The 115,343-nt window shown below is 54.3% G+C and carries 112 protein-coding genes and 3 pseudogenes (1 of these 115 running past the window's edge); 38 read left to right on the plus strand and 77 right to left on the minus strand.

The annotated features are described in order from the left end of the window. The 6 genes and pseudogenes from IPM31_10860 to IPM31_10885 all read left to right on the plus strand — a co-directional run. The coding region (locus tag IPM31_10860) for a hypothetical protein (protein ID MBK9007480.1) at window positions 1-754 on the plus strand (754 nt) is incomplete at its 5' end. 46 nt (window positions 755-800) lie between these two features. Next, entirely contained in the window at window positions 801-953 is a 153-nt protein-coding gene (locus IPM31_10865) for a hypothetical protein (protein MBK9007481.1), read from the plus strand. Window positions 954-964: 11 nt separating this feature from the next. Beyond that, window positions 965-1,366: a hypothetical protein gene (locus tag IPM31_10870; GenBank protein ID MBK9007482.1), complete on the plus strand. Its 402-nt coding sequence runs from the start codon at window positions 965-967 to the stop codon at window positions 1,364-1,366. Continuing rightward, window positions 1,363-1,533, plus strand: a complete 171-nt coding sequence (locus tag IPM31_10875; protein ID MBK9007483.1) for a SpoIIE family protein phosphatase — start codon at window positions 1,363-1,365, stop codon at window positions 1,531-1,533. Before IPM31_10870 ends, IPM31_10875 begins: the two co-directional genes overlap by 4 nt. Then, complete coding sequence (locus IPM31_10880; GenBank protein MBK9007484.1) at window positions 1,533-1,757, plus strand: SpoIIE family protein phosphatase; 225 nt, start codon at window positions 1,533-1,535, stop codon at window positions 1,755-1,757. Before IPM31_10875 ends, IPM31_10880 begins: the two co-directional genes overlap by 1 nt. Before the next feature lie 1,102 nt (window positions 1,758-2,859). Then, window positions 2,860-3,681 (plus strand): annotated as a pseudogene (locus IPM31_10885) (TerC family protein). A gap of 99 nt (window positions 3,682-3,780) precedes the next feature. On the opposite strand, the pseudogene IPM31_10890 reads toward IPM31_10885, so the two are convergent. Then, window positions 3,781-5,204 (minus strand): annotated as a pseudogene (locus IPM31_10890) (CTP synthase). 167 nt (window positions 5,205-5,371) lie between these two features. Then, window positions 5,372-5,745 (minus strand): annotated as a pseudogene (locus IPM31_10895) (roadblock/LC7 domain-containing protein). A 179-nt stretch (window positions 5,746-5,924) separates the two neighbouring features. On the opposite strand from IPM31_10895, the gene IPM31_10900 reads away from it, so the two are divergent. The 4 genes from IPM31_10900 to IPM31_10915 all read left to right on the plus strand — a co-directional run bounded on the left by IPM31_10900 (window position 5,925) and on the right by IPM31_10915 (window position 10,760). Beyond that, window positions 5,925-6,533, plus strand: coding sequence for a hypothetical protein (locus tag IPM31_10900; protein MBK9007485.1), 609 nt, complete (start codon window positions 5,925-5,927; stop codon window positions 6,531-6,533). 31 nt (window positions 6,534-6,564) lie between these two features. Next, a complete protein-coding gene (locus tag IPM31_10905) occupies window positions 6,565-7,146 on the plus strand; it encodes an aminoacyl-tRNA hydrolase (protein MBK9007486.1) in 582 nt (193 codons plus the stop codon). 88 nt (window positions 7,147-7,234) lie between these two features. Beyond that, window positions 7,235-10,162, plus strand: coding sequence for a transcription-repair coupling factor (mfd, locus tag IPM31_10910; GenBank protein MBK9007487.1), 2,928 nt, complete (start codon window positions 7,235-7,237; stop codon window positions 10,160-10,162). Beyond that, window positions 10,080-10,760, plus strand: a complete 681-nt coding sequence (locus IPM31_10915; GenBank protein MBK9007488.1) for a hypothetical protein — start codon at window positions 10,080-10,082, stop codon at window positions 10,758-10,760. The genes mfd and IPM31_10915 overlap by 83 nt, the downstream gene beginning before the upstream one ends. 129 nt (window positions 10,761-10,889) lie before the next feature. Here the strand turns inward: IPM31_10915 and IPM31_10920 are convergent, their stop codons facing one another. The 5 genes from IPM31_10920 to IPM31_10940 all read right to left on the minus strand — a co-directional run bounded on the left by IPM31_10920 (window position 10,890) and on the right by IPM31_10940 (window position 13,547). Beyond that, window positions 10,890-11,513, minus strand: a complete 624-nt coding sequence (locus tag IPM31_10920; protein MBK9007489.1) for a hypothetical protein — start codon at window positions 11,511-11,513, stop codon at window positions 10,890-10,892. 355 nt (window positions 11,514-11,868) lie between these two features. Further along, on the minus strand, window positions 11,869-12,282 hold the full coding sequence (locus IPM31_10925; GenBank protein MBK9007490.1) for a type II toxin-antitoxin system HicB family antitoxin: 414 nt from the start codon (window positions 12,280-12,282) through the stop codon (window positions 11,869-11,871). 6 nt (window positions 12,283-12,288) lie between these two features. Further along, window positions 12,289-12,486: a type II toxin-antitoxin system HicA family toxin gene (locus tag IPM31_10930; GenBank protein MBK9007491.1), complete on the minus strand. Its 198-nt coding sequence runs from the start codon at window positions 12,484-12,486 to the stop codon at window positions 12,289-12,291. A 254-nt stretch (window positions 12,487-12,740) separates the two neighbouring features. Continuing rightward, window positions 12,741-13,328, minus strand: a complete 588-nt coding sequence (locus IPM31_10935; GenBank protein ID MBK9007492.1) for a hypothetical protein — start codon at window positions 13,326-13,328, stop codon at window positions 12,741-12,743. Between the two features lie 39 nt (window positions 13,329-13,367). Then, window positions 13,368-13,547, minus strand: coding sequence for a hypothetical protein (locus IPM31_10940; GenBank protein ID MBK9007493.1), 180 nt, complete (start codon window positions 13,545-13,547; stop codon window positions 13,368-13,370). Window positions 13,548-13,993: 446 nt separating this feature from the next. Here IPM31_10940 and IPM31_10945 point away from each other — a divergent pair, with 446 nt between their 5' ends. After that, window positions 13,994-16,327: a bifunctional metallophosphatase/5'-nucleotidase gene (locus IPM31_10945; GenBank protein MBK9007494.1), complete on the plus strand. Its 2,334-nt coding sequence runs from the start codon at window positions 13,994-13,996 to the stop codon at window positions 16,325-16,327. A 54-nt stretch (window positions 16,328-16,381) separates the two neighbouring features. On the opposite strand, the gene IPM31_10950 is transcribed toward IPM31_10945, so the two are convergent. Next, a complete protein-coding gene (locus IPM31_10950; protein ID MBK9007495.1) occupies window positions 16,382-17,149 on the minus strand; it encodes a class I SAM-dependent methyltransferase in 768 nt (255 codons plus the stop codon). Between the two features lie 226 nt (window positions 17,150-17,375). Between IPM31_10950 and IPM31_10955 the strand changes: the two genes are divergently transcribed. Together IPM31_10955 and IPM31_10960 are read left to right on the plus strand one after the other, a co-directional pair. After that, entirely contained in the window at window positions 17,376-18,428 is a 1,053-nt protein-coding gene (locus IPM31_10955) for a hypothetical protein (GenBank protein MBK9007496.1), read from the plus strand. A 12-nt stretch (window positions 18,429-18,440) separates the two neighbouring features. Further along, the gene (locus IPM31_10960; GenBank protein MBK9007497.1) at window positions 18,441-19,349 is read left to right on the plus strand and encodes a hypothetical protein; all 909 of its coding nucleotides are present in this window, start codon (window positions 18,441-18,443) and stop codon (window positions 19,347-19,349) included. A 116-nt stretch (window positions 19,350-19,465) separates the two neighbouring features. Here the strand turns inward: IPM31_10960 and IPM31_10965 are convergent, their stop codons facing one another. The 3 genes from IPM31_10965 to IPM31_10975 form a co-directional block, all read right to left on the minus strand. Then, window positions 19,466-20,626, minus strand: coding sequence for a LysM peptidoglycan-binding domain-containing protein (locus IPM31_10965; GenBank protein MBK9007498.1), 1,161 nt, complete (start codon window positions 20,624-20,626; stop codon window positions 19,466-19,468). Between the two features lie 537 nt (window positions 20,627-21,163). Continuing rightward, entirely contained in the window at window positions 21,164-22,492 is a 1,329-nt protein-coding gene (locus IPM31_10970; GenBank protein MBK9007499.1) for an acetyl ornithine aminotransferase family protein, read from the minus strand. 211 nt (window positions 22,493-22,703) lie between these two features. After that, window positions 22,704-23,654 carry an ROK family protein gene (locus IPM31_10975; protein MBK9007500.1) on the minus strand — a complete coding sequence of 317 codons (951 nt, stop codon included), beginning with the start codon at window positions 23,652-23,654 and terminating at the stop codon, window positions 22,704-22,706. 361 nt (window positions 23,655-24,015) lie between these two features. On the opposite strand from IPM31_10975, the gene IPM31_10980 reads away from it, so the two are divergent. The 10 genes from IPM31_10980 to pyk all read left to right on the plus strand — a co-directional run bounded on the left by IPM31_10980 (window position 24,016) and on the right by pyk (window position 37,311). Continuing rightward, window positions 24,016-25,347 carry a YvcK family protein gene (locus tag IPM31_10980; GenBank protein MBK9007501.1) on the plus strand — a complete coding sequence of 444 codons (1,332 nt, stop codon included), beginning with the start codon at window positions 24,016-24,018 and terminating at the stop codon, window positions 25,345-25,347. A gap of 210 nt (window positions 25,348-25,557) precedes the next feature. Further along, the gene (gap, locus tag IPM31_10985) at window positions 25,558-26,568 is read left to right on the plus strand and encodes a type I glyceraldehyde-3-phosphate dehydrogenase (GenBank protein ID MBK9007502.1); all 1,011 of its coding nucleotides are present in this window, start codon (window positions 25,558-25,560) and stop codon (window positions 26,566-26,568) included. Between the two features lie 85 nt (window positions 26,569-26,653). After that, window positions 26,654-27,826 carry a phosphoglycerate kinase gene (locus IPM31_10990; protein MBK9007503.1) on the plus strand — a complete coding sequence of 391 codons (1,173 nt, stop codon included), beginning with the start codon at window positions 26,654-26,656 and terminating at the stop codon, window positions 27,824-27,826. Window positions 27,827-28,051: 225 nt separating this feature from the next. Then, complete coding sequence (locus tag IPM31_10995) at window positions 28,052-29,869, plus strand: protein kinase (protein ID MBK9007504.1); 1,818 nt, start codon at window positions 28,052-28,054, stop codon at window positions 29,867-29,869. Between the two features lie 9 nt (window positions 29,870-29,878). Next, entirely contained in the window at window positions 29,879-30,640 is a 762-nt protein-coding gene (locus IPM31_11000; protein MBK9007505.1) for a triose-phosphate isomerase, read from the plus strand. Window positions 30,641-30,707: 67 nt separating this feature from the next. Continuing rightward, complete coding sequence (locus tag IPM31_11005; GenBank protein MBK9007506.1) at window positions 30,708-31,463, plus strand: hypothetical protein; 756 nt, start codon at window positions 30,708-30,710, stop codon at window positions 31,461-31,463. A 167-nt stretch (window positions 31,464-31,630) separates the two neighbouring features. Continuing rightward, window positions 31,631-33,373, plus strand: coding sequence for a M20/M25/M40 family metallo-hydrolase (locus IPM31_11010; protein MBK9007507.1), 1,743 nt, complete (start codon window positions 31,631-31,633; stop codon window positions 33,371-33,373). After that, window positions 33,370-34,449 (plus strand): alanine dehydrogenase, encoded by a 1,080-nt coding sequence (ald, locus tag IPM31_11015; protein MBK9007508.1) that lies wholly within the window; start codon window positions 33,370-33,372, stop codon window positions 34,447-34,449. Before IPM31_11010 ends, ald begins: the two co-directional genes overlap by 4 nt. 1 nt (window position 34,450) lies before the next feature. Then, on the plus strand, window positions 34,451-35,761 hold the full coding sequence (locus tag IPM31_11020; protein ID MBK9007509.1) for an acetyl-CoA hydrolase/transferase family protein: 1,311 nt from the start codon (window positions 34,451-34,453) through the stop codon (window positions 35,759-35,761). Between the two features lie 110 nt (window positions 35,762-35,871). Next, complete coding sequence (gene pyk / locus IPM31_11025) at window positions 35,872-37,311, plus strand: pyruvate kinase (GenBank protein MBK9007510.1); 1,440 nt, start codon at window positions 35,872-35,874, stop codon at window positions 37,309-37,311. 120 nt (window positions 37,312-37,431) lie between these two features. Here the strand turns inward: pyk and IPM31_11030 are convergent, their stop codons facing one another. From IPM31_11030 to IPM31_11105, 16 genes are all read right to left on the minus strand, one after another. After that, window positions 37,432-38,307, minus strand: coding sequence for a DMT family transporter (locus IPM31_11030; protein ID MBK9007511.1), 876 nt, complete (start codon window positions 38,305-38,307; stop codon window positions 37,432-37,434). Between the two features lie 68 nt (window positions 38,308-38,375). Further along, window positions 38,376-38,792, minus strand: coding sequence for an aminoacyl-tRNA hydrolase (gene arfB, locus IPM31_11035; protein ID MBK9007512.1), 417 nt, complete (start codon window positions 38,790-38,792; stop codon window positions 38,376-38,378). Between the two features lie 49 nt (window positions 38,793-38,841). Beyond that, entirely contained in the window at window positions 38,842-39,879 is a 1,038-nt protein-coding gene (locus IPM31_11040) for a 2-oxoacid:ferredoxin oxidoreductase subunit beta (protein MBK9007513.1), read from the minus strand. A 14-nt stretch (window positions 39,880-39,893) separates the two neighbouring features. Further along, window positions 39,894-41,771 carry a 2-oxoacid:acceptor oxidoreductase subunit alpha gene (locus IPM31_11045; protein MBK9007514.1) on the minus strand — a complete coding sequence of 626 codons (1,878 nt, stop codon included), beginning with the start codon at window positions 41,769-41,771 and terminating at the stop codon, window positions 39,894-39,896. Between the two features lie 12 nt (window positions 41,772-41,783). Beyond that, a complete protein-coding gene (locus tag IPM31_11050; GenBank protein MBK9007515.1) occupies window positions 41,784-42,461 on the minus strand; it encodes a FadR family transcriptional regulator in 678 nt (225 codons plus the stop codon). Window positions 42,462-42,805: 344 nt separating this feature from the next. Beyond that, window positions 42,806-43,399: a hypothetical protein gene (locus tag IPM31_11055; protein ID MBK9007516.1), complete on the minus strand. Its 594-nt coding sequence runs from the start codon at window positions 43,397-43,399 to the stop codon at window positions 42,806-42,808. A gap of 7 nt (window positions 43,400-43,406) precedes the next feature. Continuing rightward, a complete protein-coding gene (locus IPM31_11060; protein MBK9007517.1) occupies window positions 43,407-44,321 on the minus strand; it encodes a hypothetical protein in 915 nt (304 codons plus the stop codon). Window positions 44,322-44,536: 215 nt separating this feature from the next. Then, window positions 44,537-45,340: an EF2563 family selenium-dependent molybdenum hydroxylase system protein gene (locus IPM31_11065; protein ID MBK9007518.1), complete on the minus strand. Its 804-nt coding sequence runs from the start codon at window positions 45,338-45,340 to the stop codon at window positions 44,537-44,539. Further along, window positions 45,327-46,085, minus strand: coding sequence for a DUF1361 domain-containing protein (locus IPM31_11070; GenBank protein MBK9007519.1), 759 nt, complete (start codon window positions 46,083-46,085; stop codon window positions 45,327-45,329). The genes IPM31_11065 and IPM31_11070 overlap by 14 nt, the downstream gene beginning before the upstream one ends. A 7-nt stretch (window positions 46,086-46,092) precedes the next feature. After that, window positions 46,093-46,587 (minus strand): DinB family protein, encoded by a 495-nt coding sequence (locus tag IPM31_11075; GenBank protein MBK9007520.1) that lies wholly within the window; start codon window positions 46,585-46,587, stop codon window positions 46,093-46,095. Continuing rightward, window positions 46,587-47,291 carry a DUF1361 domain-containing protein gene (locus IPM31_11080; GenBank protein ID MBK9007521.1) on the minus strand — a complete coding sequence of 235 codons (705 nt, stop codon included), beginning with the start codon at window positions 47,289-47,291 and terminating at the stop codon, window positions 46,587-46,589. Before IPM31_11080 ends, IPM31_11075 begins: the two co-directional genes overlap by 1 nt. After that, window positions 47,288-48,169 carry an alpha/beta hydrolase gene (locus IPM31_11085; protein MBK9007522.1) on the minus strand — a complete coding sequence of 294 codons (882 nt, stop codon included), beginning with the start codon at window positions 48,167-48,169 and terminating at the stop codon, window positions 47,288-47,290. Before IPM31_11085 ends, IPM31_11080 begins: the two co-directional genes overlap by 4 nt. Before the next feature lie 8 nt (window positions 48,170-48,177). Further along, the gene (locus IPM31_11090; GenBank protein MBK9007523.1) at window positions 48,178-50,391 is read right to left on the minus strand and encodes a xanthine dehydrogenase family protein molybdopterin-binding subunit; all 2,214 of its coding nucleotides are present in this window, start codon (window positions 50,389-50,391) and stop codon (window positions 48,178-48,180) included. Window positions 50,392-50,399: 8 nt separating this feature from the next. After that, entirely contained in the window at window positions 50,400-50,822 is a 423-nt protein-coding gene (locus IPM31_11095) for a hypothetical protein (protein MBK9007524.1), read from the minus strand. Beyond that, complete coding sequence (locus tag IPM31_11100; GenBank protein MBK9007525.1) at window positions 50,815-52,272, minus strand: FAD binding domain-containing protein; 1,458 nt, start codon at window positions 52,270-52,272, stop codon at window positions 50,815-50,817. The genes IPM31_11095 and IPM31_11100 overlap by 8 nt, the downstream gene beginning before the upstream one ends. 107 nt (window positions 52,273-52,379) lie before the next feature. Then, the gene (locus tag IPM31_11105; protein ID MBK9007526.1) at window positions 52,380-52,901 is read right to left on the minus strand and encodes a hypothetical protein; all 522 of its coding nucleotides are present in this window, start codon (window positions 52,899-52,901) and stop codon (window positions 52,380-52,382) included. Window positions 52,902-53,099: 198 nt separating this feature from the next. On the opposite strand from IPM31_11105, the gene IPM31_11110 reads away from it, so the two are divergent. Next, complete coding sequence (locus IPM31_11110; protein ID MBK9007527.1) at window positions 53,100-54,164, plus strand: class I fructose-bisphosphate aldolase; 1,065 nt, start codon at window positions 53,100-53,102, stop codon at window positions 54,162-54,164. Between the two features lie 92 nt (window positions 54,165-54,256). Here the strand turns inward: IPM31_11110 and rnk are convergent, their stop codons facing one another. The 4 genes from rnk to IPM31_11130 all read right to left on the minus strand — a co-directional run bounded on the left by rnk (window position 54,257) and on the right by IPM31_11130 (window position 57,202). Further along, the gene (gene rnk, locus IPM31_11115; protein ID MBK9007528.1) at window positions 54,257-54,673 is read right to left on the minus strand and encodes a nucleoside diphosphate kinase regulator; all 417 of its coding nucleotides are present in this window, start codon (window positions 54,671-54,673) and stop codon (window positions 54,257-54,259) included. A gap of 203 nt (window positions 54,674-54,876) precedes the next feature. After that, window positions 54,877-55,299: a hypothetical protein gene (locus tag IPM31_11120; GenBank protein MBK9007529.1), complete on the minus strand. Its 423-nt coding sequence runs from the start codon at window positions 55,297-55,299 to the stop codon at window positions 54,877-54,879. A 155-nt stretch (window positions 55,300-55,454) separates the two neighbouring features. After that, window positions 55,455-55,943, minus strand: a complete 489-nt coding sequence (locus tag IPM31_11125) for a hypothetical protein (GenBank protein MBK9007530.1) — start codon at window positions 55,941-55,943, stop codon at window positions 55,455-55,457. A 50-nt stretch (window positions 55,944-55,993) separates the two neighbouring features. Further along, window positions 55,994-57,202: a CoA transferase gene (locus IPM31_11130; GenBank protein ID MBK9007531.1), complete on the minus strand. Its 1,209-nt coding sequence runs from the start codon at window positions 57,200-57,202 to the stop codon at window positions 55,994-55,996. 191 nt (window positions 57,203-57,393) lie between these two features. Between IPM31_11130 and IPM31_11135 the strand changes: the two genes are divergently transcribed. The 5 genes from IPM31_11135 to IPM31_11155 all read left to right on the plus strand — a co-directional run bounded on the left by IPM31_11135 (window position 57,394) and on the right by IPM31_11155 (window position 65,478). Continuing rightward, complete coding sequence (locus IPM31_11135; GenBank protein ID MBK9007532.1) at window positions 57,394-59,019, plus strand: thiamine pyrophosphate-binding protein; 1,626 nt, start codon at window positions 57,394-57,396, stop codon at window positions 59,017-59,019. Between the two features lie 104 nt (window positions 59,020-59,123). Beyond that, window positions 59,124-61,211, plus strand: coding sequence for a hydantoinase/oxoprolinase family protein (locus tag IPM31_11140; GenBank protein ID MBK9007533.1), 2,088 nt, complete (start codon window positions 59,124-59,126; stop codon window positions 61,209-61,211). A gap of 57 nt (window positions 61,212-61,268) precedes the next feature. Continuing rightward, window positions 61,269-62,960 (plus strand): hydantoinase B/oxoprolinase family protein, encoded by a 1,692-nt coding sequence (locus IPM31_11145; GenBank protein MBK9007534.1) that lies wholly within the window; start codon window positions 61,269-61,271, stop codon window positions 62,958-62,960. A gap of 94 nt (window positions 62,961-63,054) precedes the next feature. Further along, complete coding sequence (locus IPM31_11150; GenBank protein ID MBK9007535.1) at window positions 63,055-64,437, plus strand: FAD-binding oxidoreductase; 1,383 nt, start codon at window positions 63,055-63,057, stop codon at window positions 64,435-64,437. A 216-nt stretch (window positions 64,438-64,653) separates the two neighbouring features. Further along, complete coding sequence (locus tag IPM31_11155) at window positions 64,654-65,478, plus strand: SDR family oxidoreductase (protein ID MBK9007536.1); 825 nt, start codon at window positions 64,654-64,656, stop codon at window positions 65,476-65,478. Between the two features lie 68 nt (window positions 65,479-65,546). Here the strand turns inward: IPM31_11155 and IPM31_11160 are convergent, their stop codons facing one another. After that, a complete protein-coding gene (locus tag IPM31_11160) occupies window positions 65,547-66,716 on the minus strand; it encodes a glycosyltransferase (GenBank protein ID MBK9007537.1) in 1,170 nt (389 codons plus the stop codon). 68 nt (window positions 66,717-66,784) lie between these two features. Continuing rightward, entirely contained in the window at window positions 66,785-67,780 is a 996-nt protein-coding gene (locus IPM31_11165; GenBank protein ID MBK9007538.1) for a glycosyltransferase family 4 protein, read from the minus strand. 74 nt (window positions 67,781-67,854) lie between these two features. On the opposite strand from IPM31_11165, the gene IPM31_11170 reads away from it, so the two are divergent. The 4 genes from IPM31_11170 to IPM31_11185 are packed head-to-tail and all read left to right on the plus strand — an operon-like array spanning window position 67,855 to window position 73,176. Further along, window positions 67,855-69,249, plus strand: a complete 1,395-nt coding sequence (locus IPM31_11170; GenBank protein MBK9007539.1) for an O-antigen ligase family protein — start codon at window positions 67,855-67,857, stop codon at window positions 69,247-69,249. After that, complete coding sequence (locus IPM31_11175) at window positions 69,246-70,751, plus strand: glycosyltransferase (protein MBK9007540.1); 1,506 nt, start codon at window positions 69,246-69,248, stop codon at window positions 70,749-70,751. The genes IPM31_11170 and IPM31_11175 overlap by 4 nt, the downstream gene beginning before the upstream one ends. Window positions 70,752-70,762: 11 nt before the next feature. Beyond that, on the plus strand, window positions 70,763-71,701 hold the full coding sequence (locus tag IPM31_11180) for a hypothetical protein (protein MBK9007541.1): 939 nt from the start codon (window positions 70,763-70,765) through the stop codon (window positions 71,699-71,701). Further along, window positions 71,698-73,176, plus strand: coding sequence for a radical SAM protein (locus IPM31_11185; protein MBK9007542.1), 1,479 nt, complete (start codon window positions 71,698-71,700; stop codon window positions 73,174-73,176). Before IPM31_11180 ends, IPM31_11185 begins: the two co-directional genes overlap by 4 nt. A 160-nt stretch (window positions 73,177-73,336) precedes the next feature. Here the strand turns inward: IPM31_11185 and IPM31_11190 are convergent, their stop codons facing one another. Next, window positions 73,337-74,113 carry a glucose 1-dehydrogenase gene (locus IPM31_11190; GenBank protein ID MBK9007543.1) on the minus strand — a complete coding sequence of 259 codons (777 nt, stop codon included), beginning with the start codon at window positions 74,111-74,113 and terminating at the stop codon, window positions 73,337-73,339. A 98-nt stretch (window positions 74,114-74,211) separates the two neighbouring features. On the opposite strand from IPM31_11190, the gene IPM31_11195 reads away from it, so the two are divergent. Next, complete coding sequence (locus tag IPM31_11195) at window positions 74,212-75,021, plus strand: hypothetical protein (GenBank protein ID MBK9007544.1); 810 nt, start codon at window positions 74,212-74,214, stop codon at window positions 75,019-75,021. Window positions 75,022-75,033: 12 nt separating this feature from the next. Here IPM31_11195 and IPM31_11200 read toward each other — a convergent pair whose 3' ends face one another. From IPM31_11200 to IPM31_11315, 24 genes are all read right to left on the minus strand, one after another. Next, on the minus strand, window positions 75,034-75,873 hold the full coding sequence (locus IPM31_11200) for a DMT family transporter (protein MBK9007545.1): 840 nt from the start codon (window positions 75,871-75,873) through the stop codon (window positions 75,034-75,036). 73 nt (window positions 75,874-75,946) lie between these two features. Next, window positions 75,947-76,483 carry a transposase gene (locus IPM31_11205; GenBank protein MBK9007546.1) on the minus strand — a complete coding sequence of 179 codons (537 nt, stop codon included), beginning with the start codon at window positions 76,481-76,483 and terminating at the stop codon, window positions 75,947-75,949. Window positions 76,484-76,504: 21 nt separating this feature from the next. After that, window positions 76,505-77,389: a CoA ester lyase gene (locus IPM31_11210; GenBank protein MBK9007547.1), complete on the minus strand. Its 885-nt coding sequence runs from the start codon at window positions 77,387-77,389 to the stop codon at window positions 76,505-76,507. A gap of 121 nt (window positions 77,390-77,510) precedes the next feature. After that, complete coding sequence (locus IPM31_11215; GenBank protein MBK9007548.1) at window positions 77,511-77,954, minus strand: MaoC family dehydratase; 444 nt, start codon at window positions 77,952-77,954, stop codon at window positions 77,511-77,513. Window positions 77,955-77,994: 40 nt separating this feature from the next. Then, complete coding sequence (locus IPM31_11220; GenBank protein MBK9007549.1) at window positions 77,995-78,495, minus strand: hypothetical protein; 501 nt, start codon at window positions 78,493-78,495, stop codon at window positions 77,995-77,997. Between the two features lie 6 nt (window positions 78,496-78,501). After that, on the minus strand, window positions 78,502-78,984 hold the full coding sequence (locus tag IPM31_11225) for a hypothetical protein (protein MBK9007550.1): 483 nt from the start codon (window positions 78,982-78,984) through the stop codon (window positions 78,502-78,504). Between the two features lie 135 nt (window positions 78,985-79,119). Then, window positions 79,120-79,968, minus strand: coding sequence for a hypothetical protein (locus IPM31_11230; protein MBK9007551.1), 849 nt, complete (start codon window positions 79,966-79,968; stop codon window positions 79,120-79,122). A 4-nt stretch (window positions 79,969-79,972) separates the two neighbouring features. Further along, on the minus strand, window positions 79,973-81,466 hold the full coding sequence (locus IPM31_11235; GenBank protein ID MBK9007552.1) for an acetyl-CoA carboxylase biotin carboxylase subunit: 1,494 nt from the start codon (window positions 81,464-81,466) through the stop codon (window positions 79,973-79,975). Beyond that, on the minus strand, window positions 81,466-81,951 hold the full coding sequence (locus IPM31_11240) for a DUF1579 domain-containing protein (protein MBK9007553.1): 486 nt from the start codon (window positions 81,949-81,951) through the stop codon (window positions 81,466-81,468). Before IPM31_11240 ends, IPM31_11235 begins: the two co-directional genes overlap by 1 nt. A 120-nt stretch (window positions 81,952-82,071) precedes the next feature. Beyond that, complete coding sequence (locus IPM31_11245; protein MBK9007554.1) at window positions 82,072-82,569, minus strand: hypothetical protein; 498 nt, start codon at window positions 82,567-82,569, stop codon at window positions 82,072-82,074. Window positions 82,570-82,597: 28 nt separating this feature from the next. Continuing rightward, the gene (locus tag IPM31_11250; GenBank protein ID MBK9007555.1) at window positions 82,598-84,223 is read right to left on the minus strand and encodes a methylcrotonoyl-CoA carboxylase; all 1,626 of its coding nucleotides are present in this window, start codon (window positions 84,221-84,223) and stop codon (window positions 82,598-82,600) included. Window positions 84,224-84,389: 166 nt separating this feature from the next. Beyond that, window positions 84,390-85,328 (minus strand): dienelactone hydrolase family protein, encoded by a 939-nt coding sequence (locus tag IPM31_11255; GenBank protein MBK9007556.1) that lies wholly within the window; start codon window positions 85,326-85,328, stop codon window positions 84,390-84,392. A 202-nt stretch (window positions 85,329-85,530) separates the two neighbouring features. Next, the gene (locus IPM31_11260) at window positions 85,531-86,577 is read right to left on the minus strand and encodes a hypothetical protein (GenBank protein MBK9007557.1); all 1,047 of its coding nucleotides are present in this window, start codon (window positions 86,575-86,577) and stop codon (window positions 85,531-85,533) included. 78 nt (window positions 86,578-86,655) lie between these two features. Continuing rightward, window positions 86,656-87,330: a response regulator transcription factor gene (locus tag IPM31_11265; protein MBK9007558.1), complete on the minus strand. Its 675-nt coding sequence runs from the start codon at window positions 87,328-87,330 to the stop codon at window positions 86,656-86,658. 132 nt (window positions 87,331-87,462) lie between these two features. Next, entirely contained in the window at window positions 87,463-89,007 is a 1,545-nt protein-coding gene (locus IPM31_11270) for an aminotransferase class V-fold PLP-dependent enzyme (protein MBK9007559.1), read from the minus strand. 78 nt (window positions 89,008-89,085) lie between these two features. Further along, complete coding sequence (locus tag IPM31_11275) at window positions 89,086-90,051, minus strand: NAD(P)-dependent alcohol dehydrogenase (GenBank protein ID MBK9007560.1); 966 nt, start codon at window positions 90,049-90,051, stop codon at window positions 89,086-89,088. Between the two features lie 210 nt (window positions 90,052-90,261). Further along, window positions 90,262-90,549 (minus strand): DUF1905 domain-containing protein, encoded by a 288-nt coding sequence (locus tag IPM31_11280; protein ID MBK9007561.1) that lies wholly within the window; start codon window positions 90,547-90,549, stop codon window positions 90,262-90,264. Window positions 90,550-90,551: 2 nt separating this feature from the next. After that, entirely contained in the window at window positions 90,552-90,752 is a 201-nt protein-coding gene (locus IPM31_11285) for an RNA-binding protein (GenBank protein ID MBK9007562.1), read from the minus strand. A gap of 38 nt (window positions 90,753-90,790) precedes the next feature. Then, window positions 90,791-91,330: a hypothetical protein gene (locus IPM31_11290; protein ID MBK9007563.1), complete on the minus strand. Its 540-nt coding sequence runs from the start codon at window positions 91,328-91,330 to the stop codon at window positions 90,791-90,793. Further along, entirely contained in the window at window positions 91,314-91,778 is a 465-nt protein-coding gene (locus IPM31_11295; GenBank protein ID MBK9007564.1) for a hypothetical protein, read from the minus strand. Before IPM31_11295 ends, IPM31_11290 begins: the two co-directional genes overlap by 17 nt. A gap of 62 nt (window positions 91,779-91,840) precedes the next feature. After that, the gene (locus tag IPM31_11300) at window positions 91,841-92,188 is read right to left on the minus strand and encodes an antibiotic biosynthesis monooxygenase (GenBank protein MBK9007565.1); all 348 of its coding nucleotides are present in this window, start codon (window positions 92,186-92,188) and stop codon (window positions 91,841-91,843) included. Further along, a complete protein-coding gene (locus IPM31_11305) occupies window positions 92,185-92,532 on the minus strand; it encodes an NIPSNAP family protein (GenBank protein MBK9007566.1) in 348 nt (115 codons plus the stop codon). Before IPM31_11305 ends, IPM31_11300 begins: the two co-directional genes overlap by 4 nt. A gap of 218 nt (window positions 92,533-92,750) precedes the next feature. Beyond that, window positions 92,751-93,119, minus strand: a complete 369-nt coding sequence (locus IPM31_11310; protein MBK9007567.1) for a DUF2200 domain-containing protein — start codon at window positions 93,117-93,119, stop codon at window positions 92,751-92,753. A 232-nt stretch (window positions 93,120-93,351) separates the two neighbouring features. Continuing rightward, a complete protein-coding gene (locus tag IPM31_11315) occupies window positions 93,352-94,815 on the minus strand; it encodes a hypothetical protein (protein MBK9007568.1) in 1,464 nt (487 codons plus the stop codon). A gap of 157 nt (window positions 94,816-94,972) precedes the next feature. On the opposite strand from IPM31_11315, the gene IPM31_11320 reads away from it, so the two are divergent. Then, the gene (locus IPM31_11320) at window positions 94,973-95,470 is read left to right on the plus strand and encodes an NUDIX domain-containing protein (protein MBK9007569.1); all 498 of its coding nucleotides are present in this window, start codon (window positions 94,973-94,975) and stop codon (window positions 95,468-95,470) included. A gap of 38 nt (window positions 95,471-95,508) precedes the next feature. Here IPM31_11320 and IPM31_11325 read toward each other — a convergent pair whose 3' ends face one another. From IPM31_11325 to IPM31_11355, 7 genes are all read right to left on the minus strand, one after another. Further along, window positions 95,509-96,675, minus strand: a complete 1,167-nt coding sequence (locus tag IPM31_11325) for a cyclic nucleotide-binding domain-containing protein (GenBank protein MBK9007570.1) — start codon at window positions 96,673-96,675, stop codon at window positions 95,509-95,511. A gap of 294 nt (window positions 96,676-96,969) precedes the next feature. Next, window positions 96,970-97,764: a DUF1295 domain-containing protein gene (locus IPM31_11330; protein MBK9007571.1), complete on the minus strand. Its 795-nt coding sequence runs from the start codon at window positions 97,762-97,764 to the stop codon at window positions 96,970-96,972. Window positions 97,765-97,990: 226 nt separating this feature from the next. Further along, window positions 97,991-98,554 carry a 16S rRNA (guanine(966)-N(2))-methyltransferase RsmD gene (gene rsmD / locus IPM31_11335; GenBank protein ID MBK9007572.1) on the minus strand — a complete coding sequence of 188 codons (564 nt, stop codon included), beginning with the start codon at window positions 98,552-98,554 and terminating at the stop codon, window positions 97,991-97,993. Then, entirely contained in the window at window positions 98,551-100,200 is a 1,650-nt protein-coding gene (locus IPM31_11340) for a phospholipid carrier-dependent glycosyltransferase (protein ID MBK9007573.1), read from the minus strand. The genes rsmD and IPM31_11340 overlap by 4 nt, the downstream gene beginning before the upstream one ends. After that, window positions 100,197-100,826, minus strand: a complete 630-nt coding sequence (locus IPM31_11345) for a GNAT family N-acetyltransferase (GenBank protein ID MBK9007574.1) — start codon at window positions 100,824-100,826, stop codon at window positions 100,197-100,199. The genes IPM31_11340 and IPM31_11345 overlap by 4 nt, the downstream gene beginning before the upstream one ends. Further along, on the minus strand, window positions 100,823-101,905 hold the full coding sequence (locus tag IPM31_11350) for an ATP-binding protein (protein ID MBK9007575.1): 1,083 nt from the start codon (window positions 101,903-101,905) through the stop codon (window positions 100,823-100,825). The genes IPM31_11345 and IPM31_11350 overlap by 4 nt, the downstream gene beginning before the upstream one ends. Before the next feature lie 131 nt (window positions 101,906-102,036). Beyond that, complete coding sequence (locus IPM31_11355; GenBank protein MBK9007576.1) at window positions 102,037-102,549, minus strand: acyl-CoA thioesterase; 513 nt, start codon at window positions 102,547-102,549, stop codon at window positions 102,037-102,039. A 131-nt stretch (window positions 102,550-102,680) separates the two neighbouring features. Between IPM31_11355 and IPM31_11360 the strand changes: the two genes are divergently transcribed. Continuing rightward, window positions 102,681-105,359: an amino acid adenylation domain-containing protein gene (locus IPM31_11360; GenBank protein MBK9007577.1), complete on the plus strand. Its 2,679-nt coding sequence runs from the start codon at window positions 102,681-102,683 to the stop codon at window positions 105,357-105,359. A gap of 125 nt (window positions 105,360-105,484) precedes the next feature. On the opposite strand, the gene IPM31_11365 is transcribed toward IPM31_11360, so the two are convergent. Genes IPM31_11365 through IPM31_11385 form a run of 5 tightly spaced genes read right to left on the minus strand, consistent with a single transcriptional unit; the run spans window position 105,485 to window position 109,515 of the window. Then, a complete protein-coding gene (locus IPM31_11365; GenBank protein ID MBK9007578.1) occupies window positions 105,485-105,868 on the minus strand; it encodes a hypothetical protein in 384 nt (127 codons plus the stop codon). A gap of 2 nt (window positions 105,869-105,870) precedes the next feature. Next, the gene (locus IPM31_11370) at window positions 105,871-106,326 is read right to left on the minus strand and encodes a GtrA family protein (protein MBK9007579.1); all 456 of its coding nucleotides are present in this window, start codon (window positions 106,324-106,326) and stop codon (window positions 105,871-105,873) included. Beyond that, entirely contained in the window at window positions 106,323-107,279 is a 957-nt protein-coding gene (locus IPM31_11375) for an SDR family oxidoreductase (GenBank protein ID MBK9007580.1), read from the minus strand. Before IPM31_11375 ends, IPM31_11370 begins: the two co-directional genes overlap by 4 nt. A gap of 3 nt (window positions 107,280-107,282) precedes the next feature. Further along, a complete protein-coding gene (locus IPM31_11380; GenBank protein MBK9007581.1) occupies window positions 107,283-108,902 on the minus strand; it encodes a G5 domain-containing protein in 1,620 nt (539 codons plus the stop codon). Window position 108,903: 1 nt separating this feature from the next. Then, complete coding sequence (locus IPM31_11385; GenBank protein ID MBK9007582.1) at window positions 108,904-109,515, minus strand: hypothetical protein; 612 nt, start codon at window positions 109,513-109,515, stop codon at window positions 108,904-108,906. Between the two features lie 122 nt (window positions 109,516-109,637). Between IPM31_11385 and scpB the strand changes: the two genes are divergently transcribed. After that, window positions 109,638-110,219: an SMC-Scp complex subunit ScpB gene (scpB, locus tag IPM31_11390; protein MBK9007583.1), complete on the plus strand. Its 582-nt coding sequence runs from the start codon at window positions 109,638-109,640 to the stop codon at window positions 110,217-110,219. Window positions 110,220-110,333: 114 nt separating this feature from the next. On the opposite strand, the gene IPM31_11395 is transcribed toward scpB, so the two are convergent. Further along, on the minus strand, window positions 110,334-111,314 hold the full coding sequence (locus IPM31_11395; GenBank protein MBK9007584.1) for a C40 family peptidase: 981 nt from the start codon (window positions 111,312-111,314) through the stop codon (window positions 110,334-110,336). Window positions 111,315-111,436: 122 nt separating this feature from the next. Between IPM31_11395 and IPM31_11400 the strand changes: the two genes are divergently transcribed. Continuing rightward, on the plus strand, window positions 111,437-112,435 hold the full coding sequence (locus tag IPM31_11400; GenBank protein MBK9007585.1) for a dipeptide epimerase: 999 nt from the start codon (window positions 111,437-111,439) through the stop codon (window positions 112,433-112,435). Between the two features lie 201 nt (window positions 112,436-112,636). Here IPM31_11400 and IPM31_11405 read toward each other — a convergent pair whose 3' ends face one another. The 6 genes from IPM31_11405 to IPM31_11430 all read right to left on the minus strand — a co-directional run. Further along, the gene (locus IPM31_11405; GenBank protein ID MBK9007586.1) at window positions 112,637-112,891 is read right to left on the minus strand and encodes a DUF4342 domain-containing protein; all 255 of its coding nucleotides are present in this window, start codon (window positions 112,889-112,891) and stop codon (window positions 112,637-112,639) included. 133 nt (window positions 112,892-113,024) lie between these two features. Further along, on the minus strand, window positions 113,025-113,687 hold the full coding sequence (locus IPM31_11410; protein MBK9007587.1) for a transposase: 663 nt from the start codon (window positions 113,685-113,687) through the stop codon (window positions 113,025-113,027). 63 nt (window positions 113,688-113,750) lie between these two features. Continuing rightward, entirely contained in the window at window positions 113,751-114,323 is a 573-nt protein-coding gene (locus tag IPM31_11415; protein MBK9007588.1) for a pyridoxamine 5'-phosphate oxidase family protein, read from the minus strand. A gap of 1 nt (window position 114,324) precedes the next feature. Beyond that, window positions 114,325-114,462 carry a hypothetical protein gene (locus IPM31_11420; protein ID MBK9007589.1) on the minus strand — a complete coding sequence of 46 codons (138 nt, stop codon included), beginning with the start codon at window positions 114,460-114,462 and terminating at the stop codon, window positions 114,325-114,327. 19 nt (window positions 114,463-114,481) lie between these two features. After that, entirely contained in the window at window positions 114,482-114,910 is a 429-nt protein-coding gene (locus IPM31_11425) for a hypothetical protein (protein ID MBK9007590.1), read from the minus strand. A 1-nt stretch (window position 114,911) separates the two neighbouring features. Continuing rightward, window positions 114,912-115,343, minus strand: the 3' end of a protein-coding gene (locus tag IPM31_11430) for an aminopeptidase (GenBank protein MBK9007591.1). The gene runs 807 nt beyond the window's last position; only the last 432 of its 1,239 coding nucleotides appear in the window; the start codon falls outside the window, past its right edge; the stop codon is at window positions 114,912-114,914.

Genomic DNA, 115,343 nt, shown 5'->3' on the forward strand with positions numbered 1-115,343 from the left:
CACAACGCCGCGCTCTATCGGTCGGAGCAATGGCGGCGGCGCGTGGCAGACAGTCTCGCGCGAGGTCGCCGGCTTGATCTCGGCAGACGAAGATGTGGATGACGTGCTGGACGGATCCTCGCCGAATTGGAACGCAACCTGCCTGTGGATGTTTCCACGATCTGGTTGCTGGAAGACGACCAGTTGTACCTTGACGCGAGTCACAATATCGATGAGTGGTGTAGGAGGCGCTGTATGGTTCGGTGGAAGCATACGACGGGTTGATGCAAGTCGTTCATTCTCAAATGCCGAGATACGAAAGCCGACAGACCCGCTGTGGGTTTCCGGGTATAGCGGCAGGTTTCGACCAGAGCTATTCCGCGCTGGTCGTGCCGTTGCGCGGGAGACCAACCCTTGCGTGATCACCCACGCGCATAACGCGGCAGGCAGATATGGGCGCGAAGCGCAAGCCGGGCTACCACGTTCGCCAGTTACGCGGCGGTCGCCATTGAAAACGCGCTTGTACGATGTGGCGCAGGAACAGGCGTACGCGTCGGCGGCGTTGTTGCAGGTGGCGCAGGCAATCGTCAGCCTGAATGATCTCGATGAAATTCTCGGCACGATCATCCGTATCATGCCGATCCTCACCGGTGTGCAACGCGCCGCTTTGTATCAATGGGATGCTTCTCATGAGCAATTTGTGCCCACGCAAAATTATGGGCTGAGCGTCGACGATGAAAGGCAATTCGGGGAGCGGTCGTTTTCACCGGGGTGAATTTACTTTCCTCGATTTCGTGCCGCAGCGCCACGGGGATGTTAGCGTGTCCGCTCGAAGGACAGGGGGACGGTTACAGGCGTGGTTATCCAGCCAGCCCGTCGGAGAAGCGAATCTTGCCAACCCCAACGCCTTGTTGTTCGCCGTCCCGACCGCCGTCAAGGATACGTTGTACGGCGTGATGCCTCATCGAAGATAGGCGGAGGTGGATTGCGTTTCCGCGCCCGCCGCCTGGAAATCATTACACGAATCGCCCAACATGCCGCGCTGGCGATTCAAAACGACCTTCTGCAAAAGGAGATGGTGGTGCGCGAGCGCCTCGAAACGGAAGCGCAGTTGGCTTGCCAAATTCAGCAGACCTTCCTCCCGACGCGCTCCCGCAAGTGGAGGCTGGGACTTCTCAGCGCGTTGGAAAACGGCGCGCCAGGTGGGCGGCGATTTCTACGATGTGTTCGACCCGCCCAACCGAAGGACCGGTTTGTTCATCGCGATGTGGCAGATAAAGGCGTGCCGCGCGGCGTTGTTCATGGCGCTCACGCGGACGCTGGTGCGAGCCGCGGTGCTCGAGACCGAGTCGCCTGCCCAGGCGTTGGCGCCGTCAACGAGTTTTGATTCCCGATACGCGCCAGGGATGCTCCGTCACGGCGATTTATGCGGTGCTGGATACCGCCAGCAACGAATTAACCGATGTCAACGCGGGGCACAACCCGCCGATCTGGGGAAAACAGGATGGCTCGATCGAAAAACTTACCCGAACTGCCATTGCCCTCGGCGTTTGATGGATCATGGCGTCGAACAGAAGACCATCCAACTGGCGGGCGGTGATAACATCCTTTTCTATACTGATGGCTTGACCGAATCGTTCAATAACGAAAGCGAATTTTGGAGAAGCGCGACTCATCGACGCCTTGTTGACAAATCTCTGCCTCGGCTTCAGATTTTCGACGCGGTGGAAAAGCGCTGCTCGATTTTATTCAAGATATGCCTCCTGCCGATGATTTAACGATGCTGGCAGTGAGACGGATGTATGCGGGTATTTGTGGTTGACCGGACGGTTTGTAAATAAAAAACCCGCTTCGTTCTTGAAGCGAGTTTTCTTTCACTGATGTTACGCAGTCGGGGTTGATCTGGCTCTCATGCGACATGTGGCAGATTATCAATAAACTACCAATCTCTCCGCCACAGTTTAACCGGGCGACACTGAGTCGCGGAGTTTTGAATTGCGTTTCTCAGCGTCCAAACAAGAAAAGGTCAGGTGGCGAGTTGATTTTTATCCTTCTGCTTTGACTTCCCCTGGCGGGTTCGCTTACTTTTAACCCGCGCAGGGCATCGTCCAAGCTAGTCGCGTCGCGGCGCGCAGTGGCGGAAGCGCCGCAGTAGGGGGCAGATGTTCCACGGGAGTTCCATCAGTTTGCTGCAGTTCTCGCAGTTCTTTTCAATTTGGTGACAGTTCGGGGCATACCTGCCAGTCATCTTTGAGCGCCGTTCGCAACCGGGGCAGAGGGTAAATCTTCGAGAGCCTGAAGGAGCGCTTCTTCTTCCAACGTCTTTTGGTAATCTTCGAGGGTCTCCGGCGGGCGTAGGATCAAATATACGAGGATGCCGGGCAGACTCAATACGGCGACAAGAAGCGTTGCCGGGTCTGCGCGAGCGGATCGCGCGCGCGTGCGGATATCGTGATACGTCCAAATGACGAGCGCGATCCATAACGCGGCGATGAAGGCGCGCCGAAACCTGTCAAGACCAGGATAATGTTGCTGAGAAACGAGGGGTCAAGATTCATAACGTGTCGATATTTTATCTCATATTGCGAAGCGAGGAACTTTAGGTATAAGGCAATCGCATTTGAAAATCTCGAGGCTCAAAACACGGTGTTTTGCCTTCGAATCTGCTACTCTTCGCCAATCTGCGCGAAATTTTCCGAGAAAGATTAGCGTGAATTCGTGAGGATTAGCGGAAAAAAACCAAATGCGATTGCCCTAAACTTTGGGAGGTGCAACTTTGTGTGTGGCGAAGACGCCTGTTTCGCCGCGCCCGGAAATTTCAACTGCAAGGGAATCCATGTTCGGGTATACTTTTCCCATTCAAATTACAGGAGTTCTTACATGGAGTGGCTTTACAACCCCAAACTTGGATCGCGTTCCTCACGCTTCGTTGTGCTGGAACTCGTCCCGGCTGGATAATATTATCTTTATTTCGATTCTGGCGGGCAGTTGCCCGTTGAAGATCAGCGCGCCCGTACCACGGGCATTTTGTTGGCGGTGGTGACGCGGTTGCTGTTGTTCTCTCTCTCGTGGATCATCAACCCTAGGATCCCATATTTACCGCGATGGGGTAGACCCTTTCCGAGCGCGACATCGTCCTTCTGGCGGGCGGCATTTTCCGATCTGGAAAGCCACGCGCGAAATTCACGAGAAACTGGAAGGCTCGGCAAGGACATGCCTCCGCCAAAGTCCATGCCTCGTTTTGGGAGCGATCGTTCAGATCATGTTGTTGGACATCGTCCTCGCTCGATCGGTCATCACCGCCGTCGGCATGGTGGATGAGTTGCCGATGACGATCGCGGCGGTCATCATCGCCGCATTAGTGATGGGATCTTCCTTGCCGCCCCTCTCAGCAATTTTGTCGAGGACATCCCACGATCAAGATGCTTGCGCTCAGTTTCTTGCTGTTGATTGGCTTTACGCTGGTCGTCGAAAGCCTTGATGCACATCCCGAAGGGATATATCTACTTCGCCATGGGCTTCTCTGTGATGGTGGAAACGCTGAACTTGCGGATGCGCCAACGCTCGAGCCTTGTGCAACTGCGCAGTCCATACCAAGCCAACGCTCCTGTCCCTGCGATGGCGGAGGTGTCTGGCCCAAAGACCCGTTCGGTGAAATCATCCCAAAAAGAAATCTACAAAGAAACGAAAAAACCCAACTGATCAAAAGGACTTCTCGAAATACGGAAGTCCTTTTGCACACTGCCTCTCACCGCTCACTGCTCACTACTCACTGCTCACTGCTTTCACTTCTCCCCATCCTCACCGCTTTACAAACCCCACAAACAACGGATGCGGCTTCATCGGGCGCGACAAAAAACTCAGGGTGGAAACTGACTCGCCACCATGAATGGATGATCCTCGATCTCGACGATTTCCACCAGTTTGCCGTCGGGAGACATGCCTGAGAAAACCATGCCTGCCTTCTCAAAATCTTTTGTAATTGTTGTTGAACTCGAAGCGATGGCGGTGACGTTCCTCCACTTTTTCTCGCCGTAGGCTTTGGCGGCTTTTGAGCCTTCCTGCAATTCGCAGGGATATAAGCCGAGCCGCATCGTGCCGCCCATGTCGGTGATCGCGCGTTGGTCGAGCATCAAGTCAATGACGGGATATTCGAGCCGCGATCAAACTCAGAGGAGTTGGCATCTTCGTGATTCAACACGCCGCGCGCGAATTCAATGCACATCACTTGCATCCCCAAACACAGACCGAGATACGGAACTTTCTTCTCGCGCGCATACCGCGCCGCTAAAAATTTTCCCTTCGATGCCGCGCGAGCCGAACCCGCCAGGGACGAGGATGCCATCCGCGTTTTGCACCACATCCCAGCCTTTGTCTTTTTTCGAGGTCAGCCGCGTGCACCCAGCCGATCTCCACTTCCACGTCGTTGGCGAGCGCGGCATGTTTCAACGCCTCGCGCACCGACATATACGCGTCTTGCAGTTCGACATATTTTCCAACCAAGGCAACTTTCACCGTTTGCTTTTTTCCACGTCGCAGAACAGCGCGATCTTGTCGCAAATATCTTTGTCAACAGGATAATCTGAACGCGCGATGATCATGTTTGGCGAAATACCGATCGAGCGCAACGCCGCCACGGAGTGTTGCGTGGGCTTGGTCTTGATCTCGCCCGTCGCTTTGATGTACGGCAACCACGTCACGTGGATGAAGAACACGTTCTCGCGCCCGACCTCGTTGCGGAGTTGTCTCAGCACTTCGAGAAACGGCTGCGACTCGATGTCGCCAACCGTCCCGCCGACCTCGACCAGTACAATATCGGCATTCGTCTCTTTGCCAATGGACGCGACTCGCCGCTTGATCTCATTCGTAATGTGCGGAATGACCTGAATCGTCCCGCCAAGAAAATCGCCGCGCCGTTCTTTGCCGATGATCTCGGCGTAGACCTGTCCGCTGGTGAAGTTGGACGAACGGCTGAGGCGGATGTCAATGAATCGTTCGTAGTGACCCAGATCGAGGTCCGTTTCCGCGCCGTCATCGAGCACGTACACCTCTCCATGTTGGTACGGACTCATCGTGCCAGGGTCCACGTTGATATACGGATCCAATTTCTGCACGGTCACATTGAAACCTCGTTCCTTCAGCAAGAGTCCTGTCGCCGCCGCAGTCACGCCTTTGCCAACCGAAGAAACAACCCCGCCCGTGAAAAATAAATATTTTGTGGTCATAAAATAATTCTCCAATTCTCTAATCCTCTAACCCTCTAATCCTCTAATTCTCCAATCCTCTGCCTCAACCCCGCCCTGCCTCCACCCCATTAAAAGAAACGGGGAGGGCGTTTCAGCCCTCCCCGTCGGGGATTGCATTTCCTGTGTGTTCTGGCAGTTCTTCGATTTCATCCGACCAGTTTCACAATATCTTCCGCGGCGCGCCGCATCTCGAGAAAGATCAAACCGAGTTTCGCTTCATGCCGCGCCATGGCAGTTAACACTGCTTCCTGCCCAATAGACGTCAACACGATCGACCCCGCATCGCCTTTGATGTACACCTGCTCCAACCTCCGCGTCCCAACTCGTTGGAGATCCGCTCGCCGAGCGAGAGCATCGCCGCCGACATTGCCGACACGCGATCTTCCTCCACGCCTTGCTGCAAAGCCGAAGCCATGATCAACCCGTCCACAGAAACAACGGCCGAAGCCTCGATATCGGGCGCGGCGGCTTGCATGTTTCGTAATCGGTCCACGATCTGGTCGGCGCGGGATTTTGCCATAACAATTCTCCTAAAATAAATCTGCCAAAGTTTACCATACTTCATTTTGCATGTCATTGCGACGGTTCCGCGCTTCGACTTCGTGGCGCGTGATGTTCGCGCCACGAAGTCGAAGCGTCACTTGCATCATACAAAATTGACCCATGTATCCCTTCGTGTTAAACTTGAACGTTCGACTAATGAAGACCCGCCTCCTTCTCCCCTTCGTTTTGTTGCTCCTCGCCGCGCAGGATTCGCCGCCCGTAGCGATCACCTCTCCCGCGGCGGGCGAAGTTTTGCATGGAGAAATTACGGTCATCGGCTCGACGGATATTCCAAATTTCTTCTCCGCTCAACTGGACTTCAAATACGCTTCAGACGACGGGGATGGCTGGTTCCCCCTAGCCGCGTTATCTCAGCCCGCGCTTGACTCGCCTCTCTACCTCTGGAACACTGCCTCCATCACCGACGGCGCCTACATCCTGCGCTTGCGCGTCACCCTCGCCGACGGGACATTCCAAGAAGCGACAGTCCCCATCACCATCCAAAACGACGCGCCGATATTCACTCCAACGCCTGTTGTGACTTCCACGCCCGAATCCTCCATTGGAGTACAAATCCCAACCCCATTCCTCCTCGCCGCCTCGCCCACTCCCACCGAAGTCCCGCGCCCAACCCCGACGCCTCTCCCAGCCAACCCCGCCTCATTGACTCGATCCACCATCCTCGCCAGCCTCGCTCGCGGAGCCTTGGTCATCATCGGCTTATTCATTTTCTCCGCCATCCTCCTCCGCCTCCGTAATACTTGAAACTTGAAACATGAAACTTGGAACTTGACACATGACAGACCCCTACCTCCTCATCGGACTCGGCAACCCAGGACGTGAATACGCCAACACACGTCACAACTTTGGCTTCATGGCAATTGACCGTCTCGCAGTGCGACTCAACGCGCGCGGCATGAAAGTCCAATCGAAAGCCATCGTGATGGATTCAAAATATGAGGATCACAAACTCATCCTCGCCAAGCCGCAGACGTACATGAATCTCTCAGGTCAATCGGTGCAGGGACTGGCTCACTTCTATAAGATTCCCAACGAAAACCTAATGATCCTCTCCGATGATCTCGATCTGCCCTTCGGCACCATCCGCATCCGCGCCTCGGGCGGACCTGGCGGACAGCGCGGCTTGTCGTCCATTTTGGAAAAACTCGGCACGAAAGATATTCCCCGCATGAGACTCGGCATCGGTCGCCCGCCTGGTCGCATGGACCCCGCCGATTACGTCCTGCAAAACTTTTCGCGCGACGACTTGAAATCCCTCTCCGAACTCCTCGACCGCGCCGCCGACGCCGCGCTTGAGTTTGTGGTGAATGGTTTGAATGCGGCGATGAATAAATTTAATGGTGACGCAAGAGATTAGATGACTAGAGACTAGATGACTAGAGACTGGTTCGTTACCAATCCTCTACTTTCTACTCTCTAATCCTCTAATCCTCTGCTCTCTACCTATGCTCTCCATCCTCAACTCCATCCGTTCGCTCCCACAATATCAGAATCTTCTTTCCCAACTCAAAGCGGGGAAACAAATCGCTGGGCTGGGACTTCCGCGCGCGGCACGATTGCCTGTGCTTGCGGCGTTGCTGGAGGATATTGGGCAACCAATCCTCTTCATCACCGATCGCGCCGACCACGCGTTGTCCATGTTCGATGAGTTGGGATTTTGGGTCAAGTCGCCGCGTTATCATTTTGCGGAGCCGAATCCGTTGTTTTACGAGCAAGCCGCGTGGGGCGTGACCACTCGCCGCGACCGCCTGCAAGCGTTGACCGCACTTTCCACTTACCATTTACCATTTACTCCAAAACCCGAAGCCCCTCCCGTGTTCGTGACCTCCATTCGCTCGTTGATGACGCGCACGATGCCGCGGCGCGACTTCCTCAAGGCGTGCAAGAAGTTATCGGTCAATCAAACCATTCAACCCGATTCGCTCTTGCGGAGTTGGGCAGAGATCGGCTACCAGCGCGTCAACACCGTGCTGGAGCCTGGACAATTCTCCAGCAGGGGAGGGATTCTCGACATCTGGGCAACTGCCGAGACGATGCCTGTCCGTTTGGATTTCTTCGGCGACGAGATCGAAACGATTCGCAGATTCGACCCCGCCTCCCAGCGCACGATTGAAAAATTGGATTCGGTCCTCGTCACGCCCGCGCGGGAATATTTGGTTCGTCACGATCCGTCAGCAGTTCAACTGCTGACGGAACAATCGAACGAAGAGCAATCCGCAGTTCAACTGCGGATTGAACGGGAAGATAATATTTCCGAATTCCACATCCCTCTTCTTCATTTACAACCCGCGACGTTGCTCGATTATCTCCCTCAAAAAGCCATCGTGTTGATTGACGACCTGTCCATCATCGAATCGATGGCGGAGGAGGTCGAGGCGCAGGCGGTCAAGTTCAGGCAGGAGAGTATCGCGGAAGAGACGTTGTCCGCTGAGTTCCCGTTGCCGTATGTTCCGTGGTCGGAGTTGTACGATGGCGTGCAGGGTGGGTTGGTGGAGTTGGGCTACTCTGCGAGGGAAGAGGTTGGAGAGCAGAGACTAGAGACTGGAGACTTTGAGGAGTCTTTGGCTTCTCGCTTTGGTCATGACGAAAGATTCGGGGGGAGGCTGAAGAATTTTGTTGACTATGTTGCGGGATTGATCTCGAAAAAGGAATCCGTCATCGTCGTGTCGCGGCAGGCTAAAAGGTTGGAGGAACTTTGGGGAGAGGCGAACCAGCCCGACCCGTCGAATGAACCGCCGCTCTTTATCGAGTCATCTTTATCAGAGGGATTCGTCCTCAATCTCCAATCCTCTAATTCTCCAATTCTCGACTCGCAATTACCAATTACTAATTACGAATCTTTACCACGACTTCACTTGATAACCGATTCGGAGATCTTCGGCTGGGAACGCCCTCAACCCCGCACGCGCCAGCGACCTGTTGCCGAGACTCCCGAATCGGTGTATGCCGATTTGAACGTGGGCGATTATGTGGTGCACATTGATCACGGCGTCGGGCGGTTTGGCGGATTGGTGCAACGCGAGTTGGATAATCACGCGCGCGAATTTCTCGCGGTGGAATATGACGGCGGCGGGCAGTTGTTCGTGCCTGTGCATCAAGCGGATCGGTTGACGCGTTATGTGGGCGCGGAGGGCGCGGCGCCCGCGTTGGATCGTTTGGGCGGGCAGGAGTGGCACGAGAAAAAAGGACGCGTGAAAGCCGCGGTGTTGGAAGTGGCGCAAGAGATGTTGGACTTGTACGCGCGCCGTCATGTGGCGCTGGGATATTCTTTCAAGCCCGATACCGCGTGGCAAAAAGAATTGGAAGATTCTTTTCCGTATGTGGAGACCGAGGATCAACTGCGCGCGTTGAACGACATCAAGCGCGATATGGAATCGTCGCGCCCGATGGATCGTTTGTTGTGCGGCGATGTTGGTTATGGAAAAACCGAAGTGGCGTTACGCGCCGCGTTCAAAGCCGTGATGGACGGCAAGCAAGTAGCGATCCTTGTGCCAACGACTGTATTGGCGCAACAACATTACGAAACATTTTTGCAGAGGCTCGCCGCGTTCCCTGTGAAAGTAGAAATGCTTTCGCGCTTCCGCACGCCGCGCGAGCAAACAACAATTCTGCACGGACTCGCCATCGGCGAAATTGATATCGTTGTCGGCACGCATCGTTTGATCTCTGGCGATGTGCAATTCAAAGAACTCGGCTTGGTCGTCATTGACGAAGAGCAACGCTTCGGCGTCACACACAAGGAGCATCTCAAAAAACTCCGCACCGAAGTGGACGTGTTGACTCTCACCGCCACGCCGATCCCGCGCACGTTGTACATGGCGCTCACGGGCGTGCGCGACATTTCGAATCTCAACACGCCGCCCGAGGAGCGACTGCCCATCGTCACGCATGTCGGTCCGTATTCGCCGAAACTTGTGCGGCAGGCGATCCTGCGCGAACTCGAACGCGGCGGACAAATTTTCTTTGTGCATAACCGCGTCCAGACCATCGACGCGATGCGCGCGCATCTCAATCAACTCGTCCCCGAAGCGAACGTGGATATCGGTCACGGGCAGATGCCAGAGAATCAACTCTCGGAAGTGATGCATCGCTTCAACAACGGCGATACCGATATTTTATTGTCAACGACGATCATCGAATCGGGATTGGACATCCCCAACGCGAACACGCTCATCGTGGACCGCGCCGACACCTTCGGCTTGGCTCAACTCTATCAACTACGCGGTCGTGTCGGACGTGGAGCTGCGCGCCTACTCCTACTTTTTTCGCCACAACAAGCTGACCCCCACCGTGGACGGTCAACAGCGGCTCGAAGTGATCGCCGAAAACACGCAACTCGGCGCGGGCTATTCGATCGCCATGCGCGACCTTGAGATCCGCGGCGCGGGCGAATTGCTCGGCACGCGTCAATCGGGTCACATTCAAGCGGTGGGATTTCATTTGTACACGCGGTTGTTGGCGGATGCGGTGAGACGGATAAGAACGGTCAAAGGTCAAATGTCAAAAGTTGAAGAACCAAGTTTGACTTTTCGACCTTCGACCTTTGACTTGCCTTTGTCCATGCCCGTGAACGTTGACCTCCCCCTCGCCGTCGGAATCCCTGCTGAGTACATCCCCGATCAGGATTTGCGCTTGCGTCTGTATCGTCGCATCGCGGATTTGCGCGACGAAACCGAAATCGACGCGCTGGCGTCCGAGTTCAAAGATCGCTTTGGCGAATTGCCCGACATGACCGCGAATCTGTTTTACCAGATGCGAGTCAAACTGCGAGCCGAGAAGGCGGGATTGTCATCCATCAATTGGGAAAGCGGACAGATCGTCCTGCGTTACCCAACTCCCACAAACGGCACGGAACCCAAACGCCTCGCTGATCTTGGCGCAGGCATCCGCGGCGGCAAGTCCGCGTATTGGTGTTCGTTCGGGGAGGAATGGGAGGGGAAATTGTTGGATGTGTTGGGGAGGTTAGTTTAACGGCTGGCGTGACTTGCGCTGGGGTGGGCGGCGGTACGCCGTCCGACTGGAAAAATTCCCAGGGGTAGAACAAAGTTTGGAATCGCGCCTGAATCCCCAGCGTTGGGTGCGCGCTTTTTGGAGCAGACTTTATTGTATGAATTCAACTGTGCTTACCATAGACTCAAAAATCTTTTGACCTCGTGTGTACCATGCACCTACATTGTACCTGTGATCTCTGTTTGAAAAACCATATGCAATTAAATATTGGTTCGTAGAAATCTGTAAGACAATTATTTCACCGCTGAAAGTGAATCCCATAAATTTCTCACTCTCAATAATCAATTCTACGGCAGTGCCTTCATTGCCATTTGCAATTATGGAAGTTTCTATTGCTTGAGTTATTACTACTTTTTCCTCCTCTTTATCCATAAAGCTGGACACCCAATAATCCGATAAATCGGATGTAGATTTGAAACGAGGGTCAGTTTTTGTTCCATAAATACAAAAAGTAAACTCATCGTTTTGTATACAGATAGAATGAATATCGTTATCTAATTCGGATAAACTTATTTCATCTTTCGCAGCTTGTTGATATGGTTCAAACGAGAATCCTGCTTGTTGATAGTACAGGCGCCCCCCTATCTCATAATTTGGATCTACGACCAGTTTTCGAGGAGCATCCTTATTGGGCGCAAAATTAATTTGAGGCATGTCGCATCTAAATAATGCAAAAGCCAAGAGAAGAAGCAAAAATTTATGAACTTTTTTCATGCTCATCCTTACAGGTATATTAATTCACATTGTTTTGGTATTTGTCTGCTCAACTAGGGTTATACCGCCGAAAGTTAAAATTTGATGAATAAATTATAGCACTCACTCCCTTGCTCTTTATCCCTTCACAACCTTCCCACCCCTCATCACCAGCGCGATAGTATCGTTGTTCTCCAGTGAACGAATATCCTGAATCGAATTTATTTCCGCCCTCATTCTACATCTTCACCGCCCGCGTGGCAATGTAGTTAGGATGATATTTCCCCAGCGGCGAATCGGTCATCACGTCTTCGTACAGGTCGGTGAGGACGAATCCCGCCGTGCATTGTCCGCCGAGCAGATTGTCCCTTATGCCTTATTCCGCAGTTCCCTCATGCGACGCAATGTATTCGAGAGTCGCTTGAGTGATTAACCCTGAGCGGGTTTCTCCATTGTCGGAGGCGAATTTATCCATCAAGTTCAACACTCGTTCGGGCAACGTAATATTTACCCGCTTCGACTTGCCCGAAAGTTTCGCCGCGTCCACTGAAACGACCGCCCAAACGCCGTCGGCATAGTCGGGGTTGTTCTGATGATATTCGATGGTTTGAGGCGTGGGTATGGCTTCCCCGTCAATTAGCATACCTTCTAAATGTGCCTCGATGGCTTCGACAACTTCCGATAATGCTTCATCGAGGGTTGCGCCCGCGCTAAAGCATCCCGCCACATCTGGAACGGTCACGCCGTAATCGCTGTTAGGGTCTTTGTGAATAACAACTGGATAGCGCATTTTCTCTCACTTTTTCTCTGACCAGGACCAACCTGCCTGACGGTAAATACTGCGAAGGGTTCCGATTGGCAAATCTCTTTTCGGGTGCGGAACAGTCACCCTGCCAGGTTTTACGGGATGTTTGAAATGATGGTGACTGCCGCGCACATGCACAAGTGACCAGCCGTCTGCTTTGAGTTTTGTGATAACATCCCGACTGTTCATGGCGCAATTATACACACCCTACACACTGCGTCAATGCTCACACGAAATGCCTCGCCGATCTGGGCGCGGCATCCGCGGCGGCAAGTCTGCGTATTGGTGTTCGTTTGGCGAGGCGTGGGAAGGGAGGTTGTTGGAGGTGTTGGGGAGGTTGTAACAAAGTCCGTCATTGCGAGCCGAAGGCGAAGCAATCTCCGTTTGGGCGAAGAAAATGCCTGAAAACGTCACAGAATCCCCATAACCAGGTATAGTCGTCGTTAGGTTGTTTTTTCTTCACTCACAACTTTTAATCGTGCTTTTGGTTCGCGAAAAACAAAGATCGCGATAGCCAATCCGATCGCGCCTCCACCGAGTATGCCAAGTAGTCCAAAGATAGGCGGGATTACAAGAATGGTATCTGGCATAGGTTTACTATCAAATTCCCAAACTATGCCTTGATCGTCAATAAGCGCGGTATAACGTCGGAAGCCAGTGCCCCATAAGAATCCTGACTTAAAACATTTATTCTGGAAGGGTGACGGTGCTGGTGAAATAGAAAACTCATAGTCATCGAGAGCACATGGCATCTGAAGCTCATCGACAGCGACGATATCTACCGTTGTCAAATCCTTGACCCACTTACTCTGCGGCTCAGCCTGATAATGATATATGTTGCCGTCGAGAGTTTCAATGTACAGTGGAGGTTCACCTGCAGCCGGAATGAGTCGGATGACCTCCGCAGGCGGTAAGGGAAGTTGCTTCCATGCCGGCTGGTCGGCAGTAAGTGAACTTACACTAATACCGAAGCCGATAAGGTAGCCCACAACAATCATAATAAGAACAATGAGGATTCGAAGAACAAGCATATCAGGAAATTGGAGTCGGAATTTGTCTTCGCGCTCATTCTACATCTTCACCGCCCGCGTGGCAATGTGGTTGGGATGATATTTTCCCAGTGGCGAATCGGTCATCACATCTTCGTACAGGTCGGTGAGGACGAATCCCGTCGCGCATTGCCCGCCGAGCAAATCCGTCAGCGAGTGACCGAATTCGAGGGGTAGACCTTTTGCGAGATATTCATCCAAGTCCTCTTTCGGGAGGCTGGTCGCGTCTGAGTCGTTCGTAGGTCAGGCTTTTAGCCTGACGTGCTTCTAGCATTTGACATATGGCGGGTTAAAAACCCGCCCTACAAATACTTATGCAATAGGTCCAGTTTTTCAACTATCTTTATACCCTCTACATCTTCACCGCCCGCGTGGCAATGTAGTTGGGAAGAAATTTCCCCAGCGGCGAATCGGACATCACAGCTTCGTACAGGTCGGTGATGACGAATCCCGCCGAGCAGGTCGGTCAGTGAGTGACCGAATTCGAGGGGCGTGTAACCTTTTAATTCTTTGAAATTCAGTTTGTGTAACTTATAATAACCCAAGAACTTGATTTCTGTTCATTCAAGGAGGTGGCTGGCAAAGATTTTCAGGGGCGCTCATGAACTAAAGCAAACGATCCAATTAGACAACCATGAGGAGATTGTATGAAACGATCAGTTCGTATGTTAGTTGTATTCCTATTAGTGGGATTGATCCTGATGCCAGCCCAAACCTTGGCGCAGGCATCGAATCTGGCAGGCGTGGGTCTGCTGGACGACTTCAACCGGGCGAACGGGGTATTAAACGGAAATTGGTCTGGCAACCGATCGAAGTATCGCATCTTGAATAACCAGTTGTACGTCAATAGCAACGCGTCGAATGCGGATATTTACTGGAAGACCGCACTTGGCGTCGACCAGGAAGCCTACGTTACATTCGTCGATGTGAAAGACACCGCCACCGAACAAAACCTCCTGCTCAAAGCGCAAAGCAACCGCACGTGGGGCGATGGCGTCATTGAAGTCCTGTATGACGCGAATCAGCACATGGTACAAGTGTGGACGTGGGAGTGGCCCAAAGGCTGGGTCAAATATGGCGGAGATATGCCCGCCACCTTCGCGGACGGCGACACCTTCAGCGCTCGCGCTTATGGCAACGGGTTTGTCGAAGTCTATCAAAACGATACCTTGTTGGGCGCGCGCGATATCACAGCCTGGCCCCATTACGCCAAAGGCGGATATGTCGGTCTGTGGTTCATCGGCGGGCGCGGAGCCATCCTCGATGATTTCGGCGGCGGGACGATCATCGATCCTCCGTACCAGCTTGTCGACCTCCAATTGCTCGCTTTCAACGACTATCACGGGTACCTCGAGACCTCTGGCAACCCGGGACCCGGCAACGTGGGTAGCGACCCGGCTGGCGGCGGCGAATTCCTTTCCGCGAAACTTACCCAACTCCGCGCGGGGAATGCAAACAGCCTCACCGTGGCGGCAGGCGACTTGATCGGCGGTTCGCCCTTCCTCTCCGGCATGTTCCACGATGAGCCATCCGTCGAAACGTTGAATGCCATGGGGCTGGATGTCTCCAGCGTCGGTAATCACGAATTCGATGAAGGCGTGGTGGAACTCCTGCGTATGCAAAACGGCGGCTGTCACCCAGTGGACGGTTGTTACTTCCCCAGTGACCCGTACCCCGGCGCAAACTTCAATTGGCTCGCCGCGAACGTCGTCAACGATGTGACCGGTGAAACGCCCCTGCCTCCGTACTGGATCGATGAGATCGACGGCGTGAAAGTCGGCTTCATCGGCATGACCCTCGAAGCAACCAACACGCTTGTGTCGCAATCCGGCATCAATGGCTGGACCTTCCTCGATGAGGCAGATACCGCCAACGCGCTCGTTCCCGAGTTACAGGCGCAAGGCGTCGAAGCGATTGTGGTGCTCATGCACGAAGGCGGCTCGCAAACGCCTCCTCCGGGCGCGGTTAATGCTTGTGTCGGCATCAGCGGGCCCGTTGTGCAGATCAACAACCTGCTCGACCCCGCCATCGACGTGGTGGTCACAGGACACACGCACCTCCCGTATAACTGTCTGCTCAACGACCCGAATGGGAATCCCCGTATTGTGACGAGCGCGTACTCGTTTGGTCGCGTGGTCTCTGAGATTAACCTCGTTCTTGACCACCGCACAGGCGACATCCGCCGCGACCTCAGCTCCGCCACCAACCATGCCGTCGTTCGCGCGCAATTGACGGCTGATGCCGCCATCACCGCCATCATCAACAAGTGGAAGGTGATCAGCGACCCGATCGGCAAAGCGCAAGTGGGCACGATCACGGCTGATATCCGTCGCGCCTTCAACGGCGCCGCCGAAGATCGCGGCTCCGAGTCGAACGCGGGCAACATGATCGCCGATGCCCAACTCTTTGCAACCCAAGTTAATGGCGCGCAGATCGCGTTCATGAACCCGGGCGGCATCCGCTCCGATTTGATCTTCGCCAAGTCCGGCGCAGAGGCGGTGGATGGTATCGTCACCTACTCGGAAGCGTTCACCTTCCAGCCTTTCAGTAACGTCCTGATGACGATGCCCATGACCGGCGCTCAAGTTCAATCGGTGCTTGAAGATCAGTGCCAGCCTGCCGGCTCGAGCCGTCCGTTCCTGCACCTCGGCGTATCGGTCGGGTTCAGTTACGATCTCTCCAAGACATTTGGCTTGGTGGATCACGACAACAACCCCACGACGGCGCCGATCAACTCGTGCACCTCGATCACGGTCTCGAACATCATGTTGAATGGCGTCCCGCTCAACCCGGCGGATACGTATATGGTAACGGTCAACCAGTTCCTTGCCGACGGCGGCGATAACTTCGTCACCTTCCGCGATATCGACCCGTCCCTGCGTATCGGCGGCGGTATCGACCTCGATGAGTTGATCGCCTACTTTGCGGCGAACAGCCCGGTCTCCCCTCCGGGAACGAATCGAGCCAACGAACTGCCGTAAAAACAAGCAAGTCGTTTCAATGAATCAGGGTCGCAGAAATGCGACCCTGATTTTTTATCCCTTCATCGCCCGCGTGGCAATGTAGTTGGGATGAAATTTCCCCAGCGGCGAATCGGACATCACGTCTTCGTACAGGTCGGTGATGACGAATCCCGCCGCGCATTGTCCGCCGAGCAAATCCGTCAGCGAGTGACCGAATTCGAGAGGCAGACCTTTGGCGAGATATTCGTCCAAGTCCTCTTTCGAGAGGCTGGTCATGTCTGAATAGGGGATCGAGTGCGCGACTTCGAGGATGCCCTCGTCCATTTTGTACAGGTCGAAAATGTAGTGGACGGGATTCATCGAGCCTGTCAACAAAATCCCGCCGTGACGGAGAACGCGATAACATTCGCGCCACACCACGCGGACATCTTGCATGAACACCGTCGAAACGGGATTGAAGATCAAGTCGAATGATTCATCGGGGAACATGGATAAATCCGCCGCGTCACCTTCGATGGTTTTGAGAGTCAAGCCTTCGCGTTCGGCGACGAGCGTGTCTTGCTTGAGTTGGGCAGGGGAGTTGTCGAAGACGGTCACGTTCGCGCCGAGCGCGGCGAAGATGGGTCCCTGCTGACCGCCTCCGCTGGCGAGGCATAACACGTCCGCGCCATTGAGGGGAGGAAACCAGCGATGCGGAGTTGGAATATTTTCCGTGAGCAAAACTTGGAACTCGCCGCGTTTTGCTTGTTCGATGACTTCGTGAGTCACGGGCTGAGTCCAGCGGTTGTTCGATTCGACTTCGCGGTTCCATGCCTCGCGATTGTAGGTGCGGATGTCCATATCACTTCCTTCGTTTTTAATCGGGACGCTGATGAACGCTGAAAACGCAGATTTTATTCTTTTAGAAATCAGCGCAGTCAGCGCGCTTCGCGGTCTGCGTCCAAAAGTTTTCAGCCCAAACAAAACCATCAATCATCCTTGCGGTTCTGTCAATTACAGGGATTTTACATGGGGATAATATTGTTGTAAATCGGATTCGTAGAATCACAGGTAAGGAGAATTGCCCATGAAAAAATTGTTGCCAATTATCGCCCTCTTGTTGTTGGTGTCCGCCTGCGCCGCGCCTGCGACACAATCCGCGCCGACGCAGGCGCCAGTGGTGGAGTCGCCTCCCGCAACGGCGACCCAGCCGCCCGTCGAGAATGAAGCGGCTGTTCCCGTCACAGAAGATTACGCCATCTTCTCGATCAACGTGCAGGATTTTTCGCATCCCGCTGAATCTGCCGCAGTGTTGAATCACATCATTGACTTGCACGAAGAATTGAACGTGCCAGTGGATGTCTATCTCACCGATGTGATGGCAAAGATTTATGCCGAACAATATCCCGACTTGTTGGCGCGTCTGAAAACATCGCCCGTTGTTGCTGTCTCGTATCATTATCGCGCGCCGCGACCGTATGCCAACAATTACGATTGGCTCGGCTTGAGCACGATGAGCGCCGACGAGTTGTATCAAACGGTGATGCGTTACGAAACGCGCGAGGTTGATCCTGTGACGGGGCAAACAACGGATGCGGCGGGCGGTTATCAATACGTGGCGGACATGATCGGGTATGCGCCGTACGCGGCGTCGTCCATTGCGGACTCGGCGGAAATTGACAGCGCGATCTTACAAGTGTTCGACGAACTCGGCGCGCAGATGACGGTGGTGCATGGGCGCGCGTTGAATCTTGGCGACGTGAAAAAAGGTTTGCCGATCCGACCCGAACATTACGATTACAAATTGTTTGAATTCATCGGGCAGGACGCGGTCGCGAGTTTTGAGTCCGCGCTCACGCAGGCGCATCAATCGGGCGGCGTCGCGCCGTATTTCGTCGGCGTGAAGATGCACGATAACGATTTCTTCGCAACAAAATCCGCGTGGCTCACCGTCTATGTCGATGGCGGCAAACGCCCGAACTGGGACACGTCGCTCGCCGCGCCGCTACTCTCACAACCCGAACAAGATGCGATGTGGGCGATGTATGAACAAACCGTTCGTTATGTCGCGTCGCAAATGGATCGCGTGACGCCAGTGAATATTCCGATGGTTTTGGAAATGTTGAAATACCTACACTAAAAAGGATTTCCCATGAAAAGACTTTTCACCCTCGTAATCGGATTTCTTCTTTTGACGGCGTGTGTGACAGCCCCATCAGCGCCTCAGACCCAGCCTCCGCCTGATTCAGTTTCCCCAACCGAATCTCAGCCCACGCTTTCCCCCGCGCCTGAGGCATCTGGCACAACCCTCTACCTCTCCGCCACCTTGCACATCGAATCGAAGTTTGACTCATGGCCCGCAGACACCGAATCCTTCCTCAACTTCCTCCAACAAACAACCGATGCGGGCATCCGCTGGTCCATCGGCGGCGACATTGGCTGGCTCGAGTCCGCGGACAATGCGCAGGAGATCGTGCAACGTTCCGCGGCAATGGGCGCGCAATGGGACAATCACGCGCACAGCCCGAACGACTTGGGGAAGATCGCGTCCATTCTCTCTTCGTGGGGCGTCACGCCAACGGGCGTCGTCAGTGGATTCTTGATTCAAGACTTCGACGGCTTGCAGTCGAGTTACGCGTACCAAGGAAATTCGTGGTCGCCATCCGTGATTTGGGGCGGGGTGGTTTGCCCGGGACATAAAGAGGGATGCGATGATCTCTCTGTAAGTTTATATCGCCCCACGAGCAGTTCGCAATTTGAAGTCCATGACCCGAGTGGGAAATTGATCAAGCTCGGCGGAGGAAGCCACCAGTTGGCAGACGCTGAAGCTCTCGCCGCGCAAATTGCGCAAGGACAGCATCCGTATCCCGTGATCGGGTACACCATCATGGTCGAGCCTGAGACGTTGCGCATCTCAACGTCTGCTACCGATGATGTCAATGTGATTTTGGCTTTTGTCGAGCGCATGAACGCGTATCCGTTCGTCCGCTGGGCGACGATTGCCGAAACCGCGCAAGCATGGACTGACGCGGGCGAGGTCGCGTTTCAGATCAACGAATAAGATAGGACTTACGCAATTGAACCTGTTGCGCCGCAGTGCAACTGCTCGCTAATTGCTAAACTCCTGAAAATAAAACGACTTCCGCGAGGAAGTCGTTTTTATGTTCGTGTTTACATTTACGGATTCGGCGTTCCCTGCACCGCCACGCCAACCCACGTAAACCCGCGTTTCTCGCTAACCGCACCAGCCGAAACCCACACGGGCTGACCTTGCTCGTCCACGCCGTTCTGGCGGACGGTTGTTACCCACCATTGGATCAAGTGTGCAAGATTATCGTTCGGGCGGAAGGATGTGGGAACGATGAATTTCGTATCCGTCACATATTCGGTGATGCGCAATTCGCCTGTGGTCACATCTTCGATGATGACCTGATATCGTTCGTTATCGCGCAATGTTCCCACAGACGCCCACTGCAAGGTGACCACATCGTTGGCAAGGGTGAACGCCGCGCCGTTGGCGGGGAGGAGCAGGCTCGGGGCGGGATAAGGAGGCGGAAGCGTCGCAGTAGGAGTGGGTCCCGGTGTGGCGAATCGGGCGCATAAGGGGATCACCAGGGTTGTCCCAAGTAATACATTGTCCGATGCCAGTCCGTTGTAAAATTTGATCGCATCCTGTGGGACGTTGTAGTTGAGGGAGATCGTTGAAAGGGTGTCGTTTGCCTGCACGGTGTAGAGAGCCGTTTCGCAGGCTTGGAAGGTTTGCGTTGCTTCGTTTGGAATATTGGTAGGCGGCGGCGCGGGCGTTGCCGTTGGGTAGGGAATTTTCAAGGGTTGCCCAACCGAAATCAAACATTCCGATGATAGTTGGTTGGTGATAATAATACTTTGCACTGAAACCTTGAACGTTGCCGCAATGACGCCGCAGGTTTCACCCTGACGCACGGTGTAGTCGAATGGCGGCAGGGGTGTTTCAGTCGGGATGGGCGTTCCCGTTGGGAGTTCCGTCACTGTGGGCGTGATGGTTGCGGTGGCGGTCGTTGTGCCTTCGGCTGTCGGAGTCACAAGCGATGCGCCGGTCGCGCCGGATTGCAACAGGGCATAGATTGCGACAGCGCCGATCGCCAGCACAATGACAATCGCGGCAAGCGCGGCGGGCAGGCTGAGCGTGATCTCAGGCATGCGGCTGGCTTGAACAACCGTTTCGGCTTTCTTGGCTTTGGTTGCGGCTTTGGCGGTGAGTTCTGTCCCGCACACGAGACAACGCGTGGCGTTTTCACTTAAGCGCGTTCCGCAGGTGGGGCAGACTTGTGATTTTTGGGGTGAAGGTTCTTGAAGCATACGGGCGGGAATTATACCATCTAACGTTTTTCGAGATTTTGAACCGTTATCCGCAGTTAAAGTTGCTTTGACTATCGTCAATGCGACATTTTGCAAGTTAAGAACTTAAACGAGCGCTCCTGCCATACCTGATTGAGCCGCGGAGACACCGAGTCGCGGAGTTTTTCACCGGCTCAGGACTTACGCAATTGGCGGGCAGTTGCACTGCCGCCGCAGTGCAACTACGGCGCAACAGGTTCAACCGCAGATGTCCTATGGCTTTATTTCGGCAGGCTCAATACAAGGTCTCTGTGTCCCCATGTCTTAGTGTGCGATCTCTATTGTGTAAGGTGAGTTAATGACTCCTGTAATCCGAGATACATCTCGCCTTTCAGGTTATTCTTGAGCAAGAGCGACATGAGTATCGCGTTATGGGGATCAGGCTGGCTTCAACTGCATAACATCAGTTAATGAAACTGCGGCTGTTCGATTTGCTTGACAGATCGCGCTGAACGCATTCGTTGGCGCGGCAGTCGTGACTGCCGCGCCAACGAATATTTACCTTAACCCCTGTTCTTTCTCCGCCATCGTTACGGCTTCCTCGAAGATGGTAAGTCCCTCATCTGCCTCCTTCTTGGTGATGCACAACGGCGGCGCAAAGCGCATGGTGGACCTGCCGCACCCGAGCGTGAGCAAGCCATGTTCGAAGGCGGTATGCTCGATCATGTTGCGGATTTCCTCGTTGGGTTCTTTCGTATTCTTGTCTTTCACGAACTCCACGCCGATCATTAGCCCCTTGCCGCGCACATCGCCAATGGACGTGTGCCGAGCCTGAATTTCTTCCAGCGCGTCTTTCATGTAGTCGCCCACCTCCGCCGCGTTGGCGAGGTATTTTTCTTCGAGCAGATCAATGGTTGCAAGCGACGCGGCGCAAGCGATGGGGTTCCCGCCATACGTGTTGCCGTGAGTCCCTTTGGGCCACGTCATTACTGATTCGCGCGCAATACACGCGCCCAGCGGCAGACCCGAAGCGATTCCCTTTGCGGAGACAACGATGTCCGGTTCCACATCCCAGTGTTCGATTGCCCACCATTTACCCGTGCGCCCCATGCCGCTTTGCACCTCGTCCACGATGAGCAGGATTCCATATTTATCGCACAACTTCCGCAACGCGGGGAAAAATCCATCCGGTGGGACGACGTAACCGCCCTCGCCCTGGATCGGCTCCACGAGAACGCCGGCGATCTCATCGCCGGGCACATTGTGCGCGATGATCTCCTCTTCGATGAAGCGCACGCAAGTTTCGCCGTAATCCTCGCCCATCTTGCGGTGCAGGATCGGTCGATATTCATCGGGAAATGGCACATGCGTCACGCCAGGCATGAGCGGATAAAACCCGCGATGATAATGCGGCTTGCTGGCGGTGAACGATACCGACCCCATCGTGCGTCCGTGGAACGCGCCGAAGAAACCGATGAAGTTGTGCCGCTTGGTGTGATACTTTGCCAGTTTGATCGCGGTCTCCACTGCTTCGGTCCCCGAATTGGTGAGAAATGTTTTTGCATGTTCTTCAAACGGCGCGATCTCGTCCAGTTTTTCGCTTAGGCGCACCCAACCCTCGTGATAAAAGTCGGACGAGATGTGCAGAAAATTTTCGGCGGCGTCCTTCACCGCTTTGACAACTTTCGGGTGTGAATGTCCCGTGGATAACACCGCAATGCCCGCCATCATATCAATGAAGCGGTTGCCGTCGGCGTCCCATACTTCCACGCCTTTGCCGTGATCCATCACCAGCGGATACGCGCGCGGGTACGACGATGAGACGACCTTCTGGTCTCTCTCCAGCATTGCCTTGGCTTTCGGACCAGGCAGATTCAATTTTTTCATTACGAACTCCTTAGTGGATGAACGTCCCGCAGGTTTATTTGGATGGATTACGTTTTACGAGAAAACCTGCGGGACTATGATAGGCGGATAGAAAACAACGCGTCAGACTCAGGTCAGCCTGAGTCGCCCATGGACAATGTTTCCCCATCCCGGTCCGCGGTCCACCATTTTGTGATCAGCCACAAAGGGGCTGTCACGCAGATCCGACTCTTCATGCCACCCTTGCCATTTCATTGCTTCGTTTGAAGCGCGCCCATGCGAGCGCGCCCAGCAAACCCACATCATCGCCGAGCGCGGCTTTGGCAATGACTAAGTCATCCAAATAATGCGGATGAAACGTATGCTCGCGCAAACTTTTTTCAAACGGCTTGAACAACAGATCGCCCACCTGTGAAACGCCTCCGCCAAAAATTACAATGGACGGATCGAAGATGGCGAGATAATTCGCAACTGCAATGCCGAGATAATGTCCCGCGCGCGCAAAGGCTGAAACAGCGAGCGAGTCGCCTGCAAGCGCCGCCTCCGCTATCTGTTTGGCGGTCAGCTGTCCCTGCGAAGGAAGCGAGGAACTTACTCCTGCTTGAATTTGTTCCATCGTATGTCGCGCGATGGCAGTCCCCGATGAAAATGATTCCACATGTCCGTTTTTGCCGCATCCGCACGGCGGACCGTCCGGGTCGATGATCATGTGACCGAGTTCGGTTGCGAGTCCGTGAAAGCCTTGCAAGAGCGCGTCGTTGCAGATCACGCCGCCGCCGACGCCCGTGCTGATGGTGAGATAAACGAGGTTGTGATGACCCTTGCCCGCGCCGAACGTCCATTCGCCGAAACCCGCCATGTTCGCGTCGTTGTCGAGGTGCACCGGCACGCCGAAACGCGCGGAGAGTTTTTGCGCCAGCGGAAAATTTCGCCACTCGGGAATGTTCGGAGTGGCGAGGATGGTTCCTGTATACGGATCAAGCGGACCGGGGGACGCAACGCCCATCGAAGTGACGTTGGGGTCCCACACATTTTCGATCGCTTGCACGAGGCGATCGAACACGCCGGGCTCATGCGCGTTCGTGCGCGCGCGATAACGAGCAATGGGTGTGATGCTTTCAGAGTTGTATGATGCGGTGCGGATGTGCGTCCCGCCGAGGTCTACGGCTATCGTGAGTGACATGGGGGTCATTATAACCGAGCATCTACCAGCCTAAAGTTTCCGCATGACTTGGGCAATCGCTTACCGCGAAGAACGCTAAGAGCGCGAAGATTAAAAAGATTTTCTTGGCATTCTTCGCGCGCTTTGCGGTTAATGGGTCTCCCGTAATTAACGGGAAAGAGCTTCACCACGAAGGGCACAAAGTCTTGCGCTGAGTTCGTCGAAGCGACACAAAGGCAAGAGCCTAGATTCCTTGGGTTTTCCTTTGTGACCGTCGTGTCCTTTGTGTTTGAAAAAAGGTTTCCCGTTAAAAACGGTAGAGCCCGGTTAATGAAAAATTGGCAGAGTTGACTCTGTTTTCCATCCCTGCTAGACTCGTTTCATGCCAAACAAAAAGAACTCCCAGGTTACTCGCTTGCTCGAAGAGTTTCGAGAGATCGCCCGTTGGTTTGCGCCGGGGCTGGGAATCAAACGTTGGTTCCTTTTTATCATGGCGGGTATCACACTGCTGGGGGTGGGGCTGGCCATGCTCCTGCTTGATCTCTATCGCACCGATTCAACCAACGAGACCCTCCTGGCGATCCTTTCATATGCCTCGCTTCGATTCTTGCCGCGTATTCTTCGTATTTTGGTGTTCGGCGGGATCGGCCTTTGGCTGGTGGGATACGGCATCGTGCGACTCAACCGCTCGCTTCTTCGCCCTTACCTTCGGTCTGGTCGCATTTTGCTGAACGATTTGACCGACTTTCGCCGCCGCGAACGCGGACCACGTATCGTTGCCGTCGGCGGCGGGCACGGGCTGGCATCCCTGCTTAGAGGTTTGAAAACGTGGACGCGGAATTTAACGGCGGTGGTCACAGTTGCAGACGACGGCGGTTCGTCGGGTCGCCTCCGCGCAGATTTTGGGATTCTGCCTCCGGGCGATATCCGCAACTGTCTCGCCGCCCTTTCCAACGACGAGCAGATGCTCACGCAGTTGTTCCAATATCGCTTCAGCGGCGCGGGCGATCTGAGCGGTCATTCGTTTGGGAATTTATTTATCACCGCGCTGGCAGACATCACCGGCAGTTTCGAAGGCGCGGTTGAGGAATCGGGCAGGGTGCTTTCGGTGAGTGGGCGCGTGCTTCCATCGACACTGCATGACGTGAAACTGGTTGCGGATATGCAATTGCCTCACACGATGAATCAAGTTCGGGTGGAGGGGGAGAGTCGCATCCCACAGATGGCGGGGCGCGTCAGCCGCATCTGGCTGGAACCGAACGACGCGCCGGCGTACCCGCCTGTGTTGAAAGCCATCCTCGGCGCAGATATGATCGTGATCGGACCCGGCAGTTTGTACACCAGCATTCTGCCCAACCTGCTCGTGCAAGACCTGCTGGGAGCCATTCGCGCCAGCCGCGCCGTCAAAGTGTATGTATGCAACCTTGCCACGCAAAGCGGCGAAACGGATTTGTTCTCATGCTACGATCATGTCCGCGCGTTGGAGGAACATGTGGGCGATAACCTGTTCGATGTGGTATTGTGCAACAGTAATTACGAGGGCGCGCTCAACGAAGGCTCGCAATGGGTGAAAGCAGATGAAAAAATCCTCGCCGACGCGCGCGCCTTTTGCACCGACTTGATCCACGAAACGCAACCCTGGCGGCACGACTCATCCAAACTGGCTACCGCGCTGAACGATGTGTTGGAAGAATACTCGAGCCCATTGGGCTGACGGTTACTTTCATCCTCGTTTCACTTCAAACTGTCACATCCCGCGCATTGTTCGTCTTGATCGAAATTTCTCTGTGATAAAATCTCATCGAAACAGATACAGGACTTATGCGTTGGCGGGCAGTTGTACTGCCGCCGCAGTGCGACTGCGGCGCAACAGGTTCGCCTGCGTAAGTTCTAAGATATCAAATATCATTTTCGGAGGATTGAAATGACAGTAAAAATCGGCATTAACGGATTTGGGCGCATTGGGCGGCTCGTGTTCCGCACCATCAAACAACGGCACCCGGGCGAGATCGAAGTAGTTGCGGTGAACGATTTGTTCGACTCCGCGACCAACGCGCATTTATTGAAATACGATTCAACGTATGGCCCATTCGAAGGGACCGTTGAAGTCAAAGATGGCGATCTTGTCATTGACGGCAAGACGGTCAAGGTCACAGCTGAGAAAGACCCCGCGAATATCAAATGGAAAGATATGGGCGTGGATATTGTGATCGAGTCGACGGGATTTTTCACCGACGCGACCAAAGCCAAAGCGCACATCGAATCGGGCGGCGCGAAGAAGGTCATCATCTCCGCGCCTGCAAAGAACGAAGATATCACCGTTGTTCTCGGCGTCAACGACGACAAATACGACCCGAAGAAACATAACATTGTTTCCAACGCTTCCTGCACCACGAACGGACTCGCTCCCGTGGCCAAAGTGCTCAACGATAAATTCGGGATCGACAAAGGTTTTCTCACCACTATTCACGCGTATACCAACTCGCAGAAACTGCAAGACCTCGGCGCGAAAGACGTGCGCGATGCGCGCGCCGCGGCGCAGAACATCGTTCCATCCGCAACGGGCGCGGCAAAAGCAGTGGGGCTTGTCATCCCCGAACTCAAAGGCAAGTTTACCGGCATGGCGTTCCGCGTTCCCACGCCGACCGTTTCGGTTGTGGATTTCACCGCCACCCTCAACAAAGAAGCGACCGCCGACGAAATCCGCGCGGCGATGGTCGAATATGCGCGCGGTCCCATGGAAGGCGTTCTCGATGTGACCGACGAGCCGCTCGTTTCCACCGATCTGCGCGGCACAACGTATTCGTCCGTGTTCAGTTCGATGGACACGATCGTCCTCGGCAACATGGTCAAAGTGGTGGCATGGTACGACAACGAATGGGGCTACGCCTGCCGCACCGCCGATCTCGCCGCGATGATGGCGAAAAGCCTTTAGTCTGTTAGCCTGCTAGTCTGCTAGTCTCCTAGTCTGCTGGTCTTGACTAGGGGACTAATGACAAGAAGACTAGGAGACTATTGCCATGAACAAGAAAACAGTCAAAGATATTGATCTCAAAAACAAGCGCGTGCTCATGCGCGTGGACTTCAACGTGCCGATGGCAGACGGCAAAGTGACCGACGACAAACGCATCCGCGCCGCGTTGCCGACGATTCAATACGTGCTGGATCAAAACGCGTCGTTGATTCTGATGAGTCATTTGGGGCGACCCAAATCCGCTTCGGATTCCCAGTTCAGCCTGCGCGCGGCCGCGGAAGTTTTATCCACGCTTCTGGCGCGTCCCGTTCAAATGGCGCCCGATTGCGTGGGACCCGAAGTGGAAACAATGGCAAAAGACTTGAAGCCCGGCGAAGTGCTGATGCTCGAAAACACGCGCTTCCACCCGGAAGAAGAGAAGAACGATCTCGATTTTGCCAAACGACTCGCCTCGCTCGGCGAAGTCTACGTGAACGACGCGTTCGGCTCGGCGCATCGCGCGCATGCTTCCACCGAAGGCGTGGCGAGATTTCTCCCTGCTGTTTCTGGCTTTCTCATGGAACAGGAACTCGAATACCTCGGTCGGGCGGTAGCGAATCCTGAACATCCCTACATTGCGATTCTCGGCGGCGCGAAGATCAGTGACAAGATTCTCGTCGTCGAAACCCTGCTCTCCCAATGCGACAAACTCATCATCGGCGGCGGCATGGCAAATACATTTCTCGCCGCGCAGGGACTCAACATGCAAGACAGCCTCGTCGAAGAAGCATCGCTTGAAACCGCCAAGGGAATCATGGCAAAGTCTGCCGACAAATTGATCCTGCCTGTGGACGCGGTCATCGCGGATAAATTTGCCGAAGACGCGAACACGCAAGTCGTGGACGTGGGGAAAATCCCTGCTGGCTGGCGCATGTTGGATGTGGGACCGAAAACTGTCGGTGTGTATCAAGCCGCGTTGAGCGGAGCCAAGTTGATCGTCTGGAATGGACCCGTCGGCGTCTTCGAGATGCCGAAGTTTGCCGAAGGGACGTTTGCCCTTGCGCGCATGTTGGCAGAATCCAACGCGGTCACGGTGATCGGCGGCGGCGATTCGGCGAGCGCGGTCAAAAAGGCGGGCGTCGCCAAACAGATGACACACGTCTCCACTGGCGGCGGCGCGTCGCTGGAATTTTTAGAGGGGAAAGAGTTACCCGGCGTCGCGGCGTTGATGGATAAGTAATCAATCAGACCTGACAGGTTTTAAAAACCAGTCAGGTCTATTTCTTTAATTTCAACTTCCCAACAATTTACAAAGCGATAAACCCGGTTTAACAAGCCTCGGCTATAATTTGGCGAGTTGAATTCTTGACCAAGAATGCTTTGCCACAGAGCGCGCAGAGATATTGAGTTTTTCTCAGGGTTCTCTGTGATCTCTGTGGCTAAATAAGATTGCATGGAGCAATGAATGTCTTTCAACGTCGGCGATAACGTCGGACCATACAAGATCATCGAACAGTTGGGGCAGGGCGGCATGGCAACCGTCTACAAAGCCTATCACGCCTCATTGGATCGCTATGTCGCGGTCAAAGCCTTGCATGCGGCGTTCGGTGAAGACGCCACGTTTTCGGCGCGGTTTCAACGCGAGGCGCGTGTCGTTGCAAAACTCGAACATCCGAACATTGTGCCGGTGTACGATTATGCCGAACATGAAAAACGTCCGTATCTCATTATGAAATACATCGAGGGGGATACGCTCAAAGCGCGGTTGAATAAAGCTCCGCTGACCGCGCAGGAGATCGAAAAAGTCGTCGACTCGATCGGTTCCGCGCTGGCGTATGCGCACAAGCAGGGAATCCTCCACCGCGACATCAAGCCGTCGAATGTGTTGGTGGCGAACGACGGTGTGATCTATCTCGCGGACTTCGGCTTGGCGCGTATTGCCCAGTCCGGCGAATCAACGCTTTCCTCCGACATGATCATGGGCACGCCGCAATACATCTCGCCCGAGCAGGCGATGGGCAAGAAAGAGCTCGACAACGGCACGGATATTTATTCGTTCGCCGTGATGTTGTATGAGATGGTGGTGGGGCAGGTGCCGTTCAGCGCGGACACGCCGTTTTCCATTATCCACGATCACATTTACACGCCCCTGCCGCTTCCACAATCGATTAACCCGAAAGTGCCGGAGCCTGTGCAACGTGTGTTGTTGAAGGCGCTTGCCAAAGAACGCGCCGACCGTTATGAAACAGTTGATGGACTGGTTGCGGCTTTTAAGTCCGCATGGAATGAGGCGGGCGTGCCTATGCAGGGCACGTTGATCACGATCGCCAAACCCGTAGAGCCGTCGCCTGCCGATAAAACGCGGATGAAGCCCACTGCCGAGCCGACGAAGATGGCGGCAAAGGCTGGGGCGGCTGAACCCGTTGCACTGGCGGAAAAGAAGCGTTCGCCGTTTGTCTGGGTGGGAGTCATCGCAGTCGTCGCAATTTGTTTGGGGTCTTTGTTTGTCGCGCGTCAGAATCGCCTGTTTACAACATTCTTGAATCGACGCGCCACTGCCACCCCAACGTTTACCGCGCCCGCCACTGTGACGAAACAAGCCGCGCCGCCGGTTCAAACTCCCCTTCGATCGATCACCCCAAACCAACCGTTGAATCTTCCGCCTGAGGCGCTGGTTGCGCAACAACGCGTAAAAGATAACCCCAATGATCTGCAAGCGCGGCTTGATCTTGCGGTGGCGTTATGGTCGGCTGAAATGCCGGGCGCATCGTATGATACCCTGGCGGAATTGATCAAGCTTGCCGGCGCGAATAATGAGGCGTTTTACATTCAAGCCGGGGATAAGTTTGTTGCCATTGAAGGCTGGTTACCGGCGGCGGCGTTATATTTTCAGGCAAGAAAAACATACGGGTTGGGCGGCAATGTGCCGAATAATATATTGGATGGTTTCCACCAATCTTATTACAGAGGCGCAGAGCGCGCCGAAGCCCCGTCTGTTCTGCCGTTTGACAAGGTGGCGCAGGTGGATCAGCCGATCGCATTAGTCGCGCAGGCGCGTAACGCCTTCTATTCCGGTCACATCGACGATGCCGCTACGTTCTTGAATCAGGTGAAGCGGTTGTCGCCGAATATGCCCGAGGCGTTTTTGCTGGAAGCGGAGATGAACTCGGTGACCGGTGAAAATGAAAAAGCGCGGTTGATCGCAAACGGTTTGCTGGCAGACTTGAGCGCGCCGGATTGGGTGCGGGCATTTGCCGAGGAAATCATCAAAAAACTTCCCTGAGGGAGCATCATGAGAAAACCATTGGTTGCCGGTAATTGGAAGATGAACAAGAACTCTGCCGAGGCGCGCGAACTCGTTGCGGCGATGCTGAATCCGTTGCGCGCGATCGCGGGCGTCGAAAAAGTGTTGTGCCCGCCATCCACCTCGTTGCCCGCGATCGCGCCGATGTTGACCGGCTCGGATATCGGTCTTGGCGCGCAGAACATGCATTGGGAGGAGAAGGGCGCGTTCACCGGCGAACTCTCGCCGAACATGGTTAAGGAATTTTGCGCGTACATCATCATCGGTCACTCGGAGCGACGCGCGTATTTCGGTGAAACCGATGAGCAGGTGAACAAGAAATTACATGCCGCGATGAAGGCGGGCTTGATTCCCATCGTGTGCGTGGGCGAGACGCTGGACGAATACGAATCTGGTCGGACGGGGGAGGTTGTTTCGCGCCAGATCAAGCTTGGGTTTGCCAGTGTGGATTCCGCATCCGCATCGCGCATCGTTGTCGCGTATGAGCCGGTGTGGGCGATCGGCACCGGCAAAGCCTCGAGCGGCGAGAATGCCAACGGGGTGGTGAGGCAGGTCATACGTCGCGCATTGAGCGAAGTGTTCAACGAGAATGCCGCGCAATCGATGCGGGTGTTGTATGGCGGGTCGGTCACCGGGTCCAACGCGCCTGAATTTTTCTCCCAGCCCGAAATCGACGGCGCGCTCGTGGGTGGCGCAAGCCTCAAGCCCGATGAGTTCGTGGCGATTACCAAAGCGGCTTCCGCGCGATAGGCAATCGACCGTAGACGATGAACTGTAGTCTATCGTCCGTTGTCTGTGGTTGCGACCGGGGAAATGGATGAATCAACTTGCGGGTTTTTTCTGGTTTGTCTTGATGCTCGCGCCGCTGATCTTTCTACAGCGGCTTTTGCATCGCGAATTGCAAGCGGTCTTTCTGATCGCCACCCGCAGCGCGCGCTTCACGATCGGGTTGTTCCAGTTGATCTTTTTGCCCGGCGTGTTCCTGCACGAATCGAGTCACTATCTGATGGCGAAAGTCCTGCGCGTGCCGACCGGGCGTTTTTCGGTTCTTCCGCGCCCCTTGCCGAATGGGCGACTGCAAATGGGGTATGTCGAAATCGCCCGTTCAGACATTGCGCGCGATTCGCTCATCGGCGCGGCGCCTCTGATCGTGGGAACGCTGTTCACCGCCTATGTGGCAGTGTACGCGCTTGATATGCGGGTGCTGTGGGACACATTGCGTAACGGGCAGATGAGCATGTTTTGGATGGGGATCAACGCCCTGCCAACGGTCAACAACTTTTACCTCTGGGCGTATCTGGCTTTTGTGGTCAGCAGTATGATGATGCCCTCGCAATCGGACCGTCATGCATGGTTGGAACTGGTCATATCGGTGAGCATTTTATTCGTGGTTGCCCTGCTCGTCGGCGCGGGTCCGTGGATGTTGACCAACGTTGCCCCTGCAGTCAGCGATTTTCTCAGTTCGGTGGCGGTGATCTTCGGGTTGAGCGCGGCGGTCCATGGAATTTTGGCGCTTCCCGTTATGCTCCTCCACAAGTTGTTGGCGCGCTTCACCGGCACGGATGTGCGCTAGTCGTTTTATTTTCAGGGCTTACGCAGTGGGCGGGCAGTTGTATTGCCGCCGCCGCTGCAACTACGGCGCAACAGGTTCAACTGCGTAAGCCCTATTTTGATAAAAGTTATATCTTTAGGGGACATTCATAACTTGGAACAAGGCGAAACTTCGGTACAATTCAATCGATGATGAAATATTCCTCCCGCTGGTTCGACACCGTCCGCGAAATGACCGCAACGCTGGTTGCGATTCCCAGCGTCAGCCCGGATGCGGAGGCGGAGAATCGTTGCGCGGAGAGAATCCGCGAGATGCTCTCGGTTGATTCTCTCTCGCCGACTTTCTGGGATACAAACGACGGGCGGAAAAATATCGCGTGTTTGTTGAAGAGCGAGGACCCGAACAACATGGGCGCGACGATCGTGTTGATGAGTCACTTCGACACGGTTGGCGTGGAAGACTTTGCCCGCTTTGGCGATTCAAATCTTGCTTTCCAGCCCGATGAATTGGCAAAGATCATGCAAGCGACTCTCGAACAAAAAGAGTCGCTGACCTCTGCGGAGCAATCCGCGTTGACCGCATTGCACAGCGGCGAGTGGATGTTCGGTCGCGGCTCGGTGGATATGAAATCGGGCGTCGCGGTCAACATTGCGATCATGCGCGAGTTTGCGCGCACGCGGGAGAATGGGAAAAGATTGATCGACGAACTCGCGGGCAACCTGCTCTTCCTCTCCTGCCCCGATGAAGAGACCGAATCAACCGGCATCCTTTCGGCGGTTCCCGAATTGCTCAAACTCCGCGACAAGGAAAACTTGAACTACCTCGGCGTGATCAACACCGATTACACCGCCCCGCGCGATTCGAATCAGGACGCGCGTTTTGTCTACTCCGGCACGGTGGGGAAGTTGCTGCCATCGTTTTACATCCTCGGCGCGCGGACTCACGTTGGCGAGGTCTATCGCGGGGTAGACGCGTCGCATATTGCGGCGGAACTGGTCAGCCGTATCAACCTCAGCCTCGAATGGGTCGACTCGTGGCAGGGCTTGCTGGGAGGGGAGGAGGTCGCCGAAGTTGCCCCTCCGCCGGTGACGTTGCGGATGCGCGACCTCAAGTCTTCGTACAATGTGGAAACGGCTGGCGAAGCGTTTGTGTATTTCAACTGGCTCACCTTGACTCTCGCGCCCGATCACGCCATGACCAAAATGAGGGAAGCCGCTCGCGCCGCGCTGGAGGCGGTTCGTTTCAGGCAGGAGGAATCGTTCAAAGAGTTTTCTCGGCGCGGCGGGCAAACGCGTTCTCCGCTCAAGTGGCACTCGGTTGTGTTCGATTACGCTTCGCTGTGCGAGCAGGCGCAAGCTTGCTGGAACGAGGAGAATGCGGGCGGGGATTTTGCAGAATGGCTGAAAAAACGCATTGAAAAATACGCCGCTCTGACAACAGACCGACGCGAATTGAGCCGCATGATCGTCGCCGAGTTGGCGAAGGTTGCCAAACTCGGCGGACCCGCCGTCGTTGCGTTTTTCTCGCCGCCGTATTATCCGTCCATTGCGCCGCGGGAGAATCAGGTCACACGCGCGATGAATGCCGCGCTGGCGCAGCAGGTTGAGGCGCCGATTCAGAAGCGTGGTTTTTATCCGTATATTTCTGATTTGAGTTATGTCCAGTTGGAATCGAGTGTGCAAATCGAATCGCTCTCGAAGAATATGCCGTTGTTTGGGTTGAAGAATTCTTCAGGCGAGTTGGCATCTGCGCTCGATGAAAAAAAGTTGGAGGAGATCCGCGCGTTGAATTGCGCGGTCGTCAATATCGGTCCGTTTGGGAGCGACGCGCATGGGTTGTACGAGAGAGTCCACATGCCGTATTCGTTCGAGACGGTTCCACAGATTATTTTCGAGACAATACACAGCGTATTGAAGGAGGCGACGACATGATCGTTGGTATACCCAAAGAGACGCGCCCGTTTGAATACCGGGTGGGGTTGAATCCCGCCGGGGCTGAGATTCTCGCCCAACACGGGCATCAGGTGTGCGTCGAGAGAGATGCGGGTGTGGGAGCGGGGTTCAAGGACCGGGAGTACGAATCGGCCGGCGCGCGCATCGTCTACTCCGGCGAGGAAATCTTCGCCCGCGCCGACCTGGTTTTGAAGGTGGCTCGTCCATTGCGAAACGAGCTGGATTGGCTGAAGCCCGGCGCGGCGATCGCGGGCTTGTTGCATCTTGCCTCGGCGCGGCGCGACAAGGTGGAGGCGTTGCTCGAAAAGAAAGTCACGTCCATCGCGTACGAGCAGATCCAATTGGCAGATGGATCACTGCCGCTCTTGCGACCGTTCAGCCAGATCGCGGGGAGCATGACGGCGCAAGTGGCGGCGAGGTTGTTGCAAAATAATTGGGGCGGCAAGGGAATTTTGCTCGGCGGCGCGCCGAGTGTTCCGCCCGCCGAAGTGTTGATCCTGGGTTCGGGCGTGGTTGCCACGCATGCGGCGCAGGCGTTCCTTGGGCTGGGCGCGCACGTGACCGTGATGAGCGACGATCTCGACGGATTGCAAAAACTTCTCGATCGGTTTCCCGGCATCGTCACGATGATGTCTACGAAGCGAAATATCGAACGCGCCACCACGTATGCGGATGTAGTCGTCGGCGCGGCGCTGATCACAGGCGCGCGAACGCCGATCCTGGTCACGCGCGACATGGTGAGCGCGATGAAGCCCCGCTCGGTGGTCATTGACGTGAGCATCGATCAGGGCGGGTGTTTTGAAACCTCGCGCCCGACCACGCACGACCAGCCGACGTTTGTCGACGAAGGCGTAATCCATTATTGCGTGCCGAATATGCCCGGTGTTGTGGCGCGCACGGCGACGCACGCGTTCGTCAATGCCGCCATGCCTTATTTGATTCGGATGACCGACGATGGGATAGCCCCCGCGATTGCGAACGACCCCGCGCTCGAACGAGGCGTCAACACGCATCAGGGCGGGCTTGTTCATCTCACCCTGCTCGAGGAGCGATAACATGGATTGGACAAAGATCTACGAATCGCGCGTCATATCGGCGCGGGAAGCGGTGCAAGCGGTCAAATCCAACAGCCGCATTTTTTTGACCGGCAACGTGTCGGTGCCGCAAAAACTTCTTGGCGCGTTGGCAGACTACGCCCCAAATCTTTCGGAGGTGGAAATTTGCCAGGCGCTGACGATCGGTCCTGCCGAGTACGTCAAGCCCGAACTCGAGGGACATTTGCGCGTCAACACGATGTTCATCAGCGCGAACGTGCGGAAAGCCGTGCAAAGCGGCAAGGCGGATTTCACCCCGGTTCTTCTTTCGGAATTTCCTCTGCTCTTCAAGCGCGGCATTCTCCCGCTGGATGCGGCGCTCATCCACGTTTCGCCTCCCGACGAGCATGGCTTTTGCAGTTTGGGCGTCGAAGTCGGGCTGACGAAATCTGCCGCGGAAACGGCGAAGATCATCATTGCCGAGGTGAACCAGCAAATGCCGCGCACGCTGGGCGACGCGTTCATCCACGTCAGCCGCCTGACGCATATTGTGCCGGTGGATTATCCCATTCCGGAAGTGCCGATGGGAGACGAGGGCGACCCCGCCATTGTGCAGAAGATCGCGGGCTTCATCGCCGAACTCATCCCCGACGGCGCGACGATGCAAATGGGGATCGGCGCGATCCCCGACGCGGTGTTGAAATACCTGCGCGACAAAAAAGACCTCGGCGTGCACAGCGAGTTATTTTCGGACGGCGTGATCGATCTGGTCAACGAAGGCGTGTTGACCGGCGCGCGCAAATCCCTGCATCCGGGCAAGATCATCGCGGGCTTCATCCTCGGCACGAAAAAATTGTACGATTGGGTGGACGATAACCCGCTCATCGAACTGCATCGCACGGAATACATCAACGACCCGTTCGTCATCGCGCAGAACGAGCGCATGGTGGCGATCAACTCTGCCATTGAAGTTGACCTCACCGGTCAAGTCTGCGCCGACAGCATCGGACCCAAGTTATACAGCGGCGTGGGCGGTCAATTGGATTTTATCTACGGCGCGTCGCGCTCGAAGGGCGGGGTGCCGGTCATTGCCCTGCCGAGCACGACCATGCTGAAAGATGGTACACTGGTGAGCCGCATCGCCGGGATGTTGAAACAAGGCGCGGGTGTGGTGACCAGCCGCAATCACGTCCGATTCGTGGTGACCGAGTACGGCGTGGCTGACCTGTACGGCAAATCCATCCGCCAGCGCGCGGGGCAGTTGATCGGCATCGCGCATCCCGATTTCCGCGCCGAGTTGGAAAAGCAGGCGAACGAATTGCATTATCTTTAAGTGCGTCAGAGCGGATGGTATCGCGCGGCTCGCTCTGCCATAAATCGACAGCAACTCACTGCAGGGCGTGGTGTTCTTGCCTGCGGTGAGTTTATTGTATTGAGGATGATATGACGCGTAATGTAAAAATTGTGGCGACGGTGGGACCTGCCAGCCAAAGCGAAGAAATACTCGAACAACTCATTCAAGCGGGTATGAATGTGGCGCGTATGAATTTTTCGCATGGCACGCACGAACAGCACTTGGCGCGGATTGAATTGATCCGCAAGGTCTCGAAAAAACTGGGCGCGCCTGTGGGTATCTTGCAGGATTTGCAGGGTCCGAAGATCCGCGTCGGCGACCTGACAACCCCGCTTCAACTTTCGGACGGGGAGCGGGTTTACCTCTATGCGACTGAGTCTACGCCCCCGGAAGATAGCGGCAAAAAAATCCCTGTGGATTTTCGACAGCTCTTCGATTCGGTGCGGCCCGCAGACCGGCTTCTCCTCGACGATGGGCGCCTGACGTTGGAGGTTGTGTCGGTGATCGGTCGTAACGCGTTGGCGGCAGATGTGGTGATTGGCGGACCCCTGTCTTCTCATAAAGGCATCAATCTCCCCGGTGTTCGCCTGCGTATTGCGGGTTTCACCGAAAAAGACGAGGCTGATCTTGCTTTTGGCATTTCGCAAAATGTAGACGCGGTTGCGATCTCGTTTGTGCGCAGCGCGGAGGATGTGAAAAAAGTCCGCTATGCGATGGAGCGATTCTCCAACGGCAAGCGTATGCCGATGCTCATCGCCAAATTGGAAAAACCCGAAGCGCTCGATAACCTCGACGCGATTTTAGAGATCGTGGATGGCGTGATGGTGGCGCGCGGCGATCTCGGCGTGGAACTTCCGCCGGAGCGCGTGCCGGCGTTGCAGAAACACATCATCCGCGCGGCGAACGCGCGCGCCAAACTTGTGATCACCGCCACGCAAATGCTGGAATCGATGATCTCGAATCCGCTTCCCACGCGGGCAGAGGCGTCGGATGTGGCGAACGCGGTCTTTGACGGGACCGACGCGGTGATGCTCTCCGCCGAGTCGGCGTCTGGAAAATATCCGGTCGAATCGGTTCAGATGATGGACCGCATCGTCCGCGAAGCCGAGTCTCATTTTGTGGAGTGGGGGCTGGAACCCAGTGTGAACGGCTTTGAGCATTCCGACGCGGCTTCGATGGCGCGCGCCGCGCAGGCGTTGGCGAACGATAAAAACGTGACGGCGGTGGCGTGTTTCACCACGCAGGGACGAACCGCATGGTTGATGTCGAAGATCCGTCCGCGCGTGCCGGTGATGGCGTTTACCCCCGATGAAGTAACGTATCAACGGCTGGCTTTCCTGTGGGGTGTGCGTCCGCAATTGATTGCGTTTGCTAATTCGCTGGAGGAAATGCTCGATCTTTTAGACGCGGCATTGATGCGTTCGGATGTGGTGCAAGCCGGTGACCAGGTTGTGTTGATATGCGGATACCCGGTCGGCGATGTGCGCCCGCCGAATATGGCATTGTTGCATACGGTGGGGGAGAATTGAATACATTTTAAACACGAAGGACACAAAGTTCACAAAGGGTTTGAGTCTTAAGGGTTTGTCTCTTCGTGACCTTAGTGTCACTTCGACAGGCTCAGTGCAAGCCTTTGTGGTAAAGTGGTTTTAGTTTTCCCTCGTCGAAATCCAAATCCCGATCCCGATCAACACGCCGCCGAATAAAAACAGCGGCGTGATTTTTTCACCGAGGAAAAACCAGCCGAGTAAAGTGCCGACAACGGGCTGGGCAAAGAAGGTCAGCGATGCGAGCGAAGCGGGCAACTCTTTGAACGCGTAATTCCACATGAACATGGCAACGGCAGTGGAAATGATGCCGAGGTAAAGAATCCCGCCGATGACGCCCGCTGTGATCGTTCCAATTCCTTGCGAGTTGACTTCGTAGAATCCGAGAACTGTGGAAGATGGGATCCCTCCCAACAACATGACCGCGCTGGAGATGAGCAGGTCGCTGTCTCTGGCAACCTTGCGCACAAGCGTGGAATATAACGCCCACGTGAGCCCTGCACAGAACAACAACACATTTCCTGTAAATAATGAGGGAGATAGTTCGGCTGTGCGCGGATCAATGACCGCCAGCACGCCGAACGTTGAGACTGCCAGCGCAAAAACTTGCCTGCCGGTTATCTTTTCCTGAAGCAGGAAGAACGCGAACAACAAAACGAACGCAGGCGTGGCGGAGGTGATCAACGATCCGTTCGAGGCGGTGGAAAGTTTGGTCCCTGTGAATTGGAAGCCGAGCGAAATTCCATAACCCATAACGCCGACGAGAAAACTTTGCCAAAATTCTTTCTGCGTGAACGTGCTTTGTGATTTGCGAAACCAAATTACCGCGCCGAGCGAGAGGCACCCCAGCGCGAGGCGGATCGTCAGCAACGCGAACGGCGGGATGACCTCCAGCACCACTTTGCTGACCACATACATCCCGCCCCAAATAGATGCGGCGCCTAGTCCGCAGAGGAGGGCGATAAACTTTTTGTCCATGAAGTGGGGATTATAACTGGGTTGGATAGCAAATGTTCATGCGGCAGTTCAACTGCCGCATGAACATTTTACTCAAAAGACTTGCTCTGCCTGTTCTTCTTGACTTCCCCTCTTCGTTTCTTCGACTCCAATCTCTTTTCCTTCGCCGCCTTTGTTGGCTTGGTCTTTTTGCGGGGCTTGGGTTTTATCAGAGCCTTTCTCACCAACGCGATCAGTCGTCGAATCGCGTCCTCGCGGTTTTGCTCCTGCGCGCGGAATTGCTTGGCTTCGATGAGCAAAATTCCATCATCCGTGACTCGCTTTCCCGCAAGATGAATCAAACGCGACTTGACCTCATCCGGCAACGACGAAGCGCGGACATCGAATCGCAACTGCACAGCCGTCGCTACTTTGTTCACGTTCTGCCCGCCCGGTCCCGACGCGCGGATATAGTCGAAGGCGAGTTCGTTTTCGCGGATGTAGATGGAGGACGCGATTTGAATCATAAGACAAACCCCTCTTCCCAATGGGAGAGGGGCAGGGGTGAGGGATGACTTAGAACATCAACGCGTTGACTTTGTCGATCATTTCGCGAGCAGGTCGCAGGTCCGCGTCGGTGAGGCGGTTGAGTGGAGTGTCCACGAGGGTATGCGTTTCAGCGAGCGCGGGCTTGTCGGTCGAAACGTAGATCAATCCCGTTGTCAGCCAGTTATTACGCTGCGCTTCTTCGAGCGCGCGCAAGGCTTCAAAGCGGTTGGTAGGATCGTATCCCTTTTCGAGATTCTTGAGGATGATAACCGAACCGTCGTGCATGGCAACTTCGCGGACCTCGCCTTCCGCCAATTCGCGTTCCAGCACGATCTCGTTGCGCGGCGCGATGTAGGTAATATCGTGAAGCGGCTCTTCGTGATCCTTGCCCCAGGCGTACGAATAATGCGCGTTGTCTTGGTTGTTGAACGTAACGCACGGGCTGATGATATCGAGCACGGCGATACCCTTGTGGGCAAAGGCGGCTTTGATCAACTCTTTCACCTGCTTGGCGTTGCCCGCAAACGAACGCGCAACGAACGTGGCGTTCGAGATCAATGCTTCCATACAAATATCCACAGGCATGTAGGGGTTGGTGCCTTGCTTCTTGAGTTCGAGTCCGCGCTCGGCGGTGGCGGAAAATTGACCTTTAGTCAGCCCATATACGCCATTGTTCTCGACGATATACACCATGTTCAAATTGCGGCGCATCACATGTTTGAACTGTCCCATACCGATGCTTGCCGTATCGCCATCGCCGGAAACGCCGATGCCTTTGAGCGAATGATCGCCAAAGAGCGCGCCGGTCGCGATCGAGGGCATACGTCCGTGCAGGCTGTTAAACCCGAACGAGCGGTTCATGAAATACGTGGGGCTTTTGCTCGAACAACCGATGCCGCTGAACTTGATCACGTTTTCCGGTAACACACTCAACTCGTACATGGCGGCAATGATCTGGTTCGAGATCGAGTTGTGACCGCACCCCGCGCACAGCGTCGTCGGCGCGCCGCGATAATCGTTCTTCGTGAGACCCACCGTGTTCACGTTTGCGGGCACGCCCGCCATAGGTAATGCAGACATTATTTCGCTCCTTTTCTAGCGTTCTTCTTGACGGAAGGTTTCTTTGCCGTTGATTTTTTTACGACGGATTTCTGGACAGGCTTCCCAGCCGTCGATTTTGCCAGAATGCCCTCGCGGATCCATTTTGCGGAGGCTGGCAACCCGTCACCGTAGGCGACAGAAATGAGACGCGTTGCCGCTTCGGGATTCGCCAGGCTCAACAATTGATGCAACTGCCCGTCACGGTTCATTTCCACCACGTATAGTTGCTCATGCTCCCGGACAAACTCATCCACCTCAGCGGTGAATGGATAGGCGCGCACGCGGAGGATATCGATCTTCATGCCATGATCGCGCGCCAGTTGGTCTCGCGCCTCCAGGATGGCAGACTCGGTCGACCCGTAGGCAAGGATGCCAATCTTGGCGCCTTTTGCGCCGTGGAGCACAGGTTTCGGCAAATAGGTCTTTGCGGTCTCGTATTTTTTCTTCAAACGCTCCATATTGCGGATGAAGACGCTCGAATCTTCCGTGTATTTTGCGTATTCATCATGACCAGTGCCGCGCGTAAAATACGCGCTCATCGGATGTTTGTTGCCCGGTAAGGTACGGTAGGGAATGCCGTCGCTGTCCTTGTCGAGATAGCGACCCCAATTGCCTTTGATCTCTTCGAGGTCTTTCTCCCAAAGTACCTTGCCGCGATCCATTGGCGTGTTTGGGTATTCAAACGGTTTGCTCATCCACTGGTTCATGCCCATATCGAGATCGGACAGCACAAAGACCGGCGCTTGCATCCTTTCGGCAATATCAAACGCCCGCCAGCCAAACTCGAAACATTCGAACACGTCGCCAGGCAGGAGCACAATGCTGTCGCTGTCGCCATGCCCCATGCCGATGGTGAACGACAAGTCGGCTTGCGAGGTGCGCGTGGGTAAACCGGTAGATGGACCGATACGTTGCACATCCCAGATCACGACCGGCACTTCGGCGTAATAGGCAAGCCCGGCAAACTCGGTCATCAAACTCAAGCCGGGTCCGGAGGTGGAGGTCATCGAGCGTAGACCGCTCCAGCCTGCGCCAACGGTCATACCGATGGCGGCTAGTTCATCCTCCGCCTGCACAACAGCGTAGGTGTGTTTCCCATCCTCGCGTTTTCTGAGCATGGGCATGTAATCATTGATCGCCTCTGCCAGCGAGGAGGCTGGCGTGATCGGGTACCACGCCACAAACTGAGCGCCTCCAAACACAGAGCCGATTGCCGCGGCGGTATTACCGTCAGCCATGATCATGCCGTCGGTTTTATTCATCGGTTCAAGGGAAAACGGGTCTTTCTTTTCAAGGTTCCCCTTTGCCCATTCCATGCCGGCTTGCACGGCATGGAAGTTCATGTCGATGGGTTTTTGCTTGCCTTTGAAATGGAACGTCAGCGCGGCTTGAATTTTTTCAATATCGATGCCGATCATGTGCGCGAGCACGCCCACATACACCATGTTCCCCACCAGGTCGCGATAACCTGCCGGGACGTTCGGGTCCTTCTTTACCAACTCCTTGATGGGCATCGGGTAGATGGCAACGTCTGCGCGGGTGATGGGGAGTTTGATATCGTCGGCGTAGAAAAATGCCCCGCCCGGCGCAACAGACGCAAGGTCGCGGGTGAACGAGTCGGGGTTGATGGCGATGACGATATCCTGCTGATCGCGCCGGCCGAGATAGCCATCCTTGCTGGCGCGGATCGAGTACCACGTGGGCAGTCCCTGAATGTTCGAGGGGAAGAGATTCTTCCCTGAAACTGGAATGCCCATCTTGAAAATTGCCCGCAGGATGGTATTGTTGGCGGTCGAACTGCCGGAGCCGTTCTTTGTGCCTACAATAATGGAAAAATCGTTGACTACTTTGTTCATGTGTTCCTCGTGTTACGGTCTGTGATACAAAAGGTCGGTATGGGCGATCAGCGCCTCATGACCAGCCTTATAGTTTTCATTGCAAATGGATTCGACCATCGCCTGGTGATATCGCCAGACTTCTTGCAAGTATTCATAGCCGCCTGTAAATACGTTTAATCCAACCGCTTCGTAGGCATCCCAATACGCCTCGAGCACCCCGGTGACAAAAGGGTTATCGAGGCGGCTGTAGATCAACAGATGCAGAGCGCGATGTTCTTCATGGGGAACTTGTACCGGCGCATGATTTAATTTTTCGTGGGCGCGCGCGATCAGGGCTCGCAATTCGGCTTTATCTTCGGTCGATAATTTTTCCACCGCTTCGTACCAGAATGCCGCTTCGATGTGATTCCGCAGGTCGGAATATTTGCGGAAGTACTCATCGTTCAGCGCCAGGGCATACCCAAGACTCTGACGGATCGCCGGCGTGAAGGAAAAATTCAACCGCCGTGTCTTTCCTCTCCCTGGTTTGACTTCCACCAGCCCCAGCGCGCGCGCCACTTCCAACTGTTCCCGCAAAGACGCAACGCTCACACCGAGTTCTTGTCCTAATTCGGTGAGGGTGGGTAAGCCGCCTTCCGCCTCTTGATGCGCGGCAAGATATTTGAGAAACTCTGAGATATTTGGAGAAATTCTTTCTCGAACTATCATATTAATCTGATTAATTCGAGTATAAGGCGATGCTTACTGTAAGTCAAGGAGTTATTGCGAAAGCCCGTACTTCATTTGACCTTCGATTCTCTTTTTATCGCGAAGGGCGCGAGGAGCGCCAAGTTTCTAAAGGTTTTCTTTGCGTTCTGCGCAGTTGAGTATTGTCATTTGCGCGGCCGCAAATATATCCATTGCCGTTCATTCGTAGTTGCCTTGCAAACAAACAACCATGACAGAGGTTTTAATAGAGGGCTTACGCAGTTGAACCTGTTGCGCCGTAGTCGCACTGCGTCGGCGGCAGTACAACTGACCGCCAACTGCGTAAGTCCTGTAATATACAGGTCTTATGGAGTTGTAATTGGCACAGGCGTATCGGTGGAGGGCGGAGGTACTGGGGTATCTGGCGGAGGTACTGGGGTGTCTGTTGATGGTTCAGGCACGGGAGTTTCTGTGGGCGGTTCCGTGGAAATTGCTGTGCCGGTGTAGGTGACGATCACGACAGCCGTTTTTGTCGGAGGGAGGGTTGTCGGTTTTGGAGTGGAAGTTGGGGGAATCGCTGTTGGTTGTTGGGGCTGAGACTCTTTCGTCTCGGTTCTTGTTGGAACTACATGTGTTCTGGATGCGGTCATGGTTGCAGTGGGCGAAGAAGTCCATGTTGGGCTGGGTGTGAAGGTGTTGGTAGGGGTGCCTGTGGCTACCAGTTGGGCAAACGCCTGGGCAGTTTGCGCCGCGATAGTATTTAAATTCGAAAATGCCAGGTTGGGAATATCGCGCGCTTCGATCACGATAGGAGTGGGCAGAGATGGGTCAGACAGCGCGATGGCAGAGGTGGCGCAAAACATGCTGAACCCCAACATGCTGGCGGCAAAAATCCATAAGAGCCCGGCGTAATCTCTTGGGCGGTTGGCTAATGCGATATCTTCCTGTTCTGCATTCACAATGGGATTATCTCATACCTTGCATGAAAATTCTATCGAACGTCCGCGATACGAACTCAAGGGTTTGCGCGGGCGTCTCTGGTTCGATCAGGGCGGTATCGGTAAACCCGTGTTTGAATCCTAATTCACGGTTCAAGGTGCGGACATCGTGTCCCACGTTCAATGGATGATAGTTCACAACCGTTTTGCGCCATTTGATCAATTGGTGCAATTTCTCGTATATCTGCCCATCAGATATCTCGCGGGCAGACTCGAACCAGCGCGAACTGACGACGATCACATCCGGGAAGTCGTTGTGATTGAATTCATTCACATCCGCGAGATCGACGTAGCGCGTGATGAATTCGGGAATATAGCCGTGTTGCAAGAAAATACCCTCGAAGCGCGCAAAGTCAGCCTGCTCGCCTGGCGAAATGAAGATATGAATTTTGGCGCAGTAACTTTGCCCCAGCAGATCGGATTCAAAATCAATATCGCGACGGCGAATATTCAACTCTAGCGGCTCATGTCCAGGCTTGGGAAACCATAACTCCATTTCACGGATATTTTGAAGAACACCATCTGAGGGATAACAGGCTTTTACCCGTCCAAAAACTGCCGAGGGACGATACTCAGCCGCCTGCGCGAGGGGAATGAAACAGAAATAACCGGGAGCAACCCAGCCAGGCGTGTCACTCGGAATGAGGATGGGTAGAAAATTGTGAAAGGCTTGCTGGACCTCCCCAAATTTGATGTGAGACAGGCTGTGGTAACTGCCGGAAGATTTCCCGCCTGAATTATGATCCCCGTTTTGCGCATGATTTTGCTTCGGCTCAACCGGCGCCTTGCCTCCAACCCAATGGACTTTTCGGGGCGAGTCGCTACCTGAAGAAATTTCCTGAGGTAGAAAGATAGAGCGCCGAAACGATATGGCAAGCGTCATTTCGCAAGCATACAACGGATGCGCGTTCGTTGCAAGTCTCCCAATACATGGCTTTTGCTAACCCGGGAAAGATTTAACGCGAATTTTTCACGGTTTTCGTTGCGCTCTGAGCGGGCTGTGCGGTTCAACTTTGCCGTTTGCTCGGTAGTAAATTCGCCTTCCAGCGACTCGGTCTTGTCGCGCGACTTTACCAAAGCTCTGAGAACTCTGATATCTTACGCCAATACCTTTGAGCGTATCTCGGGCTTGGCAAGGATCGCCTCCAGTACGCCTCCGCCAATCGCAAGCGATTTGTCGGACACGAGAGCGCAGGCGCCGGGGTCGTTGCGAACATCCACGTCGCCGATCTTCAATCCTTTGGTGACTTGCAAGCCCGAACGAATTAAGCCGCGCAACATGCCGCCGAAGGGGCTGGTCACCGTGTGTTCACTGTCGATCACAGCGACTACTTCACCCTCCACGCAATACTCACCGATATTTTTTATAGCGGTGATGACTCCATTCGCAGGCGCCCGAAGTACGCGGCGCGAATCGCCCTCGGGTTCGCCTGAATCGGGTTGGGTTGACCCCGACCAATACACCCGCCCAAGCGTATGGCTTCGGCGGGTTTCGATCACGGCGTGGCAATCGCTCCCCGCTGTGAAACCAGGTCCAAGTCCGATGTGAAGCGGGGCGGGGGCTGGGAGCGGCGCCGGGCGACTCTTCAAAAGTCGCGCATCGACAACAACCATGAATCCGATCGATGTGAGCAGATTTGCCTCCGGGTCGACGATCACGGGGATGCAATCCGCTTCCTCCCACGCGGACAACTGATGCGCTTCGATCAGCCTTGACCCGACCCCTTCGACTATGTGCGCGCCCTCGTAAACCGCTTCGGAGAATGAGACCGTTCTACGCACCGCCAATGGTTGCGGAAGTTCGGTGATCGCCACGCGCATGCCCGACCGATGCAAACGTAACGCGACGCCTGTGGCGAGATCGCCGCCGCCTCGAATTAAAACCGCTTTATCGCCGCGCATCGGATGGTTGAGTCCCTGCCAGTTGCTCTGGCGTTTCGCTCGCTCTCAGATTTTGTACCTGCAACATGTGACTAAATGAATACAACAGGAGATAAATGTAAATAAAGAAAATCGCATAGAGCAACGTGAATGCCGCCAGCCGCCGGCTGGGGTCGATGACCAGACCAAGGATCCCCATGGCGGTTTCTGCCGGGTTTTGCAGAATGTCCCACGAATTCAAGCGCACGAACCGCCCGATGTAAATCCCAAAACTGCTCAGGGCAGAGATGGCAAAGACGAATATCCAGCCGATGAAACGTCCGAACGACCGCTGGACGATATCTTGCATCAGATAGAGCGAGACAACGCCCAACAACATCGCGGTCCACGAACACCAAACGACGATGATCACGTCGTACCAAAGCGGCGCGCCAAAGGAACCGCGCGCCAGGTCTTGCAGATCAGTGAGCATGTATGGCGCGTTGGGGAAAAAGATCAACCAAAGGAACGAGACGAAGGGGATCAAGATGTACAACGTCAATCGCCGCCAGGAGAAGGCGTGCGCAACGTAGGAGAGGATGAAGGGAATCCACGCGAGGAATAAATTCCAAATCAGGTCCAGCCTCCGCCCGGAATCGGTGTACGCCACGCGCGCGCCGACGAGAGCGATGCACATGGCGCACGCCACATTGAGCAATGTGAAGACCGCCAGGTTGTACCGGTTACGGATGAGGAAATTGCGAAGCCGATTTTTCAAAGGCGTCATGGTTGAGTTACTTGTGTTCCGCCGCAAACCAGATCATGTCAATATCGCCCGGTGAGTGACCGAGAGCCGTGAGGATTGCCGCGGCTTCTGTTTTGTGTTGTGTTCCGTGGTTGACCACGTGCGCCATGGACTGCCACAGGATTCTTGTTAACGCCTTGCCCTCGGTGTTGGTGTAATTGAAGGGATTGTTCAACCGTTCATCGCTCACTTCACCCACAAACTTTAGCAGGAGGCTTTCCTCCTCCAGCCAGCGCGCGCGGAGGGACTCAAGGGTGGGGAACTCCTCGGGTTGGATGCGCTGGGCGGGCGATGTTCCCTCCCAGCGATTCCGCCAGATCCACTCTGCAAACAAGGTGTGGGTGAGCGTGCCGCGCAAGCCTCCTTGTGGAAAACCTGCGGGCGCGAGGAACTGGTCCGGCGTCAGGTTTGACGCGGCGTCCATGATTTTCTTCGTCGACCATTGGTTGTATTTGAAGAGGAATTGAATATCTTGTTTGTTCATCATTGTCCCTGTAAGTTTGCCTGCCGTTCCAATAAAAGATGCCCGAACGTATACAGCGTAATGTATAAGAACAGGAAGAACACTCCGAACAGGCTGGTGAAGCCGATGGATTGCAGGCTGGGTTCTTGAATACTTTGCAACGTGTGTTGCGCCATCCCGGCGGGGTTGTAAAAGATATCCCACGAATTCCAGCGCAGGAAGCGACCGACATACACCCCCGCGCTGCTCAACGCGGCGACCACGGCGACAAATCCCCAGCCAGCCCAACGCCCAAACTCGCGCCGAATGATCTCTTGCATGAGAAACAACGAGACCATTCCCAACAGCAACCCGGTGAACGCGAACCAGATCAGCAACATCACATCGTACCAAACGGGAACGTCGTGCCAATAATCCAGATGCTGAAAATCGGTCAAGATGTAGGGCGCGTTGGGGAAGAAGATCAACCAGAGAAACGCGGCCACCGGCACAACGGCATACACCCACCGCCTCGATAACGTGAGCGTGTAGGTGAAATAGGCAATGAGGAACGGAATCCACGCCAGGAACAAATTCCAGATCAGGAAGTTGTAATTGCCGCTCCCGCTGTACTCCACGCGGAACCGCCAGATGGCGACTGAGAGGACCGTCGCGCCAGCCAGCAGGGAGAACATGGTGAGACGATATTTGTTGTGAGAAAAATAATCGATCGATGCGCGGATCATGCCTGCCTCAAAAATTCCAACAAGATCGGGTTGACCTGTTCGGGCTTCTCGTAATGCGGAAGGTGCCCGCACCCTTCGATGGCGTGAAATTCGATGGTTGAGATTGCCGCGCGAAGCAACGCGCTATGCTCAAATGGGACCGTGTGATCGTTCCGCCCCCACAATAACAGAACGCGCGTTTCTGTGGCGCCGAGTTGCCGATAGATATCCAAAAAGGAGTTGAGCATCCCATGTCGGATCGTGGAAAGGATGGCGCGCATGAATCCCTTGTATTGCATTTGTGCCTTGTACCTTTCCTGAAAATGCGCCACCAGCGCGGGATCGAAGAAATCTTTTGCAATGCTTTTTACCATGAAATCGCTTCCAACCAGATATAAAACTGCTTCTGCCACCTTCGGCAGTTTCGCCGCCCGTAGCAGTGGAGACATGGAGATGGGCTGGGCGCCGGCAGGGTCGATCAGCACAAGGTTGCGAACCCGCTCTGGGTGGCGGAGGGTGAACGCCGAGGCGATGGGTCCGCCCATGGAAAGCCCGACCAAACTGACTGGAGAGGAGAGACGCAGGGCGTCCAGTAAGCCTGCAAGTTGGTCGACGAAGAAGTCGATATCGTATTTGGCTTGCGGGCGGTCCGAATAGCCGCGCCCGAACAAATCATACCGTATGACGCGAAACCCCGATCGTGAAAGAAATTCAAAAGTAGGGTCAAAAATAAAATATGGGACGGAAAAGCCATGCACCAAAACGACAGTATCGCTTGTTTCGTTCCCGCCGGCTTCGTAGTGGGTGACGCCGCCGGGCAGTTGTATGAACGAACCGCCCGCTGAGTTGCGGGCGTCGGCATTGATCTCTTTCGTTTCGTTACGAACAGGGAACAACATTGCCGCATTTAGGATATTTTGCCCAACGCTCTGAGGATGCGCTCGGGCGTGAACGGAAATTCGTCGATCCACACGCCGGTGGCATCGTGGATCGCGGAGGCGATGGCGGGAGCGACGCCGAGGTAGGGGAGTTCTCCCACGCCGCGCGCGCCCCAAGGTCCGTTCGGGTCGGGGATTTCGAGAATGACCGATTCTACTTTTTCGGGAATGTCTCGAATGGTTGGGATGAGATACGTGCTGAGTTGATCGGTCAGCACGCGCCCGTTCTTGGTTTTGTAATCTTCGAGGATGGCATAGCCTTGCGCCTGCACAACCGCGCCTTCGATCTGTCCTTCGACAAGCGCCGGGTTGATCGGCTTGCCCAAATCATCGGCAGAGATGAAGCGGATCACACGCATGTGGCCGGTTTCGGTATCCACTTCCACTTCGGTGGCTTGCGCTACAAAAGCGTAGGCAAAATTGGGTGTGGAGTAACCGGTGTCATGATCGAATTGTGTGGTGCGCGGCGCGAGGTATTTGAACTCGCCAACGGCGGGACGTTCCTCGGAATTCCATTTTTTCAACGCCAAATCAGCCGCGCCCCGGATGGCGTTGCCCGACATGAACGTCATGCGCGAGGCGGAGACCGAACCGGAGTTGCCCGTCCTGGCTGTGTCCGACGCGACCAACTCCACTTTCTCAAACGGAACGCCTGTCGCTTCCGCCGCCATTTGCATCATCACGGTGTGCGCGCCTTGCCCAACTTCCGCGCCGGAGTGATACAAGACCACCCGCTCGATCTTGGTGGCGCCATGCAGTTCGATCTTTGCCCAGCAGTTTTCTTGATAGCCAAAAGAAAAGCCGATGTTCTTGAAGCCCGCGGCGAATCCTTGACCGCGTTTGAGATGGCTTATCCCTCTTTCCTCTTTCTTCCCTTCGAGAGCCTCAGGGCGGCGCTTTCCTTTCTCCCACCCGAACCGATCCCTCGCCGCCTCGATGCACTGCGCCACACTGACCGGACTCGGCGATGGCGTGCCAACGCCCAGCGGGTCGCCGTCGCGCAACGCGTTCTTCAAGCGGAACTCGACCGGGTCCATGCCGAGTTTTTCCGCGAGTTTGTCCATTTGCATTTCAGCCATGAACAATGCCTGCGGCGCGCCGAACCCGCGGAATGCCGCGCCGGGCACATTGTTGGTGTATACGCCGTACACATCGGTTTTCACATTCGGGATGAAGTATGGACCCGTGGACGTGATGGCGGAATTCCCCAGCACCTTGTTCGACGTGTACATGTACGCGCCGCCGTCGCCGATGATCACATTTTCGATCGCATTGATTTTTCCATTATTCGTCGCCCCCCATTTGGCGCGGATGACCGTCGCATGGCGTTTGCCGTGCCCGATCATCGATTCCTGCCGCGACCAGATGATGCGCACCGGGCGCTTTAACTTCCACGCGGCGAGCGCGAGCGCGATCTGCACCGACATATCCTCGCGCCCGCCGAACGCGCCGCCGATCGCCGGGTAGATCACGCGGATCGTTTCGTCTGGCATACCCAGCGCGTGCGCCACTTGATGTTGGTCTTCATGAGTCCATTGCCCGCCGCAGACGAGCGTGATCAGCCCCGCCTCGTCGATGTACGCCAGCCCCGCTTCCGGTTGCAGGTAGGCGTGTTCCTGCACGGGCGTCCGATACTCGCTTTCGACGATCACATCCGATCGTTGGAAGGCTTCGTCCACATTGCCCCGGCGGATCTTGTAGTGAACGCAGATATTCGAATCGCCGATGTGTTCATGGATGCGCGTTGCGCCGGGCTTCATCGCCTCTTCCGCGTCGATCACGACGGGGAGGTCTGCATACTCCACCTCGATCATTTTCACCGCCGACGCGGCTTCGGCTTCGGTGTTTGCCACGACCAACGCAACCTGGTCGCCGACGAATCGGACCACATCCGCGCCGGGCTTTGTGGAGCCGGGTCCGCATAGCACAGGCTGATCCTGCCATTGCAAGCCATACTCGTTGACCGGCACATCCTTTGCCGTATACACCGCCGCCACACCCGGGGCGGTTTCCGCTTTGGACGTGTCGATGCTCAGGATGCGGGCATGCGGCCGCCCGGCGAACAGCATTTTCATGTGGAGCATACCCGGCATCGATAGATCGCCTGAATACGGCGAACTGCCGGTCACTTTTCCGCGCGCATCCACGCGGGGCAGAGATTTGCCGATCGTTTGAACAGTCATTGCAACAATTACCTTTTGTAGCGTTTCACTTTCGCGCGGATCGGAGGCACATCCATGGGACCGTACTCGGAGGGCCCGAGAAAACGGTATAAGTAGCCGAAGAAGATCGCCATGAATCCGCCGATCACCACCCAAACTCCCAGCGCAATAACAATGTTGGCGTAGAGGTTGGTTTGGGTCTGCAAGAATCCAAGGATGTAAGCCAACCCGCTCGACTTCCACAGCCAGGGATGGAACTGCGGTGTTCCCAGCCATTCGGTGGGAAGGGGCCACCCTTTTCCGATTCCATAATTGACCAGAAGCATTGCCACACCGTAGGAAATGACGGGCACGATGATCATGATGAAACACCCCAACCCTTTCATGATCGGGTGCACGCCGCGCACGCGCGCGGTCTCTTTTTGTTTTACCTGGGTTGTATATTTACCCATGCTTCACCTCCGTCATTGACTTGGCATCTTCAATGGCTTGAACGATCTTGTAATAGCCTGTGCATCGGCACAGGTTACCGGTAATTGCCTGTTCGATCTCGTTCTTGGTTGGGTTCTCTTTTTCTTCCATCAACATCGCCGCCGACATGACGAAGCCCGGCGTGCAATATCCGCATTGTACCGCGCCATGCTTAATGAACGCTTCTTGAACGGGGTGCAGCGCTTCGACTGCGGTCTTCGTCTCGCTTCGCTCGCTCAGACCTCCGCTCAGCGCGAGACCTTCGATGGTTGTGATCTCTGCCTCATGCGCGCGCGGGGCAGGGACGAGACATGCCATCACTGCTTTGCCGTTGAGGAAAATTGTACACGCGCCGCATTCGCCCTCGGCGCATCCCTCTTTTGTGCCGGTCAAGCCGATGTCTTCGCGCAGGAAACGCAGTAATGTTTTTTCGTGACCGGTCTTCAGCGAATATTTTTTGCCATTGATCGTTGTTTCAATTTCTGCATGTGGCTCAGGGCGGACTGAAAGTCCGCGTTCCGTAGATTGTTTGCCCCACAACAAAACCGCATCAGACGGCATCCCGGCTTGTTCCTGCCCATCGCGGATTGACTTCAGTCCGCGCATTGTACACACGCGGACCATCTCGCGGCGATATGACGCGCTTCCGCGAATGTCGTCAATCGGTTTGGAGGCGTCCATTGTCAATCGCGCGGCTTCGGCGATGACATCGTCTGTCAGTTTTTTGCCAGCGAGATATTTTTCCGCTTCGGGCGCGTGGATGATCGTCGGGGCGACGGCTCCAAGCGTGATGGAGGCTGAGGAAACTGAATCAGAATCAAGGTCGAGAAGAATCGCCGCGTCCACGAGAGAGATGGCTTGCGCGCGGCGTAACGCGAGTTTGATGAACGTGCCGCGCTGGGTCGTCTTCATCGCGAGGAAAGAAATGTCCACGAGCATTTCATCCGCTTGCATCACGGTCTTGCGGACGCCGGTGTAAAAGTTTTTGAGCGCTATCGTGCGCGTTCCGTTCACCGATCGCAATGTGACCGACGCGCCGAGCGCCATGAGCGGCGTGATGGTGTCGTTGGCGGGCGAGGCGGTGATGAGGTTGCCCGCGATCGTGCCGCGATTGCGGATCTGCGGCGCGCCCACTTCCCACGCCGCGCGCGCGAGCGGATAGGCGCGTTCGCGGATCAATTTCGATTCGACGCAATGGTTGTGCGTAACGAGCGGACCGAGATGGATGACGCCGTCTTCGTCCATGGTGATCTTGTCGAGGCCGGGGATGCGCGTCACGTCTATGATGGTTTCGATCCCCTTGCGGACGCCGCGCTCGAGTTCGAGAATTAAATCGGTTCCCCCGGCGATGATGCGGCTGTGTTCCCCCTTGGCATGGATCGTCTGTAATACGTCCTCAATGGTTGTTGCGTTGATGTAGGTATGCCACATGTTATTATCTCGTCATTGCGAGGAGGGCTTCGCCCGACGAAGCAATCTCCAACACAATGACGGAGATTGCTTCGCCGCCTTCGGCGTCTCGCAATGACGGAGGGGTGTTATTTCGATCCCGTCACAACTTCGTCGCGTTTTTCGTAAAGTTCCACGGCTTGACGCGCTATGGTGGCGAGGTTGCGGATGGCGGCGGGGAGCGCGGCATCGTCGCCGAGCGATTGCTCCACGTTATCGTTCGCGCGTCCCACTTGTTCGGCGAGGTCGAAGAATGCCGCGTCGAATTGGTAGATCGCTTCGAGTTCCTTCTCGTTGATCTTCACCGCATCGAACAGACCGGAATATCCGCGCGGGGCGCGGCTGATCTTGTCAATGAACGTTTGGAGTTTGATCGCCGCCTTCTCCATGTCGTCCACGAATTCGATCTTGCCCGCGCTGACGAGTTCGGTTTGCAGTTGCGAAGCGCGTTTGTGTTGTTCCTCAAAGCGCCGCGCCACTGTGTCGCGCAGGAGTTTGTCCGCGTCGCGGCGGTTCTGCCGCTCGATGTAGCCGCCGAAACCGGGGATGAACGACACCAATTTCTTGAACGGGTCTTGCATGCTGGTTACTTTTTGAAAAAAATCATCCATGTGAGCCTCCAAAAAAGATATACGAGTCAGAGTGTGGTAAGTCGCGCAAACCCATTATAATCAAGAAAACTAAATTCCAGAGCGACTGGTTAGGTACCGTAGCCATAGAGCGCGCAGAGATTTTGAGAATTAAAACTCAGAGAACTCTGTGGCTAAGAAAACGCCACGTCGCTCAATAAATCAAACTGGAGAATTACCATGCCAACCGATATTCAATCCTTGCTGGGCGATAAAGCCGAATCGCTTCTCAACTTCAACTCCCCGAAAATTTCAAAAGATAGACTTCACTTGCCGGGCGGCGACTCGGTAGACCGCGTCTTCGGTCATTCGGATCGGAACAACCGCGTCTTACGCAATTTGAACTGGATTCACAACTCGGGCCGACTCGCCGGGACGGGCTACGTGTCCATCCTGCCCGTAGACCAAGGCATCGAACATTCCGGCGGCGCGAGTTTCGCCAAGAACCCCGATTACTTCGACCCGGAGAATATCGTCAAACTTGCGGTTGAAGGCGGATGCAACGCCGTCGCTTCGACGTTCGGCGTGCTGGGAATTGTCGCGCGCAAATACGCTCACAAAATCCCGTTCATCGTGAAGATCAATCACAACGAATTGTTGACCTACCCGAATAGCTTCGAGCAGATCCTATTCGGCACGGTCAAGCAGGCGCACGAGATGGGAGCGGCGGCAATCGGCGCGACGATCTACTTCGGCTCGGACGATTCGCACCGCGAGATCATCGAGATCGCGCAAGCCTTCGCCCTCGCGCACGAACTCGGCATGGCGACCGTGTTGTGGTGTTACCTCCGCAATAAAGCTTTCAAATCGGACAAAGACTACCACGTGTCGTCCGATCTCACGGGTCAGGCGAACCATCTTGGCGTCACGATCGAAGCGGACATCATCAAGCAGAAACTTGCCGAGAACAACGGCGGCTATCTCGCGCTGAACAAAGACGGCGTCTCGTTCGGCAAATTCGACAAGCGCATGTACACCGACTTGATCAGCGACCATCCCATTGACCTGTGCCGCTATCAGGTGGCGAACTGCTACATGGGCCGCATCGGACTCATTAACAGCGGCGGCGCGTCGGGCGAGAACGATTTTGCCGAAGCCGCGGCAACAGCCGTCATCAACAAACGCGCGGGCGGCATGGGTCTCATCTCCGGGCGCAAAGCGTTCCAACGCCCAATGGCGGAGGGCGTGAAGTTGCTGAATACGATTCAAGATGTGTATTTGGATAAGAGCGTGACAGTGGCGTAACACGAAACATCCCGAAGCGAAATGCTTCGGGATGTTTTTTATCGAGACTCCGTAACGCGACATTCATGTCGCTTTTATTGAGGGCATTAACTCTACCGATCAAAATCCCCCGAAGCCTCGGGCTGATACAGTATTTTCTTGATTTGCAGTCTACGCTTGCCTGCAGGGACGTCCCATTCAAAGGTGTCGCCGACTTCGTACCCGAGCATGGCGGTTCCGATGGGCGCCAAAATAGAAACCTTTCCTTCTCGAACGTTGGCGTCCTCCGGGAAGACCAGCGTGTACACTTCCTCTTCCTTCGTGTCGAGGTCTACGATGCTGACGGTGGAATTCATGGTGACCACGTCGCTTGGAATGTCTTTTGGCTCGACCACCTGCGCGCGATGAATCTCCGCTTGAAGTTTTTCCAGATATTCGCTTTTGCGGTAGTCGGTGGCTTGCGCGTCTACAAGTAACTTTTGCAAACGCTCAAGGTCGAATTGGGTGATCTGTATCGCTTTACCGCTCATGATTCTTTTTTACTCCTGTGTGATTTGGTGCGGGAACACTCCAATGGTAGCACATATTCATCTTTATTGTTACTTTTCTGAGATTTTTTCGAAGGCTCCCCGTGTTCTCCACGGAAAAGGTGCTCTTTACACGCTTGCTTCGCCATACCCTGCGCATGGGATGCGATTGCCTGTTTCTGAGTAGCCAGGTTTCGCAAGATAGCCTAAACTTGTTTGCTCCTTCTGTTGAATTTCCGAACCGCGATCTCATACGCTTCCGCAAGCAACGGGCGGACTTTCTCAAACGTTTCATCGCTCGGCGAAAGGACGCAGATGAAAAACTGCGCGGAATAATCGGGATGGGGCAGGAGGGTATCTAACACGGTGAAGTCGTAGTCGCTGACGTTGACCTTGTCCGCTCCAAACATATACTTGAATGTCTCGCGGCTCACGCCGATGTTCAAACGATAAACGCCCGGGCGGTCGAGTTTTGATACCTGCTCATACTCATTGCCTGTGGACGCGATGGTTGCAAACGCGTGGATACGCTCCTCGCGATAGAAAAAGAAGGTGTAGCCGAGGTTTGTGGTTGTTTCGACGTTGGGGAAGGTTTGGGTGATGTAGTTTGTGATTGAGGATTCAGTCATGAGGAAATCTCTCTGCTACTTTAACGGTGAGAGTTACTGGTGTTAGAGTGGGTATGCATTCTTTTTGAGAGCAGAGGAAACTCGAAGTCAGAAAAGCGCTTATAAATTGAGCGGTCTCCCATACCTCAGATGTCTGCTATGTCTTTTAATGTACACTAACTATCGTTGTGTTTCGCCGCCGCCACGAGATTTGAATAGGCGCCGTAAAGATAAGCGTGAGCCAACGCGAACGAATCAATAAACGCGAGTTCCTTTCGATCAGTAGCAACCTGAATATATGGGACTACCATGGCTCCGTCTTCAATTACTGATAATTTCGACGGAAGCTTCTCAAAACCGACCTGAAGCTTTTTTGCGTGGATAATTCGATTTAAGGCATCCCAGAGATCTCGCACCATTTCGCCACGTACCGAAGGTTCCCAGTTCCAACGAGGCTGAACGAGAGGAAACTTGTCTTTTCTGGGCAGTATTTCCATGGCTCGACGCGCGTTTAAGGCAAAGCTACTCGCTGTCTCAATGACTGATGCTGCTACCACGTTAAGAATTAGCTGATGTTGCGTTGGGTACTGCGCGCTGGCAAGTGCCCAAAGTCGCACGGCTTCGTCTGTGGCGCGGTTTAGTGAGTGTTGTGTGATTACTTCCATATTGCGACCTAACCATGTATTGCTTAGAAACTTTCCATAAGACTCTCGTATTATATCGCCCCTTTATCCCTCACCTCCTCCACAACCTCGCGCGAATAACCCAACAACCCCGTCAACACCTCCTCCGTGTGTTGACCCAGCGTCGGCGGCGGCTTTTGGATTTCTGCCGGGGTGGCGGAAAATTTATACGGGAAGCCGGGCAGTTTCACCGTCCCGGCAGAGGCGTGTTCGGTTTCCAGAATCATGTCGCGGGCTTGAGTCTGCGGATGCGCGAAGACTTCGGGGATCGAGTTGATGCGTCCGCAGGGGAGTCCCGCTTTCACCAAGTCCGTGAGCCAGTCGTCCACATTTTTTTGCGCGAACGTGTTGTTGAGTTCATCCACGAGCGCGGCGCGGTTCGTCACGCGCTTGCCGTTCGACGCGAATCGCTCGTCGGCTTTCAAGTCGGCGCGGACGAGTGCGTCGCACAACAAACCCCATTGCTTTTCGTTGGCGACGCCCAAAATGAACCAGCCATCGCGGGCGCGAAACGAATCGTACGGGACAAGATTCGGATGCGCGTTACCGAGGCGGCGCGGCGGATTGCCTCCGACCAAATAATTGGACGCGACGTTGGTGAGCAATGCGAGATGCGAATCGAACAGCGAAATATCCACGTGTTGACCTTCGCCCGTGAGATCGCGCGCGCGCAACGCGGCAAGGATGGCTGCCGCGGCGAACATGCCCGACGTGATGTCGGTGATCGGGATGCCGACGCGCGAGGGAGGTCCGTCTACGGGACCGGTGATGCTCATCATGCCGCCCTCGCCCTGGATGACCGCGTCGTACCCCGGGCGGTCTGCGTACGGACCCGTGCGGCCGTAGCCACTCACCGAGCAGTAGATCAATTTCGGATTCACGCTGTGCAGATCGGTATAGCCCAAGCCGAGTTTATCGAGATCGCCCGTGCGATAATTTTCCACCAACGCATCCGACATGCCCGCCAGTTTGCGGACGATCTCCTGCCCATCCTTCGATTGGATGTTGACGGTCACGCTCCGTTTGTTTCGGTTCGCCGCGAGGAAGTACGCCGACTCGCCGGGATAATTCCCGTATGGCTCGCCAACGAACGGAGGTCCCCACCCACGCGTTTCATCGCCCATGCCGGGACGTTCGATCTTGATGACGTCTGCTCCCAGGTCGCCGAGCATCATCGTGCAATACGGTCCCGCCAGCGCGCGGGTGATATCGAGAATGCGAATGTTTTGAAGAGGGTGCATGGAATTTCACTTTCTTCTATTTGTTATTCGAACAATTTTACTTTATCACACACGCTTCGACTGCGCTTCTTGTCGGAAATATTTCCGTCCTGAGCGGAGTGAGGAGCGTTCGTTGCGACGAACGCAGTCGAAGGACGCTCCGCTCAGCGCGGAATCTTCGCAACGACATATCTGGCATGTATAATCCCACCATGCTGACCCTCTCCGAACTCATCGCCCAGAAATTATCCGAAGCAAAAGTGGATGTGGTCTTCGGTCTGCCCGGCGGTGAAAACGTGGAGGTGTTGGATGCCCTGCGCAAACGCGGCATGGACTTTGTGCTCGCGCGGAACGAATCCAGCGCGGTGTTCATGGCAGATACGCATGCGCGGCTCACCGGCGGGATCGGAGTCGCGCTCACCACGCTGGGTCCCGGCGCGACGAACGTCTACGCCGGCATCGCGCACGCTTTTCTCGATCGCGCGCCTGTCCTTTTGCTCACCGCGCAATCCGACCCGAAGCTCGCTGGTTTGCACACGCATCAAGCGCTGGACTTGCAAGCCGTCTTCCGCCCCGTAACAAAATTCACATCGTCGCTCACGCCCGAAAACGCGGATGCTGCCCTCACGCGCGCGCTCGAACTGTTGCGCTCAGGCAGGCCGGGTCCCGCGCATTTGAGCATCCCTGCGGCATTAGCGAATCAACAAGTTGATTCGATCTCGCTCCCAACGCCGTCATCATCGGTCAACTCGGTGGATGAAAACAAAATTGCCAAAGCCAAAGAAATTCTTTCTTCATGTCGCCGCCCGGTCATCGTGGCGGGCTTGGGCTTGGAGCCTGATCAACCGTATCCGCAACTCCGCGCGCTTGCCGAAAAACTTCATGCGCCGGTGATCGACCTGCCGAAAAGCAAAGGCGCGTTGCCTGCAGATCATCCTTTGTTTGCCGGCACGTTGGGTCTCACGATGAACGATCCCGCGTATGAAATTCTCGACGCATCCGATTGCATCATCGCGATTGGTTTTGATGTGGTTGAACTCGTCAAACCGTGGAAGCAACCACAGCCGACGATCTGGGTTTCCAATTGGGAGAACGACGATCCGTGCATCGATACGGCGTGTGAGCTGGTTGGCGATCTCAACGCATTGCTGGATGCCTTGCTCGACTCCACCGTCCGCGTGGATGATGCGTGGGGTGAGAAGCAGATGTCCACGTGGAGAGAAGCGCATCATCCGCAGGCTGACCCTTCGACTTCGCTCGACGATCGCTCGCTCCGCTCAGGGAGGCATCCTGCTCCGAATAGAATTTTCCCCGCTGACGTGTTGTCCTCCATCCGCCATCACACTCCGCCCGAAGTGATCGTCACCACCGACGTGGGCTCGCATAAAATTTTCACGTCGCTGAATTGGAAGGCGTTGCGACCGAATACATTTTTCGTCTCGAACGGACTCTCCGTGATGGGATTCGGAGTCGCCGCCGCAATTGCCGCCGCGCGCGTGACGCGTGAGCCAACGGTGTGCATCACCGGCGACGCGGGCTTGGCGATGGTGTTGGGCGAACTCGCGCTGGCTGTGGAACTCGACCTGCCGTTGATCGTGGTCGTGATGAACGACTCCGCGCTCGACCTGATCCGCTTCGCGCAAACGAAACGCGATCTGCAAGTCTTCGGCACCGAGTTCGTCAACCCGAATTACGAATTCATCGCGCGCGGATACAATTTTGCATACGCGCGCGTGACGAATAGAGATGAATGTGATGTTGCCATACAAACCGCCGTCGCCTCGCGCAAACCCGCGCTGTTGGAAATGATGATAGACCCGAAAGGGTATAGAAAATAGAACTGTCATTCTGAGCCGCGCTCTTGCTCTTTGCGGCGAAGAATCTCCACGATCATCTCGGAGACCCTTCGCTGTCGCTCAGGGTGACATGCAAAAGGAATTCCATGCCCAACCCCTCCCACCTCCTCGCCGTTGACATTGGCGGCACATTCACCGACATTGTTTTATTCGATACCGAATCGAATCACATCGCTGTCGGCAAAGTGCTCACCACGTATCCCGACCCATCGCAGGCGGTGTTGAGCGGAGTGACTCAGTTGTTGAAAGATCACAACATTGACCCTGCCTCTGTTCGACAAGTCATTCATGGAACGACACTCGTCACCAACACGCTCATCGAAAGGAAAGGCGCGCACACGGCGTTGATCGCCACCGAAGGATTCCGCGACGCGCTCGAGATTGGCAACGAAGGTCGCTACGACATTTACGATCTGGGTCTGGTCAAACCACCGCCGCTGGTGGAACGTCGTCTGCGCTTCGGCATCCATGAACGGATGGCGGCAAACGGGGAGGTGTTGCATCCGCTCGACGCGAACGCGGTGGCTGAGTTGTGCAAACAGTTGAATGCGGAGGGAATCGAGTCGGTGGCAATTTGTCTGCTTCACGCGTTCACCAATCCGCGCCACGAACTCGACGTGTACGAAATTGTGCGCGATGAAATGCCGAACGCTTCGATCTCCATCTCGCATCAAGTCTCGCCTGCCATGCGCGAATATCAACGGACATCAACAACGGTGGCGAATGCGTACGTGCAACCCATCACGTCGAATTATCTCGAACGTATTCAATCGGGTTTGGCGCAGGCGGGGTTAAACGCTCCGCTCAATGTGATGCTCTCCAGCGGCGGCACAACCGACATCGAAACCGCCACGCGCTTTCCGATCCGCCTTGTCGAGTCGGGTCCCTCGGGCGGCGCGTTGGCGGGCGTGTATTGGGGCAAACAAAACGGCTTCAACGACATCTTCGCCTTCGACATGGGCGGCACAACCGCGAAAGCCATCCTCACGCATAAATCCGAATTGAGCATCACGTCGGTTTCTGAGGTGGCGCACGTGCATCGCTTCAAACGTGGCAGTGGACTTCCCCTGCTTGTGCCGATGATCGAGATGATCGAGATCGGCGCGGGCGGAGGGAGTGTGGCGCATGTGAACAATCTCGGCTTGCCTGCGGTTGGACCTGAAAGCGCCGGTTCGACTCCCGGTCCAGCCTGCTACGCCCGCGGAGGTTTGAATCCCACCGTGACGGATGCCGACTTGCTCATCGGCTACCTCAACGCGGATTATTTTGCGAACGGTTCGATTCGACTCGACGCCTCAGCCGCCGAGAAAGCCTTCGAAAGTTTGGCAAAGGAACTGGATATTTCAATCACAAAAGCCGCGTGGGGGATTCATCAACTCGTGAATGAAAACATGGCGGCGGCGGCGCGCGTCCATGCGGCGGAGCGGGGCTTGGACATTCAAAAGTACGCGATGGTGACGACGGGCGGCGCGGGTCCTGTCCATGCGAGCGGGGTGGCGGAGCGGTTGAACGTCCGCACAGTGATCGTCCCTCCCATTGCGGGAGTCGGTTCAGCGTTCGGATTTTTGCTTGCGCCGATCTCGTTCGATTTCACGCGCAGTTATCTCACGCGCATCGATCAGGTGGACGCGAATCTGTTGATGAAGATTTTGCGCGACCTCGAATCCGAGGGGCGGGGAATCGTGATGAACGCGGGAGTCGCGGCGGAAGATATTCACGTGACTCGCAGTGTGGACATGCGTTATCTGCGGCAGGGGTATGAGATCCGCGTGGAGTTCGAGGGGAATGAGATCAACGCGCAAACGTTGTCCATGCTCGAAAAACGTTTTGAAGAAGAGTACATGCGTTTCTATGGCGTGTTGTGCGAGGGTGTTCCGATCCAGGCGGTGAATTGGCGCGTGGTGGTGTCGGGTCCCGCGTTGGAGATCGAAGGGCGGGCGCTGAAAGTGGGAGAAGAGTCGCAGAGGGCGAACCAGCCGTATGGGAGTCGGAACGTGGTTTTCAATCCCGATAATGGCGCGGCATTGACTCCCGTCTATCGGCGCGAGTCGCTTTCATCTTCGTTCAAAGCGAACGGTCCCGCGATCATCGAAGAAGCAGAGTCCACCACAATTGTTTTGCCGAATTGGTCCGCGCGCGTGGATGTGAATGGTTGTTTGGTGTTGACTCGGTAACGCGACATTTATGTCGCCAGTGATGCGCGAGATAAATCTCGCGTTACAGGTGCAAACATGATTGATTCAATTTTGCTCGAAGTGTTATGGAAGCGATTGCTTTCCATCGTCAACGAACAGGCGGCGGCGTTGATCCATTCGTCGTTCACCACGTTGGTGCGCGAAGCGGGCGATCTTTCGGCGGGCGTGTTCGACGCGCAAGGACGCATGCTCGCGCAAGCGGTGACGGGCACGCCTGGGCACATCAACACGATGGCGAATTGCGTGCGCGATCACGTGGTGAAGCAATTTCCAATTGAAACACTTCAGCCTGGCGACACGATCATCACGAATGATCCGTGGGCGGCGTCGGGACATTTGTTCGACCAGACGATTGTCTCGCCTGTGTTTTACAAAGGCAAAGGCATCGGCTGGTTTGCCAGCACGTGTCACGCCATGGACATCGGCGGCTTGACGATGGGCGGTGACGCGACGGAATTATTCGAAGAGGGTTTGTTCATCCCGTTGATGAAGTTGTTCAAAGCGGGCGAGCCCAACAAAGATCTGTTCGACATCATCCGCGCCAACGTGCGCGTGCCAGATGAAGTGATCGGAGATATTTATGCCCAGCAAGCGGGCAACATGGTGGGGAGCCGCAAGTTGATCGAGATGATGGACGAATACAAACTCGAATCGCTTGCCGAACTTTCAGAGTTGATTCTGGATCGCACCGAAAAAGGATTGCGCGACGCGATCGAAAAAATTCCGAACGGCATCTACCAAAGCGCGGTGACGATTGACGGCTTCGACGATCCCGTGACGATTCACTGCAAGGTCACAGTCAACGACCGCGATATCGTCGTGGATTTCGACGGCACGTCGCCGCAGATTCGGCGCGGCATCAATGTGGTGATGAATTACACGCACGCCTATTCCACCTACACGTTGATGTGCGCGGTCGCGCCCGATATTCCGAACAACGAAGGCGCGTTTCGTCCGATTCGAGTCATCGCGCCCGAAGGTTCGATCCTCAATTGCCGCCGACCCGCGCCCGTGAGCGCGCGTCATCTCATTGGGCATTTCGTCTCACAGCCGATCCTGCACGCGCTTTCGAATCCGATTCCAATTCATGTGATTGCCGATGGTTCAGCAGGTTTATGGAACACGATGTTCGAGGGCGAGTTAAAAGATTCGCACGACGTGTTCGCCTACATTTATTTTTCGGCGGGCGGCATGGGCGCGCGTCCGTATCGCGACGGGTTGTCTGCCACCGCCTTTCCCAGCGGCATCACCGGCGTGCCTGCCGAGGTGATCGAGTCGGTCGCGCCGATTCGCATGCATAAACGCGAACTGCTCGCCGACACCGGCGGCGCGGGAAAATTTCGCGGCGGCTTGGGGCAGGAAATGATCCTCGAAGTGTTGACCGGCAAACCCGCGACTCATTCGTGCATGTATGATCGCACGAAGTTTTCCGCGCGAGGTTTCCATGGCGGGCTGGATGGCACACCGGGCGAAGTGATTCGTTCGGACGGCTATCGCCCGCATCCGAAGAGTCGCTACACCCTCCAGCCGGGTCAAACCGTGACGTTACGTCTGCCCGGCGGTGGCGGCTTTTATTCGCCCCTCGAGCGCGATCCCGCCTCCGTGCTGGAGGATGTGAAGCAGGGATATGTCTCTCTCGATGCCGCGCGAGAAAAATATGGCGTGGTGATCGTGGAGGGGAAGGTGGATGAGGAGGGGACGAAAGAGGAAAGAAGAAAGAGGATGTGATCTCCCCGCCCTTCCAGGGGGGGAGTCCCTCCCAGGGGAGGGTTAGGGTGAGGGCGTATCGCGCGCGGATGTTTTTGTAACGGAGCAAAAATTTATGACAAATAGCAACACAGCCGACATCGTCATCTGCGGAGCGGGGATCGCTGGAATTTCAGCGGCTTATCAACTCGCGGTGAAACATGACGCGAAAAACATCGTCATCGTTGATCCGCTGCCGCCGCTGACTCTCACCAGCGACAAATCATCAGAGTCGTATCGCAACTGGTGGCCCGGTCCCGGTGACGACATGGTGCGGCTGATGAACCGCAGTATCGACATTATGGAAGGGTTGCACCGCGAAGCGCCGAGTCGCTTGGCGATGCACAGGCGTGGATATTTATACGCCACTGGCGACCCAAGCGGCGTCGAGGCAATGATCGCCAACGCGGAGGAGATCACCAGTCTCGGCGCGGGCGATCTGCGTGTGTATCGCAACTCCAGCGATGATCCGAAATATATCCCAGTGAGCGAGCATGGCTTGTTCGATGCCCCCACAGGAGCCGACTTGTTTCTCGACCGGTCGTTGATCCGCAAGCAATTCCCGTATGTGACTGAAAATGCGTTGGCGCTCGTCCACGCGCGGAGGTGCGGATGGTTCGCGGCGCAACAGTTCGGCATGTACATGTTGGAAAAAGCGTTGGAGCGGGGCGTCAAACTCGTCAAAGGGAAAGTGGAAAGTGTGGATGTGGAGGGCAATCGAATTAAGTCCGTGAAGGTGGCGGCAAATGATGGCGAGCAGGTTATCTCCACTCGGAATTTTGTCATCGCGGCGGGACCGTTGCAAAGATCGGTTGGCAAAATGATCGGCGTGGACTTGCCCATCCTGTGCGAGCCGCACCTCAAGATGATGTTCAACGATTCGTATCGTGTTGTGCCGCGCGATATGGGCTTGTTCATCTGGAACGACCCGGTCACGTTGATGTGGTCAGACGAGGAACGCGCCGCGCTTGCAGAAGATGAAGAGACGCGCTGGTTGACGAAGGATTTTCCAGCGGGCGTGCACAGCCGACCCGAAGGCGATGGGAACACGGTCTTGTTGCAGTGGGCGTATCACGATGAAGCGTTGGAAGAGCCGGTCTATCCCATTCCGCTCGACCCGCAATTGCCCGAGGTGGTGTTGCGCGGCATGGCGCGGGTGATCCCCGGCTTGTCGAAATATTTCAACCAACTCCCCAAGCCGTTCATCGACGGAGGCTACTACGCCCGCACGCCGGAGAATCGTCCGCTGATCGGACCGTTGCCAATGGATGGCGCGTACATCATCGGCGGCTTCGGCGGGTTCGGGATGCAAGTCGCATGCGGCGCGTCTGATTTGCTGGCGAAACACATCATTGGCGTTGAGTTGCCCAGTTATGCCCCCGCGTTTTTGTTCAGCCGATACGACGACCCGCGTTATCAAGAATTAATGAAACAATGGGGCGCTTCGGGACAGATATAGAGTCTCCGCGCTGAGCGGAGCGTCCCTCGACTTCGTTCGTCGCAACTTGCGCTCCTCACTCCGCTCAGGACGGAGATAGTTAGCAAAGAGGGGGGGGGGGGGGGGGGGGGGGGAAAACCCCCCAAAAAAAGGGACGCCTCTCCTCTTTGGCGAGGAGATTGCTTCGGGCGAAAGTTCACCGCCCTTGCAACGACATATCTTTGAAAGGAATTCACCATGAAACTACAAAACAAAATTGCCGTCATCACCGGCGGGGCGCAGGGAATCGGAGCCGCGATCAGCGCGCGATTTTCAGAAGAAGGCGCGAAGGTCGTCATCGCCGACCTCAACGAAGAAAAATCGAAGGCGCTTGCGAGTCAACTCAACGCGTCATACGTGTTATGCGACGTGTCGAACGCCGAACAGGTGGACGATCTATTCAAGAAAGTGATCGTGCAATACGGCAGGCTGGATATCCTCGTCAACAACGCCGCGCTCGTGCATCATCCCGATTCCAACAAAAATTTTCTCGAGTTGACCCAAGCCGCATGGACTCGCGCGTTGGAGATCAATCTCACCGGCATGTTCCTGTGCAGTCAACGCGCCGGACGGATCTTCGTGAAGCAAAACCCCGAAGGAAAATCGGCGGGCGGCGCGATCATCAACATGAGTTCGGGCGGCGGGTTGCGCGCGCATCGTCAACTCATGGCGTACGACACAACGAAAGGCGGGATCGAAGCCGCCACACGCGCAATGGCAATGGACCTCGCCCCGTGGAAGATTCGCGTCAACGTGGTGGTGCCGGGCAACATCACCGTAGATAACGCCCTCGGCGGCGCGACCGGTCCCGAAGCCGCCGCGCGGACGATTCCCTTCGGTAAAGCGGGAGCGCCAGCCGACATCGCCTCTGCCGCCGTGTTTCTTGCCTCTGATGACGCCGCGTACATCACCGGTCAACGCTTGGTGGTGGATGGCGGCATGGAAGCGCAGTTGAGGTCGCCCGCGGTGGACGCGCAAATTGATGTGTCGGGTATCACAAGCCGCTTAGCAACTGCTTCTTAACTCTTTCTTTGCCACACATCGTCCCGATGCCTTTCGGGAGAGCGCACAGAGAACTCTGAGAAAACCCCTTAAAAATCTCTGTGAACTCGGTGTTCTCTGTGGCTGAGGTTTTTTTCCACGCCTTTAAGAAACACTCTCTTTGGTTCACCCGAAACGAATTCTCGAAACTCATCCAAAAAACGCGCCTTGTTGAATCGCTCGGCGCGTTTTTTTATTTCCCGCGCGTCGAACGTTTGATTTATTTTTTCAAACCGATGGAATGTCTCGATCAAACTCGCTTCGGTCTGCTCCGCAAAAAACAAACCCGTGACTCCCTCCTCCACCGTTTCCAACGCGCCGCCCGCGCCATATGCAATGACGGGACATCCCGCCGCCTGCGCCTCCACGATGGCGATGCCGAAATCCTCCTCCGCCGCGCAGACGAAGGCGCGCGCGTTGCCCAGCAATTCGGCAACTTTTTCATCCGACTGAAATCCCAGCAATCGAATATTCGAATTTGCCATCGCTTTCAAACGCGGCTGTTCGGGTCCATCGCCGACGATGACGAGCGGAAGATTCAATTGATTGAACGCCCGCACAAGCAAGTCGACTCGCTTGTGCGGGACGAGGCGCGTGACGGTGATGAAATAATTTTCGCGTTTCAGGCTGGGACGAAACCGCGTCACCTCGACGGGCGGATGGATTACCTTCGCTTCGAGTTGATACGCCTCCCGAATCCGCTCGCGGACGGTGTGCGAATTCGTCGCCATCGCATGGACGCGCGACGCGGCTCGTCTATCCCACGCGCGGAAGGATCGCATGTATCGGTCGAGGAGGAAATTGCGGCGCGTGTGTTTTCCGTTGATGTTGATGTTCGTCCATGCGTAGCGCAAGGGCGTGTGCGTGTACGAAACGTGATGCGCTCCATGAGGAGTCCGCGCTCCGTTCGCCACCGCGTAGTGAAATGAAACAATGGTGTCATAGCCGCTCAAATTGATTTGCTCAATCGCGGAAGGCATGAGCGGAAGCAAGTAACGGTGATGCGTGTGTGCGAACGGAAGCGAATCGAGCCACGAAGTATTTACTTTGCGATTCGCAATCGGCGAATTGACAAACACTTTTCGGTTGTAGATCAGCGTGAAAATATCCGCGCGTGGATACGCCTCCAACGCGGCAAACAACACCTTCTCCCCGCCGCCGATGGAGGGGAGCGTATCAAGAACAAAGGCGATGCGCGGTGTAGAAAAAGTCGGGATCATGTCATTCTGAGGAGCCGCGAAGCGGCGGCGAAGAATCTTTGTCGCCACAAGCAAGTTTCCAGCAGAGGTTAGAGTTCATTCAAGGTTCTCCAGATCAAATCTGCTGTATTCTGCCATGAGAAATCTTTCGCTCGCGCCAATCCATTTTCAAAAAGCGACTTGCGTAGACTCTCGTCGCTCAAACATTTCTCCATTGTCTGTGCAAGGTTATCAGGCTCCTCTAAATGGAAAACGAGTCCCGCCTCGCCGACTGTTTCTGGCAATGCGCCGCCATCCGAAACAATGACCGGTGTCCCGCACGCCATCGCCTCGAGCGCGGGCAAGCCGAAACCTTCGTCAAAGGATGGGAGTACGAACAACTCCGCGTTGACGTATAAAGCGGACAATTCCTCCTCTGAAACATAATTCAAAAAGCGGATTCGCTCATCCGCAAAGAATTTTACCGAACGAAACACGTGTCCCGAATCCCCTGCAACGACCAGCCAGGTATCCGCAAACTTATCTTTGACTTGATGCCATGCCCTCATCAACCCTTCAAGATTCTTGCGCGGTTGAAGCGAACCGACGAACAAAACATACTTTTTTGGGAAATCAATTACACCATGTTTTGTTTCGGGTCGAAATACAGACGTATCTACTCCGTTCGGCGTGACGATCACATTCTCAACCCCGAACCGCCTTATTACCTTTTGCTTTACATACTCCGAAGGCGTGAAAATAACGCGGACTCGTTTGGCGAGCCTCGGCAAAAACAAACGATACCAAGCCGAATAACCTCTCGTAAACCATTCGGAATGTTCAAGCGGACTCAGGTCGTGGATCGTCAATGCTTGATTCTGAATCGCAAGCGGTCCCGAATTTGCGGGCGACCATAAAATCGAATCGCGCTTCAACTTTGTCGGCAGGATGAACTGTTCCCACGCATGACCCAAAATTCCTTGCGCGCGAGTCTGCTCAACTCGATGTTCATTCTTAAAGCGACGCAGGATCTCGCGCCCGTATCGTTCATTTCCCGTCACGCGCCGCGCGAGGAACCGTCCGTTGACCACGATGTCACGCGGCATGATAGTCCGTTTGTGTGAGGAAGATATATTCAGACATGGGCGTCTAATTCATCATTATAATAAGCCTTCCGAAAATGGTCCTCGCATCCCCATACCCCGCGTCACATTGGACAAAGAACCTTGCGCGAAGCGCGTTTTATGTAACGCTCATACTTGCCCCCGTTCGCTTGCGAATGATGTTGCAGTCGCGGCCGAGTCATGCGATCTACAGCGATTACACCGACTTCCTCCTCTTTCTGCCCGATATCGCGTTGCTTGTTATGTTGATCGCCTGGGGATTCGCAAAGCGATTCGATCCCAAGCCGTTGCGATTCGGGCCGCCGCTCGTGTGGATTCCGCTCGCAGGGCTGACCGCCTCTGCCCTGATTTCATCTGCCTCAAGCGTGGACGGCTCTCTCTCCCTTTATCACTCTGTCCGTTTGTGCCTGTTATTTCTCTTTTATCTTTTCATTGTCAACGAACAAATTTCGATTTTCAACGTCGCCTTCGCGGTGGGACTGCAAAGCATGTTGCAAACGGCGGTTGCGATTCCTCAATCTATTCTGCAACGTTCGGTCGGGTTACAAGTTCTCGGCGAATATCTGCTCGATCCAACCTGGTCCGGCGTGTCCATCATTTCGGATGGGGCGACCCGCATCCTCCGCGCCTACGGACTCTCCGATCATCCCAACATTTTGGGCGGGTGCCTCGCCTTCAGCCTCCTCGTCCTGTTGACCGTCTATCTTCGTGGCAACAGAAAAAATTCTCTACTTCTCGGCTCTGTTTTTGTTTTGATAAGCCTCGCGTTGTTGATGACTTTCTCCCGATCCGCGTGGCTGGCTTTCGCGGCGGGATCAATCTTCATCGTCTGGTTTGAAGCGAGGGCGCGCGGATGGGGATTCATCAAATCTCTTGCGTTGCTTTTCGTTTGCACGATAATTGTTTTACTTCCATTCATCGCGCGGAATTCCAGTTACTTCGGCGCGCGCTTCAATGCGGGGAGTTCGTTCGAGACGGTCCGCTCTGAGCGCGGCGCGGTGCAAGAGCGGATATTCCTCATCGCATCCGCCAATCATATTTTTTCCCAACACCCGTTGACCGGAGTCGGCGTGTCCGCTTCGCCGCTCGCGCTTCGAGAGGAAATTCCTCAACTCCCCGAAACCTTCAATTACCAGCCGCCTCATTTTGTCTTGCTGACCGTCGGCTTGGAGACCGGCATGTTCGGCGCGATCTTCTACTTCCTGTTGATGATTCTTCCCTGGGTCGCATTTTCACGGAACGTGGAGGCGCGCAAAAATCCGCACGTGATCGGCGCGATGGGAATACTCCTCGCCGTCACCATCGTCGGCTTCTTCGATTACTACACATGGTTTTCCACCCCCGGCCGAATCTGGCAATGGCTCGCCTGGGGATTGATTGCGGTATCCATAGAGTCCCCCTCTCCCTTAGGGAGAGGGGTTAGGGGTGAGGGTGAAATCAAATCATCATGACCTCCCTCGATACCCTCTTCATCCCCGTCACCGTGATTTACTTCCTCGTCGTCACCACCCTGTTCATCTACGGCTTGAACTTTTTATATCTTTCTTATCACGCGTGGAAGAAACGCGACGCGCTCGCCTCCAAACCTTTGCCGCTAAACACAGAGTCAGTGCCGTTCGTCACGATTCAATTGCCGATCTACAACGAGTTGTACGTCGCCGAGCGGTTGATCGAATCCGCCGCCGCGCTCGACTATCCGCGCAGCCGATTCGAAATCCAGGTGTTGGATGATTCCACAGACGAGACAGTTTCACTCGTCGCGCGAACCGTGGATCGAATCAAAGCGCAAGGGATAAACATCCACCATCTGCATCGAACAGAACGTGTCGGATTCAAAGCAGGCGCGTTGGCTGACGGGTTGCAAACCGCGCAGGGAGAATTCATCGCCATCTTCGACGCGGACTTTGTTCCCAAGCCTGATTTTCTCAAAAAGATTCTTCCATACTTCGATGAAGATAACATCGCGTTCGTGCAAGCGCGGTGGGGACATTTGAATGGCGGTTATTCTCTGTTGACTTTTTTGCAATCGCTTTCGCTTGACGCGCATTTTGCGGTGGAGCAACTTGCGCGTTCGCAACTCGGTTTGTGGTTTAACTTCAACGGCACGGCGGGCGTGTGGCGCAAAACGGCGATCATTGACTCGGGCGGATGGAAAGCCGAGACTCTCACCGAAGACCTCGATCTTTCGTATCGCGCGTACTTGCGCGGATGGCGCGCGCGCTATGCGGGCGAGGTCGAAGTGCCGTCTGAATTGCCCGTGAGTTTCACCGCGTTTCGCCGCCAGCAACATCGTTGGGCGCACGGCGGATTCGATTGCGCGATTCGTTATATCCCCGTCATTTGGAAATCGGATGCAACCCTCGCGCGAAAGATTCAAGCGAGCCTGCATCTCACGGGCTATTTGATTCATTTGTTGTTGTTCATGTGCGTGTTTTTATATCCGCTCGTCGTTGCGATTTCAGAAAGATATCCGGGCTTGATCAGTTTGTTCGGCATCGCCGTCGTTTTCAACTTCACCGCGCTCGCGCCGATCGCGTTGGTGGCGGTCGCGCAAAAGTCGCTTCACAAACGTTGGTTCGCAATTCTGCCTTACATCGTCACGCTTGCCGCGCTCGGCGCGGGGCTGATGCTCAACACATTGCGAGCCGCACTGCAAGTGTGGGCGGGTCGCCGCGGCGCGTTCGAGCGGACGCCGAAATACGGCATCACCGCGCGCGCGCAAAAATGGGAATCTCGTCGCTACTACGTCAACGTAGATCGGCTTGTCGTTTTTGAAATCCTCCTCGCCCTGTTTAATCTTGGCACGGTCTGGCTCGCGTGGCAAAATTCCAACTGGCTGATCGCGTTGTACGCGGCGATCTTCGCGGCTGGACTCTTCTTCAACTCCGGTCTGACGATCCTTCAAGCGATTCAAAGACGCTTCCCTCCGCGACTTCTAACTGATTCACCCTAGCGACATTTCTCATGCCCTCCGCTTCCCTCTCCCTCGCCATCCTCGAAGCGCTCACCTACTCGGACATCTTCGCCTATCCCTTACGCTTCGACGAGTTGCATCGCTATCTTCCCATTCGCGCAAACGCGGAGGAATTGTCTGTCGCTTTAGATTCAATGCGCGGACAAGTTGAACAACAAGACGGATTTCATTTTCTTGCAGGACGCGATGAAATTGTTGATACTCGCAAAGCACGCGAGACACGTTCACGAAAGTTGTTGCCGATTGCCCTGCGCTACGGACGCATCCTCGGCTCTCTGCCCTTCGTCCGCATGGTCGCGTTGACAGGCTCTCTCGCCGTCTTGAACATTTCTAAAAATGCGGACTTCGATTACATGCTCGTCACCGCCAAAGGTCGTGTGTGGACAGCGCGCGCCTTCGCTTTGTTGTTCAACCGACTCGTGCGTCCATTCGGTCACACCATTTGCCCGAACCTCATCGTCTCCGAATCCGCGCTCGAATGGCATCTGCATGATCTATATTCTGCCCGCGAGTTGGTTCAAATGATTCCCATTTCAGGGATGGATGTGTATCAGGAAGTCATGGACGTCAACTCTTGGGTTACGGAATTCGTACCGCAAAGTTCACTTTGCGGTAGTCGTGCCAAAACAGCGACTGACCCCAGAGGGGCGCTTCGCGGAGTCGCTACTACGATTAAGCGTTTTCTTCAATTTCCCCTGCGCGGCAAACTCGGAGACTACTTCGAATCATGGGAAATGACCCGCAAGATCGCGCGCTTCTCCCATCAACCCGGCTTCGGCGAAGAGACCATCTTCACCGCCGAGGTCTGTCAGGGAAATTTCCACCATCACAGAAAATGGACACACGAAATATTTTTGCAGAAACTCGGTAAATTGGGCGACAGTTCCCCTCTCCCTTTGGGAGAGGGGATAGGGGTGAGGGTGGTATGACCCAAATCCTCCTCGGTCAATCCTACTACCTGCGTTTCGACCCCAAACTATGGGAAGCCATGCAACCCTATCCGCCACTAGGGACGTTGTACGCCGCGAGTTGGCTCCGTCAGCACGGATACGATATCGCGTTGTTCGATGCCATGCTGGCAGACTCGGAAGAGGAGTGGGCAAAGTCACTGGATGAACATAAGCCGCGCTACGCCATCATCTACGAAGATAATTTCAACTATCTTTCCAAGATGTGTTTGCTCAGAATGCGCGAAGCCGCGTTCAACATGATCCACATGGCAAAATCGCGCGGATGCGTCGTCATCCTCTGCGGCGCCGACGCGACCGATCATTTCAAAGACTACCTCGAACACGGCGCAGACTACTGCATCCTCGGCGAAGGGGAGGAGACCCTGCTTGAGTTGCTGAATCAGCTTGAAGGCGCCGCCCTGAGCTTGTCGAAGGGGAAGAGAGATGCGGGGCTTGAATCCATTCTCGGTCTTGCGTACGAATCTCCAGTCTCCAATCTCCAGTCTCCATTTCCCCAATTCTCCAATTCTCCAATCCTCTCCAATCCCCGCCGTCCCGACATCACCAACCTCGACTCGTTACCCTTCCCCGCCTGGGATTTGGTGGACATCGAAAAATATCGAAGCCTCTGGTTGCAACATCACGGATATTTTTCAATGAACATGGTCACCACGCGCGGCTGTCCGTATCACTGTAACTGGTGCGCCAAACCGATCTGGGGACAGCGTTACAACTCGCGCTCGCCTGAAAATGTGGTTGCCGAGATGAAATGGATCAAGGAAACTTTCGCGCCCGATCACATCTGGTTCGCGGATGATATTTTGGGATTGAAGCCGAGGTGGATCGAAAAGTTTGCCGCGCTGTTGAACGAAGCCGACGCGGTGATTCCCTTCAAATGTTTGCAACGCGCAGACTTGATCAATGAAAAAACCGCGCCCGCGCTGGCGAAGGCGGGATGCAAAACCGCATGGCTCGGCGCGGAGTCGGGTTCGCAAAAAATTCTCGACGCGATGGACAAAGGCGACACCGTGGAAGATATTTACAACGCCGCGCGGTTGTTGAAAGCCAACGGCATCGAAGTGGGATTCTTCTTGCAGTTCGGCTACCCCGGCGAAACATGGGACGATGTGCGGAAAACATTGAAGATGGTGCGCGACTGCGTGCCCGATGACATCGGTATTTCGGTCTCATACCCGTTGCCCGGCACAAAATTTTTCGAGCGGGTGAAATTGGAATTGGGCGAAAAACAAAACTGGGTCGACTCGGAAGACTTGGAGATGCTCTATCGCGGTCCGTTCCCAACGGAGTTTTACCGCGTGTTGCATGGACGAGTCCATTATGAGTTCCGCGCGAGGAAAGCGTTCAGACAGAGATCGTTGAGAGGGCTGGCGAATGTGCCGAGAAATATTTTTGGATTAGTGCGAAGCGAATGGCAGTTGAGGAGATTTGTTTGATGTGTGCCCGGTGGTTGAGTAGCCCGAGGCGATAGCCGAGGGCTACTCAACCACCGCTTCAAGGAGCAAACCAATGAACAATGTCACTGATACATCCCTTGAAACCATCGCCGAAGCCTTCTCGCGCGCGGCTGGGTCTTGCCGATCGCTGTTCAACGCCTTACTGCGCCGTATTGCCGCCGTCTACCAACAATAAATGTCCTGTCATAAACGATGAATCATCCGAAGCCAGGAACAACACCGCCTTGGCGATCTCTTCGGGTTTGCCGAAGCGACCCATCGGCAAATAGGCGCTGGCTTTCTTGATCTCATTTTCCAAATAGGCGGCGTCTGAAGAATTAAATTGCTCCGTCTCGAGCCAGCGATCCACGAACGTGTCGCCGGGGCAGACTGCGTTCACGCGGATGTTATCGCGCGCGTAATCGAGCGCCATCGCTTTGGTCATCATCCCCACCGCGCCTTTGCTCGCGATATATGGAAACGCGTTTTTACCTCCCACTACTGACCAATCGGATCCGCAGTTGACGATCACGCCTCCGCCTTGCGCTTTCATCACGGGCAAGACCAATTTGCACATGCGCCACACCGCCGTCACGTTGATTGCCAGCGTCTCATTCCAAATGTCATCCGAGATCGATTCGGCTGTGCCATGTGTGACGATGCCCGCGTTGTTGAACAAGATGTCCATGCGACCGAACGAGGCGAGAGTCTGGCTGACGACGTGGGAGCAAGCCTCCCCGTCGGCATGATCGGCTTGGATGAATTCGCATCGGACCCCCTTACGGCTGATCTCCTCCCTGACGCGTTGTCCCAACTCCGCGCGGCGTCCCGTGATGACGACATCCGCGCCTTCGTCCGCAAACAATAACGCGGTGGCTTTGCCGATGCCCGATGTCGCGCCTGTGATCATTGCCACCTTGCCTGAAAGTTTACCCATGTTGTAGACTCCTTGCGAATGATTTTACTCTCATACCTTGAGGATGGAAGAAAGACGGGAGTTGTGAGAGAATTACCGAAAAATTTTCAGGAGAGTGAATGAAGGCTTTTGGACTTTCGCTGGATGGCGAAATCGAAAACACGCGCGAATCAAAGATGCGACACGCGCGGGTCGGCGCTCTGTTCGGATTGGTTGCCGGTCTCGCGTTTGCCGTTTCCGCTGCGGGTGTGGATTTGCTTACGCATCGAGACCTGCCGCTTGGTTTTGAGTTCGATTTTCTTCTATCCTATGGGTTGGCTGTCAGCGCGGTGTTGAGCATTGTCGGCTTTATGACGTGTTGGGCTGTTGAAACCTGGCGCGGATTGGCGTACGGCGCGCTTGCCACAAGCTCGATCGTTTTGGCTGGTTCGTTGTTGCAACCCAGCGAAGCGACCACGGGCATGAAGATCATTGCTCTGGCATTCACCCTTGTGCCGGTGGCGGCGCTTGCCCTGCCCATTTCGTGGACGCTCCGCTGGCTGACTGAAAGGTATGCGCGCGCGCGTTATGTAAGGTTTTCGGCGTTGAAGATTGCCCTGCTCGTGGCTGTGACTCTGACACTCGGCGCGGCGGGCGGATGGTTCATGCGAATGCCTCCGCGCGCAGTGGAAGCTGTCCATTTTATGAATGGGTTGATTCGGATCGCGCCGAATCACGAAGATAACGCGCTGCGGCGGGTGGCTGGTTTTGAGGATCATCTGAGCGCAGGGTATCACTTGTATGAAAAGCCGTCGACTGGCTCAACCGAAGGGTTTGTAGTCACTGCCGAGTATGAGGATGGGTATCAACTTTCTTGCACGGTAGTTGTCTTTCCCGGGAGCGACCCGTTTTTGTCATCGTGCAATGATGACAAAAATGAAAATCCTTGAGAATTGGGTTCGTTAGATCGCAAACAAATAAATTGCCGCAAACGCAAGCGCGATGCCAATCACTTGGTTGCGCGAAATATGTTCCTTGAGGATGAGCCACGCAAGGATGACCGTCGCGCCGGGATATAACGAACTGAGAATGGCGGAAATATCGAGCCTGCCCGCTTTGCTGGCAAGGATGAAAAAGAGATTGCCGCCGAGGTCGAGAGTGGCGTTGATGCCGACAACTCCCCATGCCTCGCGCGGAACGGGGAACGATTCTCGCCGCGCCAACACGATGAGGAAGACCAAAAGAGTCCCTGCGAGGCGCGAGAGGATCATGGGCCACAACAGCGCGTCGGGGTCGCTGACGGCGTTGTGAATGAAGATGAAGTAGCAACCAAACCCCACGCCCGCGAGAATCGGAAATTTCAAGTCGGAGAGTTTGCCGATATGGAATCCGCCGTCGCCTTGCGAGATCAGCCACACGGCGGCGAGCGCGAGCGCGAATCCGACAAATTGAATCTTGCTGGGCAGTCCTTGCGTGAACGCGCCAAAGATGACAGGAAGCAACGCCGCGAACAATGCCGAGACCGGCGCGGCGATGCTCATCTGACCGATGCTCAGGCTGTAATACAAGATGAGCAAGCCGCACGAACCGAGCGCGCCGCCGATGAACGCGTTGAGCGCAACGTTTGCAGACGGAAACGATTCGCGATAAAAGATCAATGCGGCGATGACGATCAATAAGCCGAAGAAGTCCGCGTATAACACTGCGCGATACGCGCCGACCTTGCGGCTGGCGAGACCGCCCGCGAAATCTCCCGCGCCCCATGATAAAGATGATGCAATGCCGTAAATGATGGAAAGCAAATGAAACCTCCGGAATGCGGACTTCAGCCCGCTATTCATATGAAAAAAATGGCGGACTGAAGTCCGCGCTCCGTTAATAATTATCGTCGTCAAACAGAGTCAAAACAGGAAATTCTTGCGCGCATTCTTTCATCCACACTTCGCCGTTGTCGCTGATGTGTTGGCGATAACTGGAAAACAGCCAACCCTCGGGCTGTTGGACATAGCCATGTTTGACAGGATTGTAATGGATGTAGTTGAAACGTGTCCAAAAATCTCGCTCGCCCCGGATGCAAGTATCCCAATAGGTGTACCAAACGGTTCTGCCGCGTGTGTTATCCAGTCCGTTCAATTGGAAAGCCGTGCTCCCATTGAGCCGCTTCATGAATTTTCCAAGATCAAGCCCGTGTTGCGGAAGAAAGAGGAAGTGATAATGGTTTGCGAGAATGACCCATGCCATAAGTTTCGCGTTGAACTCGGCGATCAATGCGTTGAATGTTTTGATCCACAAATTGAAATGCGCGTCGGAAGATAAAATATGCGCCTTGCCAACCGTTGATGCGGTGACGAAATACCATGCGTCGTCCAAGTAGAGATGCGGCGGGCGGTGTGGGGAGGTTGACCATTTCATATACGTATGCGGAATGCGGACTTAAGTCCGCGCTCCTGTTCTCGTCGCCGCCTTTGCCCGCTCCAACACCTTCTGCGCGTTCTTCAGCAACGGCATATCAATCATCTTGCCGTCCAGCGCGTACGCGCCTTTGCCCTCTTTTTGACTCGACTCGAACGACTCGACGATCCGCTTTGCATACTCGATCGCTTCATTGGATGGAGTGAACGCCTCTTGCGCCGCCTCGACCTGATTCGGGTGTATGATCTGTTTCCCGCTGAAGCCGAACCGCGCTCCCTCTTCGGCTTCGAGGCGCAGACCATCGGGGTCTTTGAAGTCAATGAAGACGATGTCAATTGCCTGCAGATCGTTCGCCGCGCACGCCGTGACCACCGCCTGCCGCGCGTAGAGCAACTCGGTCGCGGCTTTCGTCCGCACCGCGCCAATGGATGCGGCGAAGTCCTCGCCGCCGAAGATGATGGCTTCGAGTCGTTTATCCGCTTCGGCAATCTCTTTCAGGTTCATGATTCCCTTCGCCGTTTCCACGCCCACCAGCAAGCGGACGCTCCCAATGTTCAACTTGCTCGAAAGTTCGTAGGTTTCGATATGCTCGCTAACCCATTTCACTTGTTCGGCAGTTTCGATCTTCGGCACAACGATCGTATCGGGATTTGTCGCCAACGCCGCGACGAGGTCGCGCTTCTCCAAGCCTGAACCAATTTGGTTGATGCGAATACACCGCTCGGACTTGCCGAAGTCCAGTTCCTTCATCGCCCCTGCAATGACCTCCCGCGCTTCGGTCTTTTTGTTCGCCGCCACGCCGTCTTCCATGTCCATGCAAATGGAGTCGACTCCCAGCGTGGTCGCTTTTTGGATCTTGCGGCGGTCGTCGCCTGGCATGTAGAGTATCGCGCGTCGTGAGTGCATGGAATCTCCTGGGTGGTACACAGGTAAACACAGAAACACGTAAACAGGTGGTAACTCGTAACTCGTAACGCGTCTACCTGTGTACCTGTCTACTTGTCTACTTGTTTACTTGTGTACCTGTTTACTTCTTCAAAAACATCGCCGTCCGTTCGAACTCGACCACAATTGTACCGTCTGGTTTCCTGCCCCAGCATTTGATTCGCACGATGCCAACTTCGGGTCTCGATTTCGACTCGCGCTTCTCGATGATCTCGCTTTCGGCGTAGACTGTGTCGCCGTGAAAGACGGGATTGGGATGCGCGACCTTGTCGTATCCCAAATTTGCCACGATGGTTCCATCGGTGAGATCGGCGACGGTCAAGCCAACAACGAGACCGAAGGTGAACACTCCATTCACCAATCGCTGACCGAACTCGGTCTTCGAGGCGAAATCCTCGTTGAGGTGCAGAGGCTGTGTGTTCATCGTCAACGCGGTGAAGAGCACGTTGTCCATTTCGGTGACGGTGCGCCCGCCGTGTTTGAATTTCATCCCAACTTCGAGTTCGTCGAAAAATTTTCCAGCCATAAGACTCCTTTGTCGAAGGTTGAAGGTCACAAGTCAAAGGTCAGACCTTCGACGTTTGACTTTCGACATTGATCAGTTCTTGCTCACGCTCCACCGTTTGACCAACCTTCACCGCCAGCGATTTCACCACGCCATCCATCGGCGCTTGGATTCTAATCTCCATTTTCATCGCTTCCAACACCATCAGCGTTTGACCTTTCGTCACCGACTCGTCCACGACGACGTTCACGCTTCGCACCACGCCTGGCATTGGCGCGGCTAATCCTGACGCATGATCGCCGCCCGCGCTTCTTCGCTTTGCGCCAGACGATTTGGTCAGCACGAATGTTTGCCTGCCCACCGTCACCCAGCGTTTGGCGTTGTCCGATGAAACATACGCGGTGACGCGCTTGCCGTCAATGAGTAAATCCAACTTTCCGTTTTCGGCGCGGATGATTTCAACGTCAACAGTTTTATCGTCCAAAGTGGCGCGATAGGATTTGCCTGTTGGGATCAGATCAACAGATGTGGATGTAGAATTAAAGTCAAAAGATAGTTTCATATAAACTTATGGCTGTAATGTGATTTCTGTATAAGCTGCGACTTCTTTTATGCCATTATTGGTTTTCATATTGCCAATTACATAGATGCGAATATAATATTTCCTGAAGGGGTTTTGTAGATCAGGAAAAAACACAACCACTTGGACCGCTGGCATTTCTATTGGTGGAGAAAGTACGATATCGCTTAGGGGAAATCGATAAGTTGGTTTCTCTTTTAATTCAACCCACATTTCATCTGATCTTTCAAATATCTTCAAGTTGTAGTCATACGGAAAAATAATTTCCTGGTCGGAATTGTATTTGAGTTCCAGATTTATAGGGTCTCTGGTTTTATAGGTATTTGAATAACTCGAAACTCTTAGCAAAACCTGCTGGTTTAAATAAGCGTCTTCGAAAGATAACGGTGGAGGGTTGCTGGCGTTTGTGCATGATGACAGCAGAGTTTGAATTGCGACTAAGAAAAGTATTAAGCAGGTTGAGTGTTTCATTGGTCTAATTCCTAAAGCCGCTCGATTTCTTCTGTGGATTGTAACGATCAACTTCGCCGGAACGCGAAACCTGAGATTTGCCCGAAGGGACGATGTCAATGCTATACGACTTGGAATTATGCTCGAAGTTTGTTTTCATCCGTATCCTAGAATCCGAATCACCGCCACCAGCCACATGCCGATCACGGCGAGCACAAGTTCGAGGTTGCGTTGCATCAAGCCTGCCAACACGCTGACCCACGAATGATACGCGAGATACGGCGAGAGGAACGGCGACGCCGCCATCGCCTGATCTTTGCGTCGGTTGCGGACTGCGAGAACGGTCAACGCGAAACCGATGGGGAATGCCCAGGGCCACAGGCTGGCGTTCCATGTGGATTGCAGAAGATCGTTCGACCTGCCGATGGAGGCGGTGCCAAAAATCAGGAGAGAAAGAATCGTCGCAACGGTAGCAGGCAGAAAGGCGAGAAGAAGCGATTTCCATCCGCCAGCGCGCCATGTCTCGAACATCCAAAATGGGATCATCGCGATGCCCATCTGCGGTTTGATGAGGATGAAAAATAATCCGATCTGCGGCGGGAGGATGAAGCCGACGAGCGCGAGCGCGTCCACGTTCAACATGCGCATCCCGTAGACAACGGGCGAAGATAAAAGGAACGCGATCAACGCGACGCGGCTGGCTTTCAATCGGACGGCGACCCACGTATACAACGCGAGCGTGAGGATGAAATACAAATCACCGCTGACGCGTTCGGAAAATATCGCCAACGGCAGCATGGGGATCAACGTCCACGGCAGGTTGCGAAACGTGGGCGCGGCAAGATATGGATTATTTCCTTCCAGCACGGCGCGCGCGGCGGGGTAATACGTCTCGCGCCAATCAATGCCCACTGCGGTTCCCAAACTATCCGCGCCGAAGTAGAGGAGGATGAGGAGCGCCGCGCTTGCAACGATGAGTCGAAGGTCAATTTTTTTCTTTTCCATAAATTTAATTTCTGAATCCATTTGGATTTTTCCACGGGCTGTAAGGATCGTGCTCATTTACGATTTGCGATTGACGATTTTCGATTGATGTATCAGCAAGCGCGGCGGAGACAAGCGCTTCAAACGACGGGGCGGGCTGACTCCACGTAGGTTGATCTTCCACCCAGCGTGTGTAGACTCGTCCAGCGGCAAAATCGGGATGAGCTAAAACATCTTGCATGAAATCCACGTTGCTCGTCACGCCATGCACGACGAAGTCGCGCAACGCGGCTTGCATTTTTTGAATGGCGATTTCTCTCGATTCGCCAAACACAATTAACTTCGCCAACAGCGGATCGTAAAAATGTGTCACCTCATCGCCTGCGCGGAAGCCTGAGTCGACGCGGATGCCAGGTCCGCGCGGCTCGATGTATTGCAAAAGTTTTCCTGTGCTGGGTAAAAATCCGTTGGCGGGGTCTTCGGCGTAGACGCGGCATTCGATGGCGTGTCCGCGTTGAGTCAGTTGTTCCTGCGAATATGGAAACCGCTCGCCTGCCGCAACGCGGATCTGCCATTGGACGAGGTCGAGTCCGGTGGTGAGTTCGGTGATGGGGTGTTCCACTTGGAGACGAGTGTTCATTTCGAGAAAGTAAAAAGGTTGAAGGTCGAAGGTCGAAGGTCTGGGGTCGAAGATAAATTCAATTGTCCCTGCATTGAAATAATTTACAGCCTTCGCCGCGGCAACTGCGGCATCTCCCATTTGTTTCCGCAGTTCTGGCGTGAGCAATGGCGATGGAGTCTCTTCGATAATTTTTTGATAACGCCTCTGCGTCGAACATTCGCGCTCGAATAAATGCACGAGATGTCCGTGCTGGTCGCCGAAGACTTGAAACTCGATGTGATGCGCGTTCGGGATATATTTTTCGACGAGCAGACGTTCATCGCCGAACGCGTTCAGCGCTTCGCCGCGCGCGGACTCGATCGCTTCTTTCAACTCTTCGGGCTGATTCACCACCCTCATGCCTTTGCCTCCGCCTCCCGCCGCGGCTTTAACGAGAACGGGATAGCCGATCTCCTGCGCGGCTTTCTTGAAATCGGATTCGGATTCGAGTCCCTCGAAGCCTGGGACTGTCGGCACGCCTGCCTGCTTCATGCGAATCTTCGACTCGGCTTTGTCGCCCATGGCGCGGATCGAGTCCGCTGAGGGACCGATAAAGGTCAAATGGGCTGAGGCAACCCTCCCTGCGAATGAGGCGTTTTCCGAGAGGAAGCCATAGCCCGGGTGGATGGCATCCGCTTGGGAGGCGAGGGCGGCTTGAATTAAGACATCCGCATTTAAATACGATTCTTTCGGCGAAGAGGCGCCGATGTGAATCGCTTCGTCGGCGAGTTGCGCGTGTTGTGAATTTTTGTCCGCGTCGGAATAGACGGCGACCGTTTTGACGCCGAGTTCTTTGCAGGCGCGCAGGATGCGAATGGCGATCTCGCCGCGGTTGGCAATGAGAATTTTTTTGAACATTATTTGATGCGCGTCATCGTCGCTTCGGTGGCTTTGGCTTCGCCGTATTCGGGGTGGATGTTGTATGCGGTGATGACCAAATGATTGGCGTCAATCATTTCGACTTGCGTGCGCCAGCCCCAGTCGGGTCCGCCAGAGGGATCGGGATAACTGCCGAGGACGGAGAATCCGTTTTCGGTGGCGTTCCCCGTGCAGAACATGATGGCGGTGTTGTTGTGGAAGGAGTCGACCCATGAGGCTTCGTAACGATTGAGTTGGGTGTTGTAACCAAACGTGAACATTCCGTGTTGCGGCTCGCCTTCGATGGATGATTGATAGAGGAAGAGAGCAAAGCGTCCATCGAGGAGGAGTTGGATATTACCAACGAGAGGCGATTCACCAGCAAGTTTATCTGGCTCAAGCCAGAGTTTGGAAATACCTGACCAACCTCCTGCTAATTGAGATAGAAAATGATGTGGGCTACCTGAAGATTTTTCGAATGTCATGTTTGTCTCCGTAATTGGTAATTATGTCACCCTGAGCGAGAGTAAAGGGTCTCTGCTTGCGGGAGTAAGAGACTCTTCGGTCGCGGCAAACGCTCCCTCAGAGTGACATTTCTTGTCAGGCTAAAATTTAGAAGCAGTATATGCACCAAGCCAAGCTCCCAATAATAAGCCTGTAGCTATAGCTAATGGACTGTCCTTGAGTTCTATCTCACCAAGAATTATTCCCGCACCAGCTAATGCCAACCCACCTAGAAAAATTGCTCCAATCACAGCTCCAATTTTTACCTTTTTCGGGCTTTCGTAAGTTTGGTATCCTATCAGTGTACCCATGAATACAAAAATCAAAGGCATTGTAATTAAGTCCTGTTTTTGTCTGCCAATGACTGCTGATAACAATCCCAAGCAGGCGCCGAAAATTACCCACAAAAAGATTTGGTACTTTTTGTCCGCATACCCAAGCGCAAATCCAATGCCACTCAGTAATCCCCACACGATCCATAAATAAAAACCCCAGCCTTCTGTTTTTACATTTATGGAAACTACATATCCCGCAAGTCCAAAAACTGCAATTATCAGTATTTGGATAAATCGGTTGATTTGTGAAGTTACTTTACTCATTTTGATTGAATCCTTGAGATTGCTTGTATCACATCCTAAACACGCCAAAATTATTTTCTTCCACAGGTGAATTCAAAACAACAGATAATGCTAGACCAAGCACTTGACGCGTATCCACAGGATCAATCACGCCATCATCCCACAATCTTGCGGTGGAATGATAGGGATTGCCTTCATCTTCGTATTTTTCTAGAATAGGGCGTTTGAACTCGTCGGCTTCTTGTTTCGTCATGGCAGGTTTGCCTTCACGGGCGAGTTGGTCTTGTTTGATGGTGAGCAGGACGTTCGCGGCTTGTTCCCCGCCCATGACGGAGATTCTTGCGTTGGGCCACATCCATAAGAATCGTGAGCCGTAGGCGCGACCTGACATGGCATAGTTGCCCGCGCCGAACGAGCCGCCGATGACGACGGTTAACTTCGGCACGCGAGTCGTCGCCACCGCATGGACCATCTTCGCGCCGTCTTTGGCGATGCCGCCGACTTCGGCTTCACGTCCCACCATGAAGCCAGTGATGTTTTGCAGGAACACGAGCGGGATGCCGCGTTGGTCACAGAGTTCGATGAAGTGAGTCGCTTTGAGCGCGGACTCGCTGAACAAGACTCCGTTGTTGGCGATGATGCCGACGGGGTATCCATGAATCCGCGCGAACCCGCAGACGAGAGTCGTGCCGTAGCGCGCTTTGAACTCGCGGAATTTGCTTCCATCCACGAGGCGGGCGATGATCTCATGAACATCGTAGGTCTCGCGGAACGTCGCGGGCAGGATGCCGTAGATTTCTTCGGCGGGATAAAGAGGTTCCTCGGGTTTAGAAAGTGGAAAGTAGAAAGATGACTTTCCACTTTCTACTTTCGACGGAAGTGTCTCAACAATATTCCTCAGAATCTCAATCGCATGATCGTCATCCTCCGCAAAATGATCCGCAACCCCGCTTCGCCGCGTGTGGACGTCTGCTCCGCCCAAATCTTCCGCGCTCACATCCTCGCCTGTTGCCGCCTTCACGAGCGGAGGTCCGCCGAGGAAGATCGTGCCTGTGCCTTTGACGATGATGGCTTCGTCGCTCATCGCAGGGACGTACGCGCCGCCCGCCGTGCACGAGCCCATCACCGCCGCGATCTGCGGAATCTTTTTCGCGGACATTCTTGCCTGATTGTAAAAGATGCGACCGAAATGATTCACATCGGGGAAGACTTCGTCTTGCAATGGCAAAAACGCTCCCCCCGAATCGACGAGATACAGGCAGGGCAGATGATTCTCTTCGGCGATCTGTTGCGCGCGCAGATGTTTCTTGACCGTCATCGGGAGATACGATCCGCCTTTGACGGTCGCGTCGTTGGCGACGATGAGGACTTCGCGGTTGGACACGCGCCCGATGCCCGTGACGATACCCGCGCCTGGACCTTCGTTATCGTAAAGATCGGTCGCGGCAAGCGCGGAGAATTCGAGAAATGGAGAATTGGGGTCGAGCAGGCGTTCGATCCGCTCGCGGACGAAGAGTTTGCCCTGCGACTCGTGTCGCTTGCGATATTTTTCCCCGCCACCCTCGCGAACTTTAGCGAGGCGTCCCTTGAGTTCGTTCGCTAATGAACGATGGTGTTCGGAGTTTTGTTTGAATTCAGTCGAGGAGGTGTTGATGGAGGAGGAGATGGTTTCCATGATGTAATTGGTAATTGGATGGGTTTGTAGTTATCGAGAGTCTAGCACATTCCCCAGGAAAACATAACATTGAAATGAATTAAGGGAGGCAAAGACCGTCCACTTGAACCTGAAACTTGGAACCTGAAACTTGACACCGATTGTACCCCACCACTTTCCACGCAAATCACTTCAACGACTGCGCCAGCATCCACGTATAAAGTTCTTGATCCTGATAGACCCTGCCGCTGATATCGTGGTCGCCGTCAGGATACACCGTGAACTGGATGTTGCCATCGCACGCCTTCAACGCATCCACGAGGGATTGTTCCGCCTCGAGCGGCACGATCGTATCGACTGCGCCATGAAACGCCCAAATGGGTTTGTTTTTCAAATCGCAAATATTTGCAGGGACATGGAAGCCGGTTGTGTCGCCGACAAACCCCATCACTGGCGCGAGCGCGGCGAACGTGTCTGGGTGACGCAGTCCATACTCCCACACCCCGTTTCCGCCGATGCTCACACCCGTCAGGTAGACGCGCGTCGTGTCCACGGCGTATGATGCGGTCACTTCATCGAGCAGGGAAAAAACAGACGCCTCCACCTTATCTTGAAACCAATACTCATCGCCCGGTTTGCCGGTCAATTGCGGCGAGAGCACAATAAACGGAAAGTCCGGCGTGAACCCCAAAATTTGAGGCAGGGCTTCGTAGAGAAGCATGTCGGTGTTCGAACTGCTCGTCCCTGAGCCGTGTAGAAAAAGGATCAGGGGAAATTTCTGCGCGGGGTCTTTTCCGTAATTTGAGGGCAGGAAGAGCAGATAGTTCCGACCTCCCGATTGGGATGTGAATGGATGTTGACCCGTGAGAATGTTCGACGGGAGCGCGGGCGCGTCGGTGACCGGAAGTGTGGCTGTCGTTTCCGTAGTCGGCGTGACCGGCTGGGTGGCAGGGGGAGCCGAAGTATCGGTGGGGAGTGACGACGGTTGGGTAGGAGGCGCGGCCATATCGGTTGGGCTGGGCGCGGGTGATCCACATCCAGCCGCCAGGGTGGCGATCAATGGCAGAAGGATGAGGCGTGTTACGGTGTCTGAAATTTGGCTCGTGATGAGGCGATTGTTTTTCATGCGACAAGTCTAGCATAAAAATTTACAGCGCCGCAAAGTAAACTTTGCGGTGACGGATTGTGACAAGACAGAAAAATTATCCCCAACTTCAGTATTTCATATTTTACGAAAGTTTATGCGACAGTTCGATTTGCCAAGCAAATCGTGTCGTATTCCTTGACGCAGTGCAACGTCGTCAAGGGCGTGTTTTCGTGTCTGCTGATTATCCGCGGGGTAACTCGATGATGAACGTTGTGCCTGTTCCCAGTTCGCTTTGCGCTTCGATCGTGCCGCCATGCGCGTGGATGAGTTGTTTCGTGATGGCGAGTCCGAGTCCGCTGTGGGCGCGTTCACTGCGCGATCTGTCGCCGCGCCAGAAGCGGTCGAAGATGAAGGGGAGATCGGCGGGGGGGATGCCAGAGCCAGTGTCTTGTATCGTAATGCGTACTGCGTATTGCGTATCGCGCGCGGATTCGGTTTCGATGGAAATTCTCCCGCCATGAGGAGTGTGGCGCAGGGCGTTCGAGATGAGATTCGATAGGACTTGATTCAAGCGGTCATAATCGGCGGTGACTTGTTGATGTTCATCGGCGAGGCGCGTTTGCAGGTCGATGCCGAGGGACGCGGCTTGGGAGGAAAAACTCGAAGTGAGATCATGCAGAAGGTCGGCGAGCAGAAATAAGGTGGGATGAAGCGGGAGTTGTCCCGTTTCGGCGAGGGAGAGAGTCTGCAAGTCGTTCACGAGGTGGGTGAGGAGGCGAGTCTCATCCAATGTGTTGTTGATGTGTTCGGGCGTGGGCTGATAGACGCCATCCACGATGCCTTCGAGGTTGCCTTGAATGATGTGGAGCGGCGTGCGGAGTTCGTGCGCGATGTCGGCGGTGAGGTTGCGGCGTTGTTGCGCGGCGCGTTCGAGTTCGCCGACCATCTTGTTGAAGCGTTTGATGAGATCGCTGAACATATCGGATTTATTCTCAGGCACGCGCGCCGAGAGATTACCCTCTTCGACGGCATTGATCGTTTTGAAAAACTCTTCGAGAGGTTTGCCGTAGCGAAGATAGAGGTTGAAGGCGGTAATGAAAAGGATGACGACCAGAACGACGGGCGCGCCGCAGACGAGGATCCAAATGTTTCTGATGTTGGTGTATTGCGAAAAGAGCAGGTAAAGAAGAGCGGCGATGCCCCCGACAAAAAGGAAAACGGTGAGGATGAAGAAGATGACGAGGAGGACGAAGCGGTGTCGGCGTTTGGGAGGAGGGGAGGTGGACATGAGGAGAGTGGAAAGAGGAAAGTAGCGAGTGGAAAGTGGAAAGTCAGTGAGCAGTGACCAGTGCGATGAGGAAAGAGGTTATTCGATGAAGCGGTAACCGATTCCGTAGACCGTTTCGATCATGGATTTGCCTGAGGCGGCTTCGAGTTTTTTACGCAGGTTCTTGATGTGCGAATCGACACTGCGATCCATGCTGGAGGATGTGCCGTGCAGGTCTTCGAGTAATTGCTCGCGTGTGAGCGTTTGGCTGGGACGGCTGGCGAGCAGGACCAGCAATTTGAATTCGTTGGGAGTTAACTTGATCGGACTGTTGTTGAAAGACACTGCGTATTTTTCCGAATCAATTTCAAGCCCGCCCACGCGGATGAGGCTCGGCGCTTTGACATCGCCGCGCGTTCGGCGGAGCAACGCCCGCACACGCGCCACCAACGCGCGGACGGAGAACGGCTTGGTGATGTAATCGTCCGCGCCGATTTCGAGACCCGTCACTTGATCTATTTCTTCGGAGAGGGCGGTGAGCATGATGATGGGCACGTCGCTTTCGCGGCGCAGGATGCGGCAGACTTCGCGCCCGTCCATTTGTGGGAGCATCAGGTCGAGGATGAGGAGGTCGGGTTTTTCGCGGCGGGCAATCGTCAGCGCGGATTGACCGTCGGCGGCGGTGACGACGCGGAATCCGTTCTTCTCCAGATAATCTCGCGCGAGGCGCGCGATCTTGGGTTCGTCATCCACGACGAGGATGAGGGGTGGCATGGGGGGAGTATAAGGGAGGAAAGGGGAATGATGAAGGATGAATTATCAAGGATGAGTTATGAAAGTTTTTGGCACGCAAAGTAGAGAGAATGAGGTAGAAAGTAGAAAGGGGAGAGTGGAGGATGTTTTCTTTTAGTTGACCTTGTCCGGTTCGAGGATTGTGACGTTTTGCCCGGCGTATTTTTCGTACAGGTCACTGCGGCGCTTTCTCCAGCCGTCCAGCCCGCCGCGCAGGTTGGTGATTTTCTTGAAGCCTTTCGATTTCAGGTAATACGAGATCATCACCGAAAGCCCGCCGCCCGGGCAGTACACCAAAATATTTTTATCGCGCGGAAGTTGTTTCAAGTAGTTTTCGACTCGGAGCGGGTTGACCTGGTGAGAATTTGGCAGACCCTCGAATTTTTTACGGTCATCGCCTGGGCGCACATCGAGGATGAAAGTTTTCTCGTCGAAGAGAATGTTTTCATTCAATTGCGCGGGCGCGAGCATGTTGACGAAAGAGATTCGTCCTTCAATGTAATCTTGGATTACCTGTGTCGCGTATCGGATGTCGCGTGATGAAGTTTCATGCCCGAGACTGATTCGAATCGTCTCGCGGGCGGCTTGGTCGGATACGCCGATCGCTTTCAACACGTGGGAGGGCGTATCTTCGCCGGTACTGCACGCCGACCCGGCAGAGACGGCGATGCCGCGATAGTCCAACATTCCCATCAACCCGGCATTCTCCACGCCGGGGAAGGTAACGCTAAGCGTGTTCGGCAGGGATTCTGATTCTGGCGAGTTGATCACGCAATCTGGCTTGATCTCTTTGAGCCGTTGAGTCAATTGTCGCTTCAATGTTTGAGTTCGTTTGCTCTGCGCGAGGAGTTTATCCACGTCCTGACAAGCCGCGCCAAAGCCGACGATGTTGTGAAGGCTTTCCGTCCCAGCTCGCAGTCCGCTTTCCTGATGACCGCCATGGAGCAACGGAGTAAATGGACTTCCCTGTTTGATGTACAACGCGCCGATGCCTTTCGGTCCATATAGTTTGTGCGCCGAGAAGGAAGCGTAGTCAACATCCCATGAGTGGAGGTCAATCGGAATTTTTCCCAACGCTTGCACGCAGTCTGTCAATACCAACGCGCCGTGTTGATGCGCGATCTTCGTCACCGCTTTGATGTCTTGAATGACGCCGGTTTCATTGTTTGCCAACATGCAACAGACAAGGAAGGTATCCTCATCGATCATCTTTTCCAATTCGACGAGTTGTACACGCCCTTTGTCGTCAACTGGACAATATTTGACGATCACTCCTTGGGTTTCGAGATAGTCCAGCGTTTTCAACACAGAAGGGTGTTCGATGGGCGTGGAAACAATCTTCTTCTTTTTCGGATAAAAATGCGCGGCAACCGATTTGAGCGCAGCGTTATTTGACTCGGTCGCGCAGGCAGTGAAATAAACATCCGACGGGTCGGCGTGAATCGCTTTTGCCACGTGTTGACGGGCTTCTTCGAGCAACTCTGCCGATTTTCTGCCAATACCATAGAACGATGATGGATTGCCGTATTGGTTTCTCAACACCTGTTCCATCTTTCTACGGACATGGTCGCTCACAGGCGTCGTCGCATTGTGATCGAGATAGACCTGCCGATTGAAGCGAATGAGGTGTTTCAAGAATTCAAAGTATCTAAGTTCCATTGGATTACCTCTCCGAGCGCCACATTTTGATTCTCATATACGTGATCGTACAAAGCGAGTTGATATTGCGGGGTTCGTTTATGTCATTGTGACAACGATCTTGCCTCGCGCATGACCGTTGCCAAGATGTGTCATGGCGTCAACGATGCGCGTCATTGGGTAAGCCTTCTCGACAAACGGTTTCACTTTTCCGCTTTCGACCAGTTCTTTCAAGGTTTGCATATCCGCGCGGTTGAATTGGGCGGTGAAAAACACGAATTTTTGACTCGCGCCCAGCATCGAAACTTTCATCTTGACCAAAAGACTGACTGGACCGATCAATTCCGTCTTGGGTCCTCCGATGAGCACAAAGGTTGCGTCTGGCTTGAGAACGCGTTTGTAATCAGACCACGAACGCCCGCCATTGACATTGAGCAGTAGATCATATTTTTTGCCGTTGCGCGTAAAGTCCTCTTTGGTGTAATCAATCACATGATCGGCGCCCAGCCTGCGAGCGTGTTCAACATTGTTCGTACTGCACACAGCCGTCACGTCCGCGCCGAGCGCTTTGGCGATCTGAATCGCAAACGATCCGACTCCGCCCGACGCGCCGTGGATCAGGACTTTCTGCCCGGGCTGGATTTTCCCGTGATCGCGCAGTCCCTGCAACGCGGTGATTCCCGCTGTGGGGACGGACGCCGCTTCTTCCATCGTGACGTTGGCTGGTTTCAACGCGATGGCATTTTTCACGCTGACGTATTCCGCATACGCTCCGCTTCTCCCGCCGAAGACTTCGTCGCCGCGCTTGAAATCGGTGACGTTTTTGCCGACCGCTTCGACCACGCCCGCAAAATCCGCGCCGAGACGCGTGTCTTTCGGCTTGACGAGTCCGCCGCCCAGAATGCGGGCGATGGGCAAGCCTGTCATACCGTACCATTCCGCAACATTGATCGAGGAGGCGCGCACGCGAACTAGCACGGCATCATCTGAAACTTCTGGCTTTGCGATCTCTTTGATCTTCAATACATCTGGCTGACCATACGACTCAAACATAACTGCTTTCATGGTTGATTCTCCTTTTATGTCACTCTGAGCGGAGCGAAGAGTCTCGTTTGTTGCGGTAGAGATTCTTCGTCGTGGAGTTTACCCTGAGTAAGTCGAAGGGCGGCTCAGAATGACATGCCTATATTTGCTGTAAGGTTATCAACTCATTGTGGAGGAAATATGGACGAGCCTGTCAGGGATTGTGGAGGTTGTTCCCCCCCCGTGTTATGTTTACAAACGGATTTCAAGCCGTATCTTCACATTATCCCCCTCGCCGATCTCTTCCGCTTTTTGGACCACCATCTTGATCGGCACAAGATAGAGACCGTCTTTCGGGAACAGGGAGGTCTTAAACTCGGTCTTGCCGATCCGCGCGTGGACGGGAATCACTCCCCAGCCATACGTGACCTCTCTTGAGATGGCTTGGATATCGCGGCTTTGCTTTTCTGGCACAGCGACGAAAAGATACGGAGCAGGTCCGCGCCAATGGAAGATCGCGCCGCTGAACTCGAAGGTCATGGTCAGGCTCTACCGCGCGGCTTGACGAGAATATTTCGCGCAAGCGTCTTGAACCGCTCGCCATTCTTTTGCACAATGGTGATAGTGACATGACCCGTCTTGCTCATCTTGCTGTCTCTGACGGTTCCAGATTTACCCGCGTGTGTTCCGCGAATCACTTCGCAAAAGTCGCCGTCTTTTGGTTGTCTACTGTTCATGTGTATTGCTCCTGTTCGTTTCAATGGACCGCGCCGCATTCCATTCATTGCTCCATGGATTGCAGCCATAGTTTCGCATCGTCCGCTTTCACGGCGCGCTCCGCTTCGTGAAGCAGTGCATTCAAACTTCTTCTGCGTCCGATTTGCTTAGCAAATCGCGGCGCATTCGGCGGCAAGTAGGAAGTCGGCAGAGGCGTCGGCTGACTATTCAGTGAAACGTTGAAACACGGCGACCAGCGCTCGATCAACAGCCGCTCCGAAGCGGATAAATCATTCCCAACGACATCGAATTGCTCCGACTGTGAACTCAACAATTCAATCGTGAAACTCATAGACTTGGGCCAGTTGACCCACACGAATCGACCCACAATCGAGTGTCCCTTGAATCCGCCGAGGAGATGTTCCCACACGCGAGCAAAGGCGAGTTGTGATTGCCCGACGTAAAACGCTGTGTCGTTATCTCGGAATAGGTAGAGATCGAAGTCCTTCCACTCGGGAGGACATTCTCCGATGAGCAGGAAGCGCTTTAGTGGAACTACGATGGTGTCTTGCTCATGCGGAGGTCTGTCAGCGTGGTTTTGCATCGAAACGCGCCTTAAGTCTTTTATGTCTGTGTCTAAAAACTGTTTGATAGATCAGAGCCGCCAACCCGCCGATGATCCTAATCCTTGGCGTAAACTCCACCACATCATGGATCTTGCAAGATGCGCCGTCGGGTGCGACTGTCCGTTTGTGCGCCCATAACGAATTCATCCATGAGGAGGAGCGCTCCTCGAACCCATGCGCCGACACCCTCTCCATGTAAAACGAATGGACGTCAATTGGGAATACCCAAAGCGCGAAAATCACACTGCGGAACAGCGGCGTACCCGTCTGCCATTCGGTTAATGGTCTCTGCTCCCATTGTTTTGGGCACGTCATTTTGAGAAAAGGTCCTAACTCATAATTTACGCCGCCCATCGTTAAATGTTTTTCAATGAATTCGGTTGCCGAGAGGTTGATATGACTACTTTCTTCAAATTTCAGGGGCATGGAAATTCTCGTCTAGGCAGGGACAGCGCGCGCCTTGTTGGGTAGCGGCGGTTGGCTTGAACTCAGCCACCGTGAACCTGTCGCGAATCGTCAGGCGCATCCATGCGGTCGTTTAATCCATAGTCTCGGATGACTTGCGCCACGCGCAGGCGATACTCTGCAAAAACGTACTGTCTACCCGCAGATTGGGCGCGTCGGTGCGCGTCGAGGTTTCGCCACTGCTTCACAGCCTCTTCATCCCGCCAGAAGGACAAAGACAAAATTTTACCCGGCTCAGTCAGGCTTTCGAATCGTTCAATTGATATGAAGCCGTCAATATGCTCCAAGTGGGATCTCAAATCGGCGGCGAAGTCTAGGTAAACTTGCTTTTGATCTGGATGCGGCAACACTTCAAAAATCACGGCGATCAAGAGGAACCTCCCATCAGGCTTGCAGGAATACCAAACGTGCCATCAACGACTTCCACGAAAGTCCGTTCTTCGTGAAGGATAAACCGCTTCGCCTGCGCCATTTCAAAGTTTTTACGACCTTCCTGGTCTGACTTGAGGCGCGCGCGATAGGCTTCATACGATGCCAGACTATCAAAGGCGATCAATCCCCATGCGATGTTATTTGTTCCCTCGTGAGGTAGGAAGTAGCCAACAAGATGTCCTCCACAGCGGGGAATGATGCGTCCCCAATTCTCCGCGTATTCCTTGAAAGCATCCCGCTGAAAAGGATCGATCTCGTAGCGGATGAAACAAGTGATCGTCATTGCAAAACTCCTATGTAGTGATGGTCAGTACTTCACGAAAGTTCAGGCGACAGTTCGATTGACCAAACAAATCGTGCCGACTGCCTTGACGCGGTGTAACCGCATCAAGATCCTATTTTCGTGATCTACTCATAGCAGAAACTATGGCGGTTGGGCGCCCAACGGATTGCGCCATTACGCTGGGGTGGAGACGGCAAACCGTCCAAGCAGAATCAGCCTCAAGCGGGGGATGACCGCAGAATCTTCTCCATCGCCTTCCCTTTGGCGAGTTCATCCACCAGTTTATCCAAATAACGGATTTTTTGCATCAGCGGGTCTTCGATCTCTTCGATGCGCACGCCGCACACGACGCCCGTGATGAGCGACCGATTTGGGTTCATGGCTGGCGCTTCAGCGAAGAATGTTTTTAGGTCATTTCCCTTTTTGATCTGCTGTTGCAGACCCGCCTGAGTGTAGCCAGTCAACCAACAGATGACCTGGTCAACTTCTTTCTTCGTGCGATTCTTTCGCTCCGCTTTTTGAATGTATAGCGGATATACATTCGCAAATATATATCGAAAAACCCGATCGTTAGATTTATTGTTCATGGCTTGGTTCCTCGTTAGGCGCGGACTTTACAGAAACACTATTTTTTCGCGGTTTGCCATAGGATTTGGTTGATATGCCCGTCCTGCGACTTTATATTCTTATATGACTTTTGCGCGATCTGTTCAAGGGTCGGCAATTTTACAGCACACAATCAAATTAATTGCCGCGTTGACTCGTTGGGCGCAGATGAGTTTTTCTTTGCAGGTTAACGGTTGGCGTTTAGCGAACAGATTATGGTTGAAGTGTAAATTTTTGTGAAGTATCGTCCCAAACATATATCTCATACTGTTTTTCAAGAGAGAAACATTCAAATGTTGTGACGCAATCTTCTTTATGATATGGTAATCCAATAGTTAACAAAATGTGTTTATCTTTTAACTGCACTTGTACGCCTGCCGTATCTTCGTCATGAACTATACCACTTGCTTTATATATTAATTCTGCGCCTTTTTCAACATCAAAAATCCATGCTGTTTGATGTAGAAAACCAGATCTTATAACCAATTCGGGAAATGAAGTTTGGGTGATATTTACCCATTGGAAAGAAAGGAAATTAGAGTCGCAGCCTTCAACTTTTTGCTTTGTAATAAACCTCATCTGCTCTAAAGAAGAAATGTTCCCGTCGTTGGAATTCCATGTCCAAATAACCATATCGCACTTTTCATTAACTGCAACATAATAGGATTTATCGTTTAAGTGGTAGTCGGTCATGAGTATATTTTTTGGAACCCAAATTGGGTTTTGGTCTCCTTTCAACTCAAAACAAGGGAGCGTAAGGGGTGACTCGGTAGTATCATCCTTGATGCCGAAAAAATCATTATAAGTTTCCATTTGATGTTGGGGGGATGCGTTTTCTCCTGCAAAAGAATTAATCATGAAAACCGCGCGCCCATCGCCATAACTATCTGAGGATATATTCACATTGAATCCAGGTATTTCTTTGGAATTTATCTCAGTAAATTTATCATTTTCCCAGATGTATTTTTTCGTGATATGAGGGTTGACAGTGTGTGTGGGTTGAAACACGCTGTTGTACCACAGATTTCCAGACGGGTCACAAACTTCATTTGTTGTGTAGTTGCTGCTTTGTTTATATCCCACAACATTGATTTCAATATGACTATCTATAATAGATGACGTTCCTTTTGAATATCCCCAAGATGATTGGCGTCCATCTCCTGAGCGTCCTTCATAGTAACGGGTAAATGAAATTGAGTCGCATTTTTCTTCTTTACACCTGACGATATTTCGGTCAATAGCAACAGAGAAAACACCTGTCCCGCCCCAACTTCCTAAGAAATCTACAAATATGTAGGGATGTGAAAATTTTTGCTGAACTAATGAGTCGTACCATCCACGTGATTCTAAAAAATAAATCTCTCCCCATTGGTCAGATGTATCCAATTGATAGATTGAAAAAAAAGACCATTTGGGGAGTGAAATCGAGCCTGAGATAAGTATCTCTTTTTTTCCATCTTCATTTACATCTATATCTTCTCGTTGGTAAATAACATCTCCCGCAAACTGTTCAAATGTTGGTTTGTCCCCATTGCCTACGGCGGAGATGTTGTGATTTTCATAGAAAATACGCAAAATATCATTATCTGGTACGGAACTTTCTTTGCCCTGCCTGATACATGAATTTATAAAAATAGTTACTAATATTAAAACAATGCTTGCCGTTTTGTTTTTCATGCTTTCTCAGATTCCCAATTAGCCAGCCAACTACGTCTTAATCCTACTTTTTGCCGTATAAGACGCCGTAAGGGTGGTTGTCCGTCAAAATCGTTGTATAATTACCCATGCGCGACATTATACGTCACATTTCTAAAAGGCAGTCATCTTATAACTCATGCCTCAATCCGATCAAGGACTCAACAACGCCCGCTACACCCTCATCCCGCGCACGGCGATATTGTTGCGGCGCGGAGACTCATACCTGCTCCTCAAAGGCGCGCCGACGAAACGTCTGTGGGCGAATAAGTACAACGGACTCGGCGGTCACGTGGAGAGAGGGGAGGATGTTCTCGCGTCTGCGAAGCGTGAGTTGCTTGAAGAGACCGGTCTTACGGCGGATCTATGGCTGTGCGGAACGGTCATCGTTGACGCGGGCGAAACAGGGATATGTTTATTTATGTTCACGGGGAATGTAACGGGCGGCGAATTAATCGCCTCGGAAGAAGGTTTGGCGGAGTGGGTTGAATACAAGAAGATTGGAGAATTGGACGTTGTCGAGGATTTGCCGATTCTGCTGGGGAGAATTCATGGCATGAAGCGCGGCGATCCGCCGTTCAGCGCGCGGTCGTTTTACGATGAGGCGGGGAAATTGGTTGTGAGGTTTGAGGAGTAAATCCCCTCTCCCTTTGGGAGAGGGTTAGGGTGAGGGTTTTAACTTCCCTTTTTCAGTATGATCGTAAATGTGCTGCCCCTGCCCGGCGTGCTGGTCACGGTCAACTTTCCCTGATGTTGTTCGATGACCTGTTTCGTGATGGCGAGTCCCAGCCCGATGCCGCCGAAGAGATCGTTCTCGTGTCGTTCGAGATGATAGAAGCGGTCGAAGACATTCGTCAACTTTTCTTTTTCGATCCCAATGCCGTGATCCTCCACCGAAAGCAAAATATCATCGGCGCGCGCGCTGAGGCGCACATCCACGTCTCCGCCTTTGGGGCTGAACTTGATGGCGTTGTCCACCAGAGCCGAGAGAGCGCGCTCGAGGGATTTCGAGTCGCCGAACGCGCGAGGCAGGCTGACGTTGGGAGCGAAGCGCAGGTTTACATTCCGCTCGACGGCTTTAGGCGCATATTTATCCGTCACGTTTTTTGCGACCGAGTTCAAATCCACCGCTTGAAATTCGGGGAGGACGAGGTCCATCTCTTGCAAGAACAGGATGTCGTTGACGAGGCTGACGATCTGCTGGACGTTGCGACTCACCGTTTCTATCCCAGTGGAGATCTGGTCGCCGCTCATCGCGCCTTTTTGCAACATCTGGAGATACCCGCTCGCCGCCATCAGCGGAGTCCGCAACTCGTGCGCGATGTTGGAGAGAAACTCGCGGCGGGCGAGGTCTTGCTCGGCAAGTTTTTGATACGCCTCGGCGAGTTCGCTCGCGCGCAAGCGGAGGTCGTCCACCGCCATTTGATCGTTCGAGCGTAAGCGGTTGCTGATCTCGCTGACCATCGCCATGGCGATACTGCTGGAGGAATGAAGCACGCGGTCGAAACCGGGCTTGTCGAGTTCGAGCGCGGTGAGCGCGGTCTTTGCGGTGACGGTCGCGGCGCGCGGCGCGTTGTGGATGAGCGCCATCTCGCCGAAGAAATCGCCGGGTCCTAGAGTTTTGAGCAGGCGCGTTTCGGAGTTGTTGATGACCTTGGTCACTTCGGCGTCGCCTTCGAGGATCATGTAGAAGCGGGCTTCCACCGCGTTCTCGCGGCACAACACCGCGCCGGGCGCGTACGCGTGTACCTGGCTGTTCTTGATCAATTCCTCGATCTCGTCCGGTTTGATGCCGGGGAAGGCTCGCGGGATGATCTTCGACGGGGCGCGGAGGTTCGTCATGGTGCGATTATTTTAGCATGGCGGGAGATTCGAATCGAAGCCCCATTTGAACTAAAAGGAAATTGCAAGGATGAATCTCGTAGCGCGAAATGCCATTTCGCCTTTGATACCTTATACAACCCCTTTGGACGCAGACCCTTGCACCGCCCGCAAGGGCAGGTGAAAACGCTGACCCCGCTGATTCAAAGACAAGACTTACGCAGTTGGCGGACAGTTGCACTGCCGCCGCCGCAGTGCAACTACGGCACAACAGGTTCAACTGCGTAAGTCCTAAAAGAAAGAAAATCTGCGTATTCAGCGTGAATCAGCGTCCCGATTTTTCGGGAACCATGGAAAGAACGCGCTGGTCTTTCGCATGTACTCCTCGTAACCGGGCTTGCTTTGCATCGTCCGTTCGAGCATTGCCACGCCGGAGACGCGGAGCAAAAGCCACGTCATCAAGATGGGGGAGAGGATCGTCCACCACGCGCCAACCGCGAGGGCGATGATGAAGATTCCCCACCATACGATTGTTTCACCAAAATAGTTCGGGTGACGTGAGAACTTCCACAAACCCGACGTAAGCAATTTCCCCTTGTTTTTTGGATTACGCTTGAACAAAGTCAACTGCAAGTCCGCGATGGATTCAAAGAGCAAACCGAATCCCCAGATCAACGCGCCGAGCAAATCCATTGGCGTGAGGATGACAGGGTATCCAAACGATTGCGCGGCAAGGATAGGCGCGCTGATGAGCCACATCAAGAATCCCTGTAGGAGAAATACTTTGAAGAATGAAATCCACCACCAGCGCGGACCGTTCTCTTCGCGCCATTTGGCATAGCGGAAATCTTCGGGCTTGTTCCAATTGCGGAGTCCGATGTGAAGCGCGAGGCGCAGTCCCCAGAGCGTGACCATTACGCACATCCATTGTTTGCGCGGGATGTAGCCGTATCCGTATGAAAATCCCAGCCACGCAACGACGATAAAGCCAATGCCCCAGAAAATATCCACGATGCTGGAGTTCTTCAGCGCGAGACTCAATAGCCAGAGCAGGGTCATCAGGCAGAGAATGACGAGCCCACTGTTGAGGAAAAGTATCGTGAATGGCATAGTAATTTTGAAATTAATTTCGGGGGCTGGACAGATTACTTTTCCAAATTAATCCAACAACAAAACCTTCCTCGCTGAGCGGAGCGTCCTTCGACTGCGTTCGTCGCAACGAACGCTCCTCACTCCGCTCAGGACGAAACATGATTTGGGATGAGCGTAGACGAAGCGCAGGCTGGAAGACGCGATGGGATTGCTAGATTTAATTGTAAAAATGCAAAATCTCGCGTTACGAATGTCGTTGATAAAACACCAGCAATGTCGTTCCGTATTTCCGCTCATCGAACTTTTCAAGATTCTTCAACTCGACCGTGTTGAACTTGAATTCGCGCGGCGCGATCTGCACAATGACCCAGCCGTCATCCGTGAGCCATTCGAGATTATCGTCCACGAGTTCCAGCGCTTTCACCCACATATCCTTGTACTGCGGGGGAGCGATGTAGATGTATTCAAACTTTTTATCGGCTGGCGATGCGAGATACGCGAACGCATCTGCCCGGCGGATTTCTGACTGCGCCGTGAATCCGCAATGCTCCACGTTGGATTTGATCGTCTCGACGGGTTCGCGATTCGAATCCGTAAAGCGGACGGATGCCGCGCCTCGGCTCAACGCTTCGATGCCGACTGCCCCGGTGCCTGCGAACAGGTCCCACCAGTTGGAGTCGATCACGTCGCTGGCGATGATGTTGAACAACGCCTCCTTGACACGGTCGGTGATGGGGCGCGTCGTATCGCCCGTCACCGATTTCAATTTACGACCTCTTGCTTTGCCAGAAATGACTCGTAGACTCATGGAATTTGTTTGACCTCGCAGAATATCGCATCTCCCCGGCGGATTTGGATCACCGGCGGCGCGTCTCTGAAAATGGAGCGGTCATTATTTGTGCGTGTGTTGACCAGAACATAGTCGCCTGATTTCACTTCGCTCATTTCGTTCCGTAGATCGCGGACGATGGTGTTGCTCCCGGAATAATAGTCGGCAATGTATGCTTCACGCAGGACAAAGACATTCGCTGGTTGACTCAAACTCGCGTCCAATTTTTGCATCGCTTCTTTATAACAAGTAAGCCAGTATTCCGTTTCGTATTTGCGAAAGACTCCGCTCGTGCCGCCGACAAACGAATTGTAATACGCGTATTCGTAGGGATGGAGCTGGACGATCCCGTTGATGCCCGGCAAAAGGATCAGTAAAACAAGTCCAGCGCGTAGCCAAACTGGTTGAGTTGCTCGAATTGAGATTTGCTCAAATACAATTGTGATTTGCTCAAATACAAATTCAAATACGAAACCAGCAAAGATAAACACCGGCGGCAGGATAAAAAGGAAATGACGCAAGCCATCGTACACGGCTGGTCGAAGGATGAGGACGTAAGCGACGAGAAGGATGAACCAAGCGAGGGTCAAAGCCAGAGATGCAAATTCTTTTGAATTCGTTTTGAATTTCCAAAAACCGATCAGAACTCCAACCGCGAATAAAATCCATGTCGGTTCGGTGAGCGTTGACCACAGCATGAAGGGGAGGTAGCGGCGCGGCATGTCGTTGGCGCGGAATATCTCGCCGTTGAATAACACAGCCAATTGCGTCGGGTTATCGGACATGAACTTGAGCGTTCCGAAGAGTCCTGCAATTGGATTTTCCCAAAGATAGGGCCAGGTGAGGAGCATCACCGCGATGGCAACTACAACATAAATCATAAATGGTCGAAAATATTTTTTCGGTGAAGCCGAGTCCGCTTGAGCGGACTTGGTAGGAATAGTCGCGGATTTCAATCCGCGGCGGGCAAAGATGATGAAGATGGCATAACCAAGCACAATCATTCCAGCCAGAGGTCCCAGCACGCGGATGGATGTTGCGATGCCTAAACAAAACGATGCGGCGAGAACTTTCCACCAACTATTTTTTGCGCCTGTTGTAATTTCGTCCACCACCTCGAAGCCGAGACAGACTGACGCGAGAAAGAAAACTAAAAAGGGAGGGTCTTTCGGGTTGATGAAGGCATGTCCCCACAATAAAGGTTGATAGGAAAAAAACGCAGTCGTTGCGAGCGCGGCGGACGGTTTCATCCAGCGCGTGGACAGCCGATAGAGGAAATAAACTCCAAGTTGGAAAAAGACGAAATTGACGAGGTGCCAGGCTGAGGCGCGGTCAGAACCGAGGTCTTCCAATCCGTAGGCAAAATTGCGCGCAAGAAAAAGGTAGGCGGGTCCGCGCGTCTTGTGATCCTCCGCGCTGGGCCCGTATGAATTTTCGAGATCGAAATGTCCGCTGAACCATTCATGCGGCGAATAGGCATATCCGAGCGCGTCGGCATAATCGTAAAAGAGCGGCTCGTCCCATGAAAGCCCGTAGTCGCGGAAAACAAAAACGCCGACCAATAGATTGACGGCGAGCAAGATGTAAATCGGTTTTTGGATGATTCGCCCAAAAAGGGATTTCATAACAACGTGTTGCCGGCGGCGTCAAAAGCCTTGATCTCCGCTTTGACCGCTGGGCTGTTCGGGTACTCGCTTTCGAGCAGACCCCAGATCATCGAGTCGCTCCACTCATCGAGAAACGGCGTTTTTGCGCGGAGCGTGCCTTCGTGCGTGAAGCCGAGTTTGCGCGGCACAGCGGCAGAGGCTGTGTTGCGAGGGTCGCAATGAATTTCAATTCGGTGAATGTGGATAATTTCAAAAGCGACTTTGATTAACGCGGCGGTGGATTCGGTCACGAGTCCTTGTTTGACAAAATCTTTGTGAATCCAATACCCGATCTCAAGTTCTTTTTCGCCGAGCCGCGTGTGGAATCCTGTTCCGCCGAGCAACCGCGTTTCTTCGCGGTTGAAAATCCCATAAGTGAAATCTTGTCCCAGATCGAATTTGCCGCGAAATTCCAAAACACGCTTTGCCTTGTATTCAAACGGCTCAGGTTCATTGTGCGCCCACGGCATCCATGGCTTGAGATGCTCCACGCTTTCGCGCACCGAGTCCTCGAGCAACGTCGCGTCCGTCGGCTGATAGCATCGCACCACAAGCCGCGCGGTTTCGATTCGATACGCTGGGTTGGCAACTTTTGAATCGCTCATTTTCTTTTACCAGACTTTTTCTTCGTAGGTTTTTTGCCAAACCCGTTCAGCAACGCGTTCATCTCTTTTTCCTCGCCCGCCTGCCCTTTGAAATAATCGTTCATGAACACAGACCGCCGCAAACGCAACGCCATCGGCGCGACAATTTTCAGATCCTCATTCGTCACTTCATTGCGTCCATCCGCCGCCGCATACGCGCGCGCCGACTCAAACCACGTGATCTCAGCGCGCAGTGAATCGATTCCCATTTTTTGGACGAGCGCGATGGCGGGATTCGCAATCGAATCGGGGATGGTGACTCTCTTCATCTGCTCGCGCGCGCTGCGGATTTCTCCAGCCGCCGCTTCCATCTCCGGGGCAAACTGGTTCACCAAGTGACGCGGATTCGCCAGGTACGCATGGACTCGGCGGTACGCCTCCAGCCTCAGCGACGCATCGTCCAAGCCGCGGACGATAACCCGGAGTCCGAAGCGATCCAAAATTTGCGGGCGGAGTCTGCCCTCTTCGGGATTCATCGAGCCGATCAACACGAAGCGCGAGCGATACGTCGCCGCGACGGGTCCGCGCCGAACGGTGTACGATCCCTGCGCGGCGGCGTCGAGGATCGAATCAACGACATCGTCTGCGAGCAGGTTGATCTCGTCAATGTACAACAAGTTGCGATCTGCTTGTGCAAGTATTCCCCGACGAATTCGCATCCGTTCGTGGATGGCGGCTCGTTCGTCAATGCCGCCGACCACATCTTCAAGCCGCGCGTTCAACGGCAGTTCGATCAAGCGGACTTTGTCCGGCGCGGTGAGCGGTTTGCCCTCGGCGAATTTCTTCGCGCAGTCCGGGCAAACGGCATCCACTCCGCCCGCTTCAATGTCTTCAGGCAGACAACCGTACGGGCATGTGCTTCGCTCGACCATTGGGAGCAAATCCAAAAGACTTCGTACAGCCGTCGTCTTCGCCGTGCCGCGCGGACCGACCAGTAAAATCCCGCCCACATTCGGGTTGATCAACGCGAGCAACAGCGCGAGTTTCATTTCCTGTTGCCCGACGATGGCGAGGAACGGGAAGGGAAGCGCTTCGGTCACGCGCCCATCTTCCGAGGTGAGCGGCGGGAGATTTTTCCCGGAAACAAAATCCACCAGTTCGCGCAGACTTTTGAACGAGTGCGCGACCGGTTCTTTTTCTTCCGATTCGGGTTGGGTGAGTTCGGGTTCGGTCATTGCGATTCTCGCAGTTTCTTTTCAGTCAAACGTCGCGCCTGTCTTTCTTTTGCCTGCAACAGTTTTTGGGTTTCTTCCTCATTTTCAGCCGTCAATTGCGGAATTTCCAGCGGCTTGCCGCTATCGTCAAGCGCGACATAGACGAGGTAGGCAGTGTTGGTGTGCGAGCGTTCGCGGGTTAGCGGGTTTTCGGCAAGCACATCCACTTTCGCTTCCATGGACGTTCTGCCGGTGTATGTGACTTCCGCGTTCAGGGTAACGAGGTCGCCGATCTTGATCGGCTCGCGGAAGGTCATCGAATCGATGGCGACGGTCACGACTTTGCATTGGGCGTGGCGCATACAAGCGAGCGCGCCCGCCTCGTCCGCGAGTTTCATGATCCAGCCGCCGTGCACGTTGCCCAGCAGGTTGGCATGTTCGAGGTGCATGAGTTGAGACAGGGTGACGCGCGATGCGCTGATGGGTTTGGGCGTTTGGATGGTTGTCATAGTTGTAAGAAAGTTTACCATGCGACAGGACGAATGTGGGATGTGAACAAGGCTAGCGCGCGTAACCTTTCTGATGTTTCTCCGACATGGAGTAGATGCGGCTGCATTTTGTCCATCAACATTCTAGCGTCACAGTTAACCCTGCTAACAATATGCCAAACTCATTGTCTCTTGAAACTCACACACAGGAACTATTGGTCCATGAATTAATTGCCTATCAGGCGGAAAGATCGCCGCAAAAACCCGCTATCCAGTTTGGCGGCGAGTGTGTCACCTACGCGGAGTTGATCGGGCGCGCCAACCAATTGGCGCGGTATTTGCGCGGCGAGGGAGTTGTGGCTGGCGCGCGGATCGCCATCTCGCTGAATCGCTCCATCGAGATGGTAACAGGCATTTTAGGATGTCTCATCGCTGGAGCGGCGTATATCCCGATCGACCCGGCATATCCTCGGGAGCGTGTGGCGGAAATCCTTGCAAATTCCAATTCCCTATTTTGCATTACTCAAACCGGTCTGTTTCGATCTTCGCCGAAATCCGCTGTGAAAGTTATTTTGTTAGACGCCGTGTCAAAGAGCATCCAGCGCCTCCCTTCGGATGGTTTGGAAAATATGTCCGCCGAGAAAGACCTGGCTTATATTATTTATACTTCGGGCTCGACCGGGGCGCCGAAAGGCGTGATGGTATCTCATGACAGCCTTCGAAATTTTGTCAGGGTCTCTCAATCCGGGCTGGATGTCGCTTCGGATGATGTGTATCTTCAGAGCGCGTCCATTTCTTACGCGTTGGCTGTGCGTCAAATTATGGTGCCGTTATCGCGTGGCGCCACGCTGGTCGTCGCCTCCGACGAACAAATGCGCGACCCTCTGAGATTATTCGAGGAAATCAAGAGAACTCGCGTCACTTTGATGGATGTAGTGCCCTCATTTTGGCGGATGATCAATAAACGGTTGCAGGATTTGCCAGAGGCTTGCCGCAGCGATTTGTTGCAAAACCATCTGCGCAGGATCGTATGCGTGGGGGAGGCTTTGCGCATGGAAACTCCGCGAGATTGGAGGGCGCTAGCGGGCAACAAGGTAGAGCTTGTCAATATTTTTGGGCAAACGGAAACGACAGGCGTGGTTGCCACTTATCCAATCCCGGCCGCCGGTGATGATGGGCTTGCTTGCGCTGTGCCAATTGGACAGGCGATTGCTCAGACGCGCCTATACATCCTGAATGACCACATGGAGTCGGTCTTGCCGGGGCAAAGCGGAGAATTATTCATCAGCAACCCATGTCTGGCAGATGGTTATATACATTTGCCTGAACTCACGGCAAAGAAATTCATTAGCAACCCCTTTGACGATGGGATCAATTGCCGTCTCTACCGGACAGGGGACGTTGTGCGACAACGTGAAGATGGAAATATCGAGTTCGTGGGCCGCAGTGACTCCCAGATAAAGATCCGCGGTCAGCGACTCGAACTGGGCGAGGTGGAATCGGTTCTACGAAGTTGCCCCGAGGTGGAGGATTGCGCGATCCTTGTGTTAAAAGATCAAGCCGACGAGAATTATCTGGCGGCATATATTGTTCCCGCGCATGAAAATGTTGCCCTGGCAGAGATCCGCGCGTATTGTCGGCGAAAAATGCCCGACTTCATGATCCCCTCTCGATTTGTTACGCTACAAACGATGCCTCTCTCGACCAACGGGAAGCTGGATCGTCGGGCGCTTGCTCAGATTCGGGGCGCGAAATCCCTGGCGTCCACCATTGAGCCGCCGGGAAATAGTGTTGAGAGCCGGCTCATGGTCATCTGGCGCGAGTTGTTACAGCAGTCTGAATTTGGAATCCATGATGATTTCTTTGATCTTGGCGGACATTCTTTCATGGCAGTGAGGTTGATTTCCCGGATTGAGCGCGAATTTGGAATTCACCTTTCCGTAGGGGCTATTTTGAATGCTCCCACAATTTCCAGCCAGGCGGCGTTGCTGGAACATGCCAACACGGGTCTGTATCAAGAGCAGATTCTGGTTCCCATTAATCCCAGGGGGAACAAGCCCATCTTGTTCGGTGTCCATGGACATGAAGGAGGGGTGCTGTACTTCCGCTTCATCGCAAGACAGTTACCTGCCGATCAGCCCTTCTATGCTCTTCAAGCGCAAGGCGTGGACGGCGTAACTCCAGCCCTTCCGCGCATCGAGGATATGGCTCTGCTCTATCTTCAAGAAATTAAGAAACTTCAACCTCATGGACCGTATTATCTTTGTGGGTTTTCATTGGGAGGGGAGATCGCCTACGAGATGGCACAGCAACTCCTGAAGCAAGGCGAGCAGGTTAAGTTGTTATTGATGCTTGACACACGAAACCCGGAGCGGTTGGCGCGAACCCAGGTGTTTGCGGAGAATCAGCCTTTTCTCGATGGAACGGTTCGAACCATGCAGTGGCATCTCCGCCGCCTGTCACAGGCAGGTTTCAAGGGAAAAGTTGGGTATGTTGGGATGCTTATCCAGACAAAGATCTTGCGTATCGCGCTTTTCGGTCTGGTTGCCCTTGCATTTGCGATGAAGTGGCGTCTTTCAGATCGTCTGTTGCTTGCCTACTTGCGCACAACGCATAGTAAAGCATTGCATGAATATTTCCCCCAGCCCTACGCGGGCAAAGTGACATTGTTCCGATCGAGCCAGACCGAAGAGCAAAGTTGCGATCAAGTTCCCTGGAGTTGGGAGGCTCTTGCCCTGGGCGGTTTTGAGAAACATCGCTTTATTGCATCGCATAACATAATCGCCGAAGAGTATGCTCCTGAGGTGGCGCGGAAAATCAAGGAATGCCTTGAGCGCGCCAGCGAGGATTGAACATTAGACTTTTCTCTACCGCACATTTCTGCCACTAAGTTCTTAACTTGGCGCTCTTCGCGGTAAAAAGGGAGGTGTACGGTGGAGAGAATTATTTTGGAGAGAGGGCAACGTATCGTCAACCTTCAATCCATATCCTGTCGCAGGTCGCCGCTATCCAGAGTGTGGAGTAGTTCGGGGCTCTCGGCGAGAACATCGATGATGCCGTAGGATAGTTCCTGCATCATCGGCGCGAGAGGCACCTGCGCGGGCGGGGAAATGCGTTTTGGGGTTGGAGGACAAGCCATATGCGGCTTGTCTGAGTCTTCAGCCCGCTTGCGAATGATGCGCGGGTCGTTGGTCAAAGAACCGACGTAGTACCCCATCACAGAATACACTTCGCGCTGGGGGGTGACCCATCCGATATATTCGCCGGAACGGTTGAAAATATAAGGGTATACGAGGAAAGCGTCCGCTTCGCCTTGCGAGTTATAGATGGGGATAATACGGGTATGGGCTTGGGTTGCCATGCTTATTCCACATCATTATACGTCCAGTAGCGGTTCACGAAATAATTCCAAAGCATTACAATTCCGATAGCGATGGCGAGGGTGGCGTTTTTTGCCAGCGTTTCCGGCGTGAACGCGGAGAGTATGCTGAGGGAGGCGAAAAGCCCTTCCATGGGCGGCTCAACATAATGGAGGATGGGAACGCGAATGGCGATCCCCGCCGCGTTGACCACGAAGAACATCCCTAGTTGTTGCAGGATGTGGCGCGAGCGCGATTCTGGGTACGTCCAGTAGCGGTTGCCGGTAAAGTTGTTGGCAACCGCGCAAACGAACGAAATTGTCCCCGCGTAGACGAGCCGCATGGCGAATAGGCGGGTGAGCAGGTTCATCACGCCAAAATCGACCAGCGAGCCAATGGCGCCTACAGTGGCAAATTTCAGGAAGCGGATGCGTTCGATCTTGTTGGTTTGGGCGGTCATAGCCCCAGTTTGGATTTGAAATAGGGAATGGTTTTGGCGATCCCTTCCTCGAGGGAGACTTTCGGCTCCCACTGGAGGATGGCGCGGGCGCGGGTGATATCGGGGCGGCGCTGTTGCGGGTCTCGCACACTGCGCGCGTCTTTGACGTAGGTGATGCCCGCCTGGTTACCGGTGATCTTGTTGATGGCTTCGGCGAATTCGAGCAGGCTGATCTCGCGCTGGTTGCCGATGTTGACCGGCAAATGTTCGTCGGAATAAAGCAACCGCACGATACCGTCCACCAGGTCGTCCACGTAGCAGAACGAGCGGGTTTGTTTTCCCTCGCCGTACACGGTGAGCGGTTGCTCGAGCAATGCCTGTTTCAGCAGGTTCGGCAAGGCGCGCCCGTCCTCAAGGTCCATGCGCGGACCGTAGGTGTTGAAGATGCGCACGATGCGCGTGTCTACGCCGTGATAGCGGTGATATGCCATGGTGATCGATTCGGCGAACCGTTTCGCCTCATCGTACACGGCGCGCGGACCGGCGGGATCGACGTTGCCGGTGTAATCCTCCGTTTGCGGGTGAACCAGCGGATCGCCGTAAATCTCACTTGTGGATGCCAGCAGGAATCTCGCTTTGTTGGCTTTTGCCACGCCCAGGCAGTTGTGTGTGCCGAGCGCGCCGGCTTTCATGGTCTGGATCGGGAGGTTGAAGTAGCCCGATGGCGATTGAGGGTTGGGGCTGGCTGGCGAAGCGAAGTGCATCACCGCGTCCACTTTGCCGGGGATGAAGATGTAATTCGATACATCGTGTTTGTAGAACGAAAATTTTTCATTCCCCATCAAGTGGGCGAGGTTGCCCGGGTTGCCGGTGATGAAGTTGTCCAGCCCGACGATCTCGTGACCGTCGGCGAGCAACCGGTCGCTTAAGTGTGAGCCGAGGAATCCCGCGGCTCCGGTGATCAAAATGCGCATGTGTTATCTCCAATCGATTTTTGTGACCAGCCCATCGCCCGTCACTTGAAATGCCTGACCGTTGCCGGTATCCACCAGCCAAAGATTCCCCTGGTAAACGACCGCCAGGAAGTAGCCAGATTGCCCGTCGATTTGACGCGGCGCCCAGGCGGGGATTTGCGGCTCGAGACCCGGCGCGTCATTCGCAGGGAAAACTGTTCGCCGGTTGGAGCCATCGCGGTCCATGACGACGACCCGGTAGCGGCTGGTTTCGCTCTGTTCGTGAAAGATGGCTTGCAGGTACGCCACTTGATACTGTCGTTCGCGCGAACTGGCTTGGGTCGGCGACGCGTTTGGGTAGGCGAACATGCCGGTCTGCGAGGCGATGTCGACAGTGGCGTCGTTTTCAAATGAGGTGGCGCGGATGTCAAAGAACGGCGAATCTTCAGCGTTCACTAGACTGGGCGGGGGCGCATGAGTTACATAATAGAGGGTATTTCCGTCGGCGCCCCACGAGATGGACGGAAGCCACGCCCAGTCGCTGTGAGTGTTGAGGGGGACGATGTCGATGAGTGGTTTGATGTATTTGCCGTCCAAATCGACCGTGCCGATGCCGTCCGGGCGGGCGTATGCCAGTTTCCCGTTTGAGGAGAAGGCGAACGTCATGCCCCACCAGCCGTAGACGCCGCCGGCGTTCGCGTCCAGTATTTTTTTCTTTTCGCCGGTCGAGATGCTGTATCGCCAGAGGTCGTTGTTTGCCTGCCAGCCGGGCGCGGTGGCGCGCGGTTCCACTGTGGTGTAGGCGACGGAGCTTGTGCCGGGAATCCAATCGGCGAAGTGGACTACATTCGATACGCTGGTGGGGAAGGGTTTACTGCCAGGGTTGGTGCGAACCGCCCACAAGACGTTGATCTCTTTGCCGGCGGGCTTGGTAGATTTGCGGGTGTAGATGAGGTAATCGCCGCGCGGCGAGATGCGGAAGATGCGCCCGTCGAGGTCGCCGGTGGTGACGAGTGGAAAACGATTTGCGGTGGAGGTGTCGATGACCCATGCGTTGCCGCCCGCGATGTAGGCAAGTTTGCCGGGGATGGGCAGGGGCGCGAAGGACGTCTGCGCGCCGATCATCACGATCTCCGGTATCGCCTCCACGAGAATTACGGATTTGACGATGGATTTGCTGATTTCCACGCCGTCTTCCAGCACGCGGCGGTAGGTTACTTCTTGCGAGCCGTTTGCGCCGGCTTGCACGAGGCGCGTTTCGCCTTCGGGCAATGATTCGTTTCGCACAATTTGTTTGTCAAAGGGGATGACTTGTTCTTCGGTTTCGAAGATTTCGCGCACGCGAATGATGACGACCGAATCTCCATCGTTGAGCACCGTGTAGACCGGCGGATCGGCGCGATCCAAATTTCCGAATGCGATACCGGCGATTTGCAATGCCTGTTGCACGGTGCTCCCGGCGGGAATGGTGGAGGTTTGCGTCGCGCCATCGACAGTGACGGAGATGGTCGCCTCTGGGCTGGCGAACTGCGGGGAGCGGCATCCGTTTAGGAGGAGGCTAAGGTTGAGGAGCAGGAGCAGGCTTCCCCTGAGTCGACGCGCTGGTTTCGTCGAAGCGTTTCGCGTGAAAAAGATTCGGCGCATTTTATCCGGTGTATAATCCGTGCGCTATCGGATTCGACCGACGATGGTCATGAGTCCGTCGGCAATGGCGATGGTTTCGATGCGAAGCCCGGTGGCAACGGGACCCGAACGAGCCGGTGTACGCCTCTTCGATGATGGCGGTGATGGTTTCGTTGATGCCCTCCGGCGCGGGGAACGGACCGAAGTCGGCTGAGGCGATCTCGATGGTTGGTTTACCTTCCGCGTCGACGCCGACATTGACGATGATGCCGATGTTGGCGGCGAACACGCCTTGCTGGGTCTTGCCGTAAATTTTCATTTGCCCGTCGCGCAAATACACTTGCGGGTCGGTGATGAGCGGCGTGGAATTCTCTTGTTGCAGGCTCGGGTCGTTTTGCAGGCGCAAGGCAAGATAGGATGTGATCTGCGGCTCGGTGATGGTGATGGTTACCACGCCGCTGACTAAACCATCTTCGATGGATTTTTGGATGCCGTCTTGCAGGCTTTGCGCGGCTTCGGTCGACACTGGGATGGGCGCGAGGTCTGAGTAGTCGGGTCCGCCGGCGTACAGCGTGCAGGCGAGCGATGCGAGGATGAGCGCGATGAAAAAGATGCTGGGTTTGGTTCGTTTCATTCCTGGGTGTTCCGTACGGTGTAGTTCGTATTTCGTAAGTGGTCGGCGTGGTCTCGATGCGCCCTCAATAAACATTTGGGCGACTCGACCATCGTAAATCGTACATCGAAGGGTATTATAGCATGAGCGATTCTGAGGCTTCTACGGCGCAAAATTCCGAAACTGAATTGTCACTTTCAGCAAAACTGGAAGCAATGTTGTTTGTATCAGGCGAGCCTGTGGCGACCGCGCAGTTAGCGGCCGCGCTGGACGTTGCCCCTTCGGTCATCGAACGCGGGCTGAATGAGTTGGATGCGGCGCTCGCTAGTCGCGGTTTGCGCCTTCAGCGGAACGCCGGGCGAGCGCAGTTAACGACCGCGCCGCAACTCGCCGAACTTGTGGAGCATTTCCTTGGGCTTGAAGCCACGTCTCATCTTAGCCGCGCCGCGCTGGAAACGTTGGCGATCATCGCCTATCAGCAACCGGTCACGCGCCCGCAAATTGATTCGATTCGCGGCGTGAATAGCGACAGTATGATGAAGAGTCTCCTGCACAAGAATTTGATCCTCGAATCGGGTCGCGCCGATGGACCGGGTCGCCCGATCTTGTATTCCACCACGCCTGAATTTTTGCAACACTTTGGGTTGAACTCGATCCTCGAAATGCCATCGCTGGCAAAGCCTGAGGATGAGGAGTCGAAACAGGATGAGTTGTTGAAAGGGTAGGCGCATTTGAGCGCGGATACCTGCCCTTGCTTGCGCCATTGAAAACGCTGATTACGCGGAGTGTACAATCTACGTAATCAGCGTTCTGTTTTATTTCCGATCGATGCCGGCGGGTTACCTCAAATAACTTCCCGCGCTGACGAAAATATCTTTCAAGAATTTCACTTCCTCAATATCGTCCACGTACACGCCGTTGCGCGAGCGCGAGGAGTGGATCATCTTCCAGCCGCCGAGACTCATGCCGACGTGGGTGATACGTTTGTCGTCGTCTTCGCTGAAGAAGATCAGGTCGCCGATCTCGAACGGAGGCTCAACGGGTTTCGCGGCGTCGCATTGCATGTCGGCGTCGCGCGGAATTTCGATTCCCACCCAGCGGTGAAGCAGTTGCGCGAAGCCCGAACAGTCAATGCCGTTGCCACTGCTTCCGCCCCAGAGATACGGCACGCCGATCATCCGTTGTGAATCGGATTCAAGCATCGTGCGTTTTTCTTCAACATCTTGCGGGATGTCGGTGAGCGCGCGCAGATGACGCGACTCGACCCAGCCGACTCGGTTCGCGCGGACTTTTGACCACCCATCCTGCGTCTCTTCGACGGGGAGGCTGGTTCCGCTTACGAGACGAGTTATCACCACGCTGACGGGATTCGGCTCGGCGCGGAGTTCGATCACTGGCGCAATCACGAGGTGCGTGGATGTGGGGGCGAGTCCTTCACTGAGATAGGGACGATATGCCCAGCCCAAATATCCATCCGTTTGGCGGACGAAGACCCACTTGCCTTGTTCTTCCAATACTTCGAGTTCTGTGCCGAAGGTCAACTCGCTGAGGAGTGGAACGCGAAACGTGGGCTTTTCATGCAAGCCTGTGAGATTCGTGGCGACATGGACGCGCTCGTTCGCGTCGGTGTGGAGAGCGTTGACGGAAGCCGTATCAAGTTTCAATTGAGGAAAGAGGCGGGGCAGTTCATCCAATTGAGATTTATGGAGGACGCGTCCGCTGAGGGTGAGAGAGTCGCTTGTCTGCGAAGCGATCTTCACATCGAAGACGGTGGTGCGTTTGTCGAGCGTTTTGGCGAAGTCATCGAGGATGGTTTGCATGGAACGATTCTCTTTTGAATGATATAGTTTGCGCGATCTGGCGTTAGAGAACGCCAAGTACACAACGATGGAACGATTCTACCATCTGTGTTAATATGCGCCCCTATTTGGGAGATTGAGCAATGAAACTTTCTTGGGAACCGATCACACTGAATCTGCGGACGACTTTCCGCGTGGCGCATGGGGCGAGCGACCAGCGTCATAATGTGTTGGTGTTTCTCGATGACGGGGTGGGCGAAGCGGCGGCGGTGCCGTATTATGGCGAGACGCAAGAGGGGATCATCGAGTATTTGAAATCTGTGCCAGACTTGGGCGACGATCTTTTTGACATGGACAATGTTTTGGCGCGGCGACCTGCTGGCTCGCGCGCGGCGCGGTCTGCGATTGACGAGGCGTTGCACGATCTGTGGGGAAAAAAGTTGGGACAGCCGTTGTATAAATTGTTCGGGTTGAACCCGAAGAAGATTCCTTTGACTTCGTTCACGATTGGAATGGATGAGCCGCATGTGATGGCGGAACAGGCGAAAGCATCGGGTCATCCGATCCTGAAGATCAAGTTGGGAGGGGAGGAGGATGAGGCGCGAGTCAAAGCCATTCGCGGCGCGACCAACTCCAAATTGCGAGTCGACGCGAACGCGGGGTGGAGTCGTGAACAGGCGCTGAGACTCATCCCGCGTTTGGCGGAATACGATCTGGAGTTCATCGAACAGCCGCTGGCTGTGGATGATGTGGATGGATATTTTTGGTTGAAGGATGAGTTACGCGCTCAGCGAATTGACATTCCCATCTTTGCGGATGAGACGGCGAAGAATTCGCGCGATGTCGCCAAGTTGGCGGGCGCGATTGACGGCGTGGTGGTGAAGACAATGAAGAGCGAGGGAATCCGCGAGGCGTTGCGGATGATCCACGCGGCGCGGGCGCACGATATGCGGATCATGTTGAGTTGCATGGTCGAGTCGTCGGTGGGAGTCACTGCCGCGGCGCATCTCGCTCCGCTGTGCGATTATGCCGACCTGGATGGTCCGCTGTTGATCAAGAACGATCCCTATCGCGGGGTGACGTATGATGGGGCGAAGATGTTTTTGCCCGATGGCGCGGGGATCGGGGTGGAGAGAATTTAATTTATTGCTTCATTTTGCGCAAGACAAAGACCCCGAAGGGGTCATATGATTATAGAATCGATTTATCACGAGGGGGACAACCCCGAAGGGGTGTCAGAGATGGTAAAGATATGTCATCCCTTCGGGATTTGAAATCGATCATCACAATTTTCTATAACCCTACCATCCCTTCGGGATTGACAGGAGTGTAGGTTTAGTTGTTCAAACCGCTCTTTTTTCGACCACAACAGTCGCTTCACCCAATAGCGCGGCAATTGCGCCGATGGCGGCGAGTTGCGGCGCTATCAACGCGCCGACGACGCCAAACGTGAGGGGAATCTCAAAGATAACTTTACCTTCCTTGTCCTTGATGATCACGCGGCGGATGTTGCCCTCGTTGATGAGGTTCTTGATCTTGCGAAGCAGTTCTTCGCCGTCCACGCGGAATTCTTCGGTGCGAAATTTTTCTTCGGACATGTTGACTCCTCTACTTGTTGCGTCAGCAGTTGCACTGCTGACGCTTTATCCGTCACCAAAGTTCATCCGCAGTTGTGCTGTGGATGAACCTTCGGCAGTACAACTGCCGAAAGAACGGGATGAAACTGACGCCTTACCCTGTCACCAAAATATCTATCGGGGGATATGTTTCCTCGCCAAGAATATACGCGCGAGCGCTGGAATAAAGCCATTGTTCTGGCGACTGAACTAAACCTGCTCGTACAGGGTTCATGTGGATGTAATCCATTTTCTGGCGGGCAAACTTTTCGGTGAAAATTGCTTCTGGGTGAGACCCCTCCTGCCAAACCTGATACTTCGACACATCTTGCGCGCGGTTTTTGATTCGAGCATTCTCAAAAACGTTCAAAAAATCTGTTGCACTTTGTCTTTCCGCTTCTTGTGATATTTTTCTGGATGTATGGCGTTTAAAGTCTCTCGTAACATCGGAAAGATTAATCCCGATTTTGGGCCATAGTATTGCGTGAAGGTGCGATGACATGATTACAAAAGCATTGAGTTGGGTTTTCTTTTCTGTCCGCAAATAATTCAGCGAATCTAAAATAATTTGGCGGTAGGATTCTTTGTCGAATAGATACAGCCAATCAACCAGCGTCCATGTGACGAAATAGGCATAATGGGTATCAGAGAATACGCGATACGCTCTCGACATGTTTACTCCTCCATGCGGCAGTGCAACTGCCGCATGATCTGTGCAACTACCACGCGATTTAATCAATTGATCATCCAGCAGTTGTACTGCTGGATGGAGTTGCATAGTAGCCCAATATTCGTACAAGCACAATCAATCGGCAGTGCAACTGCCGATTGATCTATTTATCTATTCAAACCATTTTTCATCGAGCGGCGTCCACTCATCGGATTGATCGGCGCGGTCTGCCCAGTTTTCTTTGCCGCTCCAACTTTTAATTGCAATGGCATAGATCGAAGTGGCGCGCAATTCTTTGTCGGTGATCTCGCGGTATTCTTTGCCAGCCGTCATGGCGGGGAAATATTTTCCGATGAGACCATACAACAACTCACGCGCTTCGGCGGGATCGTCCACCAGCCGCGCGTCGCCGTAGACGACCACACTGCGGAATTGAAGCGAGAACTCGAGCGCGACGTTCGATGGCAGGAACTTCCCCAACTCGCTCGCCTCCAAACTGACCTTCGGGTTGGCTTCCACATTCGAGCGGACTCGCCCCGCGACATTCGAGTGAAACGCGATCTGATGATTCGCTTCGTCGTACCAAAACATCGTCGGGTTGATGAACGGCTGTCCGTCAATGGACGTGGCGATGTGTCCTATTTTTGCTTCATTGAGAAACGAGCGAATCCAATCGTCGTCTTTGGTGAGATGCGGGCGGCGTTGGAACGCGGCGGGAGGTTGTGGGATGTAGTCGCGGGGCATATTAATTCAACGCTCGTTTGTAAATACCGATCTGTAAAAAGATGACCACGATTCCGCACGCGGCAGAGATCAGCCAGTTAACCCATGTATTCAAGCCCATTGCATATTGCGCGAAGTAGACCGACGCGGTGAACGTCACGCCGCTGAGGATAGCGGCTTCACGCGCTTGATAAAAAGAGATGCTCGTCCTTTTTGTGTAACGGGGGAAGGGTGTGCGATGTCCAGCGGAACGCCTTTGATATTTCTTTGTTCTGCGAGATCATGAATTCTTTGAGCTGATTCATCGCCAGCATAGACTCGTACCACGCTGCGCGAAGTTTTGCCAGTTGCACGATGGTGCTTGTGCCCATCAACGTAAGCAGAAGAAATATCCCGCTGAAGATGAATTTGACGCCTCGCGTGAAGAAATCCGCGTCGAAGAATTGCGTGCCGAAGATGGCGGCGATCAGCGAACCGACGGCAATAAGGTAAAAGGACGAAATCCGCGCGCGGTCTTCGTTCGCCTGCGCGGCGGTCTGCGCGATGTATTCGTATTCCTCGGTGAGGAATTCGTCTGTGTTGACGGGTTGGGATTTTTGTTTGGGCATCCTACACCTTCACCGTCCACTCGCCCTTCCGAAACACTGCCACGCGCGAACCATCCGCTTTGACTCCATCAATATCCAACTTGTCTGAGCCGATCATAAAATCTACGTGCGTGAGGCTTTTGTTGCCTCCTGCGGCGGCGAACTCTTCCTCGGTCATATCTTCGCCGCCGACGATGGTGTCTCGGTAGGAATTTCCAATCGCAACGTGGCACGAAGCGTTCTCGTCGAAGAGCGTGTTGTAAAACAGAATCTTGCGCTGGCTGATCGGCGAACTGTTCGGCACGAGCGCGCATTCGCCGAGCCGCGCCGCGTTCTCGTCGGTCTCGATCAATTTCTTCAACGTCTCTTCGCCCTTTTTCGCGGACACTTTCACCGCGCGTCCGTTCTCGAACGTCAGACTAAAATCTTCGATCAACACGCCGCTGTAATTCAA

Source organism: Candidatus Defluviilinea gracilis (assembly GCA_016716235.1).
GTDB classification, from domain to species: domain Bacteria; phylum Chloroflexota; class Anaerolineae; order Anaerolineales; family Villigracilaceae; genus Defluviilinea; species Defluviilinea gracilis.

Excerpts from the sequence above, each read along its gene's own strand:
- IPM31_10880 (MBK9007484.1), top strand. The coding sequence starts at position 1,533 with ATGGATCATGGCGTCGAACAGAAGACCATCCAACTGGCGGGCGGTGAT.
- IPM31_10900 (MBK9007485.1), top strand. The coding sequence starts at position 5,925 with ATGAAGACCCGCCTCCTTCTCCCCTTCGTTTTGTTGCTCCTCGCCGCG.
- IPM31_10905 (MBK9007486.1), top strand. The coding sequence starts at position 6,565 with ATGACAGACCCCTACCTCCTCATCGGACTCGGCAACCCAGGACGTGAA.
- mfd (MBK9007487.1), top strand. The coding sequence starts at position 7,235 with ATGCTCTCCATCCTCAACTCCATCCGTTCGCTCCCACAATATCAGAAT.
- IPM31_10920 (MBK9007489.1), bottom strand. The coding sequence starts at position 11,513 with ATGAAAAAAGTTCATAAATTTTTGCTTCTTCTCTTGGCTTTTGCATTA.
- IPM31_10925 (MBK9007490.1), bottom strand. The coding sequence starts at position 12,282 with ATGCGCTATCCAGTTGTTATTCACAAAGACCCTAACAGCGATTACGGC.
- IPM31_10930 (MBK9007491.1), bottom strand. The coding sequence starts at position 12,486 with ATGAACAGTCGGGATGTTATCACAAAACTCAAAGCAGACGGCTGGTCA.
- IPM31_10935 (MBK9007492.1), bottom strand. The coding sequence starts at position 13,328 with ATGCTTGTTCTTCGAATCCTCATTGTTCTTATTATGATTGTTGTGGGC.
- IPM31_10945 (MBK9007494.1), top strand. The coding sequence starts at position 13,994 with ATGAAACGATCAGTTCGTATGTTAGTTGTATTCCTATTAGTGGGATTG.
- IPM31_10950 (MBK9007495.1), bottom strand. The coding sequence starts at position 17,149 with ATGGACATCCGCACCTACAATCGCGAGGCATGGAACCGCGAAGTCGAA.
- IPM31_10955 (MBK9007496.1), top strand. The coding sequence starts at position 17,376 with ATGAAAAAATTGTTGCCAATTATCGCCCTCTTGTTGTTGGTGTCCGCC.
- IPM31_10960 (MBK9007497.1), top strand. The coding sequence starts at position 18,441 with ATGAAAAGACTTTTCACCCTCGTAATCGGATTTCTTCTTTTGACGGCG.
- IPM31_10965 (MBK9007498.1), bottom strand. The coding sequence starts at position 20,626 with ATGCTTCAAGAACCTTCACCCCAAAAATCACAAGTCTGCCCCACCTGC.
- IPM31_10970 (MBK9007499.1), bottom strand. The coding sequence starts at position 22,492 with ATGAAAAAATTGAATCTGCCTGGTCCGAAAGCCAAGGCAATGCTGGAG.
- IPM31_10975 (MBK9007500.1), bottom strand. The coding sequence starts at position 23,654 with ATGTCACTCACGATAGCCGTAGACCTCGGCGGGACGCACATCCGCACC.
- IPM31_10980 (MBK9007501.1), top strand. The coding sequence starts at position 24,016 with ATGCCAAACAAAAAGAACTCCCAGGTTACTCGCTTGCTCGAAGAGTTT.
- gap (MBK9007502.1), top strand. The coding sequence starts at position 25,558 with ATGACAGTAAAAATCGGCATTAACGGATTTGGGCGCATTGGGCGGCTC.
- IPM31_10990 (MBK9007503.1), top strand. The coding sequence starts at position 26,654 with ATGAACAAGAAAACAGTCAAAGATATTGATCTCAAAAACAAGCGCGTG.
- IPM31_10995 (MBK9007504.1), top strand. The coding sequence starts at position 28,052 with ATGTCTTTCAACGTCGGCGATAACGTCGGACCATACAAGATCATCGAA.
- IPM31_11000 (MBK9007505.1), top strand. The coding sequence starts at position 29,879 with ATGAGAAAACCATTGGTTGCCGGTAATTGGAAGATGAACAAGAACTCT.
- IPM31_11005 (MBK9007506.1), top strand. The coding sequence starts at position 30,708 with ATGAATCAACTTGCGGGTTTTTTCTGGTTTGTCTTGATGCTCGCGCCG.
- IPM31_11010 (MBK9007507.1), top strand. The coding sequence starts at position 31,631 with ATGATGAAATATTCCTCCCGCTGGTTCGACACCGTCCGCGAAATGACC.
- ald (MBK9007508.1), top strand. The coding sequence starts at position 33,370 with ATGATCGTTGGTATACCCAAAGAGACGCGCCCGTTTGAATACCGGGTG.
- IPM31_11020 (MBK9007509.1), top strand. The coding sequence starts at position 34,451 with ATGGATTGGACAAAGATCTACGAATCGCGCGTCATATCGGCGCGGGAA.
- pyk (MBK9007510.1), top strand. The coding sequence starts at position 35,872 with ATGACGCGTAATGTAAAAATTGTGGCGACGGTGGGACCTGCCAGCCAA.
- IPM31_11030 (MBK9007511.1), bottom strand. The coding sequence starts at position 38,307 with ATGGACAAAAAGTTTATCGCCCTCCTCTGCGGACTAGGCGCCGCATCT.
- arfB (MBK9007512.1), bottom strand. The coding sequence starts at position 38,792 with ATGATTCAAATCGCGTCCTCCATCTACATCCGCGAAAACGAACTCGCC.
- IPM31_11040 (MBK9007513.1), bottom strand. The coding sequence starts at position 39,879 with ATGGCGGGCGTGCCCGCAAACGTGAACACGGTGGGTCTCACGAAGAAC.
- IPM31_11045 (MBK9007514.1), bottom strand. The coding sequence starts at position 41,771 with ATGAACAAAGTAGTCAACGATTTTTCCATTATTGTAGGCACAAAGAAC.
- IPM31_11050 (MBK9007515.1), bottom strand. The coding sequence starts at position 42,461 with ATGATAGTTCGAGAAAGAATTTCTCCAAATATCTCAGAGTTTCTCAAA.
- IPM31_11060 (MBK9007517.1), bottom strand. The coding sequence starts at position 44,321 with ATGACGCTTGCCATATCGTTTCGGCGCTCTATCTTTCTACCTCAGGAA.
- IPM31_11065 (MBK9007518.1), bottom strand. The coding sequence starts at position 45,340 with ATGCGCGGCGATAAAGCGGTTTTAATTCGAGGCGGCGGCGATCTCGCC.
- IPM31_11070 (MBK9007519.1), bottom strand. The coding sequence starts at position 46,085 with ATGACGCCTTTGAAAAATCGGCTTCGCAATTTCCTCATCCGTAACCGG.
- IPM31_11075 (MBK9007520.1), bottom strand. The coding sequence starts at position 46,587 with ATGAACAAACAAGATATTCAATTCCTCTTCAAATACAACCAATGGTCG.
- IPM31_11080 (MBK9007521.1), bottom strand. The coding sequence starts at position 47,291 with ATGATCCGCGCATCGATCGATTATTTTTCTCACAACAAATATCGTCTC.
- IPM31_11085 (MBK9007522.1), bottom strand. The coding sequence starts at position 48,169 with ATGTTGTTCCCTGTTCGTAACGAAACGAAAGAGATCAATGCCGACGCC.
- IPM31_11090 (MBK9007523.1), bottom strand. The coding sequence starts at position 50,391 with ATGACTGTTCAAACGATCGGCAAATCTCTGCCCCGCGTGGATGCGCGC.
- IPM31_11095 (MBK9007524.1), bottom strand. The coding sequence starts at position 50,822 with ATGGGTAAATATACAACCCAGGTAAAACAAAAAGAGACCGCGCGCGTG.
- IPM31_11100 (MBK9007525.1), bottom strand. The coding sequence starts at position 52,272 with ATGTGGCATACCTACATCAACGCAACAACCATTGAGGACGTATTACAG.
- IPM31_11105 (MBK9007526.1), bottom strand. The coding sequence starts at position 52,901 with ATGGATGATTTTTTTCAAAAAGTAACCAGCATGCAAGACCCGTTCAAG.
- IPM31_11110 (MBK9007527.1), top strand. The coding sequence starts at position 53,100 with ATGCCAACCGATATTCAATCCTTGCTGGGCGATAAAGCCGAATCGCTT.
- rnk (MBK9007528.1), bottom strand. The coding sequence starts at position 54,673 with ATGAGCGGTAAAGCGATACAGATCACCCAATTCGACCTTGAGCGTTTG.
- IPM31_11120 (MBK9007529.1), bottom strand. The coding sequence starts at position 55,299 with ATGACTGAATCCTCAATCACAAACTACATCACCCAAACCTTCCCCAAC.
- IPM31_11125 (MBK9007530.1), bottom strand. The coding sequence starts at position 55,943 with ATGGAAGTAATCACACAACACTCACTAAACCGCGCCACAGACGAAGCC.
- IPM31_11130 (MBK9007531.1), bottom strand. The coding sequence starts at position 57,202 with ATGCACCCTCTTCAAAACATTCGCATTCTCGATATCACCCGCGCGCTG.
- IPM31_11135 (MBK9007532.1), top strand. The coding sequence starts at position 57,394 with ATGCTGACCCTCTCCGAACTCATCGCCCAGAAATTATCCGAAGCAAAA.
- IPM31_11140 (MBK9007533.1), top strand. The coding sequence starts at position 59,124 with ATGCCCAACCCCTCCCACCTCCTCGCCGTTGACATTGGCGGCACATTC.
- IPM31_11145 (MBK9007534.1), top strand. The coding sequence starts at position 61,269 with ATGATTGATTCAATTTTGCTCGAAGTGTTATGGAAGCGATTGCTTTCC.
- IPM31_11150 (MBK9007535.1), top strand. The coding sequence starts at position 63,055 with ATGACAAATAGCAACACAGCCGACATCGTCATCTGCGGAGCGGGGATC.
- IPM31_11155 (MBK9007536.1), top strand. The coding sequence starts at position 64,654 with ATGAAACTACAAAACAAAATTGCCGTCATCACCGGCGGGGCGCAGGGA.
- IPM31_11160 (MBK9007537.1), bottom strand. The coding sequence starts at position 66,716 with ATGATCCCGACTTTTTCTACACCGCGCATCGCCTTTGTTCTTGATACG.
- IPM31_11165 (MBK9007538.1), bottom strand. The coding sequence starts at position 67,780 with ATGCCGCGTGACATCGTGGTCAACGGACGGTTCCTCGCGCGGCGCGTG.
- IPM31_11170 (MBK9007539.1), top strand. The coding sequence starts at position 67,855 with ATGGTCCTCGCATCCCCATACCCCGCGTCACATTGGACAAAGAACCTT.
- IPM31_11175 (MBK9007540.1), top strand. The coding sequence starts at position 69,246 with ATGACCTCCCTCGATACCCTCTTCATCCCCGTCACCGTGATTTACTTC.
- IPM31_11180 (MBK9007541.1), top strand. The coding sequence starts at position 70,763 with ATGCCCTCCGCTTCCCTCTCCCTCGCCATCCTCGAAGCGCTCACCTAC.
- IPM31_11185 (MBK9007542.1), top strand. The coding sequence starts at position 71,698 with ATGACCCAAATCCTCCTCGGTCAATCCTACTACCTGCGTTTCGACCCC.
- IPM31_11190 (MBK9007543.1), bottom strand. The coding sequence starts at position 74,113 with ATGGGTAAACTTTCAGGCAAGGTGGCAATGATCACAGGCGCGACATCG.
- IPM31_11195 (MBK9007544.1), top strand. The coding sequence starts at position 74,212 with ATGAAGGCTTTTGGACTTTCGCTGGATGGCGAAATCGAAAACACGCGC.
- IPM31_11205 (MBK9007546.1), bottom strand. The coding sequence starts at position 76,483 with ATGAAATGGTCAACCTCCCCACACCGCCCGCCGCATCTCTACTTGGAC.
- IPM31_11210 (MBK9007547.1), bottom strand. The coding sequence starts at position 77,389 with ATGCACTCACGACGCGCGATACTCTACATGCCAGGCGACGACCGCCGC.
- IPM31_11215 (MBK9007548.1), bottom strand. The coding sequence starts at position 77,954 with ATGGCTGGAAAATTTTTCGACGAACTCGAAGTTGGGATGAAATTCAAA.
- IPM31_11220 (MBK9007549.1), bottom strand. The coding sequence starts at position 78,495 with ATGAAACTATCTTTTGACTTTAATTCTACATCCACATCTGTTGATCTG.
- IPM31_11225 (MBK9007550.1), bottom strand. The coding sequence starts at position 78,984 with ATGAAACACTCAACCTGCTTAATACTTTTCTTAGTCGCAATTCAAACT.
- IPM31_11230 (MBK9007551.1), bottom strand. The coding sequence starts at position 79,968 with ATGGAAAAGAAAAAAATTGACCTTCGACTCATCGTTGCAAGCGCGGCG.
- IPM31_11235 (MBK9007552.1), bottom strand. The coding sequence starts at position 81,466 with ATGTTCAAAAAAATTCTCATTGCCAACCGCGGCGAGATCGCCATTCGC.
- IPM31_11240 (MBK9007553.1), bottom strand. The coding sequence starts at position 81,951 with ATGACATTCGAAAAATCTTCAGGTAGCCCACATCATTTTCTATCTCAA.
- IPM31_11245 (MBK9007554.1), bottom strand. The coding sequence starts at position 82,569 with ATGAGTAAAGTAACTTCACAAATCAACCGATTTATCCAAATACTGATA.
- IPM31_11250 (MBK9007555.1), bottom strand. The coding sequence starts at position 84,223 with ATGGAAACCATCTCCTCCTCCATCAACACCTCCTCGACTGAATTCAAA.
- IPM31_11255 (MBK9007556.1), bottom strand. The coding sequence starts at position 85,328 with ATGAAAAACAATCGCCTCATCACGAGCCAAATTTCAGACACCGTAACA.
- IPM31_11260 (MBK9007557.1), bottom strand. The coding sequence starts at position 86,577 with ATGTCCACCTCCCCTCCTCCCAAACGCCGACACCGCTTCGTCCTCCTC.
- IPM31_11265 (MBK9007558.1), bottom strand. The coding sequence starts at position 87,330 with ATGCCACCCCTCATCCTCGTCGTGGATGACGAACCCAAGATCGCGCGC.
- IPM31_11270 (MBK9007559.1), bottom strand. The coding sequence starts at position 89,007 with ATGGAACTTAGATACTTTGAATTCTTGAAACACCTCATTCGCTTCAAT.
- IPM31_11275 (MBK9007560.1), bottom strand. The coding sequence starts at position 90,051 with ATGAAAGCAGTTATGTTTGAGTCGTATGGTCAGCCAGATGTATTGAAG.
- IPM31_11280 (MBK9007561.1), bottom strand. The coding sequence starts at position 90,549 with ATGACCTTCGAGTTCAGCGGCGCGATCTTCCATTGGCGCGGACCTGCT.
- IPM31_11290 (MBK9007563.1), bottom strand. The coding sequence starts at position 91,330 with ATGCAAAACCACGCTGACAGACCTCCGCATGAGCAAGACACCATCGTA.
- IPM31_11295 (MBK9007564.1), bottom strand. The coding sequence starts at position 91,778 with ATGCCCCTGAAATTTGAAGAAAGTAGTCATATCAACCTCTCGGCAACC.
- IPM31_11305 (MBK9007566.1), bottom strand. The coding sequence starts at position 92,532 with ATGACGATCACTTGTTTCATCCGCTACGAGATCGATCCTTTTCAGCGG.
- IPM31_11310 (MBK9007567.1), bottom strand. The coding sequence starts at position 93,119 with ATGAACAATAAATCTAACGATCGGGTTTTTCGATATATATTTGCGAAT.
- IPM31_11315 (MBK9007568.1), bottom strand. The coding sequence starts at position 94,815 with ATGAAAAACAAAACGGCAAGCATTGTTTTAATATTAGTAACTATTTTT.
- IPM31_11320 (MBK9007569.1), top strand. The coding sequence starts at position 94,973 with ATGCCTCAATCCGATCAAGGACTCAACAACGCCCGCTACACCCTCATC.
- IPM31_11325 (MBK9007570.1), bottom strand. The coding sequence starts at position 96,675 with ATGACGAACCTCCGCGCCCCGTCGAAGATCATCCCGCGAGCCTTCCCC.
- IPM31_11330 (MBK9007571.1), bottom strand. The coding sequence starts at position 97,764 with ATGCCATTCACGATACTTTTCCTCAACAGTGGGCTCGTCATTCTCTGC.
- rsmD (MBK9007572.1), bottom strand. The coding sequence starts at position 98,554 with ATGAGTCTACGAGTCATTTCTGGCAAAGCAAGAGGTCGTAAATTGAAA.
- IPM31_11340 (MBK9007573.1), bottom strand. The coding sequence starts at position 100,200 with ATGAAATCCCTTTTTGGGCGAATCATCCAAAAACCGATTTACATCTTG.
- IPM31_11345 (MBK9007574.1), bottom strand. The coding sequence starts at position 100,826 with ATGAGCGATTCAAAAGTTGCCAACCCAGCGTATCGAATCGAAACCGCG.
- IPM31_11355 (MBK9007576.1), bottom strand. The coding sequence starts at position 102,549 with ATGGTAAACTTTCTTACAACTATGACAACCATCCAAACGCCCAAACCC.
- IPM31_11360 (MBK9007577.1), top strand. The coding sequence starts at position 102,681 with ATGCCAAACTCATTGTCTCTTGAAACTCACACACAGGAACTATTGGTC.
- IPM31_11365 (MBK9007578.1), bottom strand. The coding sequence starts at position 105,868 with ATGGCAACCCAAGCCCATACCCGTATTATCCCCATCTATAACTCGCAA.
- IPM31_11370 (MBK9007579.1), bottom strand. The coding sequence starts at position 106,326 with ATGACCGCCCAAACCAACAAGATCGAACGCATCCGCTTCCTGAAATTT.
- IPM31_11375 (MBK9007580.1), bottom strand. The coding sequence starts at position 107,279 with ATGCGCATTTTGATCACCGGAGCCGCGGGATTCCTCGGCTCACACTTA.
- IPM31_11380 (MBK9007581.1), bottom strand. The coding sequence starts at position 108,902 with ATGCGCCGAATCTTTTTCACGCGAAACGCTTCGACGAAACCAGCGCGT.
- IPM31_11385 (MBK9007582.1), bottom strand. The coding sequence starts at position 109,515 with ATGAAACGAACCAAACCCAGCATCTTTTTCATCGCGCTCATCCTCGCA.
- scpB (MBK9007583.1), top strand. The coding sequence starts at position 109,638 with ATGAGCGATTCTGAGGCTTCTACGGCGCAAAATTCCGAAACTGAATTG.
- IPM31_11395 (MBK9007584.1), bottom strand. The coding sequence starts at position 111,314 with ATGCAAACCATCCTCGATGACTTCGCCAAAACGCTCGACAAACGCACC.
- IPM31_11400 (MBK9007585.1), top strand. The coding sequence starts at position 111,437 with ATGAAACTTTCTTGGGAACCGATCACACTGAATCTGCGGACGACTTTC.
- IPM31_11405 (MBK9007586.1), bottom strand. The coding sequence starts at position 112,891 with ATGTCCGAAGAAAAATTTCGCACCGAAGAATTCCGCGTGGACGGCGAA.
- IPM31_11410 (MBK9007587.1), bottom strand. The coding sequence starts at position 113,687 with ATGCAACTCCATCCAGCAGTACAACTGCTGGATGATCAATTGATTAAA.
- IPM31_11415 (MBK9007588.1), bottom strand. The coding sequence starts at position 114,323 with ATGCCCCGCGACTACATCCCACAACCTCCCGCCGCGTTCCAACGCCGC.
- IPM31_11425 (MBK9007590.1), bottom strand. The coding sequence starts at position 114,910 with ATGCCCAAACAAAAATCCCAACCCGTCAACACAGACGAATTCCTCACC.